The 109,942-nt window shown below is 67.0% G+C and carries 110 protein-coding genes and 2 tRNA genes (1 of these 112 only partly in view); 50 read left to right on the forward strand and 62 right to left on the reverse strand.

Translation table 11 applies throughout. From position 1 onward, the window contains the following. Positions 1 to 413, forward strand: partial view of a bifunctional DNA-formamidopyrimidine glycosylase/DNA-(apurinic or apyrimidinic site) lyase gene (gene mutM, locus ACZ5BH_RS04585; RefSeq protein WP_464890738.1) — the 3' portion only. The gene continues 403 nt to the left of window position 1, outside the view; only the last 413 of its 816 coding nucleotides appear in the window; the start codon falls outside the window, past its left edge; its stop codon occupies positions 411 to 413. 212 nt (positions 414 to 625) lie between these two features. On the opposite strand, the gene ACZ5BH_RS04590 is transcribed toward mutM, so the two are convergent. The 6 genes from ACZ5BH_RS04590 to ACZ5BH_RS04615 form a co-directional block, all read right to left on the reverse strand. Further along, entirely contained in the window at positions 626 to 988 is a 363-nt protein-coding gene (locus ACZ5BH_RS04590; RefSeq protein ID WP_464890739.1) for a hypothetical protein, read from the reverse strand. A gap of 148 nt (positions 989 to 1,136) precedes the next feature. Continuing rightward, positions 1,137 to 2,798 carry a gamma-glutamyltransferase gene (gene ggt, locus ACZ5BH_RS04595; protein ID WP_464890740.1) on the reverse strand — a complete coding sequence of 554 codons (1,662 nt, stop codon included), beginning with the start codon at positions 2,796 to 2,798 and terminating at the stop codon, positions 1,137 to 1,139. A 62-nt stretch (positions 2,799 to 2,860) separates the two neighbouring features. After that, positions 2,861 to 3,673, reverse strand: coding sequence for a DUF4396 domain-containing protein (locus ACZ5BH_RS04600; RefSeq protein ID WP_464890741.1), 813 nt, complete (start codon positions 3,671 to 3,673; stop codon positions 2,861 to 2,863). Between the two features lie 115 nt (positions 3,674 to 3,788). Further along, positions 3,789 to 4,994, reverse strand: a complete 1,206-nt coding sequence (locus ACZ5BH_RS04605; protein WP_464890742.1) for a YeeE/YedE family protein — start codon at positions 4,992 to 4,994, stop codon at positions 3,789 to 3,791. Between the two features lie 2 nt (positions 4,995 to 4,996). After that, positions 4,997 to 5,908, reverse strand: a complete 912-nt coding sequence (locus tag ACZ5BH_RS04610) for a sulfurtransferase (RefSeq protein WP_464890743.1) — start codon at positions 5,906 to 5,908, stop codon at positions 4,997 to 4,999. A gap of 13 nt (positions 5,909 to 5,921) precedes the next feature. Beyond that, entirely contained in the window at positions 5,922 to 6,452 is a 531-nt protein-coding gene (locus tag ACZ5BH_RS04615) for a DsrE family protein (protein WP_464890744.1), read from the reverse strand. 167 nt (positions 6,453 to 6,619) lie between these two features. Between ACZ5BH_RS04615 and petA the strand changes: the two genes are divergently transcribed. Beyond that, positions 6,620 to 7,249 (forward strand): ubiquinol-cytochrome c reductase iron-sulfur subunit, encoded by a 630-nt coding sequence (gene petA / locus ACZ5BH_RS04620; protein WP_464890745.1) that lies wholly within the window; start codon positions 6,620 to 6,622, stop codon positions 7,247 to 7,249. Positions 7,250 to 7,378: 129 nt separating this feature from the next. Here the strand turns inward: petA and ACZ5BH_RS04625 are convergent, their stop codons facing one another. The 6 genes from ACZ5BH_RS04625 to ACZ5BH_RS04650 all read right to left on the reverse strand — a co-directional run bounded on the left by ACZ5BH_RS04625 (position 7,379) and on the right by ACZ5BH_RS04650 (position 11,787). Beyond that, entirely contained in the window at positions 7,379 to 7,627 is a 249-nt protein-coding gene (locus tag ACZ5BH_RS04625; protein ID WP_464890746.1) for a YfhL family 4Fe-4S dicluster ferredoxin, read from the reverse strand. A gap of 54 nt (positions 7,628 to 7,681) precedes the next feature. Beyond that, the gene (coaD, locus tag ACZ5BH_RS04630; protein WP_464890747.1) at positions 7,682 to 8,161 is read right to left on the reverse strand and encodes a pantetheine-phosphate adenylyltransferase; all 480 of its coding nucleotides are present in this window, start codon (positions 8,159 to 8,161) and stop codon (positions 7,682 to 7,684) included. Between the two features lie 30 nt (positions 8,162 to 8,191). Continuing rightward, positions 8,192 to 8,776 (reverse strand): 16S rRNA (guanine(966)-N(2))-methyltransferase RsmD, encoded by a 585-nt coding sequence (gene rsmD, locus ACZ5BH_RS04635; protein ID WP_464890748.1) that lies wholly within the window; start codon positions 8,774 to 8,776, stop codon positions 8,192 to 8,194. A gap of 12 nt (positions 8,777 to 8,788) precedes the next feature. Further along, entirely contained in the window at positions 8,789 to 8,995 is a 207-nt protein-coding gene (locus tag ACZ5BH_RS04640) for a DUF2788 domain-containing protein (protein WP_464890749.1), read from the reverse strand. A 113-nt stretch (positions 8,996 to 9,108) separates the two neighbouring features. Beyond that, positions 9,109 to 10,449 carry a M16 family metallopeptidase gene (locus tag ACZ5BH_RS04645; RefSeq protein WP_464890750.1) on the reverse strand — a complete coding sequence of 447 codons (1,341 nt, stop codon included), beginning with the start codon at positions 10,447 to 10,449 and terminating at the stop codon, positions 9,109 to 9,111. A gap of 15 nt (positions 10,450 to 10,464) precedes the next feature. After that, positions 10,465 to 11,787: a M16 family metallopeptidase gene (locus ACZ5BH_RS04650; protein ID WP_464890751.1), complete on the reverse strand. Its 1,323-nt coding sequence runs from the start codon at positions 11,785 to 11,787 to the stop codon at positions 10,465 to 10,467. 127 nt (positions 11,788 to 11,914) lie between these two features. Here ACZ5BH_RS04650 and ftsY point away from each other — a divergent pair, with 127 nt between their 5' ends. From ftsY to rpoH, 7 genes are all read left to right on the forward strand, one after another. Continuing rightward, positions 11,915 to 12,892, forward strand: coding sequence for a signal recognition particle-docking protein FtsY (ftsY, locus tag ACZ5BH_RS04655; RefSeq protein WP_464890752.1), 978 nt, complete (start codon positions 11,915 to 11,917; stop codon positions 12,890 to 12,892). A gap of 19 nt (positions 12,893 to 12,911) precedes the next feature. Beyond that, positions 12,912 to 13,589: a cell division ATP-binding protein FtsE gene (gene ftsE / locus ACZ5BH_RS04660; RefSeq protein WP_464890753.1), complete on the forward strand. Its 678-nt coding sequence runs from the start codon at positions 12,912 to 12,914 to the stop codon at positions 13,587 to 13,589. After that, positions 13,589 to 14,524 carry a permease-like cell division protein FtsX gene (gene ftsX, locus ACZ5BH_RS04665; RefSeq protein ID WP_464890754.1) on the forward strand — a complete coding sequence of 312 codons (936 nt, stop codon included), beginning with the start codon at positions 13,589 to 13,591 and terminating at the stop codon, positions 14,522 to 14,524. The genes ftsE and ftsX overlap by 1 nt, the downstream gene beginning before the upstream one ends. A gap of 120 nt (positions 14,525 to 14,644) precedes the next feature. Then, positions 14,645 to 14,851, forward strand: a complete 207-nt coding sequence (locus ACZ5BH_RS04670) for an AbrB/MazE/SpoVT family DNA-binding domain-containing protein (RefSeq protein ID WP_464890755.1) — start codon at positions 14,645 to 14,647, stop codon at positions 14,849 to 14,851. Then, positions 14,848 to 15,237 (forward strand): DUF5615 family PIN-like protein, encoded by a 390-nt coding sequence (locus ACZ5BH_RS04675; protein WP_464890756.1) that lies wholly within the window; start codon positions 14,848 to 14,850, stop codon positions 15,235 to 15,237. The genes ACZ5BH_RS04670 and ACZ5BH_RS04675 overlap by 4 nt, the downstream gene beginning before the upstream one ends. A gap of 84 nt (positions 15,238 to 15,321) precedes the next feature. Beyond that, on the forward strand, positions 15,322 to 16,710 hold the full coding sequence (locus tag ACZ5BH_RS04680) for a GGDEF domain-containing response regulator (RefSeq protein WP_464890757.1): 1,389 nt from the start codon (positions 15,322 to 15,324) through the stop codon (positions 16,708 to 16,710). A 95-nt stretch (positions 16,711 to 16,805) separates the two neighbouring features. Beyond that, positions 16,806 to 17,654, forward strand: a complete 849-nt coding sequence (gene rpoH, locus ACZ5BH_RS04685; protein WP_464890758.1) for an RNA polymerase sigma factor RpoH — start codon at positions 16,806 to 16,808, stop codon at positions 17,652 to 17,654. A 173-nt stretch (positions 17,655 to 17,827) separates the two neighbouring features. Here the strand turns inward: rpoH and aroG are convergent, their stop codons facing one another. Continuing rightward, positions 17,828 to 18,895, reverse strand: a complete 1,068-nt coding sequence (gene aroG, locus ACZ5BH_RS04690) for a 3-deoxy-7-phosphoheptulonate synthase AroG (protein ID WP_464891193.1) — start codon at positions 18,893 to 18,895, stop codon at positions 17,828 to 17,830. 155 nt (positions 18,896 to 19,050) lie between these two features. Between aroG and ACZ5BH_RS04695 the strand changes: the two genes are divergently transcribed. Beyond that, positions 19,051 to 19,476, forward strand: coding sequence for a hemerythrin domain-containing protein (locus ACZ5BH_RS04695; RefSeq protein WP_464890759.1), 426 nt, complete (start codon positions 19,051 to 19,053; stop codon positions 19,474 to 19,476). A 54-nt stretch (positions 19,477 to 19,530) separates the two neighbouring features. Here ACZ5BH_RS04695 and ACZ5BH_RS04700 read toward each other — a convergent pair whose 3' ends face one another. Then, positions 19,531 to 19,869, reverse strand: coding sequence for a rhodanese-like domain-containing protein (locus tag ACZ5BH_RS04700; protein WP_464890760.1), 339 nt, complete (start codon positions 19,867 to 19,869; stop codon positions 19,531 to 19,533). A 139-nt stretch (positions 19,870 to 20,008) separates the two neighbouring features. On the opposite strand from ACZ5BH_RS04700, the gene ACZ5BH_RS04705 reads away from it, so the two are divergent. Beyond that, a complete protein-coding gene (locus ACZ5BH_RS04705; protein ID WP_464890761.1) occupies positions 20,009 to 20,575 on the forward strand; it encodes a TrmH family RNA methyltransferase in 567 nt (188 codons plus the stop codon). A 136-nt stretch (positions 20,576 to 20,711) separates the two neighbouring features. Here ACZ5BH_RS04705 and ACZ5BH_RS04710 read toward each other — a convergent pair whose 3' ends face one another. The 8 genes from ACZ5BH_RS04710 to gmk form a co-directional block, all read right to left on the reverse strand. Further along, positions 20,712 to 21,275, reverse strand: coding sequence for a chorismate--pyruvate lyase family protein (locus tag ACZ5BH_RS04710; RefSeq protein ID WP_464890762.1), 564 nt, complete (start codon positions 21,273 to 21,275; stop codon positions 20,712 to 20,714). 39 nt (positions 21,276 to 21,314) lie between these two features. Continuing rightward, complete coding sequence (locus ACZ5BH_RS04715) at positions 21,315 to 21,524, reverse strand: type II toxin-antitoxin system HicB family antitoxin (protein WP_464890763.1); 210 nt, start codon at positions 21,522 to 21,524, stop codon at positions 21,315 to 21,317. After that, positions 21,511 to 21,777 (reverse strand): type II toxin-antitoxin system HicA family toxin, encoded by a 267-nt coding sequence (locus ACZ5BH_RS04720; RefSeq protein WP_464890764.1) that lies wholly within the window; start codon positions 21,775 to 21,777, stop codon positions 21,511 to 21,513. The genes ACZ5BH_RS04715 and ACZ5BH_RS04720 overlap by 14 nt, the downstream gene beginning before the upstream one ends. Positions 21,778 to 21,818: 41 nt before the next feature. Beyond that, positions 21,819 to 23,930 (reverse strand): ATP-dependent DNA helicase RecG, encoded by a 2,112-nt coding sequence (recG, locus tag ACZ5BH_RS04725; protein ID WP_464890765.1) that lies wholly within the window; start codon positions 23,928 to 23,930, stop codon positions 21,819 to 21,821. Between the two features lie 21 nt (positions 23,931 to 23,951). After that, positions 23,952 to 24,338, reverse strand: coding sequence for a RidA family protein (locus tag ACZ5BH_RS04730; RefSeq protein WP_464890766.1), 387 nt, complete (start codon positions 24,336 to 24,338; stop codon positions 23,952 to 23,954). A gap of 129 nt (positions 24,339 to 24,467) precedes the next feature. Next, on the reverse strand, positions 24,468 to 26,621 hold the full coding sequence (gene spoT / locus ACZ5BH_RS04735) for a bifunctional GTP diphosphokinase/guanosine-3',5'-bis pyrophosphate 3'-pyrophosphohydrolase (protein WP_464891194.1): 2,154 nt from the start codon (positions 26,619 to 26,621) through the stop codon (positions 24,468 to 24,470). Further along, positions 26,621 to 27,031, reverse strand: a complete 411-nt coding sequence (rpoZ, locus tag ACZ5BH_RS04740; RefSeq protein WP_464890767.1) for a DNA-directed RNA polymerase subunit omega — start codon at positions 27,029 to 27,031, stop codon at positions 26,621 to 26,623. The genes spoT and rpoZ overlap by 1 nt, the downstream gene beginning before the upstream one ends. A gap of 85 nt (positions 27,032 to 27,116) precedes the next feature. Further along, a complete protein-coding gene (gene gmk / locus ACZ5BH_RS04745; protein WP_464890768.1) occupies positions 27,117 to 27,740 on the reverse strand; it encodes a guanylate kinase in 624 nt (207 codons plus the stop codon). Between the two features lie 136 nt (positions 27,741 to 27,876). Here gmk and ACZ5BH_RS04750 point away from each other — a divergent pair, with 136 nt between their 5' ends. Then, positions 27,877 to 28,824 (forward strand): hypothetical protein, encoded by a 948-nt coding sequence (locus ACZ5BH_RS04750; protein WP_464890769.1) that lies wholly within the window; start codon positions 27,877 to 27,879, stop codon positions 28,822 to 28,824. A gap of 72 nt (positions 28,825 to 28,896) precedes the next feature. On the opposite strand, the gene ACZ5BH_RS04755 is transcribed toward ACZ5BH_RS04750, so the two are convergent. From ACZ5BH_RS04755 to ACZ5BH_RS04790, 8 genes are all read right to left on the reverse strand, one after another. Beyond that, positions 28,897 to 29,931: a hypothetical protein gene (locus ACZ5BH_RS04755; RefSeq protein ID WP_464890770.1), complete on the reverse strand. Its 1,035-nt coding sequence runs from the start codon at positions 29,929 to 29,931 to the stop codon at positions 28,897 to 28,899. Then, a complete protein-coding gene (locus tag ACZ5BH_RS04760; RefSeq protein WP_464890771.1) occupies positions 29,928 to 33,329 on the reverse strand; it encodes a hypothetical protein in 3,402 nt (1,133 codons plus the stop codon). Before ACZ5BH_RS04760 ends, ACZ5BH_RS04755 begins: the two co-directional genes overlap by 4 nt. Next, positions 33,322 to 33,849: a DUF4150 domain-containing protein gene (locus ACZ5BH_RS04765; RefSeq protein ID WP_464890772.1), complete on the reverse strand. Its 528-nt coding sequence runs from the start codon at positions 33,847 to 33,849 to the stop codon at positions 33,322 to 33,324. The genes ACZ5BH_RS04760 and ACZ5BH_RS04765 overlap by 8 nt, the downstream gene beginning before the upstream one ends. 41 nt (positions 33,850 to 33,890) lie before the next feature. Next, complete coding sequence (locus ACZ5BH_RS04770; RefSeq protein ID WP_464890773.1) at positions 33,891 to 35,036, reverse strand: hypothetical protein; 1,146 nt, start codon at positions 35,034 to 35,036, stop codon at positions 33,891 to 33,893. A 2-nt stretch (positions 35,037 to 35,038) separates the two neighbouring features. Beyond that, a complete protein-coding gene (locus tag ACZ5BH_RS04775) occupies positions 35,039 to 36,097 on the reverse strand; it encodes a DUF2169 family type VI secretion system accessory protein (protein WP_464890774.1) in 1,059 nt (352 codons plus the stop codon). Further along, a complete protein-coding gene (locus ACZ5BH_RS04780) occupies positions 36,090 to 37,343 on the reverse strand; it encodes a hypothetical protein (protein WP_464890775.1) in 1,254 nt (417 codons plus the stop codon). Before ACZ5BH_RS04780 ends, ACZ5BH_RS04775 begins: the two co-directional genes overlap by 8 nt. A gap of 21 nt (positions 37,344 to 37,364) precedes the next feature. Continuing rightward, a complete protein-coding gene (locus ACZ5BH_RS04785; RefSeq protein WP_464890776.1) occupies positions 37,365 to 37,796 on the reverse strand; it encodes a hypothetical protein in 432 nt (143 codons plus the stop codon). Positions 37,797 to 37,971: 175 nt separating this feature from the next. Continuing rightward, entirely contained in the window at positions 37,972 to 38,838 is an 867-nt protein-coding gene (locus ACZ5BH_RS04790) for a YicC/YloC family endoribonuclease (protein ID WP_464890777.1), read from the reverse strand. Between the two features lie 103 nt (positions 38,839 to 38,941). Between ACZ5BH_RS04790 and ACZ5BH_RS04795 the strand changes: the two genes are divergently transcribed. From ACZ5BH_RS04795 to ACZ5BH_RS04835, 9 genes are all read left to right on the forward strand, one after another. Further along, the gene (locus tag ACZ5BH_RS04795; RefSeq protein WP_464890778.1) at positions 38,942 to 40,516 is read left to right on the forward strand and encodes a bifunctional aminoglycoside phosphotransferase/ATP-binding protein; all 1,575 of its coding nucleotides are present in this window, start codon (positions 38,942 to 38,944) and stop codon (positions 40,514 to 40,516) included. Between the two features lie 95 nt (positions 40,517 to 40,611). Continuing rightward, positions 40,612 to 41,508: a serine/threonine protein kinase gene (locus ACZ5BH_RS04800; RefSeq protein WP_464890779.1), complete on the forward strand. Its 897-nt coding sequence runs from the start codon at positions 40,612 to 40,614 to the stop codon at positions 41,506 to 41,508. A 1-nt stretch (position 41,509) separates the two neighbouring features. Next, complete coding sequence (locus tag ACZ5BH_RS04805) at positions 41,510 to 42,370, forward strand: PP2C family protein-serine/threonine phosphatase (RefSeq protein WP_464890780.1); 861 nt, start codon at positions 41,510 to 41,512, stop codon at positions 42,368 to 42,370. A 166-nt stretch (positions 42,371 to 42,536) separates the two neighbouring features. Beyond that, entirely contained in the window at positions 42,537 to 43,253 is a 717-nt protein-coding gene (rph, locus tag ACZ5BH_RS04810; RefSeq protein WP_464890781.1) for a ribonuclease PH, read from the forward strand. 79 nt (positions 43,254 to 43,332) lie between these two features. Further along, entirely contained in the window at positions 43,333 to 43,932 is a 600-nt protein-coding gene (locus tag ACZ5BH_RS04815; protein WP_464890782.1) for an XTP/dITP diphosphatase, read from the forward strand. A gap of 234 nt (positions 43,933 to 44,166) precedes the next feature. Then, the gene (locus ACZ5BH_RS04820; protein ID WP_464890783.1) at positions 44,167 to 44,433 is read left to right on the forward strand and encodes a hypothetical protein; all 267 of its coding nucleotides are present in this window, start codon (positions 44,167 to 44,169) and stop codon (positions 44,431 to 44,433) included. A 291-nt stretch (positions 44,434 to 44,724) separates the two neighbouring features. Continuing rightward, entirely contained in the window at positions 44,725 to 45,924 is a 1,200-nt protein-coding gene (gene hemW / locus ACZ5BH_RS04825; RefSeq protein WP_464890784.1) for a radical SAM family heme chaperone HemW, read from the forward strand. Next, complete coding sequence (locus tag ACZ5BH_RS04830) at positions 45,914 to 46,147, forward strand: Rho-binding antiterminator (RefSeq protein WP_464890785.1); 234 nt, start codon at positions 45,914 to 45,916, stop codon at positions 46,145 to 46,147. The genes hemW and ACZ5BH_RS04830 overlap by 11 nt, the downstream gene beginning before the upstream one ends. A gap of 12 nt (positions 46,148 to 46,159) precedes the next feature. Further along, positions 46,160 to 46,603 carry a protease complex subunit PrcB family protein gene (locus ACZ5BH_RS04835; protein WP_464890786.1) on the forward strand — a complete coding sequence of 148 codons (444 nt, stop codon included), beginning with the start codon at positions 46,160 to 46,162 and terminating at the stop codon, positions 46,601 to 46,603. A gap of 108 nt (positions 46,604 to 46,711) precedes the next feature. On the opposite strand, the gene ACZ5BH_RS04840 is transcribed toward ACZ5BH_RS04835, so the two are convergent. The 4 genes from ACZ5BH_RS04840 to thiS all read right to left on the reverse strand — a co-directional run bounded on the left by ACZ5BH_RS04840 (position 46,712) and on the right by thiS (position 49,339). Further along, positions 46,712 to 47,299, reverse strand: a complete 588-nt coding sequence (locus ACZ5BH_RS04840; RefSeq protein ID WP_464890787.1) for a DUF302 domain-containing protein — start codon at positions 47,297 to 47,299, stop codon at positions 46,712 to 46,714. Between the two features lie 104 nt (positions 47,300 to 47,403). Continuing rightward, positions 47,404 to 48,093, reverse strand: a complete 690-nt coding sequence (gene trmB / locus ACZ5BH_RS04845) for a tRNA (guanosine(46)-N7)-methyltransferase TrmB (RefSeq protein WP_464890788.1) — start codon at positions 48,091 to 48,093, stop codon at positions 47,404 to 47,406. A 178-nt stretch (positions 48,094 to 48,271) separates the two neighbouring features. Beyond that, positions 48,272 to 49,063 carry a thiazole synthase gene (locus ACZ5BH_RS04850; protein WP_464890789.1) on the reverse strand — a complete coding sequence of 264 codons (792 nt, stop codon included), beginning with the start codon at positions 49,061 to 49,063 and terminating at the stop codon, positions 48,272 to 48,274. Positions 49,064 to 49,138: 75 nt separating this feature from the next. Then, complete coding sequence (gene thiS, locus ACZ5BH_RS04855; RefSeq protein WP_464890790.1) at positions 49,139 to 49,339, reverse strand: sulfur carrier protein ThiS; 201 nt, start codon at positions 49,337 to 49,339, stop codon at positions 49,139 to 49,141. Positions 49,340 to 49,453: 114 nt separating this feature from the next. On the opposite strand from thiS, the gene ACZ5BH_RS04860 reads away from it, so the two are divergent. The 5 genes from ACZ5BH_RS04860 to mutY all read left to right on the forward strand — a co-directional run bounded on the left by ACZ5BH_RS04860 (position 49,454) and on the right by mutY (position 55,428). Continuing rightward, on the forward strand, positions 49,454 to 51,259 hold the full coding sequence (locus ACZ5BH_RS04860; RefSeq protein WP_464890791.1) for an AMP-dependent synthetase/ligase: 1,806 nt from the start codon (positions 49,454 to 49,456) through the stop codon (positions 51,257 to 51,259). A 183-nt stretch (positions 51,260 to 51,442) separates the two neighbouring features. Next, a tRNA-Gly gene (locus ACZ5BH_RS04865) sits at positions 51,443 to 51,516 on the forward strand. Positions 51,517 to 51,702: 186 nt separating this feature from the next. Continuing rightward, positions 51,703 to 53,847 carry an AsmA family protein gene (locus ACZ5BH_RS04870; RefSeq protein WP_464890792.1) on the forward strand — a complete coding sequence of 715 codons (2,145 nt, stop codon included), beginning with the start codon at positions 51,703 to 51,705 and terminating at the stop codon, positions 53,845 to 53,847. Next, positions 53,844 to 54,407, forward strand: coding sequence for an SRPBCC family protein (locus ACZ5BH_RS04875; protein WP_464890793.1), 564 nt, complete (start codon positions 53,844 to 53,846; stop codon positions 54,405 to 54,407). The genes ACZ5BH_RS04870 and ACZ5BH_RS04875 overlap by 4 nt, the downstream gene beginning before the upstream one ends. After that, on the forward strand, positions 54,388 to 55,428 hold the full coding sequence (gene mutY, locus ACZ5BH_RS04880; protein ID WP_464890794.1) for an A/G-specific adenine glycosylase: 1,041 nt from the start codon (positions 54,388 to 54,390) through the stop codon (positions 55,426 to 55,428). Before ACZ5BH_RS04875 ends, mutY begins: the two co-directional genes overlap by 20 nt. A 26-nt stretch (positions 55,429 to 55,454) precedes the next feature. Here mutY and ACZ5BH_RS04885 read toward each other — a convergent pair whose 3' ends face one another. Next, entirely contained in the window at positions 55,455 to 56,426 is a 972-nt protein-coding gene (locus ACZ5BH_RS04885; protein WP_464890795.1) for a hypothetical protein, read from the reverse strand. A 344-nt stretch (positions 56,427 to 56,770) separates the two neighbouring features. Here ACZ5BH_RS04885 and ACZ5BH_RS04890 point away from each other — a divergent pair, with 344 nt between their 5' ends. Both ACZ5BH_RS04890 and ACZ5BH_RS04895 read left to right on the forward strand, forming a co-directional pair. Next, positions 56,771 to 57,040, forward strand: coding sequence for an oxidative damage protection protein (locus ACZ5BH_RS04890; protein WP_464890796.1), 270 nt, complete (start codon positions 56,771 to 56,773; stop codon positions 57,038 to 57,040). Positions 57,041 to 57,238: 198 nt separating this feature from the next. Next, positions 57,239 to 57,314, forward strand: a tRNA-Phe gene (locus ACZ5BH_RS04895). A 151-nt stretch (positions 57,315 to 57,465) separates the two neighbouring features. Here ACZ5BH_RS04895 and ACZ5BH_RS04900 read toward each other — a convergent pair. Continuing rightward, positions 57,466 to 58,002: an HdeD family acid-resistance protein gene (locus tag ACZ5BH_RS04900; RefSeq protein ID WP_464890797.1), complete on the reverse strand. Its 537-nt coding sequence runs from the start codon at positions 58,000 to 58,002 to the stop codon at positions 57,466 to 57,468. Between the two features lie 136 nt (positions 58,003 to 58,138). Between ACZ5BH_RS04900 and ACZ5BH_RS04905 the strand changes: the two genes are divergently transcribed. From ACZ5BH_RS04905 to recQ, 4 genes are all read left to right on the forward strand, one after another. After that, positions 58,139 to 61,504: a DEAD/DEAH box helicase gene (locus tag ACZ5BH_RS04905; protein ID WP_464890798.1), complete on the forward strand. Its 3,366-nt coding sequence runs from the start codon at positions 58,139 to 58,141 to the stop codon at positions 61,502 to 61,504. 48 nt (positions 61,505 to 61,552) lie between these two features. Then, complete coding sequence (locus tag ACZ5BH_RS04910; protein WP_464890799.1) at positions 61,553 to 61,837, forward strand: type II toxin-antitoxin system RelE/ParE family toxin; 285 nt, start codon at positions 61,553 to 61,555, stop codon at positions 61,835 to 61,837. Between the two features lie 4 nt (positions 61,838 to 61,841). Continuing rightward, on the forward strand, positions 61,842 to 62,132 hold the full coding sequence (locus tag ACZ5BH_RS04915; RefSeq protein ID WP_464890800.1) for a HigA family addiction module antitoxin: 291 nt from the start codon (positions 61,842 to 61,844) through the stop codon (positions 62,130 to 62,132). A gap of 75 nt (positions 62,133 to 62,207) precedes the next feature. After that, the gene (recQ, locus tag ACZ5BH_RS04920) at positions 62,208 to 64,049 is read left to right on the forward strand and encodes a DNA helicase RecQ (protein WP_464890801.1); all 1,842 of its coding nucleotides are present in this window, start codon (positions 62,208 to 62,210) and stop codon (positions 64,047 to 64,049) included. A 10-nt stretch (positions 64,050 to 64,059) separates the two neighbouring features. Here recQ and ACZ5BH_RS04925 read toward each other — a convergent pair whose 3' ends face one another. Next, complete coding sequence (locus ACZ5BH_RS04925) at positions 64,060 to 65,400, reverse strand: heavy metal sensor histidine kinase (protein WP_464890802.1); 1,341 nt, start codon at positions 65,398 to 65,400, stop codon at positions 64,060 to 64,062. Beyond that, positions 65,390 to 66,073 (reverse strand): heavy metal response regulator transcription factor, encoded by a 684-nt coding sequence (locus ACZ5BH_RS04930; RefSeq protein WP_464891195.1) that lies wholly within the window; start codon positions 66,071 to 66,073, stop codon positions 65,390 to 65,392. Before ACZ5BH_RS04930 ends, ACZ5BH_RS04925 begins: the two co-directional genes overlap by 11 nt. A 196-nt stretch (positions 66,074 to 66,269) precedes the next feature. Here ACZ5BH_RS04930 and ACZ5BH_RS04935 point away from each other — a divergent pair, with 196 nt between their 5' ends. The 6 genes from ACZ5BH_RS04935 (at position 66,270) to relA (ending at position 72,650) form a co-directional block, all read left to right on the forward strand. Next, a complete protein-coding gene (locus ACZ5BH_RS04935) occupies positions 66,270 to 68,012 on the forward strand; it encodes a copper resistance system multicopper oxidase (protein WP_464890803.1) in 1,743 nt (580 codons plus the stop codon). Positions 68,013 to 68,028: 16 nt separating this feature from the next. After that, positions 68,029 to 68,856, forward strand: a complete 828-nt coding sequence (locus ACZ5BH_RS04940; protein WP_464890804.1) for a copper resistance protein B — start codon at positions 68,029 to 68,031, stop codon at positions 68,854 to 68,856. A gap of 33 nt (positions 68,857 to 68,889) precedes the next feature. Beyond that, a complete protein-coding gene (locus tag ACZ5BH_RS04945) occupies positions 68,890 to 69,411 on the forward strand; it encodes a cupredoxin domain-containing protein (RefSeq protein ID WP_464890805.1) in 522 nt (173 codons plus the stop codon). A gap of 215 nt (positions 69,412 to 69,626) precedes the next feature. Further along, positions 69,627 to 69,827, forward strand: coding sequence for a transcription antiterminator/RNA stability regulator CspE (gene cspE / locus ACZ5BH_RS04950; RefSeq protein WP_464890806.1), 201 nt, complete (start codon positions 69,627 to 69,629; stop codon positions 69,825 to 69,827). A gap of 79 nt (positions 69,828 to 69,906) precedes the next feature. Next, positions 69,907 to 70,176 (forward strand): RNA recognition motif domain-containing protein, encoded by a 270-nt coding sequence (locus ACZ5BH_RS04955; protein ID WP_464890807.1) that lies wholly within the window; start codon positions 69,907 to 69,909, stop codon positions 70,174 to 70,176. A gap of 257 nt (positions 70,177 to 70,433) precedes the next feature. After that, a complete protein-coding gene (gene relA, locus ACZ5BH_RS04960) occupies positions 70,434 to 72,650 on the forward strand; it encodes a GTP diphosphokinase (RefSeq protein ID WP_464890808.1) in 2,217 nt (738 codons plus the stop codon). 149 nt (positions 72,651 to 72,799) lie between these two features. Here the strand turns inward: relA and ACZ5BH_RS04965 are convergent, their stop codons facing one another. From ACZ5BH_RS04965 to fusA, 5 genes are all read right to left on the reverse strand, one after another. After that, positions 72,800 to 73,543 carry a DUF429 domain-containing protein gene (locus ACZ5BH_RS04965; protein WP_464890809.1) on the reverse strand — a complete coding sequence of 248 codons (744 nt, stop codon included), beginning with the start codon at positions 73,541 to 73,543 and terminating at the stop codon, positions 72,800 to 72,802. 203 nt (positions 73,544 to 73,746) lie between these two features. Then, positions 73,747 to 75,336: an ABC1 kinase family protein gene (locus tag ACZ5BH_RS04970; RefSeq protein ID WP_464890810.1), complete on the reverse strand. Its 1,590-nt coding sequence runs from the start codon at positions 75,334 to 75,336 to the stop codon at positions 73,747 to 73,749. Positions 75,337 to 75,409: 73 nt separating this feature from the next. After that, positions 75,410 to 76,525 (reverse strand): tRNA 2-selenouridine(34) synthase MnmH, encoded by a 1,116-nt coding sequence (gene mnmH / locus ACZ5BH_RS04975; RefSeq protein WP_464890811.1) that lies wholly within the window; start codon positions 76,523 to 76,525, stop codon positions 75,410 to 75,412. Beyond that, entirely contained in the window at positions 76,522 to 77,565 is a 1,044-nt protein-coding gene (gene selD / locus ACZ5BH_RS04980) for a selenide, water dikinase SelD (protein WP_464890812.1), read from the reverse strand. Before selD ends, mnmH begins: the two co-directional genes overlap by 4 nt. Before the next feature lie 130 nt (positions 77,566 to 77,695). Next, on the reverse strand, positions 77,696 to 79,783 hold the full coding sequence (fusA, locus tag ACZ5BH_RS04985) for an elongation factor G (RefSeq protein WP_464890813.1): 2,088 nt from the start codon (positions 79,781 to 79,783) through the stop codon (positions 77,696 to 77,698). A 210-nt stretch (positions 79,784 to 79,993) separates the two neighbouring features. Here fusA and ACZ5BH_RS04990 point away from each other — a divergent pair, with 210 nt between their 5' ends. The 4 genes from ACZ5BH_RS04990 to ACZ5BH_RS05005 all read left to right on the forward strand — a co-directional run bounded on the left by ACZ5BH_RS04990 (position 79,994) and on the right by ACZ5BH_RS05005 (position 83,600). Further along, positions 79,994 to 80,887 (forward strand): carbohydrate kinase family protein, encoded by an 894-nt coding sequence (locus ACZ5BH_RS04990; RefSeq protein ID WP_464890814.1) that lies wholly within the window; start codon positions 79,994 to 79,996, stop codon positions 80,885 to 80,887. 87 nt (positions 80,888 to 80,974) lie between these two features. After that, positions 80,975 to 82,081 (forward strand): cytochrome-c peroxidase, encoded by a 1,107-nt coding sequence (locus ACZ5BH_RS04995; RefSeq protein WP_464890815.1) that lies wholly within the window; start codon positions 80,975 to 80,977, stop codon positions 82,079 to 82,081. Between the two features lie 20 nt (positions 82,082 to 82,101). Then, a complete protein-coding gene (locus ACZ5BH_RS05000; protein WP_464890816.1) occupies positions 82,102 to 83,181 on the forward strand; it encodes a metallophosphoesterase in 1,080 nt (359 codons plus the stop codon). 17 nt (positions 83,182 to 83,198) lie between these two features. Next, entirely contained in the window at positions 83,199 to 83,600 is a 402-nt protein-coding gene (locus ACZ5BH_RS05005; protein WP_464890817.1) for a c-type cytochrome, read from the forward strand. A gap of 63 nt (positions 83,601 to 83,663) precedes the next feature. Here ACZ5BH_RS05005 and ACZ5BH_RS05010 read toward each other — a convergent pair whose 3' ends face one another. Then, positions 83,664 to 84,524 carry a YihY/virulence factor BrkB family protein gene (locus ACZ5BH_RS05010; protein WP_464890818.1) on the reverse strand — a complete coding sequence of 287 codons (861 nt, stop codon included), beginning with the start codon at positions 84,522 to 84,524 and terminating at the stop codon, positions 83,664 to 83,666. Positions 84,525 to 84,591: 67 nt separating this feature from the next. Between ACZ5BH_RS05010 and mnmC the strand changes: the two genes are divergently transcribed. The 4 genes from mnmC to hrpB all read left to right on the forward strand — a co-directional run bounded on the left by mnmC (position 84,592) and on the right by hrpB (position 90,772). Continuing rightward, a complete protein-coding gene (gene mnmC, locus ACZ5BH_RS05015; RefSeq protein WP_464890819.1) occupies positions 84,592 to 86,550 on the forward strand; it encodes a bifunctional tRNA (5-methylaminomethyl-2-thiouridine)(34)-methyltransferase MnmC2/FAD-dependent 5-carboxymethylaminomethyl-2-thiouridine(34) oxidoreductase MnmC1 in 1,959 nt (652 codons plus the stop codon). 24 nt (positions 86,551 to 86,574) lie between these two features. After that, positions 86,575 to 87,627, forward strand: coding sequence for an RNA 3'-terminal phosphate cyclase (gene rtcA, locus ACZ5BH_RS05020; protein WP_464890820.1), 1,053 nt, complete (start codon positions 86,575 to 86,577; stop codon positions 87,625 to 87,627). 65 nt (positions 87,628 to 87,692) lie between these two features. Then, positions 87,693 to 88,265 (forward strand): MarC family protein, encoded by a 573-nt coding sequence (locus tag ACZ5BH_RS05025; protein WP_464890821.1) that lies wholly within the window; start codon positions 87,693 to 87,695, stop codon positions 88,263 to 88,265. Further along, positions 88,262 to 90,772: an ATP-dependent helicase HrpB gene (gene hrpB, locus ACZ5BH_RS05030; protein ID WP_464890822.1), complete on the forward strand. Its 2,511-nt coding sequence runs from the start codon at positions 88,262 to 88,264 to the stop codon at positions 90,770 to 90,772. Before ACZ5BH_RS05025 ends, hrpB begins: the two co-directional genes overlap by 4 nt. Before the next feature lie 59 nt (positions 90,773 to 90,831). Here the strand turns inward: hrpB and ACZ5BH_RS05035 are convergent, their stop codons facing one another. The 3 genes from ACZ5BH_RS05035 to ACZ5BH_RS05045 all read right to left on the reverse strand — a co-directional run bounded on the left by ACZ5BH_RS05035 (position 90,832) and on the right by ACZ5BH_RS05045 (position 93,019). Continuing rightward, the gene (locus ACZ5BH_RS05035; RefSeq protein ID WP_464890823.1) at positions 90,832 to 92,208 is read right to left on the reverse strand and encodes a type II toxin-antitoxin system HipA family toxin; all 1,377 of its coding nucleotides are present in this window, start codon (positions 92,206 to 92,208) and stop codon (positions 90,832 to 90,834) included. Further along, the gene (locus tag ACZ5BH_RS05040) at positions 92,198 to 92,458 is read right to left on the reverse strand and encodes a helix-turn-helix domain-containing protein (protein WP_464890824.1); all 261 of its coding nucleotides are present in this window, start codon (positions 92,456 to 92,458) and stop codon (positions 92,198 to 92,200) included. The genes ACZ5BH_RS05035 and ACZ5BH_RS05040 overlap by 11 nt, the downstream gene beginning before the upstream one ends. Before the next feature lie 177 nt (positions 92,459 to 92,635). After that, on the reverse strand, positions 92,636 to 93,019 hold the full coding sequence (locus tag ACZ5BH_RS05045) for an META domain-containing protein (protein ID WP_464890825.1): 384 nt from the start codon (positions 93,017 to 93,019) through the stop codon (positions 92,636 to 92,638). Between the two features lie 82 nt (positions 93,020 to 93,101). On the opposite strand from ACZ5BH_RS05045, the gene ACZ5BH_RS05050 reads away from it, so the two are divergent. Beyond that, positions 93,102 to 93,296 (forward strand): hypothetical protein, encoded by a 195-nt coding sequence (locus tag ACZ5BH_RS05050; protein ID WP_464890826.1) that lies wholly within the window; start codon positions 93,102 to 93,104, stop codon positions 93,294 to 93,296. Positions 93,297 to 93,633: 337 nt separating this feature from the next. On the opposite strand, the gene cysQ is transcribed toward ACZ5BH_RS05050, so the two are convergent. Together cysQ and ACZ5BH_RS05060 are read right to left on the reverse strand one after the other, a co-directional pair. Continuing rightward, positions 93,634 to 94,470, reverse strand: coding sequence for a 3'(2'),5'-bisphosphate nucleotidase CysQ (gene cysQ, locus ACZ5BH_RS05055; protein ID WP_464890827.1), 837 nt, complete (start codon positions 94,468 to 94,470; stop codon positions 93,634 to 93,636). A gap of 67 nt (positions 94,471 to 94,537) precedes the next feature. Beyond that, positions 94,538 to 95,215: an alpha/beta hydrolase gene (locus ACZ5BH_RS05060; RefSeq protein WP_464890828.1), complete on the reverse strand. Its 678-nt coding sequence runs from the start codon at positions 95,213 to 95,215 to the stop codon at positions 94,538 to 94,540. Positions 95,216 to 95,331: 116 nt separating this feature from the next. Here ACZ5BH_RS05060 and yrfG point away from each other — a divergent pair, with 116 nt between their 5' ends. Further along, the gene (gene yrfG / locus ACZ5BH_RS05065) at positions 95,332 to 95,985 is read left to right on the forward strand and encodes a GMP/IMP nucleotidase (protein WP_464890829.1); all 654 of its coding nucleotides are present in this window, start codon (positions 95,332 to 95,334) and stop codon (positions 95,983 to 95,985) included. 59 nt (positions 95,986 to 96,044) lie between these two features. Here the strand turns inward: yrfG and ACZ5BH_RS05070 are convergent, their stop codons facing one another. After that, complete coding sequence (locus tag ACZ5BH_RS05070; RefSeq protein ID WP_464890830.1) at positions 96,045 to 96,479, reverse strand: YkgJ family cysteine cluster protein; 435 nt, start codon at positions 96,477 to 96,479, stop codon at positions 96,045 to 96,047. A gap of 56 nt (positions 96,480 to 96,535) precedes the next feature. On the opposite strand from ACZ5BH_RS05070, the gene ACZ5BH_RS05075 reads away from it, so the two are divergent. Beyond that, complete coding sequence (locus tag ACZ5BH_RS05075; RefSeq protein WP_464890831.1) at positions 96,536 to 98,221, forward strand: ATP-binding protein; 1,686 nt, start codon at positions 96,536 to 96,538, stop codon at positions 98,219 to 98,221. A gap of 1 nt (position 98,222) precedes the next feature. Continuing rightward, positions 98,223 to 99,290: a GGDEF domain-containing protein gene (locus tag ACZ5BH_RS05080; protein ID WP_464890832.1), complete on the forward strand. Its 1,068-nt coding sequence runs from the start codon at positions 98,223 to 98,225 to the stop codon at positions 99,288 to 99,290. A 498-nt stretch (positions 99,291 to 99,788) separates the two neighbouring features. Here ACZ5BH_RS05080 and ACZ5BH_RS05085 read toward each other — a convergent pair whose 3' ends face one another. The 12 genes from ACZ5BH_RS05085 to typA all read right to left on the reverse strand — a co-directional run bounded on the left by ACZ5BH_RS05085 (position 99,789) and on the right by typA (position 109,809). After that, positions 99,789 to 99,950, reverse strand: coding sequence for a hypothetical protein (locus tag ACZ5BH_RS05085; protein WP_464890833.1), 162 nt, complete (start codon positions 99,948 to 99,950; stop codon positions 99,789 to 99,791). Between the two features lie 76 nt (positions 99,951 to 100,026). Beyond that, the gene (locus ACZ5BH_RS05090) at positions 100,027 to 100,449 is read right to left on the reverse strand and encodes an HIT family protein (RefSeq protein ID WP_464890834.1); all 423 of its coding nucleotides are present in this window, start codon (positions 100,447 to 100,449) and stop codon (positions 100,027 to 100,029) included. Between the two features lie 14 nt (positions 100,450 to 100,463). Further along, the gene (locus ACZ5BH_RS05095; RefSeq protein WP_464891196.1) at positions 100,464 to 100,976 is read right to left on the reverse strand and encodes an FKBP-type peptidyl-prolyl cis-trans isomerase; all 513 of its coding nucleotides are present in this window, start codon (positions 100,974 to 100,976) and stop codon (positions 100,464 to 100,466) included. A gap of 67 nt (positions 100,977 to 101,043) precedes the next feature. Further along, positions 101,044 to 101,430, reverse strand: a complete 387-nt coding sequence (locus ACZ5BH_RS05100) for a hypothetical protein (protein ID WP_464890835.1) — start codon at positions 101,428 to 101,430, stop codon at positions 101,044 to 101,046. Positions 101,431 to 101,565: 135 nt separating this feature from the next. After that, entirely contained in the window at positions 101,566 to 103,437 is a 1,872-nt protein-coding gene (gene aprA, locus ACZ5BH_RS05105) for an adenylyl-sulfate reductase subunit alpha (protein ID WP_464890836.1), read from the reverse strand. Continuing rightward, on the reverse strand, positions 103,437 to 103,919 hold the full coding sequence (gene aprB / locus ACZ5BH_RS05110; RefSeq protein WP_464890837.1) for an adenylyl-sulfate reductase subunit beta: 483 nt from the start codon (positions 103,917 to 103,919) through the stop codon (positions 103,437 to 103,439). The genes aprA and aprB overlap by 1 nt, the downstream gene beginning before the upstream one ends. A 24-nt stretch (positions 103,920 to 103,943) precedes the next feature. Then, the gene (locus ACZ5BH_RS05115) at positions 103,944 to 104,798 is read right to left on the reverse strand and encodes an adenylyl-sulfate reductase (protein WP_464890838.1); all 855 of its coding nucleotides are present in this window, start codon (positions 104,796 to 104,798) and stop codon (positions 103,944 to 103,946) included. Positions 104,799 to 105,197: 399 nt separating this feature from the next. After that, positions 105,198 to 105,860 carry a hypothetical protein gene (locus ACZ5BH_RS05120; RefSeq protein ID WP_464890839.1) on the reverse strand — a complete coding sequence of 221 codons (663 nt, stop codon included), beginning with the start codon at positions 105,858 to 105,860 and terminating at the stop codon, positions 105,198 to 105,200. Further along, a complete protein-coding gene (dtd, locus tag ACZ5BH_RS05125) occupies positions 105,857 to 106,315 on the reverse strand; it encodes a D-aminoacyl-tRNA deacylase (RefSeq protein WP_464890840.1) in 459 nt (152 codons plus the stop codon). Before dtd ends, ACZ5BH_RS05120 begins: the two co-directional genes overlap by 4 nt. After that, positions 106,312 to 107,265: a prolyl aminopeptidase gene (gene pip / locus ACZ5BH_RS05130; protein ID WP_464890841.1), complete on the reverse strand. Its 954-nt coding sequence runs from the start codon at positions 107,263 to 107,265 to the stop codon at positions 106,312 to 106,314. The genes dtd and pip overlap by 4 nt, the downstream gene beginning before the upstream one ends. Further along, entirely contained in the window at positions 107,265 to 107,816 is a 552-nt protein-coding gene (locus tag ACZ5BH_RS05135; protein ID WP_464890842.1) for a hypothetical protein, read from the reverse strand. Before ACZ5BH_RS05135 ends, pip begins: the two co-directional genes overlap by 1 nt. Positions 107,817 to 107,988: 172 nt before the next feature. Then, entirely contained in the window at positions 107,989 to 109,809 is a 1,821-nt protein-coding gene (gene typA, locus ACZ5BH_RS05140) for a translational GTPase TypA (protein ID WP_464890843.1), read from the reverse strand. Positions 109,810 to 109,942: the final 133 nt, after the last annotated feature.

The raw sequence follows: 109,942 nt of genomic DNA on the forward strand, positions 1-109,942 counted from the left end.
CCCTGGAAGTGGATTTTGACGGGACCCATCTGCACGAACGCAGCCGCGGCCGCCGGCTGGCCGTGAAGGCCTTCATCATGGACAGCAAGGTGGTGGTGGGCGTGGGCAACATCTACGCCAGCGAAGCCCTGTTCCTGGCCGGCATCCATCCGCGCCGGCCGGCCGGGCGCATCTCGGCCGCCCGTTACGACACCCTGGCCCGGACCATACGCGAGGTGCTCACCGCCGCCATCAACGCCGGCGGCACCACGTTGCGCGACTTCACCGACAGCGAAGGCCGCCCCGGCTACTTCGCCCGCCAGCTGCACGTCTATGGCCGTGAAGGCGAACCCTGCCCCCGCTGCGGCACCACCATTCGTCAGGAAACCATCGGCCAGCGTTCGAGCTACTACTGCCCGGCCTGCCAGCGGTAAGAGACCAACCTGCAAGCCGAACCGGACACGACCCTCTCTTTCCCTCGCATGCGGGGAGAGGGCCCAAATGGCCATTGCGAATACCCGACACGGCTCGATACGCACGCGACCCATTTCGTGACCGTCAGCGGAGGAACGCGCCTTGATCCGGCGCGCCAGGTTCGCTCCGAATGGGGCTTTTGATACGGTGCGGCCTGGCAACAACCCGCCCGCTATGGCCCGATGCCCTGCCGGTCCCGATCCCGGAAGGAGCAAGTGCCCTCGTCGATGTGGCCCGGATAGTGCTCACTGAAGGTCCGGCAGATTTCCGGACGATGCCGCCAGGCCGCCTTGTCGACGCAGTAGAGATCCGGTGGGATCACGTCTTCCTCGCCCTGGTAGATCTCCAGAATTTCCACCTGCTCTGGCGAGATGCCCTCGGCCTCCAGATAGTCGACCAGGCCGCAGATGGTGTCGGCAAAGTAGGAATTGACCAGATCCTCCCCTTCGATCACCGTCACCCGTGCCTCGTAGGTATAAGGCAGGCTCGGATCGTATTTGGATTCCGGCCCGCGGATCGTGTCGATCAGGTTCATGCTTGACCTCCCCGAAGCGCCCGCTTCGGAATCGAAACTGAATACATCTAATCCGAAACTAGCAGCTCCGGAACGGGAAGCCCCTTGCATTCATTGATCTGGATCAAACAATCCAAGGAGCCGACGGGATCGACGATTCCGGAAACCCTCAACGCACCTCGGCCCAACCTTCGCCGCGGGGATCGCTGGCGGCGCGCATCTCCCCGCTGCGCCGGCTCTGTACCACCAGCTGCATGTTGCCCCAGGGGTCGAATGCCCGCAGCCGGTGGCCGATGGCCTCCAGCTTCCTGCGCACGGCCGGCGCCAGCGCGCCGCGTTCGATCTGGATCACGTCGGGCAAATACTGGTGATGGAAGCGGGGCCGGGCCACCACGGCGCGGGGATCGGCGCCCTCCTCCAGGGCCAGGATCCCGAGCAGCACCATGGTGATGATCCGGCTGCCGCCCGGCGTACCGAGCAGGGCCAGGGTGTGGGACGACTCGGCGAAGGTGGGCGTCATGCTCGAGAGCATGCGCTTGCCCGGGGCGATGGCGTTGGCCTCGGCCCCCACCAGCCCGTAGACGTTGGGCACGCCGGGCTTAGCGGAGAAGTCGTCCATCTCGTCGTTGAGCAGCACGCCGGTGCCGGGCGCGACAAAACCGGAGCCAAAGGGATAGTTGATGCTGAGCGTGGCAGCCACCCGGTTGCCCTCGCGATCGAGGATGGAGAAATGGGTGGTGTGCCGACCCGCCCCGCCGGGAGATGCCAGGGCATCGCTGGGCGTGGGCCGCACGGGATCGATACCGGCCCGCAGGGACTTCGCATAGGCCTTGGAAACCAATCGTGCGACGGGTATCTCGACGAAATCGGGATCCCCCAAAAACTCGGCCCGATCCCGATAGGCCCGGCGCATGGCCTCCACGATCAGGTGCACTCGCTGCCACGCGGGCATCGCGCCCAGATCGTCGTGCTCGAGCATGTTGAGCATGGTTGCCAGCGCCACCCCACCCGATGAAGGCGGCGAGGCCGCGGTGATCCGCCAGCCCCGCCAGGTGAAGACCACCGGCTCGCGCAGGCGGATTTCATAGCCGGCGAGATCGGCCGCCGTCCAGATACCGCCGCCGGCGCGCACCGCCTCGACCATCTGCCGCGCCACCGGCCCCCGGTAGAACCCCTTGCGCCCCCGGGCCGCCAGACTGCGCAGGGTGGCCGCCAGATCGGGCTGGCGAATTCGGTAGCCCAGGGGCGGCACCCGGCCTTCCTTCAGGAAGATCCGCGACGCCTCGGGCGAGGCGCGCAGCGCTTCCAGGCGAAAGGCCGCCATGCGCCGGTAGTGCCCGGTAACCGTGAAGCCCCGCTCGGCCAGCCGGATGGCCGGCGCCAGGGTCTTCACCAGGGGCAGGCGCCCGTAGTGCCGGGCCAGGTAGTCCAGCGCCGCCGGCACGCCCGGGATCCCGGCCGCCAGCGGCCCGTTCACCGAGGCGCCGGGAATCACCTCGCCCTGCGCGTCCAGATACATGTCCCGGTGGGCGGCCCCCGGCGCCGTCTCGCGCCCGTCGAGCATCATCGCCCGGGCCTCGCCGGCCCGTTGCAGCAGCCAGAAGCCGCCGCCACCCAATCCCGAGGAGTAGGGTTCCACCACGGCCAGCGCCGCGCTTACCGCCACCGCCGCATCGAAGGCATTGCCGCCGGCTTCGAGGATCTCGAAGCCGGCCCGCGTGGCCAGGGGATGGGCAGACGCGATGGCCCCGAGGCGCGGCCCTTCCCCCGCCTGCGCAGGCAGAACGACGACGATCCAGAGCAGACAGAAAATCCGGCGCAATCGGCACATGGCGCTTCCCCGTGGCAAGCCGAGAGATTACCCCAGCCCGGATCAGGTGTCAGCCAGCGGGATCAATGCCCGAGCGAAAGCGCGATCGCCAGCCCCGCCCCCAGCACCAGGAAGGAGAGCACGACCTGGAAGGCCACCTCGCCCGATGTGACGGCCGGGCCGGCATGCCCGCCATGACCACCGCCATGTTCCCCGTGCCCCCCGGCCGGCGCCTCGTGACTGCCCGGCGGGCGCACGGTCATCATGCCGTGCTTCAGACCCCGGCGAACCAGCCAGGCATTCACCGGCCAGGCGGTGACGAAACCGCTGAGAAGCGCCATGGCGATGACGAACCAGAACACGGGGCCGGTGGGATCGCGGCTCTCCGGCAGCCACTTGGCGCCGAAGGTCATCACCACCATCATCGCGCCCATCAGGTAGTTCATGGAGACGAGTTCCGGGATGAAGGTGTTGCGCAGGGCGCGAGTGAAACTGCCTCCGGCCGAGGCCTGCATGAACAGGGCCTGGAAGATGACCCAGCCAAAGCCGAAACCGAGCCCGTATTCGAGGGCGATCTCGGCCGGCATGGGCAAGGCCACGAGCCCCCCGATCACGGCCCCCACCAGGATCCCGAGCCCGTCGCCGGCCACGCAGTGCATGGTCGAGCCCAGGGTCTGGCGCCAGAGCGTGGCGGTGTACTGGGCATGCAGTCCCGGCAAGGGTTCGCGGCAGCCCAGCACGTAGAGAAAGGCGCCAACGGGACCGGTATAGGCCGTGAACAGAATGAAGGCCCATTTCAGCACCGGCGATTCGGGAGTGCGCAGGCTGTCCACGGCCACGAACAGCACCGACAGGCCAGTGAGCAGGAACCACAGCAGCATCACCCCATTCAGCATCTTCTTCTCCTCGTCATTCGTCGCAAAATCGTTGCGACACGCGATTGCAGGGCGGCGCAAGCCCAACAGAGCCGACCTGCATCACTGCCGCACAACGGGGTGTTTCAACAGCCTGTCAGCTTGCCGATTCGGGCGCCGGGCGCAGCGAACGGAAGAAATCGGCCAGCGCCACCAGCAGGGTGCCCAGCCAGCGGCGTCCTGCCGTGTCCAGCAGGCGATGATATTCGTATTTCATGGTCAGGCCGGAACCGAACACGAAACCGGCAAAGGCCAGCGCCGATCCCAGCGCCAGGGTGGAAAGACCGGTCACGCCCTGGCCGATGGTGCAACCCATGGCCAGGACGCCACCGGTGCCAAGGAGGATCCCGCCCGCCACGTGCCGCCAGAAATCGCCCCAGGAGACGAAACCCACGATCCGGAAGCGTCCCGCCAGCAACGAGTCGATCAGCGCCCCGACGATAACCCCGGTGAGAATGGCCACCCCGAAGGTGAGCAGGGTGAGATCGGCAGGATGCAGCAGCAGGTTGAGTGTCTGCCCCATGGGATTGACGAAGGTCAGCGACATCACGCCGACCCCGCGTGGCGGCACGTCCATGAATCCCACTTCCTCGATCACCGTCTGACCGAAGGGGCCGCCCGTCAGATACCAGGCCGCCACCACCAGCAGGCCGACGGTGCCGCCGCCGACGAGGTTTGCCGGGCGGCGGCGGAAATCCCGTGAGCGGAACACCCAGACCAGCAACAGCAGAATCAGGAGACCGCTGGTCAGGGCATGAAACAGGCCGGCATCGCGTGTGCCGAACAGGGCGGCCAGGAGGCGGGGGATCGCCTGGCTGTCGATGCCGTAACGGGTCAGTTCGACGCTGGTGGGATTGATCCAGACATGGAAGGCGTAATGATAGAAATCGGTCATGGTCATGAGATAGGCCATGATGCCGCCGAACAGCAGCACCACCAGCGACTTGAGATTGCCGCCACCGATCCGCACCAGGGTCTTGTTCACACAGCCCCCGGAGAGCGTCATGCCGATGCCGAACAGGGTGCCGCCCAGCAGGTAACGGAGCCAGTCGAAGTTGGCGGTCCGATAGGGCGGCATGGTCCGGTTCAGATCCACGATGCCATTGGCTTCCAGGATCCACGCGCCCAGCATGGCCACGGCGATGGCGAACACCCAGGCCCGAATCCGGCCCGTATCCCCCATGTTCACCAGATCCGAGACGGCACCCATGGTGCAGAAGTTGGTCCGGTTCACCACGGCCCCCAGGAGGACGGCGATCCCGAATCCCCAGGCCAGCCACTGCAGATAGATTTCCGGCAACATGTTCACCTCCCCTTCCCGGCCGATGAGACGGCGGGATTCACCAGCGGCAGGTTCCGCAGGTTCCAGCGCCGCAAACCGGCATCGTGCACCCGCAGGTTGTGGTAACCGGCGGCATAGAACACGGCATAATTGAAGGCCGCCCCCGTCCCCCCGAGGCAGGTCAGCAGGATTGGCTGGCCCGGCGAGATGCCCAGGCGCCGGAGCAACGGCGGCACGTCCGGCGGCACCACGTACCAGCGCCCCTCCCGGCTGCGGCGCACGTAATCCCGCCAGGGCTGATTGACACTGCCGGGGATCCGGCCCTTCTTCGGGTTGGCGGCGAATTTGCTGCGCCCGGCGAAATGCGCGGCGGGCCGCCCGTCCACCAGCAGATACGCTTCGCGGATCCGGGCCAGTTCATCCGTCCCCACCTCCAGGGCCAGCAGAGGCCGGGCCACGAAATCGCCCTTGCGCCGCGGCGTTTCCTCCTCGGCCACCGGCCCGCCGGCATCCCGCCAGGCCTGCCAGCCGCCGTCGAGCATGCCCACGTTGGGATGCCCCAGCAGGTGCAGAAGCCAAAAGAGATAATAGGCGCCAAGGATCTCGTCGGTGTCGTTGCCCTTGTAATAGATCACCACGCCATCGTCGTCGTTCACGCCCAGGGCGCGCAGGCGCGCCTGCAGCCGGGACACCGGCAGGTGGACCAGGGCGCCATCCGCCGCCTGTTCCCGCCAGGCACTCTTGTTGCTGACCACGCTGCCTGGAATGTGACCCTCGAAGACGTAGCTGCTCTCGCTGGAGATCTCGACGATGGCCAGCTTCCCGGCCTGCAAATGGGCCTGCAGCCAGGCGGCATCGACCCGCGGCGGCACGTTCACGGCCAGCACGCTGGCCGGCAGCAGGAGCCACGCGGCCAGGAAGACGCGGCCACGCATCGCGCGCATCGATTCAGAAATAGAGATAGGCATGGCCTCTGAGCTGCAGATCGATGATTCGGGTATAACCGTCGTGCACCCGCAACACACCCGGCAGCAGATCCTCCGCCGTCCAGCCCCGGGCCTTGAGACTGGCGTTGCAGACTTCCACGTGCACGCCGTCGGCGATCAGTTTCTCGATGATCTTCTCGTTGGGATTGAAGGCGAAGGGATCGCCGCGTTCACGCTGGAAGGCATCCTCGTTCAGCGCCCAGTAGGCCGCGGCGCCGTGCAAGACCAGATGAATGTCCAGCGCCTTGCGCGGCACGCCCAGGCTCACGTAGGCGGCAATCAGGCCCCGGGCATAGAACAGCGCCTTGCCGATGCCGGCTTCCCGATCGTCGTGGCTCACGTCGTAGACCACACGCACGTCCTGGCGCACCATCGGTGCCGGCATGCCGGTGCCTTCGACGCCTTGCCGCGCGAACGCCATGCCCGGCAGCAGACTCAGCACCAGCCACCAGGCCTTGTGGCAACGCTTCAATCGATCCGCTTCTGCATGCATCGCTTTGCCTCCACGTTCCGCAGGCATCTGCAATCATCATAGTCCATTCACGCTCGAAACAGGCAAGCTGCGCCTTGCACTGACGTTCATACCCGTTTCTTGACATGTGTCGGGCGCAAGGGCGCATACTCACGACATCGGGAAACATCCCTGCGCGGAGGAGAACCATGCAAACGGAAAACATCGACATGCGCCGCCGCCGTTTTCTCACGGCCGCCACGGCGGTCATCGGCGCCGGCGGCCTGGCTGCGGCGAGCATTCCGTTCATCGGCAGCATGAATCCCAGCGCGAAGGTGGCCGCCGCCAGCGCGCCGATCGAAGTGGACGTGGATCGGATCGAACCTGGCGCACTCATCACCGTACTGTGGCGGGGCCGGCCCGTCTGGGTGCTGCACCGCACACCGGAACAGGTTGCCCGCCTGCACGACGAAAAACTTCAAGCCCGATTGCGCGACCCCGACTCTCGCGAGCCACAGCAGTTCAGTGACCAGGTCGCCAACTGGCACCGTTCCCTGCGGCCGGAAGTGCTGATCGTGGTCGCCATCTGCACCCACCTGGGCTGCGTGCCGACCTACCGCCCCGATCTCCAGCCCGCGGATCTCGGCCCCGAGTGGTTCGGCGGTTTCTACTGTCCCTGCCACGGCTCCCGCTACGATCTGGCCGGGCGGGTCTACAGGTTCATGCCGGCACCACTGAACCTGCCCGTACCGCCCTATTTCTTCGTCAGCAAAACCACGGTGCGCATCGGCGAGACCACCGATGGCGGCGAACGGAACTGGTCACCGAAGGTCTGGTGAATCTCCCCGCGGCAACGCCGTGAAGCGGCGAACGGAAAATCCGCGACCGGCGGCCAAAGACCGGCATGGAGGAGAAAACGGAAGGGGTCCGGCGTGTCCGCCGGACCGGATGCAAGACGGAACGCCCGATCAGGCGCTTTGCAGGATCTTGTACTTGGCGAGGAGCTGGTCTTCGGTTTCCTCGTTGTCCGGATCCTTGATGATGCAGTCCACGGGGCAGACTTCGATGCACTGGGGTTCGTCGTAGTGACCGACGCATTCGGTGCAGAGGTTGGGATCGATCTCGTAGATTTCGTCGCCCTGCGAGATGGCCTCGTTGGGGCATTCGGGCTCGCAGACGTCGCAGTTGATGCACTCGTCGGTAATCAGCAGGGACATGATGAAAGACCTCGGTTCAGCGATGCCCTCGGGGGCGGGAAGGAGCCCCATATATTAGCGCAATCTTCTATTCAGCGCAGCCGCCACCGCCGGATGGACGAAGGCAGAAATGTCACCGCCCAGGCTGGCGATTTCCCGCACCAGTGAGGAGGAAATGAAGGAATACTGCTCGGCGGGGGTCAGGAACACGGTCTCCACTTCCGGGGCGAGATGGCGGTTCATGCTGGCGAGCTGGAACTCGTATTCGAAATCGGACACTGCGCGCAGGCCACGCAGGATCACCTGGGCGCCGCGCTCGCGCATGAACTCCACCAGCAGGGTATCGAAGCCGCAGACCTCCACGTTGGGGATCCCGGCCAGGGCCGCTCGGGCCAGTTCCACCCGCTCGTCAAGACTGAATACCGGCTGCTTGCCGGAGACGGCCGCCACCGCCACCACCACCCGATCGAACAGCCGCGAGGCCCGCTGCACGAGATCCGTGTGCCCGTTGGTGAGGGGATCGAAGGTGCCGGGATAGAGGGCGGTGATGGACATGGCAGGCTCGCAGATGGACTCGGGCAGATTCTAACCCGGCCCCTGCCGGCGCAACAGATGATAGCCCACCTGGCCCGCGCGTTTTTCACGGTGCATTTCCCAGTTGGCGGGCAGTTCGGGCAAGGCGGCCGTGCCGCGAGTCACCGGTGCTTCCAGGTAGATCCAGGCCGGATCGGCCAGCCAGTGCCCGTCTTCCAGCGCCGCGATGCATGCCGGCCACAGCTTGGCGGCGTAGGGCGGATCGAGGAACACGATGTCGAAGGGTTTGTCCGCCGATCCTGCCAGGTAGCGCAGGGCGTCGTGCCGCACCACCCGCGCCCGCGCCGTCTCGCCCAGCAATCGCAGGTTCTCGTCCAGCCGACGGGCCGCGGCCGCATCGGCTTCCACCAGCACCACCTCCGCGGCGCCACGCGAGAGCGCCTCGAAACCCAGTGCGCCGCTGCCGGCGAACAGATCCAGCACCCGGGCGCCGGGCAGATGCGGCATCAGCCAGTTGAACAGGGTTTCGCGCACCCGATCGGGGGTGGGACGCAGACCGGGCACCTCGGGAAAGGCGAGCTTCCGGCCCCGGTGGCGTCCGCCGATGATCCGGATCCGGTTACGCTGCGCGGCCATGGGCGTTGTGGATCAGTGCGTGAGAAAGAACTTGATGATGAACTTGATGGAAAACCCGAGCACCCCCACCATCAGCCCGAGAAAGAGCACGAACATGCCGAAACGGCCGGCATTGGAGTCCTTCCCCAGCCGCCAGACGATGAAGGCCATGTAGCTCATCAGCACGATCAGCCCGATGGGCAGGCCGTATTCGGTGAGCATCTCGTCGGTGATTTGCATGTGCGCGGGTCCGGCAGGAAAAACCCGGACATTTTAGCATGGAAAGCCGCCGCCACCGGCGGCATGCCCGCCGCTTGACCGGCTGTTGAAAACCCCCCTTTTTCAACAGCCGGTCAGAGCCCCTTGCCCACCTGTACGGTCACCATGTGATCGGGAGCGATGCGCCGGCGCCAGGCCGCCACGATCTGCTCGGCGGTCACGGCCGTGATGCGGGCATTGAAAGTTTGCAGGTAGTCGAGGGGCAGATCGTAGAAACCGATCATGGCCACGTAACCGGCGATGTCGCTGTTGCTGTCGATGCGCAGGGGGAAGCCGCCGGTGATGTTCTTCTTGGCGTGGGTCAGTTCCTTCGCCGTGGGTCCCTCGGCCAGGAAGTCGCGCAGGGTCTTCTCCAGCAGGGCCAGCGCCTGCTCGCGGCTGGCGTTCTTCGTCTGCAGCCCCATGATGAACGGTCCCTCGACCCGCATGGGCGCGAAATAGCTGTAGGCGCTGTAGGCCAGCCCGTGTTCGTCACGGATGACCTTCAGGATCCGCGAGCTGAAGCCGCTGCCGCCGAGGATGTGGTTGCCCACATAGAGGGGGAAATAGTCGGGATCGCCCCGGCGCAGGCCCGGCTGGCCCACCAGGATCGTGGTCTGGGTGGAAGGGTAGTCCTTGCGCACCTCCTGCGCCTTCGCCAGCCTGGCCACGGGCGGCAGGGGTGGGGCCTTCCGGCCCTGCGGCAGGCGGCCGACCAGACGTTCGGCGAGCCGCTCGGCGGCGGGGCGATCCAGATCGCCCACGATCACCACCAGGGCATTCTTCGCCACGTAGAAACGCCGGTAGAAGCGCTGCACGTCCTGCCGGCGGATGGCCTTGACGCTCGCGGGCGTGCCGGCGACCGGATGGGCGTAGGGATGGTTGCCGTACACGGCGCGATAGAAGGCCTTGCTGGCGAGGGTGGCGGGCGACTGTTCATCCGCCTTGAGGCCGATCAGGATCTGTCGGCGCAGCCGCTCCAGTTGCCTGGGCGGGAAGCGGGGCGAGACGAGGATGGCCTGCAGGGTGGCGACGGCCTTTTCCATCAGGGCGGGCTCGGTGAGGCTGCGCAGGCTGAGGCTCGCCATGTCGCGTCCGGCGCTGCTGCCGAAGCGGGCGCCCACGCTGTCGAAACGCTCGGCCAGGGTATCGGTGTCCCAGTCGCCCGCGCCCTGATCGAGCATGGCGTTGACCAGGCTGGCCAGGCCCGGCTGGTCGCCGTCCCGGGCGCTGCCGGCGTCGAACACCACCTGCACGTCGAACATGGGCAGTTGCGGCGCGCGCACGTAGAGCACGCGGGCGCCGTTGGCGGTGTGCCACGCCTGGATCCGGGGGCCTTCGCTCTTCGCCCGGGGCGGGGCGGCAGACGGCGTGACCGCGCAGGCGGAGATCAGGAGCAGGCTGGCGAGAACGAGGGGCAGTCGGAAGAGGCGCATGGTCGGAGTTCCCGGTTATTCGTGGCTGGGGAGGGGCAGCGGCTCGAGCTCCGCCTCGGTCAGGTGATCCGCGATCAGGTATTTCTTCGCCACGGCCTGGATCTGGGCGGGCGTGACGGCGCGGATCCTTTGCGGATATTCGTCCAGCTTGCGCCAGCCGAGGCCCACGGTCTCGAGCATCCCGAGCTGCATGGCCTGGTAGAAGACCGAGTCCTGCTCGTAGACCTTGCCGGCCACCACCTGAGCCTTGATGCGGGCCAGCTCCGCCTCGCTCACCGGCTCGCGCTTGAGGCGTTCGACCTGTTCCAGCAGGGCCTGGCGCAGCTCGGCCACGCTGTGGCCCTCGGCGGGGGTGCCGTCGAGCAGAAACAGGCTCTGCTGGCGGGCATAGAGATCGTAACCGGCATCGGCGTCGGCGGCGATCTGGGAGCCGCGGACCAGCTCGCGCGGCAGGCGGGCGCTGTCGCCCCCCGCCAGCACCCCGGCCAGCACCTCCAGCGCGTAGGCCTCGTTATCGTCCGCGGCGGTGTTGAGCACCGGCACCTGCCAGCCCATGAGCAGATACGGCAGTTTGGCCGGCGCCCGCACCACGATCTTGCGCGGCCCCTTCTGTTCCATCTCGGTGCGTGGCTTGGGCGGCGCCAGTTGCGAAGGTTCGAGCGGCCCGTAGTATTTGCGCGCAAGGGCCAGCACCGCCGCCGGTTCCACGTCGCCCACCACCACCAGGGTGGCGTTGTTGGGCGCGTACCAGCGCCGGTACCAGGCGCGCAGATCGTCCACCGTGAGGCTCTTCAGATCCGCCATCCAGCCGATGATGGGATTGTGATAGGGGCTGGAGACGAAGGCGGCGGCATTGAACTGTTCGTAGGTCAGGGCGGTGGGCTTGTCCTCGGTACGCATGCGCCGCTCCTCCATCACCACCTTCACCTCCTTGGCGAATTCCGCCGGCGGCAGGGTGAGGTTGCGCATGCGGTCGGCTTCCAGCTCGAAACTCACCGCCAGGCGGCTCTTCTCGAGCTGCTGGAAGTAGGCGGTATAGTCCCGGCCGGTGAAGGCGTTCTCGCGCCCGCCGTTCTCGGCGATGAGGCGCGAGAACTCGCCGGCCGGATGCCGCTTCGTGCCCTTGAACATCATGTGCTCGAGGACGTGGGAGATGCCGGTGATCCCCAGGTGCTCGTAACTGGCGCCCACCTTGTACCAGATCTGGGCCACCACCACCGGGGCGCGATGATCCTCCTTGACCAGGATCTTCAGACCGTTGTCGAGACGGTATTCGTGTACCTGGGCGACGGCGAAGCCCGGCAGGAGCAGGCAGAGAAGCAGCAGTTTCTTGAGCATGGACGGTTCCGGAGGCTGTGGTCTTGTTGTTCTGCGCAGGATCGCGGCGAAATGGTAGGATACCCCATCTGCCGAACCCGTCGCGTGCCCGTGCATCGGGCACGCTCCGCAATAGACACAGCGATTCATGTTTAGTTTCCGCCGCAAGAAAACCGCCGACGAACAGCCCGCCGCGGAGCGAAAGGGCCTGCTGGCGCGCCTGCGCGCCGGCCTCGCGCGCACCCGCTCCGGCCTCACGGGCGGCCTGGCCGGCCTGTTCCGGGGCCGCAAGGTACTCGACGACGCGCTGATGGAGGAACTGGAGACCCGCCTCCTGACCGCCGACGTGGGGGTGGAGACCACCCGCCGGATCATCGACGATCTCACCACGCGCATCTCGCGCAAGGAGCTGGCCGATCCCGAAGCCCTCTACCAGGCCCTGAAGCAGGAGATGCTGGCGATCCTCGAACCGGTCTCCCGGCCGCTGGAGATCGGCGAGCAGCGCCCCTTCGTGATCCTGATGGTGGGCGTCAACGGCGCCGGCAAGACCACCACCATCGGCAAGCTGGCCAAGAAGCTGCAAAACGGCGGCCTGTCGGTGATGCTGGCCGCCGGCGACACCTTTCGCGCCGCCGCCGTGGAGCAGCTCCAGACCTGGGGCGAGCGCAACGGCGTGCCGGTGATCGCCCAGCATGCCGGTGCCGACAGCGCCTCGGTGATCTACGACGCCCTGCAGGCGGCCCGGGCCCGCGGGATCGACGTGCTGATCGCCGACACCGCCGGGCGCCTGCACACCCAGTCCAACCTCATGGAAGAGCTGAAGAAGGTCAAGCGGGTGATGGGCAAGCTGGACCCGGACGCGCCCCACGAGGTGATGCTGGTGCTGGACGCCGGCACCGGCCAGAACGCCCTGCGCCAGGCCCGCGAGTTCCACGAAGCGGTGGGCGTGACCGGCATCACCCTCACCAAGCTCGACGGCACCGCCAAGGGCGGCGTGATCTTCGCCATCGCGGGCGAGCTGGGGATCCCCATCCGCTTCATCGGGATCGGCGAGGGCATCGACGATCTGCGCCCCTTCGATGCCGCCGAATTCGTCGAAGCCCTGTTCGACGCCGACGACAAATGAGCCGCGCACCTGCCGCCGCATGATCCGCTTCGCCAACACCTTCAAGCGCTATCCCGGCGGCCACGAGGCCCTCAGCGACGTCAGCTTCCACCAGCCCCGCGGCCAGATGGCCTTTCTCACCGGCCACTCGGGGGCCGGCAAGAGCACCCTGCTGCGGCTCATCGCCCTGCTCGAGCGGCCCACCCGCGGGCAGGTGCTGATCAACGGCCAGAACACCGCCCGCGTGGCACGCCGGCGGATCCCGGCATTTCGCCGCCAGCTCGGCATCGTCTTCCAGGATCACCAGCTCCTGTTCGACCGCAGCGTGTTCGACAACGTGGCCCTGCCGCTGGTCATCGCCGGCCTGCCCCACCGGGAGATCGGCAAGCGGGTGCGCGCCGCGCTCGACAAGGTGGGCCTGCTGGGCAAGGAAAAAGCCATGCCGGTGACCCTCTCCGGCGGCGAACAGCAGCGGGTGGGCATCGCCCGCGCGGTGGTCCACAAGCCGCCCCTGCTTCTGGCCGACGAGCCCACCGGCAACCTGGACCCGGAACTGTCACGCGAGATCATGGGCATCTTCGAGGACTTCGCCCGGGTGGGCGTGACCGTGCTAGTGGCCACCCACGACATCGCCCTGATCGAAACCCTGCCCTACCGCCGTCTGACCCTGCGCGAAGGCCGCCTGGTGGGCGACACGGCGCCCGGAGCCGCCGCCTGATGGCCGCCCCCCTGACCGCCGCCCGCGTGCACCTGCTGCGCCACCTGCAGGTGTTCTTCTACAGCCTCGGCCAGCTCGCCCGCGCGCCCCTGGCCAGCCTGATGACCGCGGCGGTGATCGGCATCGCCCTGGCCCTGCCCGCCGGCCTGCACGTGCTGCTGGACAACGTGCAGCAGCTCACCGGCGGCTGGGACAGCGCCTCGCGGATCTCCCTGTTCCTCAAGCGCAACGTGGGCGACGAGCGGGCCCGCCGCCTGGCCGCCACCCTGCGCCGCCTGCCCCAGGTGGCGGCGGTGGACTACCTCCCCCGCGAGAAGGCCCTGGCCGAATTCGAACGCCTGTCGGGCTTCGGCGACGCCCTCAAGGCCCTGGACGAGAACCCCCTGCCGCCGGTGCTGATCGTCACCCCTGCCCCGGCGGCCGCCACCCCGGAGGCGGCCGAACGGCTCCTGACCCACCTGAAGCAGTACGGGCCGGTGGAGCTGGCCCAGCTCGACATGCAGTGGGTCAAGCGCCTGTACGTGATCATGGCGCTGGTGCGCCGCGGCGTGCTGGTGCTGGGCCTGCTGCTGGGCCTCGCCGTGCTGCTGGTGGTGGGCAACACCATTCGTCTGGCCATCCAGAACCGCCGCCAGGAGATCGTGGTGATGAAGCTGGTGGGCGGCTCCGACGCCTTCATCCGCCGCCCCTTCCTCTACACCGGCTTCTGGTACGGCCTGTTCGGCGGCCTGATCGCCGCCCTGCTCGTGAGCCTGGCCCTGTGGACCCTGGCCGGCCCGGTGGAACGCCTGGCCGGGCTCTACCAGAGCCCCTTCCGCCTCGCCGGCCTGGGCGGCGGGGAACTCCTCACCCTGCTCGCCACCGGCATCGGCCTGGGCCTGGCCGGCTCCTGGCTGGCCGTGGGCCGGCATCTGCGGGAAATCGAGCCGGCCTGATTCGGAACGCGCAAACAAAGCGGCCGGGAAACCGTTTCCGCACAACGTTGTCGAACTTGCCAACGGAAACGCCATCGACTAGCTTTTTGTAATACCCACCAGCCTGCGGAGGCCGGAAACATGGAAGCCGTGAAAATTTCTCCAAAATTCCAGGTCGTGATTCCGAAGCGGATCCGCGAATCCATGAACCTGCATCCCGGCCAGAAGCTGCGGATCATCGACTTCGGCGATCGCATCGAACTCGTCCCCGAGCGCCCCATCACGGCACTGCGCGGCTTTCTCAGGGGTATCGATACGGCGGTGCCGCGCGAGGACGACCGACTGTGAAACACGTGGTGGACTCCTCCGCCTGGCTGGAGTTCTTCGCCGACGGTCCCAATGCCGAAGCCTTTCTGGAACCCCTCTCGTCCCCCGAGCAACTGATCGTTCCGACCATCACGCTCTACGAGGTCAGCAAGGTGGTCCAGCGCCAGCGTGGCCGGGACGCCGCCATTCAGGTGCTGGCGGTCATGCAACAGGGCCGGGAGGTGTCGCTGGATGCGCCCCTGGCCATCCAGGCCGCCGCACTCGGCCTCGAACTCGGGCTGCCCATGGCAGACAGCATCATCCTGGCCACGGCCCGCGCCCATGGCGCCACGCTCTGGACCCAGGACGAGGATTTCCGCGATCTGGACGGCGTTCAATACTTTCCCAAACCCGCCGGAAAGCCCTGAATTTCCGATAAACTGTGCGAACGTTCTGCCGATACTGACATAAGATTGCAGATTGATTTCATTGGGGGCAGGTCCCGGAGCGCGATGAACGACGCCATCACCCGCATTCTCGTGGTCGACACCTCGGCGCTGACCCGCGAGATCCTCTCCCGGATCCTGCGCGAGGAGCTGGATCACACCGAGGTGGTCACTGCCGCCTCGGGGGCGGCAGCCCTGGAGGCGCTGGAGGGCGGCCGTTTCGATCTCATCACCACCGCCCTCCTGCTCTCTGACATGGACGGCCTGGCCCTCAGCCGCCAGGTACGCGAGTCGGATCACCATCATTACACGCCGGTGATCGTGGTCTCGGGCGATGCCGACAACCGCCTGCTGCGGGAAGGCTTCGAAGCCGGGGTTACCGACTACTTCGACAAGTCCAACGGCTACAAGGCCTTCGGCGCCTTCATCAAGAGCTTCCTGCAGCGCAACTCCGGGCTCGCGGGGCACATCCTGTTCGTGGAGGACAGCCGCACCTCCGCCGCCGTCACCTGCAAGATGCTCGACAAGCACGGCCTCACCTATCACCACACCAACTCGGCCGAAGAAGCCTACCGGCTGCTGGCCAGGATGCGCAGCGAACCGGAAGACGCCGAGCACTTCGACATGGTGATCACCGATTTCTACACGGTGGGCGAGATGACCGGCGGCGATCTGCTCCACGCCATCCGTGCCAAGTTCCACTTCTCCCAGCAGGAGCTGCCGGTGCTGCTGCTGACCTCGGCCGACGATCAGCAGACCCAGGTGGAGATCTTCCACGCCGGGGGCAACGACTTCGTGGCCAAGCCCATCGTGGAGGAGATCCTGCTGGCCCGGGTGCGCGCCCTGCTGCTGATCAAGCACCAGTACGACGCCCTCAAGGCCCAGACCGAGAAGATCCGCTGGGTGGCGGTCACCGACAGCCTCACCGGCGTGCACAGCCGCCGCTACCTGGTGGACCACGGCGAGGAATTCCTGCGCGAGCCGGCCAACCAGCCCGCCTGGGCGGTGATCATCGATCTCGACCACTTCAAGCGGATCAACGACACCCAGGGCCACATCACCGGGGATCACGTGCTGGCCGAGATGGGCAACCTGCTCAATCGCGCGTTTCCCGACGACATGGTGGTACGCTTCGGTGGCGAGGAATTCTGTATGCTGGTGCGCCGCAATACGCAGGAGCAAGTACTCACTCGCCTTGAGGCCCTGCGGCGAGACGTCCAGGCCCGCCGGCCCGCCGACGTGGACGTGACCATCAGCGTGGGCGTGGCCGGCACCGCCGACTTCCCGGATCTGCACATCTCCGACTTCCTGGCCCGGGCCGACCAGGCCCTGTATGCGGCCAAGGAAGGGGGACGCAACCGGGTCTGCCTGTGCACGCCCGAGGGGCTTCGCCTCTCGCCCTGGCACGAGGCCGAACTGCCCGCCTCCCCCGCCGCAATTGATCCAAATCAGTGAATCTCCCTTTGCGTGGCGTGAACTTTCCCCTGCCTTGGCACTCTAAGAGCCCGAGTGCTAATATGAAGACGAATCTTTCCACGGGGGATAGAACCATGAACAAGGACCTTGCAATGCAGTTGGCTGTACCGGCCGGGAACCTGGACGCCTACATCCAGGCCACCCGTTCGATTCCGATGCTCAGCGCGGAGGAAGAAAAGGCGCTGGCCACCCGTCTGCAGGAAAAGGGCGATCTGGGTGCCGCGCAGAAGCTGATTCTGTCGCACCTGCGGTTCGTGGTGCACATCGCCCGGGGCTACAGCGGCTATGGCCTGCCCCTGGCGGATCTCATCCAGGAAGGCAACATCGGCCTGATGAAGGCGGTCAAGCGCTTCGACCCGAAGGTGGGCGTGCGCCTGGTCTCCTTCGCCGTGTACTGGATCCGCGCCGAGATCCACGAGTTCATCCTGCGCAACTGGCGGATCGTCAAGGTGGCCACCACCAAGGCCCAGCGCAAGCTGTTCTTCAACCTGCGCAGCGCCAAGCAGCGCCTGGGCTGGCTGAACCACGAGGAAGTGGAAACGGTGGCGAAGGATCTGGGGGTGACCCCGGCCGACGTGCTGGAGATGGAATCCCGCATGAGCGGTCAGGACATCGCCTTCGACGAGCCCGATTCGGACGACGACCGGCCCACCTTCTCCCCGGTCTCGTACCTGCAGGACGTGCAGCACGAACCGTCCCGCATCATCGAGGCCGAGGACTGGGAGGCCCATCATCACGAGCAGCTGCAGGAAGCCATGAACACCCTCGACGCGCGCAGCCGGGACATCATCGAATCCCGCTGGCTGACCGAGGACAAGGCCACCCTGCACCAGCTCGCCGACAAGTACCACGTCTCGGCCGAACGGATCCGCCAGATCGAGAACAACGCCATCAGGAAGCTGCAAAAGGCGATGGCCGCCTGAAGCCCTCTTCCTTCACCCACGAAAAAAGCCCCGTCACCGGGGCTTTTTTCGTGTTGCGTGCTTGTATTTTCACGGCTGTAGGCGCGGCGCAAGCCGCGATGCCCCACCCCCGTCCCCGGCCGACCTGCAACAACACGAGCGCGGCGAGGACGCCGCGCCCACGGCTCCTGCCCTCACGCCACCTCGGCGCGGGCGCGGCGCTGGCGCACGGCCTCGGCCAGTTCGTGCAGGAGGGGTTCCGAGTCGTCCCAGCCCAGGCAGGGATCGGTGATGGAGACGCCGTATTCCAGCGGCTTGTCCGGCTCGGCGTCCTGGCGGCCGGGCTTGAGGTGGCTCTCGATCATCACCCCCATGATGTGCCCGTTGCCGGCGGCAATCTGGCCGGCCACGTCATGGCCCACCTCCACCTGGCGCGCATACTGCTTGCGGGAGTTGGCGTGGCTGAAGTCGATCATCAGCCGGTCCTGCACGCCGGCCTCCTGGAGCTGGCGCACTGCCTCGGCCACGTGGGCGGCGTCGTAGTTGGGCTCGCGCCCGCCGCGCAGGATGATGTGGCAGTCCTCGTTGCCGGTGGTGGCGAAGATGGCCGAGTGGCCGGCCTTGGTCAGGGAGAGGAAGTTGTGGGGCTGGCTGGCGGCGCGGATCGCATCCACCGCCACCCGCAGGGTACCGTCGGTGCCGTTCTTGAAGCCCACGGGGCAGGAGAGGCCCGAGGCCAGCTCCCGGTGCACCTGGGATTCGGTGGTGCGCGCACCGATGGCGCCCCAGCTGATCAGATCGGCGATGTACTGGGGCGTGATCAGATCCAGGAATTCGGTGGCTGCCGGCACGCCGAGGCCGTTGATGTCCAGCAGCAGCTTGCGGGCGATGTGCAGGCCCTTGTTGATCTGGAAGCTGCCGTCCAGATCCGGATCGTTGATCAGCCCCTTCCAGCCGACGGTGGTGCGGGGCTTCTCGAAATAGACCCGCATCACCACCAGCAGATCCTCCGCCAGCGCCTCGCGCAGGGCCGCCAGGCGGCCCGCATACTCGATGGCGGATTCGGGATCGTGCACCGAACAGGGGCCGATGATCACCAGCAGGCGGTCGTCGCGCCCGAAGAGGATGTTGTGGATGGCCGTGCGGGTATCGAAGATCAGCCGGCTCACCGGATCGGTGATGGGCAGATCCTGGTGGAGCTGGACCGGCGGCACCACCTCGCTCATGGCGGTGATGCGCAGGTCGTCGGTCTTGTATTTCATGGTCATGACGGTCGATTCATCCACGGGCCGCGGCGGCGAAACGGAAGCTGTCAATCATAATCCCTGCCGCAAGGCGGGTAAACCGCGCCGATCAGGGCCGGCGGCGCCGGCCGGGGTATAATTTCGGGCAAACCACACCCACAAGGCTTCCGCGCATGTACACCCTCGAAGAACTGCAGGCCCAGAACCGGGAAATCGCCCATCTGTGCGACGTGCTCGCCGTGCTGGTGGAACACCCCCACCTGCACAACAACCCCGTGGTCTGCGAACTGATGAAGCGCTTCAAGGAGAAGGTCTGGCTGCATCTGGTGTTCGAGGACAACGCCCTCTACCAGGAGCTGGCCCGGCACGACGACGCAGCCACCCGCCAGGCCGTGCAGGAGTTCCACGACAGCGCCCGGGCGCTAAAGAAGCGCTTCTCCGCCTACCTGCGCCGCTGGTGCCAGCCGGAGGTCTCGGACAGCGAACACCAGCAGTTGCTGGAGGAGAGCCGGGAAATCTTCAACCTGATCCGCCAGCGCCTGACCTACGAGGACGAGCGGCTCTTCCCGCTGCTCGAACACAGCGGGGGGGCGGACTGAGCCGCGACGAAAACGCCCCCGGGCGGGGGCGCATCATGCCGGCAGGAAACGGAATCAGGCCGTTTTCGGCAGGCTGATCTGCTGGCCGCTGCGGGCCCAGCCGAACATGCCGCCGCGCAGATTGTAGACCTTGTCGAATCCCTGCTGCTGCAGGAACATGCAGACCTGCGCCGAGCGGGCGCCGCTGCGGCAGATGAACACGGTGTCCTTGTCCCTGTCCAGTTCGTTCAGGCGCAGGGGAATGGAGGCCATGGGCATGGGCTCGGCGCCGGGAATGGTGCCGGCGGCGATCTCGCCCATCTCGCGCACGTCGATCACGCGCAGATCCTCACCCTTCTCTTCCATCCAGCGGGCCAGCTCCGGGGCCTCGATTTCCTTGATGTTCCAGTGCATGGTATTCGTTCTCCAATGTCTGACCGGAATGCTAGTATATTAGCGATTTCTTATATTTCAACCTGCGGATCGTAGGGGAATTTCGCCGTTCCCTTCCCGCAGGCTATCATGGCCGCCCTTTCAACGCCCGGATATCCCCATGGTCAGCCGTCAGGAACGCAAGGCCCGCCAGAGCTACCGCCGCAACGCCCTCAAGCGCTACGAGAAGGATCGCCTGCGCAACCGCCTGGCCGAGCCCGGCTGCCACGACTTCGTGCTGGTGCTCGACCACCTCAAGGCCGGCTTCAACATTCCCAAGATCTTCCGCAGCGCCGAGGCCTTCGGCGCCCACGCCATCCACCTGATTGGCGCCGAACCCTTCGACCCGGCCCCGGCCAAGGGCACCTTCCGCAAGGTGCCGGCCCGCTTCCACGCGCGCTTTGCCGACAGCCACGCCGAACTGCGCGAGGCCGGCTACACCCTGTTCCGCCTCGAGGCCGGCGGCGCCGAGCGCCTCGATGCCGTCGAACTGCCGCGGCGCTCCGCCTTCATCCTCGGCAACGAGGGTCTCGGCATCACCTTCGAGCCCCAACGCTACCCGGACGTGCGCGGCCTGGCCATCCCCCTGTTCGGCCAGACCGAAAGCCTCAACGTGAGCATCGCCGCCTCCATCGTCATGTACGAATACGTTCGCCAGTGGGGCAAAAAGGGTGACGCGGACGGCTAGCCCGACTATTGCACCATGTCGAGGCGCATCATGTAGGTCGGGCTTCAGCCCGACATGCGTCGGTGCAAAACCCTTGTCGGCCTAAAGGCCGACCTACGATATGCGATCTTCCGGCGTCCATGGCACCATGTCCTGGCTAGCTTGCCACCAGCGTCGGCAGAAACACCTCGTTGACCAAAAGCGGCTTGCCGCCGGTGAAGAAGACGGAGCGGCGCCCCCAGATCCGCGCCGGCGGCTCGGGCAGGCCCTGCACGGCGGTATGGAAGAGCCGGTGGCGGGCGGTCATGCAGGCCACCTCCACGTCCTCGCGGCGCAGGCCGGGATCGGCGAACAGCACGGCGCCGAGGGGCCGGGTGCCCAGATGGGCCAGGTGGCGCTGGGCGCCGCGCAGGGTGCTGTGGGGGATCACGGTACGGGCATAGACCCAGGGCGTTTCCTCGCACAGGAGCTGCACCTCCCGGATCAGGGCCACCTGCCACGGCGGCAGGCCGAGGCGGGTGGCCTCGTTGAGCAGGGGACGCGCCCAGCCCTGGCCCAGCACCCGCACCCGGAAGCCCCCGCCACAGCGCGCCACCAGCCGGCGGGTGAGCGAGCCCGGATCGAACAGCCAGGACGCCACCGTCGCCGGCACCGGATGGGCGAACAGCGCCCGACGCCCGCGCCACACCGGCTCGGCGGCATGCTGACCAAAACGGTTCATGAAAACGCGGCCGGACACTCGCAACCGGCGCCGCCCCGCTCAGGCATAGCGCAAGCGACCCTTCGGCTCGGGAATGGGCCGCCCCTCTTCACGCGCGGTTTCAATCCATTCTTCGATCACCCGTTCGGCATTGCGTACGGCTTCCTCGTAACTCTGACCGTCGGCCATGCAACCCGGCAATTCGGGCACCTCCACGATGAAGGCCTGATCTTCATCGCTCCAATAAATGATCATTTCATAGCGAATCATGGCCGGATACTCCGAAACGGTATTTGACGAGGATGCCCCGAATCTGCTTGACCTGATAGGGCTTGGCCTTGGCCCCCTTGGGCTGAAGGTTGATGATTTCCTCCACCTGAGGGTGCGTGAAGATATGATGGTCTCCTTTGATCCGTTCTGCAAACCCGAGCGACTTCAGATACAGACGAAGCGCCTGAAAGGCGATGTTGGCATCCGACTGCCCCGACAGAATCTGCTGTCGCAGACGTTCCCTTTTCCCCATGTTCGCCTCCCTTCGCTCTCTCTCCCTGACAGGCTGTTGATTCAAACCTCGCCGTAGCGGGTGGCCTCGCCGATCCAGCGATCGATGAGCGGCTGGACGTGGTCGGGGTAGTCGGCCAGCAGGCGATCGGCGAGGCGGGCCACCCGGGGCAGGAGATGGCCGTCGCGCTGGAGATCGGCCACGCGCAACTGCAGCAGGCCGGTCTGGCGGGTGCCCAGCACCTCGCCGGGGCCGCGCAGTTCCAGATCCTTGCGGGCGATGGCGAAACCGTCGGCGGTGGCGCGCAGGGTGCCGAGGCGTTCGCGGGCCGTGTCGCTCAGCTCGCCATGATACATCAGCACGCAGACCGAGGCGGCGCGGCCGCGCCCCACCCGGCCGCGCAGCTGATGGAGCTGGGCCAGGCCCAGGCGCTCGGCGTTCTCGATGATCATGAGGCTGGCGTTGGGCACGTCCACCCCCACCTCGATGACCGTGGTGGCCACCAGCAGATCGATCTCGCCGGCCTTGAAGGCCTGCATCACCGCCTCCTTCTCGCCGGTCTTCATGCGCCCGTGCACCAGGCCCACCCGCACGTCGGGCAGCGCCTCGGCCAGTTGCGCGGCGGTATCCTCGGCGGCCTGGGCCTGCAGGGCCTCCGATTCCTCGATCAGGGTGCATACCCAGTAGGCCTGGCGGCCCTCGCCACGGCAGGCCGCATGGACCCGGGCCACCACCTCGTCGCGCCGGGTATCGCGGATCACCACCGTCTCCACCGGCTTGCGGCCGGGCGGGAGTTCGTCGATCACCGAGCAGTCCAGATCCGCGTAGGCCACCATGCTCAGGGTACGGGGAATGGGGGTGGCGGTCATGATGAGCTGGTGGGGCACCCGCTCGTCGCGGCGGCCCTTCTCGCGCAGGGCCATGCGCTGGTGTACGCCGAAGCGGTGCTGCTCGTCCACCACCACCAGGGCCAGGCGGGCGAAGGCCACCTCCTCCTGGAACAGGGCGTGGGTGCCCACGGCCACCGCGCTCTCGCCGGCCGCCAGCGCCGCCAGGGCCTCGCGCCGCGCCGAGGCGCGCAGCTTGCCCGACAGCCAGGCGACGTCGATGCCCAGCGGCGCCAGCCAGTCGCGGAAGTTGCGGTAGTGCTGCTCGGCCAGGATTTCGGTGGGCGCCATCAGCGCCGCCTGGTGGCCGGAGCCCACGGCGCGCAGCACCGCCAGCAGGGCCACCAGGGTCTTGCCGGCGCCCACGTCGCCCTGCACCAGGCGCTGCATGGGCACGCCACGGGCCAGATCCGCGTCGATCTCGGCCGCCACCCGGCGCTGGGCGCCGGTCAGTTCGAAGGGCAGGGTGGCGAGAAAGCGTTCGATCAGCGCCTCCCCCCCGCGCAGCGGAAAGCCGGGATGCTTTTGCACCCGGCTGCGCAGCCGGCGCAGGCTGAGGGTGTGGGCCAGCAGTTCCTCCAGCACCAGGCGCTGGCGCATGGGGTGGTCGGGCTCGGCCAGCGAGTCGAGCGAGACGTCGGGCGGCGGGCGGTGCAGAAAGCGCAGGGACTCGGCCAGCGAGGGCAGATCGGCGTCGTCCCGCAGGGCCTCGGGGATCAGTTCGGGCAGGTGCAGCTCGCCGCGCGCCAGGCACTGGAGCGCCTGGTCGGTGAGATTGCGCAGGGTGAGCTGGTGCACGCCTTCGGTGGCCGGATAGATGGGGGTCAGGCTCTCTTCCATCGCCACCGGCTCGTCGCTGTCCACGGCGCGGTATTCGGGATGCACCATCTCCAGCCCGCCGGGGCCCTTGCGCACCTCGCCGAAGCAGCGCAGCACCACGCCCCGCGCCAGGGCCTGCTGCTGGCGGGCATTGAAATGGAAGAAGCGCAGGGTGAGAAAACCGGTGCCGTCGGACAGGCGCGAGAGCAGCATCCGCCGCCGGCCGAACTTCACCTCGGTCAGCTCCACGGTGCCCACGATCACCGCCTCGCGGCCGGGCCGCAGGGCGCCGATGGGCGTGACCCGGGTGCGATCCTCGTAGCGCAGGGGTAGGTGGAAGAGCAGATCCGCCACCTGGCGGATGCCGAGCTTCGCCAGCTTTTCGGCCATGCGCGGCCCCACGCCCTTGAGGGCGGTCACGGGCAGGGCGGCAGCGGTGCGCGTCACGTCCCTGTGTTCACGCGGCATGGGCGAGGAAACGGGCCGGCGTCAATCCCCGGGCACCATCACGGCGTCCATCTCCACGCCGGCCCCCTTGGGCAGGGCGGCCACGCCGATGGCGGCGCGCGCCGGGTAGGGCTCGCGGAAGTATTCGGCCATGATCTCGTTGACCAGCGGGAAATGGCCCAGATCGGTGAGAAACACGTTGAGCTTGACGATGTCGGCGAGCGTGCCGCCGGCGGCCTCGCACACGGCGGCGAGATTGTCGAACACCCGCCGGATCTGGGCGGCCATGTCGCCCTCGACCATCGCCATGGTCTCGGGCACCAGCGGGATCTGGCCGGAGAGATAGACGGTGCCGTTGACCTTCACTGCCTGGGAATAGGTGCCAATGGCCTGCGGGGCCCGATCGGTGCGGATGATTTCCTTTGCCATGAATCCTGACCTCGTGAAAAAACCGGCGGAATTGTCGCACGGGGCCGCGGGCGAAGGAAACGCCCGGCGCGAAAACGCCGTTCCGGAGGCCTGGACAGGCGTTTGTCATGCACACAGGGCCCTTGAGGCCTACTTCTTCAGGCGGTAGATCCGCTGCACCATCTCCAGGCTGCGCAGGCTGCGCATGATCCGCGCCAGGTGGCGGCGGTTGCGGACCATCACCGTGAAGCTCAGGGTGGAGTGCATGCCATCGCGCTCCTCGATGCTCACGTTCTCGATGTTGGCTTCCATGTCGGAGAGGGTGGCCGCCACCTTGGCCAGCACGCCGCGCTGGTTGAGCACCAGCAGCTTGATGTCGATGGGGAACTCGCCTTCCAGATCGGCCTCCCAGGCCACGTCGATCCACTTCTCGGGCCGGTTGCGGTATTCGGCCACGTTCTTGCAGTCTTCGGTGTGGATCACGATGCCCCGGCCGGAGGTGACGAAGCCGAGAATGGGATCGCCGGGGATCGGTCGGCAGCACTTGGCGAAGGTGACCACCGCGCCTTCCGTGCCCTTGATGGCCAGCGGCTTCGGCCGCGCCGCCTGGTCGCCGGGATGCTCTTCGCCCTGGAGCAGGGCGCGGGCGATGACCATGGGCATCTGGTTGCCCAGGCCGATGTCGCTGTAGAGGTCGTCGAGATCGGCGTAATTGAATTCGGCCAGCACCCGGCGGGTCTGCTCGTCCGACAGGCTTTCGAGGCTGGCGCCGTGGGCGGCCAGGCTCTTGTTGAGCAGGCGGGCGCCGAGCATCACCGCCTCCTCGCGCTCGAGGTTCTTGAGCACGTTGCGGATGTGGGTGCGGGCCTTGGCGGTGTGCACGAAATCGAGCCAGGCGGGATTGGGCTGGGCGCCCTTGGAGGTGATGATCTCCACCGTGGCGCCGTTGTAGAGTTCGGTGCGCAGCGGCACCAGGCGCCGGTCGATCTTGGCCGCCACGCACTGGTTGCCCACATCGGTGTGCACCGCGTAGGCGAAGTCCACCGCCGTGGAGCCGCGCGGCAGCACCATGATGTCGCCTTGGGGCGTGAACACGTAGACCTCGTCGGGGAAGAGATCGATCTTGACGCTTTCGAGAAACTCGATGGAATTGCCGGCCTTCTGCTGGATCTCCAGCAGATCGTGCAGCCACTGGCGGGCCCGGATCTGGGCGCTGTTGCCGGCCGCCTCGTCGGAACTCTTGTACAGCCAGTGGGCGGCGATCCCCGACTCGGCCACCTTGTGCATCTCCGCGGTGCGGATCTGCACTTCCAGCGCCACCCCGTAGGGGCTGAACAGCACCGTGTGCAGGGACTGGTAGCCGTTGGCCTTGGGAATGGCGATGTAGTCCTTGAACTTGCCCGGCATGGGCGTGTAGAGATTGTGCACCGCGCCCAGCACCCGGTAGCAGGTGTCCACCGAATCGACGATGATGCGGAAGGCGTAGACGTCCATCACCTCGCTGAAGGCCAGGTGCTTGTCCTTCATCTTCTTGTAGATGGAATACAGGTGCTTCTCGCGGCCGAGCACCTCGCCGTCCAGCCCCTCCTGTTCGAGGCGCGCCTGAATGGCCTCCTGCAGCTTGCCGACGATTTCCTTGCGGTTGCCCCGGGCCCGTTTCAGGCTCTCGCGCAGCACCCGGTAGCGCATGGGATAGAGGGCGGCAAAGCCCAGATCCTCCAGCTCCAGGCGCATGCGGTTCATGCCCAGGCGGTTGGCGATGGGGGCGTAGATCTCGAGCGTCTCGCGGGCGATGCGCCGGCGCTTGTCGGGGCGCATCACGCCCAGGGTGCGCATGTTGTGCAGACGGTCGGCCAGCTTGATGAGGATGACGCGGATGTCCCGCACCATCGCCAGCATCATCTTGCGGAAATTCTCGGCCTGGGCCTCGGCCTTCGATTCGAACTGGATGTGGGTGAGCTTGCTGACGCCGTCGACCAGCTCGGCGATCTCGTCGCCGAAGCGCTCGGCCACCTGTTCCTTGGCGATGCCGGTATCCTCGATCACGTCATGCAGGATGGCCGCGGCGATGCTCTTGTGGTCCATGTGCATCTCGGCAAGGATGCGGGCCACGGCGATGGGATGGGTGATGTAGGGTTCGCCGGAGAGGCGCTGCTGGCCCTCGTGGGCCTCGGCGCCGAACAGGTAGGCCGCATAGACCTCGCTGACCTGCTCCGGCTCGAGATAGGTTTCCAGAATCTCGCACAGATCGCTGATGCGAAATTCGGCGCCGGTCTCCTGAAGCTGTGTGCCGGGGGTGGCGATTACTCGCCTCCTGTCTCGCCTTCCTCGCCGGATTCGACCGTCTTCTCGCCCGCGTCCGCCTCCGCGGCCCCGCCGGCCAGGTCGCTCTCCAGGGCCGCCTTGATGGCCGCCGCCACGTCCATCTCGGACAGGGGCTGGTTGCCGGTCTCCTCGGCGATGGCCTGATCCTCGGCGGTGGGCTCCTCCAGCAGCTCTTCCTGGATCACCGGCTCCTGCTCTTCCAGGATGTCGGCATTGACCAGGTTCTCGGCGATCTCGCGCAGGGCGATGACGGTCGGCTTGTCGTTCTCCTCGGGCACCAGGGGCTCGGCCCCCTTGGAAAGCTGGCGGGCGCGCTTGGCGGCCACCAGCACCAGTTCAAAGCGGTTCTTGACGTTTTCGAGGCAGTCTTCGACGGTAACGCGAGCCATGGGTTCTCTCCGGATGGTGCCCGCCGGCATGGCGAGCGGGGGTCAATTCGCAAGGTGACCGGAAATTATAACGATCCTGACCCGCTCAGGCCAGTAGCCGGGCCAGCAAATCGGCATGCCGGGCCTGCTGGCGGGGGGTGGCCAGGCGGTGACAGGTGACGATGGCCCGCAATTCGTCCAGCGCGGTGGCGAAATCGTCGTTGATCACCAGGTAGTCGAATTCGGCATAGTGGGACATTTCGCGCACCGCATCCCGCATGCGCCGGGCGATCACCTCCTCGCTGTCCTGGCCCCGCCCCCGCAGACGCGTCTCCAGCGCCGCCCGCGACGGCGGCAGGATGAACACCCCCACCGCGTCGGGAAACTGTTCCCGCACCAGGCGCGCTCCCTGCCAGTCGATCTCCAGGATCACGTCCACACCGGCCTGCAGACGGCGCTCCACGGAACTTCGCGCCGTGCCGTAGTGGTTGTCGAACACCCGGGCATGTTCGAGGAAGGCGCCCTCGGCCACCATCTTCTCGAACGTGGGCACATCCACGAAATGGTAATCCACCCCGTCCACCTCGCCGGGCCGCGGCGGCCGGGTGGTGTGGGAGACGGACACCTCGATGCCGTCCATGGCCTCCAGCAAGGCCTTGACCAGACTGGTCTTGCCGGCCCCGGAGGGGGCGGAAAAGATGTACAGGGTACCGGTGGGGGTGGCATTCATCGGGACGCTCCAGCGGATCGCAAATCCGCGATTTTACCGGGGACGGGCCAGCCGGTCACGGACGGACTCAAGTTCCCGCCCGGACGGCCGCTGGATCTTCCACGAACCGCCACCGGTTATTGCACACCATTTTTATATGGACATTGCGCTCGACACCGAAGTCGCCTGGCTGCTGATCATCGAAACGTTCATCCTGATGAGCGCGGCGCTTGCGTTCCTGGGCTGGCGCAACCGGCGGCTTCGGCGCCAGCTCGCCGGGAGCGGCACGACGCCTTCCGCCGACGCCCGGCAAATGCTGCTTCAGGGGCTGGAACAGGAACTGGAGCGAACCCGCAGCAAGGCCGAACAGGTCGGCACCAACTCGCCGGAGGCCGAACGCCTGCACCAGGCCTGCGAGTTCCGGATCCGCGTGCTCGAAGGCGAGTTGGCCGTGTGCGCCGCCGGTGAGGACGAGCACCTCTACTGGCAACAGATCGCCGACTACTTCGACGGCATCAACCAGGCCTTCAACGCCCGCCTGGCCGAACTGCAATTCCGCCTGCGCACCTATCTGGAACGGCTCGACAATCTCGAAGCCTTCAAGACCCAGGTCTTCGCCCTGGCCGAAAAACTGCGCCGGTCGAGGGAAACCATTCAGTCACTGGAAACGGAACTGGAAAAACACCTCCCCGCCGAATCCCGTTCCGCCGAGCTCGAAACGGCCCTGCAGAACATCCGCGAGGAAAAACAGCAACTGGAAGATCAGCTCTCCCTCGTCGAACAGGAATACGAAACGCTGATGAAGAACGTCGAGTTTCTGCAACAGCAGAACGAGGCCGACGCTGCCGCCATCGACTCGCCCCGGGATCTTCTCGACGAACTGCAAGGCTACAAGGAGGAAAACGAATTCCTCTGCAACCAAATCGCCACCCTGCTCAAGGAAGAACTCAAGTACGAAAACGCGCTTGCCGAACAACGGGAAAGACTGGAAAACCAGATTGCCACCCGGGACAAGACCATCACCGAACTGGAAGCCCGACTGGCCGAACTGGAAAAGAACTACCTGGCACTGCAGGAACAATCGCTCGGCGAACAGCGCGGCTGAAGCGGCAGCCCAAGCCGCCGGCAAGAAATGCCATGCCCTGTCCTTGCCGCAGCACCGAAACCGACCGCCGTCTCATGCCACCCCGGCGCGGGTTTCGGCCGCCCTGCCCTTCTCTTCCTGGGATTTTCCCCTGCCCCAGATGGCCTCGCCCTCGCCGTATCCCGAGGGCCTCCAGCCCACCGCCAGCGCTTCCTCACGGGTCAGGCCCCAGGGATATTTGCTCAGCGCTTCGCGGGAGGCGGACGACCAGGACCGCACCTCTTCCGGGTCCTGATGCTTCCAGAACCGCGCCGGCCGGCCCATGCGCCGGTCGTATTCCACGGTGGTCGGATCGAGATCCCTCGCCAGCTCCCAGATGGGAATGTCCGGCAAGGGCTTCGAGACATCCATGGACTGCTGCAACTCTTCCCAGTCCCGCTCGATTTCCCACGGCTCATCCCGGGCATACGGATTGGTCACCTGCACCGGCGAATAGCGGTGCACCAGGCGCAGGTAATAGTGGCCATAGCCGCTGCGGCTCACCCCTTCCGAGATGTACGGGTCGAACTCGTCGAAAGGCAGGCGCTGCCGCCGGCCCTTGACGGTGAACTCCACCATGCCCGTGATGCGCTCGAACACCGTGTCATGTTTGTCTTTCACCCAGCCGCGGGCGACCGCGGTTTTGCACAGATAATAGACCCCAAGCGGCGGGGGTACTGTCATAAGGAACGTCTCCAATACAAAGAGATCAAACCCAAAAGTAAACAGTGAAACCACCGTTGTCACCCCCCCCCCAGCAAAAGTGAAGAAAATCGCCACCTTTCCTATCGCATTGAGAATGAGGACGGGGTTGCGCAGGGAGCCCCACTTGATATTGAGCACTTTGTTTTTCTCAAGCCCCTCTTGCTGAATCCGTTCAATTTCCGCCTCATCCATCTCGCGCAGTTGATCGACGCCGTCATGGGCGAAGGTGCCGGGCAGGAACTCCCGGCACTGCACGCCCTTGCCCTGCAGGGGCCAGCGGCGGATGGCCCGCTCGGTGGCGCTCAGGCGCGCCTCGTCCAGCGGCGGCAGGTCCCGGGGACGGGTGCTGTCGTAGGCCGTGGGGGCATAGGTGACGGTCTTCATGCGGGCTTCACCTGCTGTTCGGCGTAGACCCAGCCGGGGACGGCCGGGTCGACCCTGTCGGGCTCGGCCGGCCGGGCCGCTTCCTCGCCCGGCAGGGTGGGGATGATGAGCTGATCGGCGGTGACGTGCCGGCCCCGGGCGCGAACGGTGATGCGGTACTCGCCCTGACCGCCCAGCGGCGGCAGGGCGTAACGGTAGCGGATCCCGATCTGGCTGACGCCGTCCTCCCCCGGCAGGGGCTGCCATTCCCGCAGTTGCAGCGGCTGTTGCACGCCGCTGGAGGTGAACCGCTCCATGGCGGCGATGTTGGCATGGCCATTGCGAAGGGCCATGGCCCGCTCCTGCGGGCTCATCCGGTAGGCCGTCTCACCCGTGGCCAGCACGTTGAGGCTGCTGCGCCCCGGCTCGAAGCCGGGGGCGATCACGTCCACCAGGATCGTCGCCAGCACGGTAGAGCGGTCGAGCCGAATCGTGATCCCCGGGCGCATGAGGAGGCTCATCAGGGCCTCGTACATCTTTTCCGGCGGCAGGGGCTCGCGCACGAGGCGGCGGTTGCGACCCGTGCCTTCGTGCACGTGGTCACCGTTTTCGTCCCGCACGGGGCGGCTGTATTCATAGGTGCCACGCGCGGCCGGATCCCTGGCGAAAGGCCCATGCTTGCCCCATTTTTCCACCGGCGTGTCCTTCAGCAGGTTGGCCACGAGGCCGGCGGCGAGGAACACTGCCAGCGCCGCCCAGCCCCAGGGGCCGAAGCCGGCGAGCAATCCACTCGTGGCCGTGGAGGCCGCGCCCAGATCGCACAGCGCCAGGGCCAGCCCTGCCAGGGTCTGAACGCCGTAGGCGGCCGCAGCATCCCCATCGCCCGCGGCCAGACTGTCGAAGGCATCCCAGCCGGCCATCACCGCGCCGGCGAGGCTCACGCCAGCGCCGATGGTGCCGACCGTGCGGAATTCCAACCGTCCTCTTTCCGTTTCTATTGCAATTTTTGAGGTGAGGAATTTTTCCGTTGGCTTGCGCCACCGTTCCCGCGGCATGATTTCCGCCCAGAATTTCGCGCCTTGCTCAAGACCGGCGACTTTCAGTGGTGTATCCACGACAACGTACAGCAGTGCAATACTAGCGAGCGCAAGTGACAGAGTACTTTTTGCATCCTTTTTTCTTCTATACCAATCATGCATCTCATGCACATTGAACATCTCCACCACCGCCACCAGGGGCGGCAATACCTTTCCTGCGGCCTTCATCCCTTCCACCACCGTGCCCACTTCCTTCGCCGTCGCGGCAGAGGGGCGATGGTACTTGAGCGCATAGGGCGAGATGTCGTCCACCACCACGAAGCGGCCGCGGGCACGGGCCACGCCGTCGGCGTCCACTTCCCGAAACAGGCCGGACCAGGTTTCCCCGTCCACCGGCAACGGCATGCCCCTGAGGTCGACGACGTCGGTGATGGCCTGGCTGAACACGGCCTTGCCGGTGCGGGGGTCGACGACGTTGACGCGATCCTTGCCCGGTTCCCTGACCGCCGCCCTGAAGTGCTCGCGGATCTGTGACTGTTCGAGCCTGGCCCGGATCCGCAGCTCGCCGTCGATGATCACCTTGCCCTTCAGATCCGCGCCCGGCGTGATCAGGTGCATCCCCCGCAGTTCGGGATGATTGGTGGCTTTCGCCAGGCGCACGAACCCTTCCTGCATGACGGTTTTCGCCTGGCCCCTGGCCGCCTGCCACTGCCGCTGAAACTGCAGGAGGAAGCTGGCCACGATCTTGTCGGCTTCCTTCGCCAGCGCCATGGCCAGGTCGGTCTTGCGCAGGGCATCGGCAGCCAGGGCGCCGGCGAAGGCGGCGGGGCGGAAGCGGCCATCGGACGACGGCGGCTCGTCCGCCATGTGCGCGTTGAAAGCCGGCGGTTCGGGGCTCGTCTCGTCCACCTGGTCGCGGTCGGGGAAGAGCATGGCATGCAATGGGTGGCCGGGCTGGCAGAGGCGTTCCAGATATCGCCGGCCCGGATCGCTGTCCGCTGCCGTTTTTTCGCGGTCGCGATCCAGATCGAGGCCCGCATCCAGGGCCGCCGGGTCGTGGTTGGCGTACAGGAGGGCGAGGTTCATGGTGGCCCAGAGCTGGATGTAGCCGTCCCGGGGCAGGCTGGCGTAGTCCAGCAGCGCAGCTTCGAAGGTGACGTGATCGGGCGCGAGGTCGGCTACCGATCGTTCCTGCGTGTCCCCGGCATTTTGCCCTTCCTGCGTGACACGGCCTTCCAGCCAGTCGAAATGCCGTTGCTTCAGCTTCCGCAGGGCGCGGCGCAATTGCCGGCGCGGTTCGACGCGCAGGATGTCCTTCAGGAGTTCCCTGTCCATCTCGCGGGCGGCCTTGCGCAGGGCCTCGGCCTCGTCGCTGTTGTCCACATAATGCGTCGGCCCTCGCTGGCGCTTGCGGCGTTTGGCCTTTTCCCACAGCTCTTCGTTGAAGAAGGTCTGCCAGGTGAGCACCGCACTGCGGTAGTGCTCGTGGGCCCTGGCCTTTTCGACTTCCGCGAGCAGCTCGGCTTCCTTGCGGCGGTAGGCTTCGAGATTGTGCAACATGATCCCGAGCGGGTCGTGCAGATAGACCACGGGGATGTTGGCCTTGCGGTGCAGGCGGATGTGGATCAGTTCGTCGTTGGCGTGTTCGACGTTCTCGATACGGGCCTTGCGACCTTCCGGGGGCTGGACGGGAAAGCCGGCGTCGAAGCCGGAGAGGTCGATCTGCTGGAGGCGGGCTTCCCGCTGTTCGGCGATCTGCTCCTGCGTGTAGCCCTGATCTTCCGGCATGGGCGGCAGGTGGTCGGGATGGAGGCGGAAGTCGTCCGGGTCCATGCCGCCGAGCATGTTGATCCGGGCCCAGGACCATTGCACGTCGGCATAGGCCATGCGGATGTCCTGCTCTTCGTCGTCGAGGCGGTACGGCAGGAGCAGGCGGCGATCCTTTTCGACGGTGGCGGGGCGCACGTCCTTGCCGGCGTATTCGTGCAGGTTGACGTCACGGAACCAGCCTTGGGGCAGCACTTCGAGTTCGCGCCAGAGGTAGCCGCCCTTGAAGATGTAGAGCCAGCCGGGGGCGCGGGGCACGGCGCAGCAGGCCGGGTCGAGATCGGGGGTGGTATAGACCCGCGGCAGGACGGGCACGATGACGTTCTTCTCGGGCGTGGGGGCTTCGTCCCGGCCTCGCGTGGCGGCCTTGCCCAGGGGGAGGCTGTACCAGGTGAAACGGGTGTCCTTGTACTTGAGGAAGACCTTGCCGGTGCCGCTGGAGGGTATGACCAGCTCCCGGTTGCGGCCTGTCTGCGTGCCGGCGCCGAGGGGGACTTCCCGGCACTGTCCCCGGTGGATGCGTTCGTAGGCCGGATTGACGGCGGTTTCAGTCATCGTGGTCTTCCCCGCCGATACCCTTTTCCAGACCGGCGTGTTCGCCGGCCTGGGTGAAGTCGATCCGCTCGGGCTGGTCGCCTTCGTCCAGCGCCGCGCCACCTTCAAGCGCCAGGGCCGGCGGCTTGCCCGCGCCCGGCTGCATGAGGGGCATGGGCGGGGTGTTGCGGTTGTTGGAGACCATCAGATCGCCCTGGCGCACGGCGGGGATGCCTTCGATCATGACGTTGGGCGAGGCGGTGATGAACTCGGCCTTGCCCTTGATAGTGCCCGAGCGGATGCCGCCGCAGGATCCGCCCTCGTCGCCGGAACTGGTGGCGAAGATGCTGTCCTTGTGGCAGGCGGGCTGGCCGTTGATGAAGACGGTGCCGGCGGTCTGGGCGGCATCGGCCGATTTGGCCACGTTGCGGTAGGCCCGGGGGCGGCATTTGCCCGGGGTCTTGCACACGTCCGGGCTGCTGACGGTGCCACCGGAGTCGGCGTGGACGGCGGTGCGGCCGTTGATGACGACGTTGCCCATGTTCCCTGTTCTCCTGATTTCGATTCCTGTGTCGTTGACGTTCAATCCTGCGCACTTTCCCGGGCCACCGGCTCCAGCCAGAATGCGCTGCGCCAGGGGGCATCCGGCATTTCCACCACCAGCGCGTTTCGCACGGCAGGCCAGGCAAACTCGAAGCGGGCACAGGCGCACAGCAGCGACAGCGGCAACGCCGCCATTCCCGTCTCGCCGAGCGCGAGCGCCGGATCCAGCCGTTCGGGTTCCTCTGGCGGGGCGGGCTGCGGGGCGTCGGCTTCGCCGTTCTGCATGGCCAGCCGTTCGGCTTCGTCGAGCCTCACCGGCCAGAGGGTGGCGCCTGCCTGAAACCATTCCACGTTTTTCTGCCGCTCGCCGCCCAGCGTTGCGCACAGGCAATCGATGCCGGTGACCGCCGCACCCGCTTCCGTGGCGGCGAGTTCGATGGCCTGAGCCAGGCCGGTGAGGCGGGTTTCACCAACCCGGCCGTGCCCGGGTTCCGGCAGGCAGGCGATGGCGCGCAGGCGGGCCCGGGCACGTTCACCGGCGGTGGCGGCCGGTTCGATGACGAGAAAGACGGCCGCCTCGCCGGGGGCGAAACCGTCCGAACCTTTCTCGAGCAAAAGGCGGTTGTCCGCCGCGAATTCCTCGAGGCTGAGGGGATCGAGCAGCGAGTCCACCGCGCCAAGCACGAGGGCCTCGCCTTCCCCGGCTTCGAGCAGGGCGAGTGCTGCGAGCACAGCTTCGGTGACGCCCTCTCGCACCGGCCACACCTCGATCCCCGCCACTGGCGTCTCGCCCACATGCGCGGCCAGGCTGGACGACCAGTCGGTCGTATCGATCCACCGACCCCGTTCGGTGCTCTCGTCCGGCACCAGCAGAATCAGGCGCGCCTTCGCCGGGTTGCCACCGGCTTGCTTCCAGGCGGCAAGCGCGTCGTCCAGGGCGCCTTGCCACAGCGCTTGCATCCGTGCCGCCGGATCGATGTCCGGCTCAAGAACCGGGCTGGTCAACACGGCGGCCGTGCCGTCGCCACCGGGCAAGGGGGCCTCGAATACGGGATCGGGCCGGGCCAGGTTCAGCCCGCTGCCGACCGTGCCGAGCAGGGCAAACGGCTGGTTGCCGGCGGCACAGGCCAGCCCCCAGCCGCTGATGACCAGATCCGTTTTCCTGATGATCGGCTGACCTTCCATCTTCACGCCTGCTTGCGCCGTTGCGCTGGCTGTTCTTCACCCGCCAGGTCCGCTTCCTGCAGGATCACCCAGCCGCTTCGGGGATCGAAACGTTTCCAGGCCACCGCTGCCCGGCCAATGAGCTGGAGAAGGCGTTCGTCGGTGTCGATCACGAGGGTATCGAACACGGGGGTCAAGGTCCGGGTGGCGCCATCGATGAAGGCAAGCAGGCGCGGGGCGGGAAGCGGCAACACCAGTTCCACGGGCCTTGCGGGATCGCGCTCGGGAAAGAAACCGGCGAGGCGGATTCGCTCGCCGCCGGCGAAGGGGTGGGGGAAGCGCTGGTCCGGCGGCGCGGCGTTGTGCAGGGTGGGTTCGGCGCTCTCGGGCCAGGGGCAGCCGGCGTGGGCGTCGGGGTCGTCCACCGCTTCGCCGATCTCGTCGGCGCGGGGTTGCCAGAACACCGGCAGGGGGGCGAAGCCGGCGGGCAGGGGTTTGTGGGTGGGTTTGGCCACCAGGTGTTGCGGATCCTCGATGCGGGGCGGTTCGGGGTTGACCAGTTTCCAGGCGGAGGGGTTGTAACCGAGGCCGACGGGGTTCGGCGGGTATTCGACGTCGGGCTTGCCGGGGACGCGGCCGCCGAAGGCGTATTCGTAGCGCAGCGGGGTGGGTTCGAGCGGCTCGGGGTCGGTGAGGGCGTGGCCGAGCAGGCGCTTGCGCCAGCGGCGGCGGCCGAAGACGTGGAGCGTCTTGTCGAAGCGCCGGCCGTCGGGGAAATCGATGCCCAGGCGGACGGCGGTGAACGGGGCGCCGGCGCGAGGGGGGTGGGCCGTGCCGTACAGATAGACTTCGCCGCCCTGCTTGAAGGGGACGGTTTCATCGGCGGCCCGCAGGGAGGTTTCGTGGGGCTTGCCGTGATGCGCGTCGGTCTCGACGATGGGCACGCTCAGCGGCGCGAGCGTGCCGTCGGGTTCGAAGCGCCAGGCGGCCTTGAGGACCACGGTGAACTGGTAGCGGCGTTGCCGATCCCAGCCCGGATAGATCCCGGCGGCCAGGGCCGTTTCGTTGTGCAGCTCAAGCATGGGCCACCCGCTTCGGTGGGACCGCCGGGGCCTCTTCGATGCCGGCAAGAACGGCGTCGCGCCGCAGCAGCCAGTCTTCTTCCGCCACGCCCGCGGGCCGGCCGGTGAGCAGGGCGAGCAGATCGAGCGCATCGGCCGCGCCCGCGCCGGCGTGTTCCTCGAGCGCGTCGCGCACCACCGCCGGGGAAAGGGGCCGGCCGAGCAGGCGGCGCTCGCCTTCGGGCCAGGCTGCCTTGTGCGCTTCCCACCATGCCCGGGCGGCCTGCGCGTCGGCGATGGTCTCGGCGCTGGCCGGCGCGGCCTCCTCGCCCACCACCTGCATGCGCGGGCGCCGGGGCAGGCGCTGCCCGGTGAGCCATTGCCAGGCATCGGCGGCCGCGGCATTGGCCTGGGGCGTTTCGAGAGCCTCGAGCAACTCGGGCACCGCCTCGCGTTGGCCCCACAGGGCCAGCAGCCGGCAGCCGCTTGCGGGCTCGGCGAGGCGGTGCTGGGCGAGCACGGGCTGGAAATCCGGCTCGCCGCTCAGCGCGGCCAGGCGCAGCAGGGGGGCGACCTCGTCACTGCCAGCCTGGCGTTCGATGGCCCGGCGCAGGGCCAGGGCAGCCGCGCCATCGCCCCGCACCAGTCCCCCGCGCAGGGCTTCGGCCAGCACCGGCAGCTCGGCCACGCTGGCGAAGGGATCCTCGCCGAGCACGCGATAATAGGGCTGGAACACGCTCAGGCCGGCTGCCGGCCAGTCGGCGCAAAAGCGCAGGGCGGCGGCCTGCAGGCGCAGGTCGTGGGCGTGCAGTTCGCCCTGGTTGAGCAGGCCGCGCGGCACCTCCGCCTGCTGGATGCGCCACACGTTCAGCAGCTCGGGCCGCCGTTCCCGGGCTTCCTCGTAAAGGCGGCGGGTTTCGGCCAGCGTCTCCGCGCCGGGGTGAAGCGCCAGGGCCTGGCGCGCAGCCAGCTGGTGGTTGGCAGCGTCTCCGGCCAGCCAGTCCGCGGCAAGCCTGGCGGTTTCGCGACGCCGGCCGGCATCGGGGCTGCGCAGGCCGGCGGCCAGAAAGACGAAGGCGATTTCGGCCTGGGCCGGTTCTTCCTCTGCCGGCGGCAGGCGAGAGAGCACGTGCAGGTGGAAGTGCAGGCGCCGCTCGAGCTGGCGCAGGGCGCGGGCGCCGATGCCGGGCCGAACACACCATTGCTGGCGCTGGCGCCAGAGGGCCGAGGCGGCATCCCGGTGGGTCTGCTGAAGCGGCACGTCCATGTGGGCGATCGTCCGGGGAGGTCAGTTCAGCTCGATGGTGGCGCCCTGCAGGCGGTGCAGGCCCTCGGCCGTGGCGAGGATCGTCTTGCCGTCGAGCACGATGGCGCCGTCAGGGCGCAATTCCAGGGTGCTGCCGCCGGCGCGGATCGCCACGCCTTCGGCCCGGGCCAGCAGCAGCCGGCCTGCGTCGTCGATCCGCACGGGGGCGGCGGGGGGCTCACCGGGATGGCGCAAGCGGCCCACGACCACGACGCCGTCGGGCGTGGCGTCCACCAGTACGGCATCGCCGTTTTCCAGCGCGGTGACGGTATCGAGATGGGCCCGGACAGGGCGGGTGTGGCCGTCGAGACGGATCTCGATCGCCTCACCGGCGCGGGTACGCGTCACCTCGGCGATGCGGCGGGATTCGGGTTGCAGGGAAACGACCCTGCGGGTGTCGTCGATGGCGCTCATGATTCCTCCTTGAAACGGCAGGCGGGGCAAGGCGGAACGGGCGCCGGCTTCCTGCTCCGGCAGCGCGACCGCCGGCGGTTCGTCCTTGCTCGGCCACAATCGTTGGCAGGACAAATCCTATCAATCCCGCCGGGCCTGACATGTGAACTGGATCACATTTTACCGGTGGACGGGTTCATTCGATGTTCTGCACCTGCTCGCGCATCTGCTCGATGAGCACCTTCAGATCCACCGAGGCCCGGGTCATCCCGGCATGGATGGACTTGGCCCCCAGGGTGTTGGCCTCGCGGTTGAGTTCCTGCATGAGGAAGTCGAGCCGCCGGCCCACCGGCTTGTCCTGCTGCAGCACCCGTTCCACTTCGTCGATGTGCAGGGCCAGCCGATCCAGCTCTTCGGCCACGTCGGTCTTCTGGGCGAAGTAGACCATTTCCTGTTCGAGGCGGTTCTCGTCCAGCTCGCCCTTGACCTCTTCCAGTTTGGCCAGCAACCGCTCGCGCCACTGGTGCTGGTAGTCGGGCAGTTGTGCCTGGACGTTGGCGACGATCTCGCGCATGGCCGCGAGCCGTTCCCGCAGCATGGCGGCCAGACGCTCGCCCTCGCGTTCGCGGGTGGCGAGGAGGTCGTCGAGGGCGGCCTCCAGCAGCTCGCCGACCACCTTCCCGAGCTGCTCCAGATCCAGTGGCTGGCTCCGGATCACGCCGGGCATGCGCAGCACCTCCAGCGAGCTGACCGGCGCGGGATTGTAGAGAATGGAGTCGATGTGGCGGGTGGCATGCGCGATCTTGCGGATCCGCGCGTCGTCCAGGGGCAGATCCTCGCCTTCGCCCTCGCCCGGCGTGAAGCGCAGGCTGACTTCCACCTTGCCCCGGCCAAGGCGTGCGGCGATCCGTTCGCGCAGCGCCGGCTCAAGGCTGCGCAGCTCCTCGGGCAGGCGCAGGGCGATGTCCAGATAGCGGTGATTGACGCTGCGGATCTCGAGGGTGAAGTCGCCTGCCGCATCACTGTGCTCGCGGCGGCTGAAGGCGGTCATGCTGCGGATCATGCGGGGGTCCTGCGGTGACGGCGATGGCGCCAAGCCTAGCATGAACGGGCGGCGTGTTCATGGCGTACAATCGAACGGAACGGAGCCGCGGCGGGAGCACGAGATGACCGAACTCGATCTGGCAGCCCAGACGCGACTGGTGCGGGCGTTGCAGGATCCGGGCGTGTGGGATCCTCCCGCCGAGACGGTCGAGGTGCGCGAGACCCACATCTCCTGGGTGCTGCTGGCCGGAGCGTATGCATACAAGCTGAAAAAGGCCGTGGACTTCGGCTTTCTGGACTATTCCTGCCTGGACAAGCGCCACCGGCAGTGTCTGCGGGAAGTGGAACTCAACCGGCGCACGGCGCCGATGATCTATCTGGAGGTGCTGCCCGTCAGCGGCACGCCGGAACAGCCCCGCCCGGGCGACCCCGCCGATCCCATCGAATACCTGGTGAAGATGCGCCGTTTCGACGAGAACCGGCTGCTGGCCCGGCTCGTCGAACGGGGCGAACTGGACGCGCGGCTCATGCCGCGGCTGGCCCGGGCGATTGCCGACTTCCAGGCCCGCGCCGAACGCGTGCCCGACGACGCGCCCTGGGGCACGCCGAAGACGGTCTGGCACTTCGTGGCGGAGAACTTCGAACAGATCCGCGCGGCCCTGGGGCAAAACGCAGGCGAACTCGCCACCGTGGCGCAGTGGAGCCAGGCGCGTTTCGCCGAACTGGCGCCGTCCATTCGTGACCGGCGCGAGGCGGGCTGTGTGCGCGACGGCCACGGCGATCTGCACCTGAACAACATCGTACTGATCGACGACCAACCGGTGCCGTTCGACTGCATCGAGTTCAACGACGCCCTGCGCTTCATCGACGTGATCAACGAACTGGCCTTTCTGATCATGGATCTGATGGCCCGCCATCGACAGGATCTGGCCATCTGGCTGCTCAACGAATGGCTGTTCATCACCGGCGATTATGCGGGTGTGCCGCTGCTGCGTTTCTTCGTGGTCTACCGCGCCATGGTGCGGGCCAAGGTGGCGGCCCTGCGCCTGGCGCAGCCGGATCTGTCGGCACGGAAACGCCGCGCCGGGCAGGCCGAATACCGCGCCTACCTGCAACTGGCCGAGGCCGGCACCCACCCGCCACCGGTGCGGCTGGTCATCACCCACGGCCTGTCGGGCAGCGGCAAGAGCACCCTGGTTCACCGGCTGCTCGGCCACTGGCCGGCCATCCACCTGCGTTCCGACGTGGAGCGCAAGCGCCTGTTCGGCCTGCCCATGGACGCGCGCAGCGCGTCGGCCGTGGCCGGGGGCATCTACACCCCCGAGGCCACCGAGCGCACCTACGCCCGGCTGGCCGAGCTGGCCCGGATGCTGCTCGTGGCAGGCTGGCCGGTGGTGGTGGACGCCACCTTCCTCGACCCGGCCCGCCGCACCGCCTTCCGCCGCCTGGCCGCCAGCCTGGACGTTCCCTTCACGGTGCTGGATTTGCAGGCCCCGCCGGCGGTCCTGCGGGCGCGGATCCGCCAGCGGCTGGCCGCCCAACGGGATGCCTCGGAGGCGGATCTGCAGGTACTCGAACACCAGCTCGAGCACTACCGGCCCATCCCCGCCGACGAGCCGGATGTGCTGCGGGTGGACACCACCGGCGCGGTCGATCCGGCCGCGCTGGCCCGCCGCCTTGGCGCTGAGGATGGCTGACCCGCGCGGCCATTGCCGTCCCGGTTCCGGGCTGTGCTAATGTTAGGCGCTCGAACAACCGATAATCCGGACTGAACCCCAGCCGCTCCTCGCTCATGCCGAAGAACGCCCACGAACTGCCCCGCGGCACCCGCGTCGATGGCTATACCATCGAGCGGACCATCGGCGGGGGCGGATTCAGCGTGGTCTACCTGGCCCGCGACGATGCCGGCAAGCGGGTGGTCATCAAGGAATACATGCCCAGCAAGCTGGCCCGGCGCACGGAAAACCACGAAGTGGTGGCCTGCCACGACTACCACGAAGAGCGCTTCGCCCAGGGCCGGCGGCTGTTCTTCCAGGAAGCCCGCTCCCTGGCCACCCTCAAGCATCCCAACATCGTCAACGTGATCAACTTCTTCCGCGCCAACGGCACGGTGTACATGGTCATGGACTACGAGGACGGGCACAACCTGCAGGCCTACATCCAGCGCCACCGGGGCAAGCTGAGCGAGGCCTTCATCATGACCGTGTTCCCGGCCCTGCTCGACGGCCTGCGGGTGATTCACAGCCAGGGCCTGCTGCACCTGGACGTCAAGCCCGGCAACATCCATCTGCGCGCCGGCGCCAATCCGCTGCTGCTGGACTTCGGCGCCGTGCACGAAATGATGCACACCCGCCAGTTCCAGCCCAGCCAGGTGGTCACGCCCGGCTTCTCGCCCATCGAACAGCTCGACCCGGGCGGTTACGTGGGCCCCTGGACCGACATCTATGCCATCGGCGCCACCATGCGCACCTGCATGGCGGGCACGCCGCCGCCGCCCTCCACCAAGCGCCGGGAGAAGGACACCATGCGCCCGGCCACCTCGGCCTTCCGCAAGCGTTACACCCCCGAACTGCTCGAGGCGGTGGACTGGGCCATGGAGGTCGATCCCCTGTTGCGGCCCCAGAACGTGGACGAATTGCTGGCGGCCCTGCGCAAGGTTCCCGAGGCGAAAGGCAAGAAGGCAGGCTGACATGCAGTTCGAATTCGGCATCACCAGCCGCCTGGGCAACCGACAGGTCAACCAGGATCGTCTCACCGTCATCGAACAGGCGGCCGGCGCCCTGCTGGTGCTCGGCGACGGCCTGGGCGGCAAGCCCGGCGGTGACCTGGCCGCCCAGACCCTGGTGGACACCATCACCGAGGAGCTGAACCTCAACCCCCTGCCGGCCGAACAGCCGGAGAAGTTCCTGCACGAACTGCTGCGCCGCGCCCACCACGCCATCCTCATGGCCGGCCAGGAACAGCAGCCGGCCATCGCCCCCGGCACCACCGCCGTGCTGTGCCTGGTGCAGGATCGCAAGGCCTGGTGGGCCCACGTGGGCGACAGCCGCTTCTACCTGTTCCGCAACGGCCTGCCCCTGTACCGCACCCAGGATCACTCCTACGTGGAACAGCTCTACCAGGCCGGCCGCATCTCCCTGCGGCACACCCACGATCATCCGATGCGCAACTACGTCACCCGCTGCATCGGTCTGCAGACCCGGGATCCGGACGTCAGCGTCAGCCAGGCGGTGGAACTGCGCGAGGGCGACATCCTGCTGCTGTGCTCCGACGGCTTCTGGGAACCCCTGGACGACGCGCGCATCGGCGCGGTGATCGGCCAGGGCCGTCTCAGCGACACCCTCGCCGAACTGGCCGAGGAAGCCGAGGCGGATCGCTATCCCAACGCCGACAACACCTCGGCAGTGGCCCTCAAGGTGGTCTCCCTGCAGCAGCCGGGCCGCCGTGCCAACCGGCCGGAGTCGCCGCACCGACAGAACGCCGATCCCCTGGCCTCGGCCATCGCCGAGATCGAGCAGGCGATCAAGAAGTATGAAAAGGAAATGAAGTAGGAGCGGCGCGAGCCGCGATAATACGGTAGTGGGTGGCCGGGAACAGCGCGAATGTTTTCCCAGCCACCCGCCACTGCAATATCGCGGCGAGGGCGCCGCTCCTACATTCAAGCCCCATGAAGCGGGTATACTGTCAGCTTTTGACGACAACCCCCGAGGATTCCCCATGCGACCCAGCGGACGCGCCCCTGACGAACTGCGCCCCATCACCATCACCCGCCATTACACCAAGCATGCCGAAGGCTCGGTGCTCATCGAGTTCGGCGACACCAAGGTGCTGTGCACCGCCAGCGTGGAGCAGAAGGTGCCGGGCTTTCTCAAGGGCCAGGGCCGCGGCTGGGTGACGGCCGAATACGGCATGCTGCCCCGCTCCACCGGCTCGCGCATGGGCCGCGAAGCCGCGCGCGGCAAGCAGGGCGGGCGCACCATGGAGATCCAGCGCCTGATCGGCCGCTCGCTGCGCGCGGCGGTGGACATGGACGCCCTCGGCGAGCACACCATCACCATCGACTGCGACGTGATCCAGGCCGACGGCGGCACCCGCACCGCCTCCATCACCGGCGGCTTCGTGGCCCTGGCCGACGCCATCGCCTGGATGCAGAACGAAAAGTGGATCACCACCGATCCCCTCATCGATCACGTCGCCTCGGTCTCGGTGGGGATCTACAAGGGCGTGCCGGTCATGGATCTGGACTACCTCGAAGACTCGGACTGCGACACCGACATGAACATCGTCATGAACAGCGCCGGCGGCTACATCGAAATCCAGGGCACCGCCGAGGGCGCGGCCTTCAACCGGGACGAACTGGAAGCCATGCTCGAACTGGGCAACAAGGCCATCGCCGAACTGATCGAACGCCAGCGCGCGGCCCTGGCAGAATAGTGACGAGGAACGAACGACCAAACGCCGGTTCCGCTGCGCTTGAACCGGCCTACGGCTTGCCTGCTACCGAGAAAACACAATGAAAATCGTCCTGGCCAGCAACAACCCGGGCAAGGTGCGCGAGATCGGCGCCATGCTCGAAGACAGCGGCATCCGGATCCTGCCCCAGTCGGATTTCGCCGTGGCATCGGTGGAGGAAACCGGCCTGACCTTCGTCGAGAACGCCCTGCTCAAGGCCCGCCATGCCGCCGAGCAGTCGGGCCTGCCGGCCATCGCCGACGACTCGGGGCTGGTGGTGGACGCCCTCAACGGCGCCCCCGGCATCCACTCGGCGCGCTACGCCGGCGAGCACACCTCCGACGAGGCCAACCTGCACAAGCTGCTCGAAGCCATGGCCGACATACCGGAAGAACAACGCAGCGCCCGATTCGTCTGCCTGATGGTCTACCTGCGCCACGCCGCCGATCCGCTGCCGCTCATCTGCCAGGGCATCTGGGAAGGGCGGATCACCACGGCCCCCGCCGGCGAAGGCGGCTTCGGTTACGATCCGGTCTTTTTCGTGCCCGAACGCGGCTGCACCTCGGCCGAACTGCCTGCAGACGAAAAGAACCGCCTCAGCCACCGTGGCCAGGCGCTGCGCTGCCTGGTGGAAACCTTGCGAAAGGCCGGGCTCGACTAACAGGCTGTTGAAAAAGCCCATCCATGGGCTTTTTCAACTCGGGAACGGAAAACGCAGTTTCCCGTTCCCTCACATTTTCAATGACCTGGCGTCATTGAAAATGGCGATGCATCCATGCATCGCACACAGGCTGTTGGCAGTGCGCACATTCGATCCGCAGGCGCGACATGCCAACCGAAAAGGGCGTCGTTAACAATAACAATCAAACCGGGCTTGCCCGGTGGAGGCCTTGCCATGGAGGAGCTGCTGTTCAGTCAGGCCAGTCTGGCCCTGCTGGTGCGCATCCGGCGCAAGCTGGAACGGGAATTCGGTTTCGATTTTCGCCTCAGCGACCGGCGCCAGATCCTCGAACTGCTGACCGCGGCAGCCGCGTCGCCGGATCGCGGCATCCGTCATGACTACCATGCGTTTCTTGCCGCCCTCGACCGGCGGCAGCGGGATCATCTGCAACGGCTCGGCATCCGGATCCCCGACATCCTCGAAGCCGAAACCGCCGGCTGACGCACATGACAGGGTAACCTGATCCAGATCAATTACCGCGATTGTCTGGCGGCAATCCGCCCTCTATAGTTTTCACACCGCTGAGATGGAATCCGCCGCTCTTCATGGCCGACGGTTTTCGTCTTGACGGGCCGGTTATGCCAACCGGCGGATCGTTTCCGTTCTCTGCAATGGGAATCGATTTTTCAAGCTGGCATTATCTCCATGACCGCTTCGGGGGCCCTCCAGGCCCCCATTTTTTTGCTCCCTTGCGGGTACAATGTAGCCGGTCAACCTGTTCCCGGCCCTCGCATGTTCCATTTCGCCGCTCCGCCACCGCTGTCGCTGTATGTGCACTTTCCCTGGTGCGTACGCAAGTGCCCCTACTGCGACTTCAATTCCCATACCCTCAAGGAGGACATGGACGAAACCGCCTACGTGCAGGCCCTGCTGGCCGATCTGGATCGGGAACGGCCGGCCGTGGGCGACCGAACACTCGTTTCCATCTTCCTCGGTGGCGGCACACCGAGCCTGTTCTCGCCCGCCGCCCTGGATCGACTGCTTGAGGGCCTGCGCGCGCGCCTGCCGCTGGCGCCGGATGTGGAAATCACCCTGGAAGCCAACCCCGGCACCACCGAGCGGGGGCGTTTCGGGGAATACCGCGCCATCGGCATCAACCGCCTGTCGCTCGGCATCCAGAGTTTCGACGACGCCAGGCTCCGGGCCCTGGGGCGGATCCATGACGGCCGTGAGGCACGGCAGGCCGTCGAGGCGGCGCATGCCGCCGGCTTCGACGCCCTGAATCTCGACCTCATGTTCGCCCTGCCCGGCCAACATCTGGCGGGAATGCTGGCCGATCTGGAACAGGCCATCGCCTGCGCGCCCTCGCACCTCTCCTTGTACCAGCTCACCATCGAGCCGAACACCGCTTTCGCACACGCCCCGCCGGCCCTGCCCGACGACGACACGGCCTGGGCCATGCAGGAGGCCGCCAGCGAGAAACTGACCGGCGCCGGCTTCGAACAATATGAAATCTCGGCCTGGGCGCGGCCCGGCCATCGCTGCCGACACAATCGCCAGTACTGGACGTTCGGCGACTATCTCGGCATCGGGGCCGGCGCACACGGCAAGATCACCGACGCCGCGGCAGGCCGGATCGAACGGCACCGCAAGCCGCGCCATCCCCGCGACTACCTGCGCGCGGCCCACGGCCCCGAGGCCGCCCCCCTCGGCGTCCGCCACCGGCTGTCTGCCGACGACGTGCGCTTCGAGTTCTTTCTCAATGCCCTGCGTCTGACCGAAGGGTTCGACACCGCGCTCTATCCGGCCCATGCGGGCCTGCCCTGGCCGGAGGCCGATCCCGCGCTGCGCCGCGCGCGGCAGGAAGGCTGGCTGGAACAAACCGGCGCTCACCTGCGTCCCACCGAACGGGGGCGGCGCTTTCTCAACGATGTGCAGGCCCTGTTTCTGCCCGCGGAGGAAGAAAAACGGGAACCGCATCATGGGCAATGAGGTCTACCGACCGGTATCCTGTGCCCTGCACAGCGAACTGGAGCTGGCCATCATGCACGGCCGCTGGCTGGAACTGCGCTGGAAGGAAAACGGCCGACGCCGTACCGCACGGCTCCGGCCCCGGGATCTGCAAACCCGTGACGGAAGCGAGTTCCTGATCGTCGAGGACGGACGCGGAAACCGTCTGCGCATCCGGCTCGATCACATCGAATCCTTTGGCTGAGAGACAGAACCGATGAAGAGGCTGCTGTTGTTCGTTCTCGTCGTGCTCACCGCTTGCGCCCTGCCGCCGCCGCGGGAAGTCCCTCTGCCCTTCACCACCCTCGCCATGGGGGAACACAGCCGGATCCGGCAGGCCACGGCCGTGGTGGTGCGAAATGCCGAAGCCTGGCAGCGACTGTGGCGACGCCACGGCGGCGCGCCCGACGAACGCCCGGCCATCGATTTTTCCCGGGAGATGGTGGTGGCGGTGTTCATGGGCGAGCGCCCCACCGCCGGGCACGGCTTGCGGGTGCTGGACGTGCATGAGGCGAACGATGGCCTGCACGTGCTGATCCGCCGCCGACAACCGGCAGCCGACGGCCTGGTGGCCCAGGTCATCACCACCCCCTTCGTCATGATCCGGCTGCCGGCCAGCGAGGGACCGGTGCATTTCGATTACGTGGATGCGGCACAGTAGTCGCGGCGAGGGGGCCACACCCCTTGGCGTTCAACCTATCGCGGCTTGCGCCGCTCCCGCAGGGGAAGCCCTGTTAGGAACGGCGCAAGCCGCGATTCTACAATGGCATCAAAATTCGCCGCTGGCCCCGCGTTTCATGATGTCGAGGATGATGGTCTTCACCTGCATGGCTTCCTGCTTCAGATCCGGCGGCAGGGGCTTGCCGCCGTAGATCATCATGTCCATGTTCAGCGAGTAGATCCACAACTGGCCGGTCTTGTCCTCGATCAGCGACACGCGGCAGGGCAGGTAGGCGGAGAAGGCGTCGCTGTAATCCATCATGCGCGCCGCAGTGAGGGCGTTGCAGAACATGAAGATCTTGGCGAAACGGTAGGGCTTGCCGCTCATGGCCTCCACCTGCTTGTAGAGGGGCAGCTCGCCGACGTTCTTGATGTTGTGCTCGTTGGCCACGAAGCGCATGGTCTCCTCCACGTCCTTGGCGGTGAGGCCTTCCTCGACCTTCACCTTCCACACCGTGGCCTCGGCGGCGTTGCCGGTCTCGAGGAGGTTTTCGGCCAGTTCACGATAGACCCGGCCGGCTTCCGGGTCGAACTGTTGCCAGGTCTGCCAGGCCGGATACATGGCAACGGCACAGTAGATCACCAGCGCCGCGGCGGCGATGCCGAGCAGGGCAAAGAGATTCCAGAGAATTTTCATGGTGCGCCTCGTCCGTCGTGTTGTTGAAATAGGAACCCGAACGGGAGCGGAAAAAACCGCAACGCACTCCCTGTGTTGGAAAAACTATAGCACGGGAGGCCTGGTCATTCCGTGCGCCGGAAGCGCAGATCCCAGGTGCCGTGACCAAGCCGCTCGCCGCGGGCCTCGAAACGGGTGCGCGGACGGGAAGGCGGCCGCGGCACGAAACCGGCTTCTCCCGCCAGGTTGGCAAAGCCTTCGGCCGCCTCCAGCACCTCGCGCATGTGCCGGGCGTAATCCTCCCAGTCGGTGGCCAGGTGGAACTCGCCGCCTTCCTTCAGCTTGCGCCGCACGAGCTGCACGAAATCCGGCTGCACGATGCGCCGCTTGTGATGGCGTTTCTTGGGCCAGGGATCGGGAAAGAACAGGCACACCCGATCCAGGCTGGCATCGGGGATCTGCCGCTCCAGCACCTCTACCGCATCATCCCGGCTGACGCGGATATTCTCCAGGGATCGCCGCGCCATCTCCTGCAGCAGATGTCCCACTCCCGGGCGGTGGACCTCGATGCCGAGAAAATTGCCCTCCGGCGCGGCCTCGGCCATGGCCAGCAGCGCATCACCGTTGCCAAAGCCGATCTCCAGCGTCACCGGCGCCTCGCGCCCGAACAGATCCGCCAGATCCAGCGCCCCCTCATCCAGGGTGAAACCGTATCGCGGAAAATACGCCTCCAGCGCCCGCTGCTGCGCCTTCGTCAATCGGCCCTCACGGCGGACGAAGCTGCGGATACGGCGGTGCTTTTCCTGATGTAACATGGTCGCGCTCGGTGGAAAGAACACGGAGGACACGGAGACACGGAGGACACAGAGCCGAATGGTTTTCATTACGGCATGGCATGATGAATTGAATCAATGCCAATGCCTCGCAAAAACAGAATATTCTCCGTGTCCCCCGTGTCTCCGTGTCCTCCGTGTTATTCGCAGTACCCCGTCGTCAGAAGAAAGTCCCGTCCAGCGGCGAGGAGGCGCTGGCGTAGCGTTTGCGGGGCATGCGGCCGGCCAGGTAGGCTTCGCGGCCGGCCTCGATGGCCTTCTTCATGGCCGAGGCCATGAGCACCGGATTCTGCGCCGCGGCGATGGCGGTGTTCATGAGCACGCCGTCGCAGCCCAGTTCCATGGCGATGGCGGCGTCGGAGGCGGTGCCGACGCCGGCGTCCACCAGGATCGGCACGTCGGCGTTCTCGACGATGGTGCGGATGTTGTAGGGATTGCGGATCCCCAGGCCAGAACCGATGGGCGCGGCCAGGGGCATCACGGCCACGCAGCCCATCTCTTCCAGGCGCTTGGCGATGATGGGATCGTCGTTGGTATAGACCATGACCTGGAAACCGTCCCGGATCAGGATTTCGGCGGCTTCGAGGGTAGCGGTGATGTCAGGAAACAGGGTCTTCTCGTCGCCCAGCACTTCCAGCTTCACCAGGTCATGGCCATCGAGCAGTTCGCGGGCCAGGCGGCAGGTGCGCACGGCGTCTTCCACCGTGTAACAGCCGGCGGTGTTGGGCAGCAGGGTGTAGCGATCCGGCGGCAGCACGTCGAGCAGGTTGGGCTCGCCGGGATTCTGACCGATGTTGGTGCGGCGCACGGCCACGGTGATGATCTCGGCGCCGCTGGCCTCGATGGCCGCGCGGGTCTCGTCCAGATCCTTGTACTTGCCGGTGCCCACCAGCAGGCGGGAACGGTATTCCCGGCCGGCGACGACCAGAGGGGTGTCTTGTTCGGTGCTCATGACGGTTCCTGAAATCGGGATGACGGGCGCGGGGCCCGGTGAGACGGCGTGGAAAGGGAAAATTATAACCCGGAATCAGCCACCGCCGACGGCGCGCACGATTTCCACCGTGTCGCCGGCCTGCAGGACGTGATCGGCATGCTGGGAACGGGGCAGGATTTCCCGGTTCACTTCCATGGCGATGCGTTGGCCGATAAGGCCGAGATTCTGGACCAGATCGGCGGCCGTGATGCCATCCGGGACTTCCTGGACCTCGCCATTGACGGTGATCTTCATGCCCATAGCCTAGCGAGAAGGGCCTTCCGGCGTCAATCCCGCGCCGCCGCCCGGTGGCACGCCGGGGCGGTTTCTGGGTAACATCGGCAGTCCGTCATCCGGAAGACGAATCCCATGCCGAAGGACAATCCCCACTTCATCCCGGCCAATGTGGCCGGCACCCTCGACGGCCTGTTCCGCGAACGGGTTCGCCAGAGCCCGGAGCGCACCGCCTACCGCCATTACCGCCGTGATCGCAAGGAATGGGAAACCCTTTCCTGGGGCGACATGGGCGTGCGCGTCAGCCGCTGGCAGCAGGCCATGACCGCCGAGGGTCTGGAGCCTGGCGACCGGGTCGCCATCCTCCACGCCAACGGCCCGGAATGGGTGGCCTTCGAACAGGCCGCCCTGGGGCTGGTGGTGGTGCCCCTGTACACCGACGACCGGCCCGACAACGTGGCCTACATCCTCGACGATTCCGGCTGCCGGCTGCTGTTCGTGCAGACCGATCGGCAGCTCGCGGCGCTGGGGCCCCACCGTGACGAGTTGACCAGCGTACAACGCTATGTGGTGGCGGAGGCAAAGCACCCGGAACGGCTGGCCGAAGACGAAGCGGTATCGAAGGTCGAGGCGTGGCTGCCGGAAAAACCGGCGCTGCTGCACGAACGGGGCGGCGATCCCAATGCCCTGGCCACCATCGTCTACACCTCGGGCACCACCGGCCGGCCCAAGGGGGTGATGCTCAGTCACCGCAACATCCTGTCCAATGCCGAGGCCGCGATCCGCGCGCTGGGTGTCGACGAAAACGACGAACTGCTCTCCTTCCTGCCCATCTCCCACACTTTCGAGCGTACCTGCGGCCACTACGTGCCCATGATGTGCGGCGCCAGCGTGAGTTACGCCCGCTCCATCCAGCAACTGGCCGACGATCTCCAGCAACTGCGGCCCACCACCCTCATCTCGGTGCCACGGATCTTCGAGCGGATCTACGACAAGCTGCAGAGCCAGATGCGCAAGGAATCGGCCCTGCGCCGGGGCCTGTTCAACCTGGCGGTGAACGTGGGCTGGCGGCGCTTCGAGGTGCGGCAGGGCCGGGCCCGCCCCGATCCCTCACTGCTGCTGTGGCCCCTGCTGGAAAAACTGGTGGCCGGCCGGGTCCAGGCGAGACTCGGCGGGCGCCTGCGCTTCGCCGTGAGCGGCGGCGCCGCCCTGCCACCGGCCGTGGCGAAAATCTTCATCGGCCTGGGGATCCCGGTGATCCAGGGCTACGGCATGACCGAGACCAGCCCGGTACTCACCGCCAACCGCCTGGAGCGCAACCTGCCGAAGTCCGTGGGCCTGCCCCTGCCGGGCATCGAGCTGCGCGTGGACGAACGCGGGGAGCTGCTGGCACGAGGCCCCAGCGTGATGCTCGGCTACTGGAACAACCACCGTGCCACCGCCGAGATGATCGATCACGACGGCTGGCTGCACACCGGCGACAAGGCCGACATCGACGCCCAGGGCTTCGTGCACATCACCGGCCGGATCAAGGACATCGTGGTCCTTTCCAACGGCGAGAAGGTGCCGCCCGGCGACATGGAGATGGCCATCACGCTCGATCCCCTGTTCGAGCAGGCCCTGATCATCGGCGAGGGCCGGCCCTATCTCAGCGCCCTGGTGGTCCTCAACGGCGAGGAATGGTTTCCGCTGGCCACCGAACACGGTCTGGATCCCTTCGCCGAGGAAAGCCTGCAGGACCGCCACCTCCACACCACCCTGCTCAAACGGCTGGGCGAAGCCCTGCACGACTTCCCCGGCTACGCCCGCGTGCGCCGCGTCACCCCCCTGCTCCAGCCCTGGAGCATCGAGAACGGCCTGCTGACCCCCACGCTCAAGGTCAAGCGCGCCCGGGTGATCGCGGCCCATGAGGCGGACATCGAGAACATGTATAATGGATAGGGACGAGTGGCAAGGATCGAGGGACGAGGAAAAGAGGGTTTAAACGCGTATCGCAGGTTCGCTGTTCGTCGAAATGGCATGGTTTCGAGGTCGAAGGGCCTGCGCTTGATCTATCGCGTGCCGGAACCCCGCAACCAACGCTTTTCCTCGTCCCTCACCACTCGTCCCTCGGCCCTGATTTCCGCGGGTGTAGTTCAATGGTAGAACCTCAGCTTCCCAAGCTGATGACGTGGGTTCGATTCCCATCACCCGCTCCAGACAGGGTGCGAATGGCCGGGAGCAGGTAGCGGGGCAACTGCCCCGTCAACCGCGTCCGGCCATCCGCATCACCTTTTCTCTCCGCCACCCCTCTCCGAGACAAAAACGCTTGAACTGGGCCGGCATTTCCGGTTCCATGCAAGTCTCGGCATGATTTCGGATCTCCGTTCCGCAGGAAGGTGACCGTGGCGCATTCGGCTCGCAAGGCAATGCTCTGGCTGAGCGGCGGCATTTTGCTGCTGCTGGTGCTGGCGACAACGGCGCTGTGGCTGGCGGTGGACACGACGGCCCTCAAACATCAACTGGAAACCCGGGTGCAGGAGCGCACCGGCCGGGACTTCGTCATCGCCGGCCCGATGGAACTGACGCTGTTTCCCGCCCTGGGGGTGGAAACCGGTCAGGTCACGCTGGGCAACGCGCCGGGGTTCGGCCCCCGTCCCATGCTGGAAATCCGGCGGCTGGCCGTGCATGTGAAGCTGCTCCCCCTGTTACGCGGCGAGATCGCGGCCGATACCCTCGTCCTCGACGGCCTGCGCCTGCGTCTGGCCCGCAACCGGCAGGGCCGGGGCAACTGGGAAGATCTGCTGGCCTCCCGGCCGGCCCCGACGGGACCCGCCCAACCCGCGCCCCCGGCCGCCGGCGCCCCTCCCCCCGCCGCCGGCCCCCTGCCCCTGCTGGCCATCGCCGGCGTGGAGATCCGGGATGCGCGGATCGACTGGCGGGATGCCCGCAGCGGCGAGACGCTGCACCTCGGCCCCGTCGATCTCCGGGTAGGGCGGATCGCCCCGGGCCAACCCTTTCCCCTCCGTGCCCGCATCGGTATCGCCAGCCACGATCCCGAGCTGCGCGGCAGGCTCGACGTGAACACGACCCTGACCTTCCAGCCGGACGCTTCCCGTCTGGACCTGGCCGATCTGCGCATCCAGCCCGACCTTGCGGGCAAGGCGCTGCCTGGCGGGACTCTGCGCGGCCGGCTCTCGTCACCCGCACTCCGGCTGGAACTCGCCAGCGGCCGTCTGGACAGCCCCCGCCTCGAGTGGCAGGGGCTGGGCTTCGCCCTGCTCCTCGAACAGCTCCGGGTCACGGATCTGCACAGCCGCCCGGCCTACCAGGCACATCTGCGCGTGCCCGCCTTCGCACCACGTCAGACCCTGTCCGCCCTCGGCATCGCCCTGCCTCCGATGGCCGGGGACGATGCCCTGCAAAAGGCCGCCCTCGAAGCCCGGCTTGCCGGCGATCCGAAATCGCTCTCCCTCACCCGCCTGAAACTGGTGCTGGACGCCAGCACCCTCGAGGGTGAGATCAGGCTGCCCCGCCTCGCTCCGCCCGCCATCCGCTACCGCCTGCGCCTCGACCGGATCGACGCCGATCGCTATCTGCCACCGCCGCCGGCAAAAGGCCAGGCCACGCCCGTCACGCCCGCCGCCGTGGCCTCCGGCGCCGCGACCGGCGGCGGCCTGCCCCTGAAACCCCTGCGCGCCCTGGACGTGGCCGGCGAACTGGAGATCGGCGAGCTGAAGCTCATGAACCTGCGCTCGCAATCCATCCGCGTGCCTTTCCGGGCCCGCCAGGGCCGCCTGCGCCTGGCGCCGCTTTCGGCCCGGCTCTACGCAGGCACCTACGCCGGGGACATCCGTCTGGACGTCACCGGCCCCGATCCCCACCTGCAACTGAACGAGCGGCTCGAAAAGGTGCGGATCGGCCCCCTGCTCAAGGACTACCTTGGCGACGACAAGCTGCGCGGCACGGCCGATCTCGCCGCCCGGCTCTCCGCCGACGGCCTGGATCCCCTGGCCTTCCGGCGCACCCTCAACGGCATGGTGCGTTTCGATTTCCGCGACGGCGCCGTGAAGGGTATCGACATCCCGCGCATGGAGCGCGAGCTGCGCGCCCGTCTCAAGGGACGGTCACCACCACCGGCGGACAGCGGAAACGAAACCGCCTTCTCGCGCATCACCGGCAGCGCGAAGATCGTCAACGGCCTGGCGCGCAACGACGATCTGCGCGCGGCGCTGCCCCACGCCCGGGCCATTGGCAAGGGGGTGGCGGACCTGGTCAGCGAGAAAATCGACTATACCCTGTACGTGAAATTCACCTCCGAAGTGCAGGGCCAGTCCGGCCAGGCTTACGAAAAGATCGACAAGCCGCCCCTGCCCATCCGTATCCGCGGCCCGTTCGACCGAATCGCCATCCAGCCCGATTTCGAAGCGCTGCTCAAAGCCCTGGCGAAACGGGAAGTGGACAAGAAGAAGCGTGAACTGGAGAACCGGGCCCGCGAAGAACTGGAAAAGAAGGCCCGCGAACTGATCAAGGGGCTCCGGCTGCCGTGACGGGACCGCCCGCCATGGCCGGCGGCCTGCTGCTGGCACTGCTCGCCACCCCCGCCGCGGCCGGAGAAATCCTGGAGCAGCGGGTGTGGCACGAAGCCGGGTACTACCGCATCCATCTGGAAGCACGCCTGGCCGCGCCGGCAGAGCGCATCCGCGCCCTGCTCACCGACTACAACCATCTCCCGCGGCTGAGCGACAGCATCACCGCCAGCACCCTGCTCGCCGCCGATCCGCCCCGTTTCACCGTGGAAGTGCTCAGTCAGGGCTGCCTGGGGATCTTCTGCCGGAATCTGCGCCAGGTGCAGGTGGTGACCGAACGCCCGGATGGCTATCTGTTCGTCGAAGACCGCGCGGGCGACTTCCGTTCGGCCCGCACCGTCTGGCGGATCCGTGACGACGGCGCCGGCCACAGCCACGTTCTCTACAGCGCCGAATTCGAGCCGGATTTCTGGATTCCGCCCCTGTTCGGTCCCCTGCTGCTGCGCCAACGGCTCGCACGGGAGGCACGGCAACTCTTCGACAACCTGGAGCGCCTGGCCGGTGCCCACGCTCGACCCTGAAGTCCTGCTCGCCTGGTTCGATCGCCACGGGCGCCACGATCTGCCCTGGCAACGGCCACGCACGCCCTATCGGGTCTGGATCTCGGAAATCATGCTGCAACAGACCCAGGTGCAGACCGTCATCCCCTACTTCGAACGCTTCATGGAACGGCTCCCCGACGTTGCCTCCCTGGCCCGCGCGCCCCTCGACGAGGTGCTGGCCCTGTGGAGCGGCCTCGGCTACTACGCCCGCGCCCGTCACCTGCACCGCGCCGCCGCGGTCATCGTCCACGAGCACGGCGGCCGCTTCCCCGACACGCTCGAGGGCTGGCTGGCCCTGCCCGGCGTCGGCCGCTCCACCGCCGGCGCCATCCTCGCCCAGGCCTTCGATCAGCGCCAGCCGATCCTCGACGGCAACGTGCGCCGGGTGCTGGCCCGCTACCACGCCGTGCCCGGCTGGCCGGGAGAAAAGGCCGTGGAGGAACGGCTCTGGCAACTGGCCGAGGCCGCCACCCCCGCCAGCCGGGTAGCCGACTACACCCAGGCCATCATGGACCTGGGCGCCACCGTCTGCACCCGCACACCCCGCTGCGAACACTGCCCCCTGGCCGATGGCTGCCGCGCCCGCGCCCAGGATCGGGTGGCCGACTACCCCGGCCGCCGTCCCCGCAAGACCCTGCCGATCAGGCGCACCGCCATGCTGATCCTGCGCGATCCACAGGGCCGCATCCTCCTCGAACGCCGCCCCCCGACCGGAATCTGGGGCGGCCTCTGGTCCCTGCCCGAATGCAGCCTCCACACCCCCGTGGCCCGCCACTGCCGTGACCGCCTGGGCCTCGAAGTCACCGGCCTGCGCGCCGGCGCCACCTTCCGCCACACCTTCAGCCACTATCACCTGGACATCGTGCCGGTACGAGGCACCATCCCGGATCACATCGCCCTGCGCGACAGTCCCGATCGGCGGCTTGCCTCTCAGGCCGCTCTCCCCGGCGGCATCCCCGCGCCGGTGCGGCGGCTGCTCGAAACGGCGGCACGCCCATGAATGACATCGACTGAAACGCTGGGCATTCAGTAAGGCTGCCAATACGGCAAATCCGTCCAGAGCAGGGTCTCCAGCCCCTCAGCCACCCCTTCGATGGGCGGCGTCAGCTCCCAGCTCACGGTCACATGCCGGGCATCGCTTTCGGCAACCAGTTGCAGCCAGGCGCCACCGGCACTGGTGACTTCGAGTGCGCCGCGCCAGGGCCGGCCGGCATCCAGGGGATCGAAAAGGAAGGGATCGAGGGTGGTCACGCGGATCCGGCCGCCCAGTTCGGTGGCATCGAGGACGAAATCCGCTGCGCGGGTCCAGCCGAGGGGATCTTCGGCGGCCAGGAATACGAAATTGCTGAAACGGTATTGCTCGGCGCCGATCCGCAACAGCAGACGCTCGCCGGACAGTCGGCTCCGCCAGTCCCCGCCGACGGCCTGTTCCGAGAAGGTCAGCACCCCGTCCATGAGGGACGAGGTGCCACTCGTGCCGTCGATGAAACGCAGGGCGACGAAATCCGCGCGCCCCTGCAGGCGGTAGTCCCCGCCCCCAAGGAGGCCGTCGGCGAAGTTGATGTCGAGGATCGCCATGCCGTCGAGACGCCCACCATCCTGCCGGCAGCCCTCGAACTCCAGCACGTAGCGATCGCCGGCATTCACTTCCCCCGGCACGGCCCTGTCGGCTTCCCAGTAGTACCCCCCGCCGTCGGGGCAGGCCAGCCAGCCACGGCGGACGGCAGCCGCAACCTGGGCGCCCTCCACCGGCAGCCCCGGCAACCGTGCCAGCACCTGCCGCAACCGGGCCGCGGGACCGGCCAAGGTCGAAGCAGCAGGGGCGCTGCCACTGGCCGCCGCCACCGGCACGTCTGCCAGGAGGGCGGGCGCCTCCAGGCTCACCCCATCCAGCAACGCCCAGGCCCGGGCCAGCACCGGGCCTGCGTTACCGGCATCGAGCACCACCGGGCGGGTGGGACCGGTGTAGCCGACGTGCTCCCCGGGCGCCTCGGTCACCTCCACACAACCACCCAACAGCAGTGCGCCAAGCAACACCAAGGGACGCCAAGCCATTGTGAAATCTAGTTTTTTCATCGTTTCTGCTCCTTCTCGAGTGCTCTGGAAAGGAACACGGAGGGCACGGAGCATGCTCTGCAGGATGGGCCGGCTCATCCAAAACGCCGTATCGCACGAATGGTGCTTTTCCGAAAATCCTCCGGGTCTCCGTGCCCTCCGTGTCCCTTTCCACCACCGACCGGCACCTATCCCCGATGGGGCACTTTGGCGTGCGCGGCTTATGGCGTATCCTGTCGGCCCGCGCGTGAACCGGCGCTGAACGAGAGCAATCCCGAGGAGATCCCATGACCCGAATGGTGCAGTGCGTGAAACTGGGCAAGGAGGCCGAGGGCCTGGACAGGCCGCCCTACCCCGGCGAGCTGGGGCAGAAGATTTTCGAGAACGTATCGAAGGAAGCCTGGCAGATGTGGCTGCGCCAGCAGACCATGCTGATCAACGAATACCGGCTGAGCCCCATCAACCCCGAGCACCGCAAGATGCTGGAAGAGGCCATGGAGAAGTTCTTCTTCGGCGAAGGCGGCGACACCCCGCCCGAGGGCTACCGGCCCGAATAGGCCCGAAACTTGACGAGAAGCCGCCTCTTCGGTCTAATACGCCGCTCCAATTCAGGGACGAGGGACGAGGGACGAGTGGCGAGGAAAACCGGTTCCCGAAACGTATTATCTGGAAGGTGAACGAACAGCCCCAGATATAAGGGATCAGGAACGCTTTTTCCTCGCCACTCGGCCCTCGTCCCTCGCCACTTCTTATCTGGCCAGGTAGCTCAGTTGGTAGAGCAGGGGATTGAAAATCCCCGTGTCGGCAGTTCGATTCTGTCCCTGGCCACCAAATTTTCCTCCCCGGACGCCCCCGCTGCTGCCGGGGGATCATTCAAGCCAGTTTTCCACCCTCAAACGCGGTACGCGCCCCGGCCGTTGGCCGTCACCAGCACCAGGTCCATGGCCAGCGCGGGGACACGCTCACAGATCCGGTTCACCAATCAGCTTCGCGCGGCCAGGCCGACCATCAGCAGGGAAATCCCGTCGAAGATCAGGTTGATGCCCACGAACAGGCCGACCAGCCAGCGGGCCTCGAAGGGCCAGCCGGCGATGAAGATCAGGGCCAGGACGGCCGAGACCAGCCCGCTGAACAGCAGCCAGCCCCAGCCCGGCAGGGGCTTGAGGGCCAGGGCGAGGCTGATCCCGGCGAAGGCCGAGAGCAGGAAATAGAGAATCAGCACCAGCCCGATGGCCGCCGGCCCGGCCACCGGATGGAAGGCGATCAGCAGGCCGACCCCGAGCAGGATCACCGGCTTGACCCAGGCCAGCAGGCTGCGCTGGTAGCCATACCAGGTGAGATACAGGCTCACCAGCCCGGCAGCGATGAGCAGCGCCCCCACCAGCAACGACAGGGTGAAGGACAGCACCTGCGGCACCACCACGCCAAGCGCGCCGATGATCAGCATCAGCACGCCCGCGATCAGCATGCGCCGGCGGGTGCGCTCGTCCATGACGACCTGGAAAATCACGTGTGACATTCGACGATTCCTTGTGTTGAGGACAAACACAGCATGGGCACGCCGTTCGCCGGTTGCAAGCGCGCAGCCGAAACTTCCCCAAAAAATGCGCCATACAGGCTAGAATACCCCGATCCACTCACTTCCCGCTGCCGTAATGCCTTCCCTGCCCTTCACCCACCACGACATCGACGACAATCTCGAAGGCCGCTTCATCGACCGGGGTGAGGCCTATTTCCGCCAGGGCAAGGTGCAGCAACTGCACGTGGATCGCGGAGGCAAGCACATCGAGGCGCTGGTGCGCGGCACCCGCTCACGGCCCTACGCGGTGGAAATCCGGATCAGCGGGAGCAAGCGCTACCGCAACATCGAGGGGATCTGCACCTGCCCCGTGGGCTACAACTGCAAGCACGTGGCCGCCGTGCTGTTCGCGGCGCTGGCCGACGCGCAAGACCCGCCGGCCTCCACCCCGCCCGCGCCCCCCGCCACCTCGCCGGAACCGGTGGCGGTGAACGGCTGGCTGGAGCGCATCCAGAGCGTCACTACGCCCCTGCCCCAGCCGGCCGGGAAGGAAAGCTATCCGCCCACGGTGCGGCGGCGCCTGCTTTACGTGCTCTCGCCGCAGGGCCACCAGCGCCTGGACGTGGAGCTGCTGAGCGCCTACCTGCTGAAAAACGGCAGCTTCGGCAACGCCAGCCGCTACAACCCCACCGCCATCGCCCAGGGGCGTCCCGCCGCCCACATCCTGCCCTCGGATCAGGCCATCCTGCGCCGGCTGCTGGATCGCGCCCGCGCCAGCGGCGAGCCGCCGACCCGTCTCGGCGGGCCGGAGGCCCCGGAACTGCTGCGGGCCATGCTGGCCACCGGGCGCTGCCGCTGGCAGGACAAGAACGGCCCGGTGCTGCGCGAGGGCGAGCCGCGCCATGCGGTGCCGGCCTGGAGCGAACCGGACGCCCACGGCCGGCAGACGCCGATCCTCGAACTCGGCACCCCCGGCACCGTGGTGCTGCCCCTGCAACCCCCCTGGTACGTGGATCCCGCCACCGGCGCATGCGGCCCGCTGGAGACCGATCTCACCCCCACCCTGCTGGAGGCCTGGACCCAGGCCCCGCCCGTGGCGCCCGGCGAAGTGGCCGCGGTAAGCGAACGCCTCTCCGGCCTGCCGGTGAAGCTGCCCCTGCCGCGCCCCATTCCCGTGGAGGAGCAGGACGCCGGCCCGCCGGTGCCCGAGCTGCTGCTCGATGCCGTGCTGCCCCCGCTCGACCACCTGCCGCCCTGGATGCGCGAGGAAGCCCTCGACTGGATGCCTCCCGAACCGATCCTGCTGCTGGCCTTCGATTACGCCGGCCAGCGTCTGCCGCCGGACGAGCAGGCCCCGGCCAGCCTGGAGGTGTACGAGAACGGCCGCCTGCGGCGCCTGCGCCGGGATCGCGCCGCCGAACGGGCGGCGCTCGCGCGGCTGCTGGCGGCAGGACTGGTGGAGGCCCGGGAATACGATGCCGCACTCCCGCACCTGTCGGAAATGCCCCCGGGCGTGCTGGTGGCCGACGATCGCGGCGACGAACTCATGCAGGACATCTGGCTCGACTTCATGCTCGACACCCTGCCGGCACTGGAAGCCGAAGGCTGGCGGGTAACGGTCACCGAAAACTTCCCCTTCCGCATCGCCCGGGTGGACGACTGGGATCTGGCCATCGAGGAGCAGCCCGACAACCGCTGGTTCGATCTCGACCTGGGCATCGAAGTGGACGGGGAGCGGGTGCCCCTGCTGCCCATCCTGCTCGAAGCCTTCTCCCGCATCCCGGACGAGGAGCGCCGCCGGATGCGCGAGGCGCCAGCGGAGCACCAGACCGTCTTCACCCTCGACGACGGCCGCCTGCTGCCCCTGCCCACGCGACGCATCGCGCAGATCCTCGACGTGCTGGTGGAGCTGTTCGACCACGACAGCCTGCAGCAGGACGGCCGCCTGCGCCTGTCGGAATGGCGCGCGGCCGAACTGGCCGAGCTGAGCCGGCGCGAACCCGAGCTGCAATGGCGCGGCGGCGAACGCCTGCGCTCCCTGGCCGAGAAACTGCAGGGATTCGAGGACATCGAACCGACCGATCCGCCACCGGCCTTCCACGCCGAGCTGCGGCCCTACCAGCGGGAGGGCCTCGGCTGGCTGCAGTTCCTGCGCGAGAACGAGCTGCACGGCATCCTCGCCGACGACATGGGCCTGGGCAAGACCGTCCAGACCCTGGCCCACATCCTCAAGGAGAAGACCGAAGGCCGCCTGGACCGGCCGGCCCTGGTGGTGGCCCCCACCAGCCTGATGCACAACTGGCGGCAGGAGGCGGCCCACTTCGCGCCGGATCTGTCGGTGCTCACCCTGCACGGCACCCAGCGCAAGCAGCACTTCGACCGCATCGCCGAGCACGACGTGGTGCTCACCACCTATCCCCTGCTGCCGCGCGACGAGGAAGTGCTGCTGGCCCAGTCCTTCCACCTCCTGATCCTCGACGAAGCCCAGCAGATCAAGAATCCCAAGGCCAAGGCCGCCCAGGTGGCACGGCGCATCGAGGCCCGCCAGCGCCTGTGCCTGACCGGCACCCCCCTGGAGAACCACCTGGGCGAGCTGTGGTCGCTGTTCCACTTCCTGATGCCGGGCCTTTTGGGCGACGAGCGCCAGTTCCGCCGCCTGTTCCGCACCCCCATCGAGAAGCACGGCGACGCGGAGCGCTCAAACCGCCTGGCCCGCCGGGTGGCGCCCTTCATGCTGCGCCGCACCAAGGAGGAAGTGGCCGGCGAGCTGCCCCCCAAGACCGAAATCGTGCGCAGCGTGCCGCTGACCGGTACCCAGCGGGATCTCTACGAATCCATCCGCCTGACCCTGCACGGCAAGGTGCGCGAGGCCATCGCCCGCCAGGGCCTCAAGCGCAGCCACATCGTGGTGCTCGACGCCCTGCTCAAGCTGCGCCAGATCTGCTGCGATCCGCGCCTGCTGAAGCTCGACGCCGCCCGCAAGGTGAAGCGCTCGGCCAAGCTGGAACTGCTCATGGAACTGCTGCCGGAACTGCTCGACGAAGGCCGGCGCATCCTGCTGTTCTCCCAGTTCACCACCATGCTCGGCCTCATCGAAGAAGAACTCGAGGCGCGGCGCATCGACTACGTCAAGCTCACCGGCCGCACCCGCGACCGGGCCACCCCCATCGAACGCTTCCAGAACGGCGAGGTGCCGCTGTTCCTGATCAGCCTCAAGGCCGGCGGCACCGGCCTCAACCTCACCGCCGCCGACACCGTGATCCACTACGATCCCTGGTGGAACCCCGCCGTCGAGAACCAGGCCACCGACCGCGCCCACCGCATTGGCCAGGACAAGCCGGTCTTCGTCTACAAGCTGCTCACCGAAGGCACGGTGGAAGAGCGCATCCAGGAAATGCAGGCCCGCAAGCGCCAGCTCGCCGACAACCTCTTCGCCGGCGCCGACCACGGCAAGCTCCCCGGCGCGGAGGAGATCGCCGAACTGTTCGGGCCGCTGGAGTGAACCCCATGACGCCTTGCGTCATATAACGCGTGACGCTATACTTTGCCCATGATGACCGGTTTCAGGGATCGGGAAACCGAACGGATCTGGCAGGGCACGCCATCGCGACGCCTGCCGGCGTCCATCCAGCGCATCGCCCGCCGCAAACTGCGGATGCTCAACAACGCCCGGCACCTCGATGATCTGCGGATCCCCCCGGGCAACCGACTGGAAGCCCTGAAAGGCCGGCGCAAGGGCCAGTACAGCCTCCACATCAACGACCAGTGGCGCCTCTGCTTCCGCTGGGCCGCCGGCCACGCCCATGACGTGGAAATCGTCGACTACCACCGGTGAGACCATGAAACGACTGCCCAACATCCATCCCGGCGAAGTTTTGCGGGAAGAGTTTCTCGAGCCACTCGGGATCAGCCAGAACCGCCTGGCCCGGGCCATGGGGGTACCGCCCCGGCGGATCAACGAAATCGTCCATGGCAAACGCGCCATCACCGCCGACACCGCCCTGCGCCTGGCACGGGCACTCGGCACTTCCGAACAGTTCTGGATGGGGCTGCAGGCCGACTACGATCTCGAAGCTGCCCGCCTGGCCGCGGACAAGGAGCTGAAGAAAATCGAGCCCCTGGCCGCCTGAGCGAGGAACACGAACGCCCCCTGGCTCGCCCCCCACTTTCTCTTGTATCTTCCCCCTTTTCCCCGAGGTCCCGACATGGACGCCGCCCGCGATCTCCTCCGCCGCCGCTTCGGCTACGACGACTTCCGCCTCAACCAGGCGGCCATCATCGAGGCGCTGCTCGCCGGCCGCGACGTGCTGGCGCTGATGCCCACCGGCGGCGGCAAGTCGCTGTGCTACCAGATCCCCGCCCTGCTGCGCGAAGGCACCGGCATCGTGGTCTCGCCGCTCATCGCCCTGATGCAGGATCAGGTGGACGCCCTGCGCCAGCTCGGGATCCGCGCCGCCTTCCTCAATTCCACCCAGGACGCCGACACCCGGCGGGCGGTGGAAACCGCCCTGCGCCGGGGCGAGCTGGATCTGCTCTACCTCGCGCCGGAACGGCTGCTGGCGGAGAGCACCCTGCGCCTGCTCGATGACGTGCCCCTGGCCCTGTTCGCCATCGACGAGGCCCACTGCGTCTCGCAGTGGGGCCACGACTTCCGCCCCGAATACCGCCAGCTCTCGCTCCTGCACGAACGCTATCCGCAGGTGCCACGCATCGCCCTGACCGCCACCGCCGACGCCCGCACCCGCGCCGAGATCGTCGAGCAGCTCGCCCTCGAGGCGGCAGCGGTGTTCGTCAACAGCTTCGACCGCCCCAACATCCGCTACCTGCTGAGCGAGGGCGGCAATGCCCGCGAGCGCCTGTGGCGCTTCCTCGAGCGCGAGCATCCCGAAGACGCCGGGATCGTCTACTGCCTGTCGCGCAAGAAGGTCGAAGACGTGGCCCGGTGGCTGCAGACGAAGGGCCGCACCGCCCTGCCCTATCACGCCGGCCTGCCCGAGGCGGTGCGCGCCGAACACCAGGCCCGCTTCCTGCGCGAGGAGGGCGTCATCATCGTCGCCACCATCGCCTTCGGCATGGGCATCGACAAGCCGGACGTGCGCTTCGTGGCCCACCTGAACCTGCCCAAAAGCATCGAGGCCTACTACCAGGAGACCGGCCGCGCCGGGCGCGACGGCCTGCCCGCCGACGCCTGGTTGGCCTACGGCCTGCAGGACGTGATCACCCTGCGCCAGATGACCCAGGACTCGGACGCCGACGAACGCTACAAGAAGATCATCCACCACAAGCTCGAGGCTATGCTCGGCCTGTGCGAGCTGACCACCTGCCGCCGCCAGGCCCTGCTGGCCTACTTCGGCGAAGTGCGTGACGCCCCCTGCGGCAACTGCGACAACTGCCTGGAGCCGCCCGAGACCTGGGAGGCCACCGAGGCGGCGCGCAAGGCCCTCTCCTGCGTGTACCGCACCGGGCAGCGGTTCGGCGTGAACTATCTCATCGACGTGCTCACCGGCAAGGACGACGAACGGATCCGCCGCTTCGGCCACGATCGCCTGCAGGTCCATGGCCTGGGCCGGGAACTCAACGGCAGCGAATGGCGCAGCGTGTTCCGCCAGCTCATCGCCCGCGGTTACCTGCGGGTGGACGTGGACGGCCACGGCGCCCTGCAACTCACGGAAGCCTGCCGCCCCCTGCTGCGCGGCGAACAGACCCTGCAACTGCGCAGGCTGAAGAAGGCCAGCCGCAAGCCGAAATCGGTGCGCGAAAAGATCGCCGCAGGCAATCTGCGCCCCGAGGACGAACCCCTGTTCGATCGGCTCCGCGCACTGCGCGCCCGCCTGGCCCGCGAACAGAACGTGCCGCCCTACATCATCTTTCACGACAACACGCTGATGGCCATGGCCCGTCACCGCCCCACCGGCGAAGACGAACTGTTGACCCTGCCGGGCGTGGGCGAAGCCAAGCTGGCCCGCTATGGCCACGCGTTTCTCGACACGATCGCCGCGGCCATCGCACCCTCGCAGGACGAACGTCCGGCCGACGACGCCTCTTAACAGGCTGTGATTAACCCGGCAGCTCGACGACGAAGCGGGTTCCCGCCTCGTTCGAGACGACCGAGACCTGCCCGCCGTGGGCCTCGACGATGGACTTGACGATGGCCAGGCCCAGGCCGCTGCCGGTGCCCTGGCGGGCGGCATCCACCCGGTAGAAGCGCTCGAACAGGTGTGGCAGGTGCGCCGCCGGAATGGGCGGGCCGGGATTGTGCACGCTGACGCGGGCCCGGCCGCGCGCCTGCGCCAGCGTCACCCGCACCGTCCCGCCCGGCGGAGTGTGGCGAATGGCGTTGGAGAGCAGGTTGCCGAAGGCCCGGCGCAGCATGGCCCGGTCGCCCGTGGTGCGGGCCGCGCCTTCCCGGGCCAGATGCACGTCGCGCTCGCCGGCCAGCAGCTCGTAGTATTCGAACAGGCTGTCGATCTCGGCGGCCAGATCCAGCGCCTCGCCGGCGGGACGGCCGTTCTCGGCGCGGGCCAGGAACAGCATGTCGTTGATCATCTGCGCCATGTTCTCGAACTCTTCGATGTTCGAGTACAGCACTTCCCGGTAGGCCTCCACCGAACGCTGCTGGGCCAGGGCCACCTGGGTCTGGGTCATCATGTTGGTGATGGGCGTGCGCAGCTCGTGCGCGATGTCGGCGGAGACATGGGACAGGCGCCGGAAGGCGGCCTCCACCCGATCCAGCATCTCGTTGAAGGCCACGGCCAGATCCCGCAGCTCGCGCGGCAGCGTTTCCGGTGCGAGGCGCACGTCCAGCTCGTCGGCGCTGATCCGCCGGATCCGGCGCACGATGGCCCGCAGGGGCGCATGGCCCATGCGCACCGCCAGCCAGCCCATGAGGCTCACGATGCCGATGCCGCTGGCGATCATCGACCAGAGCGTGATCCGGAAGCGCTTGAAGAAACGCTGGTGATAGTCGATGGGCACGGCCGCGACGATGCGGTGACCATCGGCCAGGCGCTGCATCAGCACCCGGTAGCGATGGCCCTGGTCCAGCCAGATCCGCGCCACCGGTGCCGCCCCGCCCGGCGTCGCCGCCAGCAGGGGCGCGAGATCCGGCCCGCGGCTGCGATAGCGCACACGGCCATCGGGCGTGGCGATCACCAGGGAGGCGGCATGGTGCCCCACCAGGATGTCGTCGAACCGCCGGCCGGCGGGCGCCCCGCTGGCGAGCACCCGATCCACGGCCCGCACGATGCTGCGCAGCTCGCTGAGATCCTCGCTGGCGAAGTGCCGCTGGATGGCATCCTCGATCAGCCAGCCGAAGCCGGCGAAAACCACCGCCGCCACGCTCCCGAACAGCAGGGTCAGGCGCAGCCCGAGGGAGACCGGCCGCGCCTCACGCCCCATCGGGCACGTCCAGCATGTAACCCATGCCGCGCACGGTCTGAATCAGCTTCGGCTCGAAGTCATCGTCGATCTTCGCGCGCAGGCGCCGGATGGCCACATCGATCACGTTGGTATCGGAATCGAAGTTCATGTCCCAGACCTGGGAGGCAATCAGCGAGCGCGGCAAGACCTCGCCACGCCGGCGCAGCAACAGTTCGAGCAGGGCATATTCCCGCGCCGTGAGCCGGATGGGTCGGCCGGCGCGGCTCACCCGGCGCTTGAGCGGGTCCAGCTCCAGATCCGCCACGCGCAACACGCTCTCCACCGGCTCGCGCTCGCGGCGGCGCAGCAGCGTGCGCACCCGCGCCAGCAATTCGGCGAAGGCAAAGGGCTTGACCAGGTAATCGTCGGCGCCCAGCTCCAGCCCCCGCACCCGATCCTCCACCGCATCGCGCGCGGTGAGAAACAGTACCGGCGTGCGGTTGCCCGCCGCGCGCAGCCCCTCGAGGATCTTCCAGCCGTCCACGTCGGGCAGCATCACGTCGAGGATGATCAGATCGTATTCGCCGGTCATGGCCAGATGGTGGCCATCCAGCCCGTTGCGGGCCAGATCCACCACGAAGCCGGCCTCGCCGAGCCCCTGGCGCAGATAGTCGCCGATCTTCTGTTCGTCCTCGACGATCAGGATCTTCATGCCGGGATCGGGCCGGCGGACGGGACACATGACTGACAGGCTCCGGAAAACGCGAATTTCCGGAACAGCCTGACACACGGCCGCTGGCAATCTCCTGACGGGAACATGACGGGATTGTAATGGACCGGTCATGCCCCCGAAAGCCGGCATCGGGCAGGATGGGCGCGAATCCGTCCCTGCTTCGAGGTCTGCCGCGATGAACAACCTGCCCGACGCGTTGCTGCGCCCCCGCGATCCGGCCCGCCGGCGCTTCGTGCAGGGGCTCGCCGCCGGCGGCGCCCTGCTGAGCCTGGCCCCGCTGCTGCCCCCGGCGCGGGCGGACGAAGCCGGGCACACCGGCACCGGCACGCCGCCGGTGCTCTCCGGCACCGAGTTCCACCTGGTCGTCGCCGAAACGCCGGTGAACTTCACCGGCACGCCGCGCCTGGCCACCACCATCAACGGCCACATCCCCGGCCCCGTGCTGCGCTGGCGCGAGGGCGACACGGTCACCATCCGGGTCACCAACCGCCTGCCCGTCTCCACCTCCATCCACTGGCACGGCATCATCCTGCCCTACCGAATGGACGGCGTGCCCGGCGTGAGCTTTCCCGGCATCGCGCCCGGCGAAACCTTCGTCTACCGCTTCAAGGTGCAGCAGGCCGGCACCTACTGGTACCACTCCCACACCGCCTTCCAGGAACAGACCGGCATGTACGGCACCATCGTCGTCGAGCCCCGGGAAGGCGAGCGGATCCGCGCCGATCGCGATTACGTGGTCCAGCTCTCCGACTGGACCGACGAGGATCCGTTGACCGTGCTGGCCAAGCTCAAGAAACAGAGCGACTACTACAACTTCAACCAGCTCACGGTGGGCGACTTCCTGCGCGACGTGAACACCCTGGGCCTCAAGGGCGCGTGGGAAAAACGCCGCATGTGGAACCGCATGCGCATGAGCCCCACCGATCTGGCCGACATCTCCGCCTACACCTACACCTTCCTGATGAACGGCACCCCACCGGCAGGCAACTGGACAGCCGCGTTCCGCAAGGGGGAACGGGTGCGCCTGCGTTTCATCAGCAGCGGCACCCAGAGCTTCTTCGACGTGCGCATCCCCGGCCTGAAGATGACCGTGGTGCAGGTGGACGGCCAGGACGTCGAACCGGTGACCGTGGACGAATTCCGCTTCGGCCCCGGCGAAACCTGTGACGTGATCGTGGCGCCGAAGGCCGATCGCGCCTACACGATCTTCGCCCAGTCCATGGATCGCAGCGGTTACGCCCGCGGCACGCTCACGCCCGATCCGGGCCTGACCGCCGAGGTGCCGCCCCTCGACCCGCCCCGCTGGCTGTCGATGGTGGACATGATGGGCGCCATGGCCCAGGGCGGCGGAAAAGCGCAGGCCGGCATGCCCATGAAGATGGGCGGCATGAACCCCGTCCATGCGCGCCATGCCCGCACCGAATACGGCCCCAGCGTCGACATGCGGGTGGACATGCCGCGCACCAATCTCGACGATCCCGGCGTGGGCCTGCGCGACAACGGCCGCCGGGTGCTCACCTACGCCGACATCCATACCCTGGGCGGCCCGCTCGACGCGCGCGACGCCGAACGGGAAATCGAACTGCACCTGACCGGCAACATGGCGCGCTACACCTGGTCACTGGACGGCCTGGAGTTCGGCAAGTCCACCCCCGTGCATTTCCGCCACAACGAACGGCTGCGGGTGATCCTGCACAACGACACCATGATGACCCACCCCATGCACCTGCACGGCATGTGGAGCGAACTGGAAAGCCCCGACGGCCGCTTCCTCGCCCGCCGCCACACCATCAGCGTGCAGCCGGCCCAGCGGGTGAGCTTCCTCGTCACCGCCGACGCCCTCGGCCGCTGGGCCTGGCACTGCCACCTGCTCTACCACATGGATGCCGGCATGTTCCGCGAAGTGGTGGTGTCCTGAGATGAGGAACCGCGCCATGCACCGACTCCGGATCGGCCTGCTGCTCCTGCTCCCGGCCCTGGGCGCCCAGGCCGAAACCCCTGCCATGCCCGCAGGCAACGCCATGCACATGGGCGCCATGCAGGGCGGCTCGCCGCCGCCCGACGCCCGCGATCCCCATGCCTATGCAGACGGGCTCGACTTCGGCGCCATGCGCCCCCACTTCGCCGACGAGCAGAACTTCTTCTCCCTGTGGATGCAGCGGCTGGAAGCGGTTCGAGTGGACGATCGCACCTCCGGCACCTGGGATCTGCAAGCCTGGTTCGGCCGCGACTACGATCGCCTCACCCTGAAATCGGAAGGCGACTGGCAAGCGGGCGCGCTGGAGGAGACCACCACCGATCTGGTCTGGACCCACGCCGTCGCGCCCTTCTGGGACGCCCAGCTCGGCCTGCGCTACGACACCCTCGAGGCGACGGACGACCGCGCCTGGCTGGCCGCCGGCTTCCAGGGACTGGCCCCCTACTGGTTCGAGGTGGACGCCACCGCCTACCTCGGTGAAGGCAACGCCGCCGCCTTCAATCTCGAAGTGGAATACGAACTGCTGTTCACCCAGCGGCTGATCCTCACGCCACGCTTCGAGGCCGACTGGTACAGCCAGCGCGATCCCGCCCGGGGCCAGGGCGCCGGCCTGTCGGTCGCCAGCTTCGGCCTGCGCCTGCGTTACGAAATCCGGCGGGAACTTGCCCCCTATCTCGGCCTCGAATGGGCCAAGGAATACGGCGAGACCCGGCGCTTCACCGAAGCGGCCGGCGCCGATCCGCGCCAGACCCGCCTGATTGCCGGGCTGCGCTTCTGGTTCTGATCCCCCATCCCACCCAACCCACGAGGAGTTTCCATGAAAAAGGCACTTTCCATCCTGCTGCTGGCCACCGCCCCCGCCCTGGCCTTTGCCAGCGGCGATCACGAACGGGACCACGGCGCCCATCATGACCAGGACGAACACCACCACGCCGGCGGCCACGAACACGGCCAGCACGCCCACGAATCGGCCATCGGCCGGCCCGGCAAGGCGGCCGACGCCAGGCGCGTCGTACGCGTGGTGATGCAGGACAGCATGCGCTTCGAGCCGGCCGATCTGACCTTCAAGGCCGGCGAGACGGTTCGCTTCAAGGTCGAAAATCACGGCAAGATCCGCCACGAAATGGTCCTGGGCGACATGGCCGAACTGAAAAAGCACATGCAGATGATGCAGAAGAACCCCAACATGCAGCACGCCGATCCCAACATGATCAGCCTGGCCGCGGGCGAATCGGGCGAACTCGTCTGGCAGTTCACCAACCCCGGCAGCTACGACTTTGCCTGCCTGGTCCCCGGCCACATGGAGGCCGGCATGGTCGGCAAGATCACCGTCAAGTGAGACAAGCGGTTCGCCGGCTCCCCGCAGGGGAGTCGGCAAACCAAAAATAATTCGCCTTTTCCCCCCTTTCCCGGAAAAAGCTGCTACACTGCTGTGCAGTTACATTCTCTACCGGTTTTCCTCAGAAGTTTTCAGTTCCTGCTTTCTCCTGTTGAATGCCTCGCAAGATTCGTAACATTCCAACCTTTATCAACACCATTACTGAGGTAATCAACATGGCTACAGGCACTGTAAAGTGGTTCAACGAATCCAAGGGTTTCGGCTTCATCGCCCCGAGTGACGGCGGCGCCGACGTCTTCGTCCATTTCTCCGCAATCGCCTCCGAAGGCTTCCGCACCCTGGCGGAAGGCCAGCAGGTCTCCTACGAAGTGGAAAACGGTCCCAAGGGTCCGCAGGCGAAGAACGTTCAGGCCTGAGCCCGAACCCGCTTGCCCGCAAAACCCCGCGCTTCGTCGCGGGGTTTTTGTTTTCCGCCTCCGCCACGGGACCCCCGCCATGAAAAAACTCTTCGTCGGCAGCCTGCCGCCCACCGCCACCGAGGAATCCCTGACCGAACTGTTCGCCCCCTACGGCACCGTACGCTCCCTGCGGCTGGTCAAGGATCTCTTCTCCGGCCAGTGCAAGGGCTTCGGCTTCCTGGAAATGGAAGGCCATGAAGCCCGCGCCGCCATCGCCGGACTCGACGGCAAGTCCTTCGAGGGCCGGATGCTCAAGGTCCGCTTCGAAGCCCCGCGCAAGGGCGGCCGCGGCCGCCGGCGCTATTAACCCCGCCCGCGACTCCGGCACATCCTTCCCTTTCCCCTTGTATTAAACGTCTCGAAATTGTGCTGACACAAACGGCGCCGGTGTGGGGCTGGTGTAGGCCGGCTCAAGCGCAGCGGAGCCGGCAACAACCGCGTCATCCCGAGATGGCGGCTCCGCTACGCTTGAGCCGCCCTACCGACTTCCCTTTCCTCTTGTCCCTTTCCCCTTGTATCTGCCGTCAGCAAACCTTTGCCCGCCGATGCTGTCATAATGAACACATGGTCAGCACCGCCAGCAAACAGTCCCAGCTCGCCGCGGAGGCCCCGTCCGAGGCGACCGAATGGCTCGCCAGCCTGCGCGCGCGTCTCGCGCCGGCCGAACTCGCACGCCTGAACGACGCCTGCGCCCTGGCCGAAGCGGCCCATGCCGGCCAGACCCGGGCCTCGGGCGAGCCCTACGTGCGTCACGTGCTGGCCGTGGCCAGCATCCTTGCCGAACTGCACCTCGACACCGATACCCTGATTGCCGCCGTGCTGCACGACACGGTGGAAGACACCCACGTCACCCTCGACGACCTCCGGGCACGCTTCGGTGAGGACGTGGCCCGCCTGGTGGACGGCGTGACCAAGATGGCCCTGATCTCCAGCCTGCGCGAGGACGGCCGCGACAGCCGCGAGCATCTGCAGGCCGAGAACCTGCGCAAGATGCTGCTGGCCATGGCCGAAGACGTGCGGGTGGTCCTCATCAAGCTGGCCGATCGCCTGCACAACATGCGCACCCTGCAGGCCCTGCCGCCGGACAAGCAGCAGCGCATCGCCCGCGAAACCATGGACATCTTCGCCCCGCTGGCCAACCGGCTCGGGATCTGGCAAATCAAGTGGGAGCTGGAGGATCTGGCCTTCCGTTACCTGAACCCGGACGCCTACAGGGCCATCGCCCGCCAGCTCGCCGAACGCCGGGTGGAGCGGGACGCCTACATCGCCCGCTTCGTCGAACACCTGCAACAGGAGCTGGACACGGTCGGCATCCATGCCGAGGTCCGCGGTCGGGCCAAGCACATCTACGGCATCTGGAAGAAGATGCAGCGCAAGCGCCAGGCCTTCCACCAGATCTACGACGTGCGCGCGGTGCGGATCTACGTGGACACCATTCCCGAATGCTATGCGGCGCTGGGCGTGGTGCACACCCAGTGGCAGTACCTGCCGGGCGAGTTCGACGACTACATCGCCACCCCGAAGGAAAACCACTACCGCTCCATTCACACCGCCGTGGTGGGCCCCGAAGGCAAGGTGGTGGAAGTGCAGATCCGCACCTGGGAGATGCACCGGGAATCGGAATACGGCGTGGCCGCCCACTGGCGCTACAAGGAAGGCGCGCAGTCCGACAGCGACTTCGACGAGAAGATCGCCTGGCTGCGGCAACTGCTGGAATGGAAGGACGAAGTCAGCGGCGCCGGCGAATTCGTCGACCAGTTCAAGTCGGCAGTGTTCGCCGACAGGGTCTATGTGTTCACGCCCCAGGGCCGGATCATCGATCTGCCCGCCGGGGCCACGCCCATCGACTTCGCCTACCGGATCCACACCGAGGTGGGCCACCGCTGCCGGGGAGCCAAGGTCAACGGCCGCATGGTGCCCCTCACCCACAAGCTCGCCACCGGCGACCGGGTGGAAATCCTCACCGTGAAGAAAGGCGGCCCGAGCCGCGACTGGCTCAACCCGGCCCTGGGCTACCTGGCCACCAGCCGCGCCCGCCACCAGGTGCAGCACTGGTTCCGCCGCCAGAACCAGGAACAGAACGTGGCCGCCGGCCGCGCCATCGTGGAGCGGGAGCTGCGCCGCGTGGGCCTGGGCGACGTGGCCTACGAAAAACTGGCCCGCGAACTGGGGCGCAACAGCGTGGACGATCTGCTCGCCCAGGTGGGCATCGGCGAGATCCGGCCCGCACGGATCGTCAACGCGGCCCAGCGTCTGCTCGCCCCCCCGCCCCCGGCCACGGACGAACCCACCGCCCCCGTGCTGCGCGAACCGCGCGAGCCGCGGCACGGCGGCGAGATCCAGGTGCACGGCGTGGGCGATCTGCTCACCAAGTTCGCCCGCTGCTGCAAACCGGTCCCGGGCGATCCCATCGTCGGCTACCTGACCCGAACCCAAGGGATCTCCATCCACCGCCGCGACTGCCACAACGTCCTGCATACGGTGGCGGAACACCCGGAACGGCTGGTGGAAGTGGACTGGGGCCCGGAACAGGCCGCCGGCCACTACAGCGTGGACATCGAACTGGTGGCCTTCGACCGCCAGGGCCTGCTGCGCGACGTGAGCACCGTGCTGGCCAACGAAAAGCTCAACATCACCGCCGTCAACACCACCACCCGGCGCCGCACCCACACCACCCACATGGTGATCACCGTGGAGGTGCCCGATCTCGGCGTGCTCAGCCGCGTCCTGGCCCGCCTCGGCCAGCTCCCGAACGTCACCGAGGTCCGCCGCCGCACCTGAATCTCACCGGCGACTTTGAATGTGCTCCCCCCGGAGGAGCGGCGCAAGTCGCGACCCACCATGCCGAAACGCGTGACGAGGGCCAAGGGACGAGAACACCCGCGTTCATGGCTCCCCATTCATCGCGGCTTGCGCCGCGCCTCCACCCATCATCCGCGGCGTGTACAGGTCTGCCCCCAGCCCTCCCATTCCCGATACACCATCTCCATCGCCAACCCGGTTTCGTCCCGTGGCGGTTGCGCAGGCAGGGTGGCCAGCCGCCCCTCTCCTTCCCGGGCCAGCACCGCCAGCACCAGCGCATCGAGCACGTCGTCGGCCGCCACCTCCCGACGCCGGGTGCTTGCCAGAACGTCTTCGAGAAAGCGCCGCGCTGCCGGCAAACGGGCTTCCAGTAGCTGCAGGCGTTCTTCGCGGCCCGACGCCGTGCGTTTGTTGTGCGCCATCGGCTCGCCTGCATTGAGCGAAGCGAACGCCAGTTCCGGATGACTCTCGCGCAAGCAACCGCGCAACGCCGGCTGTGCCTGCAGCAGCGCATCCACTTCGCGAATCTTCGGCACGATGTTCCAGGCCTGCTTCGACAGGCCGGTGCCAGCGTGCTGACGGTTGAGACGCAGGGCTTCGGCGTAATCGCGGGCGGCCAGAGTGGCGCGTGCCGGTGGCGAAAACACACTGCTGCGCCGGGTACCCAGGCGCGCACGGGCCAGACGGTCACACTCCCGCGCTCCTCGCGCCAGCCCCACGGGCATGTCGATAAGGGCCAGCCAGGGCCTCCTCTCCCCCTCTAACACCTCGACCAGCATACGTTCACAACGCCAGCGGATCTCGCCATCCTCCCCCAGCGCCACGACAAACCAGCCGGCAGCGCAACCGTCGATGCCCAGTCGATTCCCCATGGCTAGTCTCCTCCCCCCTACGAACGGCTACGCAAAGCGCGCCCGCAGGGGGCAGACCAGGGAAGATCTGCCACCAAAGCCGCAAGGGCCGGCGCAGAGGACGGGCGGAACAAAGCGCCTCTGGAAAAATCGTCTACCAATCTCAACAAAGCTTTATTACGCAACGGTTTTTCGTCCGTCCTCGACTTGGTGCCATATCCAGGCTAGAGCCGCCCGGAACGACGAATGGCCAGGGCCAGCCTGAGGGTGAACCCCAGCGCCAGCCCCAGGCCAAGCATGGCCGTGAGGGGCATGCCCCAGAGGCGCGGTCCGGCCTCCATCTGCATCAGCAGGGCGCTGGCGATGTAGAGGCCCAGGGTGACCAGGGCCAGTGCCAGGCGGTTGCTGGCCCGATCCAGGTGCCGCTCCAGCTCCGTGAGACCCTGGTGATTGAGGCGGATCTCGACCCCGTCCCGGCGCAGCTTGTGCAGCCCCTTGCCCAGCAGGTTGGGCAGATCCTGCAGGGTCACGCCCGCCTCGAAACCAAGCCGTTCGCGGCCCCGCCCCATCTGTTCCCGGGTCGCCTGCTTCGCCACCTTTTCCACCTGCTCGCTCAGGCCGTCCACCAGGTTGAAGCCGGGATCCAGGCTGCGCACCGTGGTTTCCATGAGAAACAGGGTGCGCATGAAGATCAGCAGATTGCGCGGCAGGCGCACGTCCCGCCCCTGGCCCAGTCTGACCAGGCGCATGAAGGCCTCGGCGAAGGACCAGTCCTTCAGCGGCAGGCGGGCGTAATCGGCCAGGAGTTTCTCGAGCCCGGCCCGGTAGCGCCGCTCGTCCAGCGCCGGCGTCAGGATACCCAGATCGCGATAGGCATCGAGCAGCCAGTCGGCGTCCTGCTGGACGAAGGCGCTCATGAAGGCCGCCAGGCTGCGCCGGGTATCCCGATCGAGGAAGCCCACCAGGCCGAAGTCGTGAAAACAGATCCGGCCATCGTCCATGATGAACAGGTTGCCCGGATGCGGATCGCCATGGAACAGGCCAAGCACGAAGAACTGGTGCATGTAGGCCTCGAGAAAGTGGCGGGCCAGGCGTGGCCCCGCCTCGCGCAGGGACGGATCGTCCACCCGTCGGCCGCCGCTGTGTTCCTGCACCAGAACCGATTCGGTGGACAGTTCCTCGAACACCGCCGGCACGTTGATCGTCTCCCAGTCGGCAAAGGCTTCGCGAAACCGCTGGATGGAGCGAGCCTCCTGGCGGAAGTCCATCTCCTGGCGCAGACTCTGGGCCGCCTCGTCCAGCAGCTCGAGCAGGCGATAACGGCGCAGGAAGGGCAACAACGCCTGAAAGGTGCGCACGGCAAGCCGCAGCAGACGCAGGTCCTGCGCCACCTGCTGACGGATCCCGGGGCGTCGCACCTTGACGATCACCTCGGTGCCGTCATGCAGGCGTGCACAATGCACCTGGGCGATGGACGCCGAGGCCAGCGGCTCGGGATCGAAGGCAGCGAACAGCCTATCGGGCGGCGCCCCCAGGGCCTGCGTGATCTCGCGCACGGCCAGCTCGCCGGGGAAGGGCGCCACCTGATCCTGCAGGCTTTCCAGGGCCTGCACATATGCCTCGGGCAACAGATCCCGCCGCAGGCCCACGGCCTGACCGAGCTTGACGAAGGTGGTGCCAAGACGCTCCAGCAGGCGGCTCAGCCGCCGCGCCGGCGTCTCCTTCGGCCGCCACAGATGCAGACGCACCAGCAGCAGCCAGAACAGATACCCCCAGAAGGCCATACCAATCCGAAACAGTCGAACCAGCGCCATGCCGTTTCTCCTCCGCGTTCCTGCGGGAGTATGGCACAGCCCCGGCACAACCGGCCCGGGCTGTCAGCCGGTGTCAGGTTGCCTGCGTCTCGAGCCAGGCGCGGATCGCGGCCGCCTCGCCCCGGAAGATCACCGGCCGGGGATTGCGCTCGAGCTGGTAGCGATACATCGGATCGTAGTATTCGTGCAGCAGGAAGGCGATCCAGTCGCGGTGGGCATCGACGTCGTCCTGCCGCAACTGGGCCTCGCAGGCCGCATCGAACAGGCTGATCAGCCGCGCATGGCGCTCGCCGCCCAGGCGTTTGCGGATCCGCCGCATGCTCTCCTGCATGGCCGCACGCCAGGTCTCGAAGCCGGCATCGGGGTGGCGGCGGCGATATTCGGCCTGGGCCTCGCGCACGTATTCGTCGAAGGTAATGTCCACCCGGGATTCGAAGGGTGCTTCCAGCACGATCCGCGACGCCCCTTCGTACAGGGCCGCATGCAGGGGCGGCGGCAGATAGCGGGCACCGATGTTGCGGCCTTCGTCCTCGAACAGCAGCCAGGGATGGGCCTCGTGGCGATAGCGGATCAGGGCGTAGGCCAGGGCGTTCTCGAAGGCGATCTGGGTCGGTTGCGGATCGGGATGCCGGCCGAAGGCCGAGCCGCGATGGTGGGCGATGGCCTCGAGATCGATGCTGTGGGGAATATGCCGCAAGAGCCGGGTCTTGCCGGATCCGGTCATGCCAGCGAGCACGAAACGGGGCCGCTCCCGCAGCCAGGCAGGCAACTCGCCTTCGAGCTGGTTGAGGAGGTAGCGGCGAAAGGCCTTGTAACCGCCGGCCAGGCGGGGAATCACCTGCCCCTCGTGCTCGGCCAGCCAGCGCTGAGCGATGGCCGAACGCTGGCCGCCGCGGAAGCAGTACAGCAGGGCGTTGGGGTGTTCCCGGTAGAACGTGGCCCAGGCCGCGATGCGCGGGCGGCGCACCGTCTCGTTCACCAGTTCGTGGCCGAGACGCACCGCCGCCGCGTTGCCCTGCCGCTTGTAGCAGGTGCCCACCTGCGCGCGTTCCTCGTCGGTCATCAGCGGCAGATTCACCGCGCCGGGAAAGGCCCCTTCGGCGAACTCCACCGGCGCCCGGGTATCGATGAGCGGACGGGCCTCCAGCACGATGCGCTCGAAGTCGTCGAACAGGGGCAGTTCGCTCATGTGACGCGAATGAGGGGATCACCCGCCTCGGTGAGACGGCCGATCGATTCAAGTTCCAGTCCGTGTTCCCGCGCCAGCGCCAGGAAGGCCTCGACACCCCCCTCGCGCACCGCCACCAGCAGCCCGCCCGAAGTCTGTGGATCGCACAGCAGCGCCTTCTGCGCGTCACTCATGGGTCCGATATGCTGCCCGTAACTGTCGAAGTTGCGCTGCGTCCCTCCGGGAACACAGCCTTCGGCCAGATACCGCCGCGCCGCCGGCATCACCGGCACCCGCTCGCATTCGATTTGCGCCCCCACGCCACTGCCCTGGCAGATCTCCGCCAGATGACCGAGCAGGCCGAATCCGGTCACGTCGGTCATGGCGGTGACAGCCTCCAGCGTCGCGAAGGCACTGCCGGCCTGGTTGAGCGTGCACATCTGCTCCACGGCAAGCTGCAGATCCGCGGCGGCGATCTTTCCCTGCTTCTGGGCAGTGGAGAGGATGCCGATGCCAAGCGGCTTGGTGAGAAACAGGTGGTCGCCCGGACCAGCGGTATCGTTGCGTCGCAGATGCTCGCGCCGCACCAGGCCGGTCACGGCCAGACCGAAGATGGGTTCCGGGGCATCGATGGAATGGCCCCCGGCCAGCGGAATGCCCGCCTCGGCGCAGGCGGCACGGCCGCCGGCGATGACCTCGCGGCCCACCTCCGGCGGCAGCTTGTCGAGCGGCCAGGCAAAGATGGCGATCGCCATCAGCGGCCGCCCCCCCATCGCATAGATGTCGCTCATGGCATTGGTGGCGGCGATCTGACCGAAACGGAAAGGATCGTCCACGATGGGCATGAAGAAATCGGTGGTGGAGAGGATCACCTGCCCGTCGCCCAGGTCCCAGGCCGCGGCATCGTCCCGGGTGTGGTTCCCCACCAGCAGGGCCTCGGGCACCGACTGCGCCGCCTCCGTCCGCAACAGGGTCTCCAGCGTGGCCGGCGCGATCTTGCAGCCGCAGCCGGAACCGTGGGAATAGGCCGTGAGACGAATTTCAGCCGCTTTACTGTCCATCGCTTTTCTCTCCGTTCGAGATTTTCATCTTGCCACGAACTGCCGGACGACCCAAGACACGCTGCCCACACGAAAAAAGGCCGGGCCGCTTGCGCGACCCGGCCCGTGTCCGCGGCGCAGGCCGCAGGCTTCAGCTTGCCTTGGCCTGGCGCTCCAGGGTTTCCTTGATCACTTCGTCGGCCACGTTCTTGGGGCACGGCATGTAGTGGAGGAACTCCATGGAGAACTGGCCGCGACCGGAGGTCATGGTGCGCAGATCGCCGATGTAACCGAACATCTCGGACAGCGGCACTTCGGCCTTGATGCGCACGCCGGTGGCCCCCGGCTCCTGGGACTTGATCATGCCGCGGCGGCGGTTGAGGTCGCCGATCACGTCACCCACGTGGTCTTCGGGGGTGAACACGTCAACCTTCATGATCGGTTCCATGAGCTGCGGGCCGGCCTTGGGCATGGTTTGCCGGTAGGCGGCCTTGGCGGCGATTTCATAGGCCACCGCGGAGGAGTCCACCGGGTGGTAGCCGCCGTCCACCAGGGTGACCTTGAAGTCCAGGGTCGGGTAGCCGGCGAGTACGCCCTTTTCCATGCTGGTCTGGAAGCCCTTCTCGACCGCAGGCCAGAACTCCCGCGGCACGTTGCCGCCGGTGACCTGCGATTCGAACTGGAAGCCGCTGCCCGGCTCGCCCGGTTCGATGATGTAGTCGATCTTGGCGAACTGGCCGGAGCCGCCGGTCTGCTTCTTGTGGGTGTAGCTGTCCTCGACCCGCTGGGTGATGGTTTCACGGTAGGCCACCTGCGGGGCGCCCACTTCCACCTCCACGCCATGGGTGCGCTTGAGGATGTCGATCTTGATGTCCAGGTGCAGCTCGCCCATGCCCTTGAGGATGGTCTCGCCCGAGTCCTCGTCGGTCTCGACGCGGAAGGAAGGGTCCTCGGCCACCATCTTGCCGAGGGCCACGCCCAGCTTCTCGGAGGCCGCCTTGTCCTTGGGGGCGATGGCGATGGAGATCACCGGATCCGGGAAGACCATGGGCTCAAGGGTGGCGGGGTTCTTGGGATCGCAGAGGGTGTGGCCGGTCTGCACGTTCTTCATGCCGATCAGGGCCACGATGTCGCCGGCCTGGGCGGAATCCAGCTCCTCGCGGGAGTCGGCGTGCATCTCCACGATGCGGCCGATGCGCTCGGTCTTGCCGGTGGCGGTGTTGAGCACGGTGTCGCCCTTCTTGATGCGCCCGGAGTAGATCCGGGTGAAGGTCAGGGCGCCGAAACGGTCGTCCATGATCTTGAAGGCCAGGGCGCGGAACGGGCGCTCCGGATCGACGATGGCGTATTCGCCGGTCTCGTTGCCTTCCAGATCGATTTCGGGCTGGGGCTTGACCTCGGTGGGATTGGGCAGATAGTCCACCACCGCGTTGAGCACCGGCTGCACACCCTTGTTCTTGAAGGCCGAGCCGCAATAGGTGGGGAAGAAGTCCAGGGCGATGGTGCCCTTGCGGATGCACTTCTGGATTTCCTCGAGGCTCGGCTCCTCGCCCTCGAGGTACTTCTCCATGATCTCGTCGTCCTGCTCCACGGCGGTCTCGATGAGCTTCTCGCGCCACTCTTCGACCAGGTCGGCCATCTCGGCCGGCGGCTCGGTAATCTCGTACTTGGTGGGATCGCCGGAATCGTCCCAGATCCAGGCCTTGCGGGTGAGCAGATCCACCACGCCCTTGAACTCGTCCTCGATGCCGATGGGCAGCACCATGACCAGCGGGTTGGCGCCCAGCACGTCCTCGATCTGCTTGACCACGCGGTAGAAGTCGGCCCCCATGCGATCCAGCTTGTTGACGAAGATGATCCGCGCCACTTCCGATTCGTTGGCATAGCGCCAGTTGGTCTCGGACTGGGGCTCCACGCCGCCGCTGCCGCAGAACACGCCCACGCCGCCGTCGAGCACCTTGAGCGAGCGGTAGACCTCGATGGTGAAGTCCACGTGTCCGGGGGTGTCGATGATGTTCAGACGGTGGCCGTTCCACTCACAGGAGGTGGCGGCGGACTGGATGGTGATACCGCGTTCGCGCTCCTGCTCCATGAAATCGGTGGTGGCCTCGCCCTCGTGCACCTCGCCGGTCTTGTGGATCTTGCCGGTGAGCTTGAGGATGCGCTCGGTGGTGGTGGTCTTGCCGGCATCCACGTGGGCGAAGATGCCGATGTTGCGGTATTTGCTGAGATCAGTCATGTCGGTACTCTGGAAGGGTTGGATCGCATGCGGCCTGCGGCCGCGAACAAGGGTCGTTTTCCCGGATAATCAAGGTGTTGGCGCAGACGGCGCGCCAAAATAGCCGCGCATTATACTCGACTTTGGTACAAATGAACACGAATCGGACGGTTTTTTTGCCCGCCGCGCGCCATGGGGTATTCTGCCGGGCCCGTCCTGCCGGAGTGTGACATGCCCGATACCCGACCCCGCCCGGTGCTGTGTGGCGAGGTACTGTTCGACCGGTTTCCCGACGGCCGCGCCGTACTCGGCGGCGCGCCCTTCAACGTGGCCTGGCACCTGGCCGCCTTCGGCCTCGATCCCCTGCTGATCAGCCGGGTGGGCGCCGACCGTGCCGGCGCGCGCATCCGCGCGGCCATGCACGAACGGGGCATGGACACCCGCGGCCTGCAAACGGATCCCGACTGGCCCACCGGCGAAGTCCGGGTTCGGCTGGAAGAGGGCGAACCGCAGTTCGACATCCTCGCCGAACGGGCCTGGGACCGGCTGGATCCCAACGCCCTGCCGCCATTGCCGGAGGCCGGCCTGGTCTATACCGGCACCCTGATCCGCCGCTCGCCGGCCTCCGCGGCCACCGTGGATCGTCTGCTCCAGGGGCCCCTGCCCCTGTTCCTGGACGTGAACCTGCGCACCCCCTGGTGGTCCACCGCAGCGACCACGGCCCTCATGGCCCGCGCCCGTTGGCTCAAACTCAACGAAGACGAACTGCGGCGCCTGCACCCGGACGAGTGCCCACTGGCCGAACGGGCCGAGGCCCTGCACCAGTCAACGGGTGCCGAGCAGGTGATCATCACCCGCGGCGAGCGCGGCGCCGTGCTCCACGCCCCGGGCCAGCGGCCCCTGCGTACCGTCCCCGAGCCCGCCACGCCGGTGATCGACACGGTGGGCGCGGGCGACGCCTTCGCCAGCGTGCTCATCGCCGGCCTGCTGCTGGACTGGCCCACCGGGACCACCCTGCACCGGGCCGGCCGCTTCGCCACCGCCGTGGTCGGCCTGCGCGGAGCCGTGAGCGAGGATCCGGCCTTCTACCGGCCGTTTCGCAAGAACTGGTTCCCGAATTCCTGAATCGCCACGCTTTGCGTCACCTGCCTCCTTGACAACCCGAGATTTAGAACTAGTCTTAGATTAAATCCAAACAAGGAGGAGGCTGTCATGATGCGTTCGTTGTCACTCCTGTTGGGCCTGTTCCTGCTTTCCCCTGGCCTTTCCGCCACGCCCCTCGGCCTGCCGCCGGTTCCCATCCCCGCCGACAATCTCCAGACACCGGCCAAGATCGCCCTCGGCAAACGCCTGTTCGAGGACAAGCGCTTCAGCGCCGACGGCCGGGTGAGCTGTGCCACCTGCCACGACGAGAAGAAGGCCTTCGCCGACAACCTGCCGGTGTCAAAGGGTTTTCGCAATCTCACCGGCACGCGCAATGCGCCCACCGTACTCAACAGTGCCTACATGACCAGCCTGTTCTGGGATGGCCGCGAACCGGATCTGGAAGGCCAGGCCCGGCAGCCGTTCATCAATCCGGTGGAAGGTGGCCTGCCCGATCACCAGCCCCTTCTGCGGATCATCCGCAGCGACGAAGGCTACCGCAAGGCCTTCCGGGAAGTCTTCGCAGTGGCACCGGAGGCCATCACCATGGATCACGTGGCAAAGGCCATTGCCAGTTTCGAAAGAACGCTGATCAGTGGCGACAGTCCTTTCGATCGCTGGCGCTACGGCGGCGACGAAAAAGCGCTCACTGCCGCCCAGAAACGGGGCTTCGCCCTCTTTGTCGGCAAGGGCCGCTGCGTCTCCTGCCATCGCGTGGAACAAACCACAGCCCTGTTCATCGACAACCGCTTCCACAACATCGGTGTCGGCTTCAAGACCATTCGTGGCCGTGAAGCGGAGATCGCCGAACGCTTCGTGCGCGCCAAGCGGGCGGGCGCGGACGTGGACAAGACCGTACTGGCCGAGAAGGCGGCCTCGGAACTTGGTCGCTTTGCCGTTACCGAAGATCTTACCGAGGTCGGCGCCTTCAAGACGCCCACGCTGCGCAACATCGCCCTCACCGCGCCCTACATGCACGACGGCAGTCTCGCCACCCTCGAGGAGGTCGTGGAGTTCTACAACAATGGCGGGCGGTTGCGACCCGAAGATCCCCTCTCGCCGTTCCTCAGCGGCGGCATCCGCCCGCTGAATCTCAACGCACGGGAAAAGGCCGATCTGGTGGCCTTCCTCAACGCCCTGACCAGCCCCGACGTGGCCCGCCTGGCCGGCCGCTGACCCCGGAGGAGGAAAACATCATGTCCAACAAACGGCTTTCACGACGCGAATTCCTCAAACGCGCCGGCGCACTCGGCGCGATGGGCACCCTGCCCCTCAGCCTCGTCGAAGTGGCCTTCGGCCGCAACGACCCGCAGAACTTCACCTTCGCCTTTCTCTCGGACTCACACATCACGCACATCGACGGCAACCGCTTCGTGCGCAACTGGGATCAAGGCCTGCGCCGTGCAGTGGCCGAAGCCAATCTGCTCGATCCCCGCCCCGACTTCATCGTCTACGGCGGCGACATCGCCCAGCTCGGCAAGCGGGAGGAAATCGATCATGGCCTGGAACTGCTGGCGGGGCTGCGCGGCAAAGTGCACTACGTGATGGGCGAACATGACTACTATCTGGATCTGGGCGACTACTGGCGCCGCCAGCTCGGCCCCGATCACTACAGTTTCGACCACAAGGGCGTGCACTTCGTGGTACTCAACTCCATTCTCACCTGGTCCGACTGGATGCACCGCAAATGGGACAGCGGCATGTCGCGCATGCTGGAAATGGCCCGCCTGGACAATCCCCGCGGCTCACCTTTCATGGTCGGCGAAGCCCAGCGCCGCTGGCTCAGGGCCGACCTCGAGAAAGTGAGCAGCCGCACGCCCGTGGTGGTGTTTTCCCATTCCCCTCTGCAGAAGATCTACAAGGGCTGGAACTTCTGGACCGAAGACGCCGAACAGATCCAGGCCCTCCTCAAGCGCTTCGACAAGGCCACGGTGATTTACGGCCACGTACACCAGATCCAGTACAACCAGATCGGCAACATCAGCTTTCACGCCGTCATGGCCACCGCCTGGCCCTGGCCCTACCCGGCCACCTACAACCAGGCCCAGAGTCACCTGGCCAAGCTCACCGTCCCCATGAACCGTGCCGATCCCTTCTTCGAGCGGGATGCCACCGGCTGGCAATTCATCAACCTGCATAGCGGACGGGTGGACATGCATTACCAGCTGCCCAACAACACCAACCGTTCGGTGGTATTCGACCCGGAAGCCGGCAGACCGGTAGACACCCGCTACCAGGATCCGGCCAAGCGCATCCCACCCCAGAACCACTACTGAGCCGCGGAGGAACCAACATGAAAATCTCCACGATCTGCTCCATCCTGCTGGCAGGCCTGTTCCCCGCCCTGCCTGCCCTGGCCGACGAATTCACTGCCGCCGATCTGCAACGCTGGGAGAAGGAATTCCAGCACGTGGTACAACGCGGCGAACGGCTTTTCCATGGCGGGCTGCGCAGTACCAACACCGTCTCCTGCGACCAGTGCCACCCCAACGCCACCAACACCCATCCCGAGACCTATCCCAAGTTTCAGCAACAACTGGGCAAGGTCGCCACGCTGGGCGAAATGATCAACTGGTGCATCCGCAATCCCCTGGAGTCGGCGCCGCTGCCACTCGACTCGGACGAGATGGTGGCCCTGCAGGCCTACATCCATTGGGAACGCCGCGGCAAGGCCCTGGCGCCGGGCAAGCACTGAGCAGGCGACGGCCTGCCGGGGTTTGCCTGACTTTCTGTGGCGACCCCTGGGCAAGGGCCTCGGCTACCCTTGCGAGAGCCGCTCGTACTCGGCGATGGCTTGCGCCCCCAGCAGCAGGATCATGGCTGCCGCCTCCAGGCTCAGCAGGATCACGATCACCGTGGTGAAGGCCCCGTAGATCACGTTCACGAAGGAGAGGGTGGTGAAATACCACACCATCACCTGGCGCGTGATCTCCCACAGCAGAGTCGCGGTCACGCCGCCGATCAATGCCTGATGCAGGGCCAGCCGGCCCACCGGCATCACCATGTATAGGGAGGTCAACAGCAGGATCTCGCCCAGGATCCCGAGCAGGTAGATGAGCCCGGTCTCCACCCCGCCCAGCGACCAGCGGTGGCCGAACAGCTCGACGCTCTGCCCTGCCAGCGCATGCAGACTGCCGCTGACCGCGCTGACCACCAGCAACCCCAGGGCCAGCAGCAGGATGTAGGCATAGGGGATGATCGCCGAGACCAGGAAATGCCGTTGCCGCAGGGCCCGGCGGTGGTGGAAAATCACCGCCATGGCATTCTCCAGGGTGGTGAAGGCGAAGGAGCTGAAGAACAGCAGCACCGCCAGGCCGGCCAGCCCCACCAGTTTCCAGTTCTGCAGGAACACGGTGATCTGTTCCAGCAGCGCATCGGCCTGAGCCGGCGCCACCAGCAGCAGGTACTCGCGCAGGGTGTCGATGAGCCCCTGCGGATCGACCAGTTGCGACAGCCCCACCAGAATCAGGGCGAACATGGGCACGATGGACAGCAGCGTGTAGTAGGCCACCGCGCCGGCCAGCAGGAAGCCCTGATTGGCGCGAAAACCGCGCAGCACCTGCCAGAAGAAACGCAGGGGATGCTTGAGCAGATAACGCAGGCGTTCGCTGCGGTGCATGGTGCCATTCCGGGTCGCCGGGGCAAGTGCCCCGCCGCCGATTTTCACACACAATCGGGACGCCGGCATGACGCATGCCGCCGGCATCCCCACACTGACGGCCATGCAAGCAATCGAACCCGCCCGCCTGATCTTCCGCGACGGCGTCCCCTGCGCCGAAGACTTCGGCGACGTGTACTTCTCCCGCGAGGACGGCCTGGCGGAAGCCCGTCACGTGTTCCTGTCCGGCAACGATCTGCCCGCCCGCTGGGCGGGTCGCACGGGCTTCGTCATCGGCGAGACCGGTTTCGGCACGGGCCTGAACTTCCTGCTCACCGCCGCCGAGTGGCAACGGCAGGCACCGGCCGGGGCCCGTCTGCACTACCTCTCGGTGGAGAAGCATCCCTTGCGCCGCGACGATCTGGCCCGGGCCCTCGCGCCCTGGCCGCAACTGGCGCCCCATCGCGAGACGCTGCTGAGTGCCTGGCCGCCCCCGGTGGAAGGCCTGCACCGGCTCGAACTGGCCGGCGGCCGGGTGGTCCTGAGCCTGCTGTTCGGGGAGGCCGAAGCCCTGCTCGCGCAGCTCGACGCCCGGGTGGACGCCTGGTACCTGGACGGCTTCGCCCCCGCCCGCAACCCCGCCATGTGGCAGCCGTCACTGCTGGCGCAGCTTGCCCGGCTGTCCCGCCCCGGCGCCACCTTCGCCACCTTCACCGCCGCCGGCCAGGTGCGCCGCAACCTGCTCGAGGCCGGCTTCGACGTCCACAAGCGTCAGGGCTTCGGCCGCAAGCGGGAAATGCTCGCCGGCCGGATCGACGCCCCGCCCCCGAGGCCGGCCCCTTCTCCCTGGTTCGCCCTGCCCCGCGCCGCCGCCTCCGAGCGCCGGGCCCTCGTGGTCGGCGCCGGCCTGGCCGGCGCCACCTGCGCCCGCGCCCTGGCCGAACGGGGCTGGGAGATCACGGTGCTGGAGCGGCAGGCCATCGCCAGCGCAGCCTCCGGCAACCCGGCCGGCGTGCTCATGCCCCGGCTCAACGCAGTGATGGATGCCTCCGCCCGCTTTCATCTGGGCGCCTTCCTCAACACCCTCGCCTGGCTGGGGTCGCTTGCGCGTCACGGCCTCGACACCGGCTTCCGGCAGACCGGCGTGCTGCAGCTCGATCGCCGCCGCCGGCATGTCACCCGAATCCATCCCGCCCTGCCGGCGGACGTGGTCATCGCGCTCGACCGGAGCGCAGCCGAAGCTCGCGCCGGCCAGACCCTCGCCGGCGACGCCCTGTACTATCCGCTGGGCGGCTGGCTGACGCCCGCGCGGCTCTGCCGACACCTGCTCGATCATCCGCGCATCGAGGTGCGCACCGGCACGCCCCTGCAGGCCCTCGACTTCGCCGACGGTCGCTGGCGAGTCGCCCTCCCCGACGGCCCTCTGCTCGCCCCCAACGTGGTGCTCGCCAACGGCGCCGAGGCCATGCGCCTGGTGCCGGACGGCCACTGGAACCTGCAGGCCGTGCGCGGCCAGGTGAGCTGGCTGCAAGCACCCCGCAATGCCTGGCCGGCCCTGCCCGTGAGCGGTGATGGCTACGTCACGCCCACCGAGGAGGACTTTCTCCTCATCGGCGCCACCTTCGACGCCGGCTGCCACGCTCCGGCCCTGCGCGAACAGGATCATCAGGCCAATCTCGCCCGCCTGCGCGAAAGCCTGCCGGACCTGGCCCGGTTTCCCGTGGACGGCGGCCGCGTGGGCTTTCGCACCAGCAGCCCCGATCGCCTGCCGCTGATCGGCCCCGTGCCGGACATGGCCTGGACCCGTCAGGCCTACGCCGCTCTGCGCCACGGCCCCCTGCGCCGTGCGCTCCCGCCGGCCCGCTACCTCCCCGGCCTATACGTCACCACCGCCCACGGCGCCCGCGGCCTCGCCACCTGCCCAATCGCCGCCCTGCACATCGCCGCCCTGCTGGAAAACGAACCCCTGCCGCTGCTGCGCGACACCCTCGACCGGATCCATCCTGGCCGCTTCCTCGTCCGCCACCTGCAACGCCGACGGGACTGACAGGCCATTGCCCCGTGACGCCCCATGAAAATCCCTGATAATGACGCCATGCTCGTCATCGACGGCGCCATGGGCGAAGGCGGAGGGCAGATCCTGCGCACGGCCCTCACACTGTCCCTGTGCCTTGGGCGCCCCTTTCGCATCGAACGGATCCGCGCCCGCCGCCGGCGGCCGGGACTGCAACGCCAGCATCTGGCGGCGGTGCGCGCGGCGGCGGCAGTGAGCGATGCCGAGGTCAGCGGGGCCGAGCCAGACTCGCAGACGCTCCTCTTTCGCCCCGGCCCCGTTCGCGCCGGGGAATACCGTTTCGACATCGGCACCGCCGGCAGTACCACCCTGGTGCTGCAGACCATCCTCCTGCCCCTGCTGCAGGCCGGCGAACCTTCGCAGGTGATCATCACCGGCGGCACCCACAATCCGCTGGCACCCCCCTTCGAGTTTCTCGCCACCGCCTGGCTGCCTCTGCTGCGGCGCATGGGGGCCGACATCACCCTCGAGCTGGAGCGGCCCGGCTTCCATCCTGCCGGTGGGGGGCGAATCCGGGCCACCATCCATCCCCTCGCCCGCCTCTCGCCCCTGCACCTGTATGACCGCGGTCCCGTCCGTGCCCTGCGGGCCGAGGCCCTGCTCTGCCACCTCCCCCGCCACATCGGCGAACGGGAGCTGCGGACAATCGCCGCGGCATTCGAACTGCCCGCAAGCCAGCAGCGCATTCGCGAGGATCCCCGGGCCCCTTCCCCCGGCAACGCCGTCAGCCTGTGCGTGGAGAGCCGGGAACTCACCGAAGTGTTCACCGCGCTCGGCCGACGCGGCCTGCCGGCAGAAAAAGTGGCCCTGCAGGTGGTGGAAGACGCCCGGGAATACCTGCGGGCCAAGGTCGCCGCGGGTCGCCACCTCGCCGATCAACTGCTGCTGCCGCTGGCCCTGGCCGGCAGCGGCGGTTTCACCACCCTCCCGCCCAGCCGCCACACCACCACCAACCGCGCCGTCATCCAGCGTTTTCTCGACCTCCCCATCACCATCGACGAACTGGCAACGAATCAGTGGCGAATCGATATCGGCCCAACAGGCGCTTGAATGACCGACGTTGAGAAATCCCCCAATGGCGCCAATCCAGCGGTAGCGGCTGCTATCATCCACCCATGGACATGATCCTGCTGCTGTTCCTGGTCATCGATCCCTTCGGCAACCTGCCCTTCGTGCTGGCGATCCTGCGCAGGCTGCCGGCACGGGCCTACCGGCTGGCAGTGCTGCGGGAGCTGGCCTTCGCCTTCGCCCTCCTGCTGCTGTTCGCCGCGGCGGGCGAGCGGATCTTCGCCTGGCTGCAGATCGAACAGTCGTCGCTGCGGATCTCCGGCGGGATCATCCTGTTCCTGATTTCGCTGAAGATGATCTTCCAGTCGGCCGAGGCCATCTTCACCGATCGCTATGCGGAGAATCCCCTGCTGGTGCCCATTGCCGTGCCCTCCATCGCCGGACCGGCGGCGGTGACCACCGTGATGCTGCTGCGCAGCCAGGATCAGCCGCTGTCCCACATCGCCTTCGCCCTGGCCGCGGTGCTGGGCGCCACGGCCCTGATCCTGCTGGCAGGACGCGGCCTCAAGCGCGCGCTCGGCGAGCGCGGCCTGCTGGCGATGGAGAAGTTCATGGGCCTGCTGCTGAACCTGGTGGCGGTAAACATGATCATGCAGGGGCTATCCGACTGGCTGAAATGAACGCGCTGCCCATCGATGCCGTGCTGCCCGAGTTGCGGGCAGCCTTCGAGCGCACCGACACGGTGATCCTCGAAGCCCCGCCGGGCGCCGGCAAGACCACCCGCGTCCCGCCCGCCCTGCTCGACGCCGCCTGGCTGGGCGGGCGGAAAATCCGCATGCTCGAGCCCCGGCGCCTGGCGGCGCGCGCCGCCGCCACCTTCATGGCCGCGCAACGGGGCGAGAAGCCGGGAGAGACCGTGGGCTGGCGCATGCGCCTCGACAGCCGGGTGAGCGACGCCACCCGCATCGAGGTACTCACCGAAGGGATCCTCATCCGTCTGCTGCAGGCCGATCCCGCCCTGGCCGACACGGGCCTTCTGATCTTCGACGAGTTCCATGAACGCAGCCTCGACGCCGACCTGGGCCTGGCCCTGGCCCTGCAGGCCCGCGAGCTGTTTGGCGAAGAGGCGCCGCTGAAGATCCTGATCATGTCCGCCACCCTCGACGGCCTGCCCCTCGCCGACCTCCTGCCCGACGCCGCGCTGCTCCGCAGCGCGGGCCGCAGCCACCCGGTAGACATCCGCTACGACGCCCCCTGGCGCCCCGGCGAGGACATCGCGCCGCGCATGGCCGCCGCCCTGCGCCGGGCGCTCGACGAGAACGGCGGCAGCCTGCTCGCCTTCCTGCCGGGGCAGGCCGAGATCCGGCGCGTGGCCGAGGCCGTGACGCCCCTGCTCGAAGCCCATCCCGCGACCGATCTCGTGCCGCTGTACGGCGATCTGGCGCCCGAGGCCCAGCGCCGGGCCATCGCCCCGCCACCGCCAGGACGGCGCAAGCTGGTGCTCGCCACCGACATCGCCGAGACCAGTCTGACCATCGAAGGCGTGACCGTGGTGGTGGACGGCGGGCTGGCCCGCCGGCCGCGCTTCGATCCGGCCACCGGCATGACCCGTCTCGACACCCGCCGCGTCTCCCGTGCCGCGGCCACCCAGCGCGCCGGTCGCGCCGGACGCCTCGCCCCCGGCGTATGCTACCGGCTCTGGTCGGAAGATCAGCAGGCGCAACTGCTGGCCCACGACGAACCCGAGATCCGCCAGGCCGATCTGGCGCCGCTGGCGCTGCAGCTCCTGCACTGGGGCGTGGCCGATCCGGCCGAGCTCGCCTGGCTGGACCCGCCGCCGCAGGCCGCCTGGCAGCAGGCCCTGGATCTGCTCGAGCGCCTCGGTGCCCTGCAGGCCGGGAATCCCGCCCCCCGCCTCACCGCCCACGGCGAGGCCATGGCCGGACTGCCCGTGCACCCTCGCCTCGCCCACCTGCTGCTCACCGGCCGCCGTCTCGGCCTCGTCACGCCCGCCGCGGCGCTGGCCGCCCTGCTCGGCGAGCGGGATCCCTTCCACCTCGAGAGCGCGGATCTGGAATCCCGCCTGGCGCGGCTGCGCGCCGCCGACACGGCAGCGGCAAGGCGCCTGCGCGAACAGGCCCGGCGGCTGGCGCGCCTGGCCGCGGGCAAGGCCACCGAGCCCGTGGCCGAACCCGAGGATCCCCGCTGGCTCGGCCTGCTGGTGGCCACCGCCTGGCCCGAACGCATCGCCCGCCGCGGCGGCTCCGGAGGCGGCACCTACCAACTCACCGGCGGCCGCGCCGCCACCCTGCGCGAGGACGATCCCCTGCGCGGCCACGAATGGCTGGCCGTGGCCCACGCCGGCCGCCAGCAGGGCCGCGGCACGGATCGGATCTTCCTCGCCGCCCCGCTCGATCCGGCCCTCTTCGACGGCCCGCTGGCCGCACGGGTAACCGTCCGCGAAGTGGCCGAATGGGACGAGGCCGCAGGCCGCTTCCGGGCCGAGCGGCAATGGCGGGTGGGCCGCCTCGTGCTGCGCCGCGCCCCTCTCGACGAAGTGCCGCCCGCGGCCCGCCGCGAAGCCCTCGCCGCTTGGCTGCGCCGCGCCGGCCTCGCGCGCCTGCCCTGGACGGACGAACTGCGCCAGTGGCAGGCCCGGGTGCAACACCTGCGCAGGCTGGAACCGGACGCCGGCTGGCCCGACCTCTCCGACGCCCGCCTGCTGGCCACCCTGGAAGCGTGGCTGGGCCCGCAGCTCGAAAACGTGCGCAATCTGAAGGAACTGGAACGGCTCGATCTGCGCGGCGCCCTCGCCGCCCTGCTCCCCTGGCCCCTGCCCCGGGAACTGGAGGAAAAGGCCCCGGCGCGGATTGCCGTCCCCTCCGGCGCCCGCCTGCGGATCGACTACACCCGCGAACCGCCGGTGCTGGAAGTCAAGCTCCAGGAAATGTTCGGCTGCACCGACACCCCCGCCGTCGCCGGCGGCCGCCTGCCCCTGCAGCTCCACCTGCTCTCCCCCGCCCGCCGCCCCCTGGCCGTCACCCAGGATCTGGCCGGCTTCTGGCAAAACACCTATCCCCAGGTCAAAAAGGAAATGAAGGGCCGCTACCCCAAACACCCCTGGCCCGACGATCCCCTCACCGCCCCCGCCACCGCCCGCACCAAAAGGCGCATCTCACCCGAATGAAGGCGCAGGACCGCGTTCCGGGGAAAGCGTCACGACAAAAAGGCCATATCCGAACCGTCTCAACGGGCTTGGCGCATCTTCTCCAGCCGTTCACGGATGGCGCGGGTGATCCGGCACAGGTGTTCGCGGTTTTCCTCGGGGACGCTGGTCAGGGCCATGACGCGGTCGGGCCAGTGGGCAGTGGCATTGAGGGTGTCGGTGATCATCTCGACCAGTTGCGGGCGGCGGAAGCCGAGGTGGCGGGCGAGGTTGACGAGGGCGGTTTCGAAGCCGATGGGCCGGCCTTTTTCATCGAAATCGCCGTAGCCGTCGAAGGGCATGGCGGCGAGGAGGTCGTGACGGCGGAAGGCGCGCATGGGGGTGGGATCGTAGACGGGAGAGAAGCCGCGCCAGCCGTCGCGCTGGACGACGGCGAGGTTCTCGAGGTGCAGATCGCCGTTGCCGGTGGCGAAGGCCAGCAGCAGACGTTTGAGCAGGTGCGCCTTGGCTTCACGAGGCTCGCTGACCAGGGGCACGGGAGAGACGTCGATGGCATGGCCGATGGCGTCATAGCTGCTGCTGTAATGGTGGGTGATGCGCCGGTCGCCGGAGGCCATGATGGCGTACCAGCTCTCGGTGAACACGGGCTGGCCGGCGGCGTCGCGGTCGTAGCGCTCGATGGCGATGGCCGGCAGGCCGCCGATCTCGCAGATCCAGTGCCGGGGCACCACGAAGCCGGCTTCGGCATGCACGTCGAGCGCCAGGGCCTCCAGGGCCACGATGCCGGGGTAGGCCCCCTTTTCCAGCTTCAGGACCACGTCGAGACGATCCGGGGCCGGGCCGCGGGTGGGCAGGCCCACGCGACCGTCCCAGCCGGCTTTCGGGATCGACAGCAGCAGCTTGGGAATGGCCCCGCCGACGCTGGGGGTGGGGCCGAGGGCTTCGATCAGCGCCTCGGCGTCCTCGTCCAGCCAGGTGAGAAAGCGCTTCAGGGAAAAACCGATGCGTTCGCCCACGGCAAACAGTTCTGAATCGGGCCGGGCCGCGTACCACTGCCGGGCGCTGTCGTCGTCGGCGAACACGTCCAGGTGGCCGATGCCGCCGTGGCCGGCGACCATGAGGATGGCCCAGTCGGTGTCGAAGCCCGGTGCGGGGCGGATCCCCTGGCGTTCGAGGTAGCGCAGGATCAGGCGGCGCTGGAAGCCGCCCTCGGCCTCCGGCGGGATGTGGGCCTGGAGCTGGGGAAACAGATCGAACCAGGCCGAGCGCCGCCAGACCAGGGTGTTGCCGGCCACCCGTTCCGGGGGATAGAGCACCCCGAGGCCAGGCAGGCCGCTGGCGGGATAGTCGGCGTCGTAGGTGAAGCGGCATTCCCGATCGGTGACCACGATGCGGCCCATGCGCCGGGCTTCGCCGCCGAGGCGGGTCCAGATCACCGCCTGCCGATCAGTCGCCATCGCCGCTGACGAAGAGATCGCGGGCCTGCAGATGCTCGAGCAGGGGCTCGCGCGGGCCCAGGCTGAGGGTGAGATCCACGGCATTGGCCAGCCGCTCCAGGGTGGAGAGGCGGGCATCCCTGGCCCGCTTGAGCTTCGACAGGGTGGTGGGGCCGAGGCCGGCGCGGCGCAGGAGGGTTTTCTGATCCCAGCCCCGCTCGCGGGCGGCGGCGAGGATTTGGGAAAGGAGCTGGTCGAGTTTTTCCTGCATTTTGATTACCTTACAGGGATAATATAGCAGGAAATACGAATAAAATTACCTGTTAAGGTAAACAAAGTATTCGCGATTATCGCGGCTTGCGCCGCTCCAACGGGGCTGGAGACAATCTCGATTATCCTGTTGGGTAAATCACGGACAAATTACCAAATATTTTACCCAACATGGTAATCATGGCTTGAGAAGAAACCGCATTTTCCGCCCATCGTCCAGGATGAGAACCAGGATCGTCCCCTGGCGGTGAAAGGCCGCGGTGCGTTCCAGATCGGCGAGGTAGCGCCAGTCCCGTGACCGCTCGCCGCAAAAGGCGCGGGTGGTGGCCAGGGCGAAGAACCGCAGGTGGCTGTCTTTCCGTTGGTAGCGGCCGTTGAGACGGTTGCAGTCCACCCGTCCCTCCAGCCCGCCTTCGGCACGGAAGATCAGGTAATAGGCATGGCCGGCGCGTGGCGCGAGAACGACCGCCTCACCGTCACGGGTCTCCTGCCATTGCCAGGTGGTGCCGGCCAGGGTGGGCGGGGATGGCGTGGCGCAAGCGCCGGGCAGAAGCAGGAGCAACCCGGCCGCGATCCCCCTGCCCAAGGCGCGGAAATGGTGGTAAGGTTCGCGGCCCGCTGCACGAATCGCTGTCCCGCCGTCCATGAATCCATTGCCTCCAGGCTTGCAGTCCTGCGTCGAGACCATCTGCGCCCGCGGCTGCACCCACGTGCGCGAGGTCATCCGCCACCTCGAAGCGCGCCAGACACCGCCCGAACTCCGCTCTCTCAACCCCGACGAACGCGAAACCGTCCTGCGGGAACTGAAGGCCATCATGGCCGTGTATGACGCGCGCTAGGCGTCCTTTAAACCACCGATATCGGCAACCTTTCCGGTCTTTGTCCCACACCCACCAGAATCGTGGGCCAGCCCAAGCGCAGCGGAGCTGCGCTCGTCTGCTGATGAATTTTTCGTGGTCAGGGCAAGCACTGAGCCCTTGGGAGCGGGAGAACCTTTCGTGACCGTCGGCCGCAGGGATGCGGCCGTCGAGCCTACAGGGATGTATCCACGGCGTGTCACGAAAGGTTCTCCCGGTCCCAAGGGCGGATCTGATACGGGCTCGAATATTCTGCCGGCTCCGCTACGCTTGAGCCAGCCTGCATTCTCAGGGACATCCCAGCCGTGCACGACACGCACTAGCCAGCCGTTCTTTCCGTCTCCGGCAGGTAGCGGGACCAGTCGATCGAGGTGTCGCCGAACACCAGGAAGTGGGGATTGAGCAGGCTGTCCTTGGTGTTGTAGCGCAACGGACGCATGGCGGTGTCGGTGACCCGACCCCCCGCCTCTTCCACCACGCACTGGGCGGCCGCCGTGTCCCATTCGGAGGTGGGGCCCAGGCGCGCGTAGATATCGGCCTTGCCCTCGGCCACCAGGCAGGACTTGAGCGAGCTGCCCATGCTGATCACCTCGTAGTCCGGCAGGTTGTCGAGAAAGGCCTGAAAGGCCGTGCTGCGATGGGATCGGCTGCCGGCCACCACCACCTTCCGTGGACAGTGCTCGCGCACGTGGATCCGCACCGGCGCCTCCAGCTCCGATTTCTTCCAGGCCCCGAAGCCGCGCGAGGCATAGTAGAGACTGCCCACCACCGGCGCATAGACCACGCCGATCACCGGCGCGTGTTCCTCGATGAGAGCGATGTTGACCGTGAACTCGCCGTTGCGCTTGATGAACTCGCGGGTGCCGTCAAGCGGATCCACCAGCCAGTAGCGCCGCCAGGTCTGGCGCTCGGCGAACGGGGTTGGCGCCGATTCCTCGGAAAGGATGGGAATGTCGGGCGTGAGAGCGGTCAGGCCGTCGACGATGGTGCGGTGCGCGGCCATGTCGGCCTCGGTGAGCGGGGTCTGATCGGCCTTTTCGGAAACCTCGAAGCCCTGTTCGTAGATCTCCATGATGCGCCGGCCGGCGGTGTAGGCGATCTGCTTCACCGGCTCGTGGAGGGCCTGCAGATCCTCCGAAGTGGCTGTCTGGGTCATGCTGCCATATCCGTGTGTGCGGGAGTGGCCCATTGTGCCAGCCCCCGCCCGCCCCTGCCATCTGCCATCAGGGGGAGACGGGGCGCAGCTCGATCTCCAGGACCAGGCGACCCTCGAACCAGGCCTCCATCTGCAGGCGTCCCGCCTCGCGCCGGACCCGCAAGCCCGGCTGGGGCGGCGGCGCGACCGACGCCACCACCAGCCCCGGATGATCGAGGGTGAAACTCACCCGCATGGGATAGTAGCCGTCGAGAAAGCGGCGCATGTACGGGCCGCTGGACAGGCGGTAGCGGCCATCGGCCAGGGCCGTGAGCGCCCGGGTCCAGCCTTCCAGACACAGCCTGGCCCCGGCGCCCACGTCTTCCAGTTGTACCGACTCGCCCTCCACCCGGGCGCGCCCGATGTGCTCGGTGCGGGTGATGCGCAGCGCCCGAACCCGCCCCGGCCGGAACACGATCTGGGTGGCCGGCACCCGATCCAGGTTTTCGTGGCACTGGGCCATGCGCACCCAGCCGTCCGCCAGGCTGGAAGGGACGATGGTCAGATGCTGGCGGTGATGGTGCACCGGCCGCCCCGGCGGCTCGGCCAGAAAGTGCAGCCGGCCCTCGTTGACGTGCGCCGTACTGACCGAGGGCGGCAGGGGCGCATCGCTCTCCAGCCAGCGCTCCAGCTCGGCCTCGCCGGGCGCAGCCAGCGCCGTCACGGGCAGGAGCAACAGCACGACGAGCACGCGGTGAATGGACATGCGGCCTCCTGTCGAGGCAGGTTACACGGATCAGTCTAGCAGGCCCGGCCGTCTGGATCAGAGACGGCGATTCCGGTAACGTGACGGGCCATTCCCCACCGCCCGCGACACCCCGCATGCTCGACTGGAACCAAATCGACACCGTCCTTCTCGACATGGACGGTACCCTGCTGGATCTGCACTTCGACAACCACTTCTGGCGCGAGCACGTGCCGCGCCGCTATGCCGAGCGGCACGGCCTGAGCCTGGAGGCGGCCCGCGCCGAACTGTTTCCGCGCTTCGCCGACGCCGAGGGCACCATCGACTGGTACTGCGTGGATTACTGGACCGAGCAGCTCGGGCTGGACATCGCCCTGCTCAAGCAGGAGGTGGATCACCTGATCGCCGTCCACCCCCACGTGCTGACCTTCCTCGAGCGCCTGCGCCAGCGCGGCATTCCCCGCGTGCTGGTGACCAACGCCCATCACAAGGCCCTGATGCTCAAGCTGGATCGCACCGCCCTGCACGACCACCTGGACGCCATCGTCTGCGCCCACGACTTCCGCATCCCCAAGGAAGATCCGCGCTTCTGGGACCACCTGCAGGCCCGCCACCCCTTCTCACCCGAACGCACCCTGCTGGTCGACGACAGCCTGCCGGTGCTGCGCTCGGCCCGCGACCATGGCATCGCCCACCTGCGGGCGGTGAAGACCCCCGACAGCCGCCATCCGCCGAAGGACACAGCGGAATTCGTGGCCATCGGGGACTTTCGGGAAATCATGCCGGAGTGAGTCAGAGGAAAGAGAAAAGAGGCAGGAGAAATTGGAGTAGCGCCTGACAACTTGCCACTTCAATCTTTTCTCTTTCCTCTGCCCTTCTCGAACCGCTTGTCCCAATTCCGGAAACGGGATCTGCAGTAGGCATCGAGTTCCTCGTAGGTACGGAAGTAATGCTTGAAGTCGTCGGCGGGGTCGGCGTCGAATTCGCACCAGTCGTTGCTGTGGTCGCGGCAGATTTGCGGGCGGGTGGGGTAGATGCCGCAGCGGCCATCGGCCTCGAGGAAGCGGCAGGGAGTGAGGAAGGTCAGGTACCAGCCGTCCTCGTCCTGATAGACCTCCACGTTCCGGTGGGCGAGCTGCCAGAGCAGGATGTCGAAGTCGGCCATGGCGCGCGGGGTGTCGATGGCCTGGGTGACGTAGGTGCAGCAGCGGCTGCCGGGGCAACGGGAACACTTGACCTCCGGCGCCAGGGCCGCCGGATCGGGGAAACTTCGCTTGGCAGACATGCTGGGCGCCCGGTAAGATGGAACGGTTTCCATTATACCCGTTCCCGCGCATTCCCATGGCCCCGATCCGCAAGCTCCTGGCCCGCCTCGGCCCCTCCCCCCTGAAGAACAACATGGAGTTCAACCAGGCGGTCTCGCGGCTCCTGATCTGGGTGTTCGCCACCTGGCTCATCGGCGCCGGGATGAAGGCCAACTATTACCCCACCGACTTCAAGCACTATCTGATCTTCGCCACCTTCTTCCTCGTCTACACCCTGACGGTGATGATCAGCATCTTCATCGTGCCCCGCTCGAAGATCCGGCCCTACATCACCATTCCCTTCGACATCGGGGCCATCGCCATCGCCATGATGCTCACCGATGCGGGACCGTTCTCGGCCTTCTTCCTGTTCTTTCCCTGGATCTACTTCGGCTACGGGGTGCGCTACGGACGCCGGGAGCTGTTCGCTGCCACCGCCGCGGCCATCCTGGCCTTCAGCCTCGTGCTCTCGATTACCGACACCTGGTGGTCCCACATCTACGATGTGATCGCCTACATGGTGTTCCTGATCGCCCTGCCCTTCTTCCTCGACGTGATGATCTCGCGCATCAAGCGCGCCCGCGAGGAGGCCGACCGGGCCAACCGGGCCAAGAGCGAGTTCCTGGCCACCATGAGCCACGAGATCCGCACGCCCATGACCGGCATCATGGGCATGACCGAACTGCTGGAGAAGACCCCGCTCGATGCCCTGCAGAAGGAATACGTCGAGGGTCTCAAGGAATCCTCGGTCACCCTCCACTCCCTGATCAACGACGTGCTCGATCTGTCCAAGATCGAGGCCGGCAAGTACCAGCTCGATCATTCGGCCTTCAATCTGCAACGGGTGATCAAGGGAGTCATCAACATCTTCGAGCCCCAGGCGAAGAAAAAGGGCATCAAGCTCACCTGGCAGATCGACGACGACGTGCCCGAGATGGTCATGGGCGATCACAACCGTCTGCGCCAGGTGCTGCTCAACCTGATCAGCAACGCGGTCAAGTACACCGACCAGGGCGAGGTCAGCGTGCGGGTCCGCCGCGCCCGCAGCCAGGACGGCCTCAACCGCCTGCGTTTCGAAGTGCGGGACACCGGCATCGGCATCGAGCCGGAACAGCTCGAACACATCTTCGAACCCTTCTACCAGTGCCGCACCGATCCGGCCGAGCAACGCCACGGCACCGGCCTTGGCACCACCATCTCCCACAAGCTGGTGCATGCCATGTACGGCGAAATCGGCGCCGAGAGCACGCCCGGCGAAGGCAGCCTGTTCTGGTTCGAGCTGCCGCTGCCGGTGGCCGAGGACGCCATGCGCAAGGCCGAAACCCGCCAGGAGGCCGACACCGCCGGCAAGGGCCACCGCCTGCATGTGCTGCTCGCCGAGGACACGGCCATCATCGCCAAGGTCATCACCACCTTCCTGCAGCAGGAAGGCCACGAGGTCACTCACGTGGACAACGGCCGCGCCGCCCTGGAGGCGCTGGAAGCCGGTCACGACTTCGACGTGGTGCTGATGGACATGCGCATGCCGGAGATGACCGGCCTCGAAGTGACCCGCGCCTGGCGTGCCCGGGAACCCGACGGCCGGCGCGTGCCCATCATCGCCCTGACCGCCAACTCCACCACCATCGAACGGGACCAGTGTTTCGCCGCCGGCATGGATCACTTCATCACCAAGCCGGTCAGCCAGGCCCGTCTCATGGAAGTGATCCACGAAGTGGTGTGAGATGCCTGCGGACCCCGCGCAGGAAGTCCGACGACTCCGCCGTCAGCTCAGGGCCTTCGTCAGTCAGGCCCAGGAAAACGAGCACAAGTTGCAGCGCTTCCTGCAGCAGGAAGTGGACTTCATGGCCGCGGCCGGCCTCGGCAAACTGCTCGAGGTGCTCTTCTCCGACTATCCCCGCCGCTTCGAGCTGGACGCCATCTCCCTGCGCCTGGCCGATCCCGATCACGAGATCCGGCGCATCCTTGCCGATCGGGATCGCCCCGCCGATCCGCGCCTGCTGCTCGTCGACCACCCCCTTCCTGCGGACGCGCCGCTGCGGCTCGGCCCCCTCGACACGGCGCAGGCGGCCGAGCTTTTTCCCGGTGTCAGCGGCATCGCCTCCGCCGCCCTGCTCCCGCTCATCCGCCGCCGGAGCGGACTCGGCCAGCTGGCCATCGGCAGCCGCCGGCCCGAGCGGTTCATCGCCGGCACCGCCAGCGACTTCCTGGCCCGGCTGGCGAGCGTGCTCGCCGTGTGCATCGAGAACGCCCTGAACCACGAGCGGGTCCGCCGGCTGGGCCTGCTCGATCCGCTGACCGGCCTGCACAACCGGCGCTATTTCGATGCCCGCCTGCGCGAGGCGATCGCCCAGGCCCGGCGCGACGCCACGCCCCTGAGCTGCCTCATTCTCGACATCGATCACTTCAAGCAGGTCAACGACCGCCACGGCCACGCGGCCGGCGATGCCGTCCTGCAGCACCTGGCCGGCATCCTCAAGAGCCAGATGCGCCTCAACGACGTGCTGGCGCGTCTGGGCGGCGAGGAATTCGCCGTGCTGCTTGCCGCCACCGACGTCGCCGCGGCCATGGACATCGCCGAACGCATCCGCCTCGCCGTGGCCCACGGCGCCGGTTTCGCCGTTGGCGAGGCGCCACTTTCGATCACCGTCTCCATCGGCTGCAGCTCGCTGGACGACAACGACCAGCCGCCGCCGGAGGACACTGGCGCGCAACTGCTCGATGCCGCCGATCGGGGGCTCTATGAGGCCAAGCGGGCGGGACGCAACCAGGTCGTATTCCAACCCATGTAGGTCGGCTCAAGCGACGCGGAGCCGACACATCACGCCGCACGAAAATGCCGGTTCCGCTGCGCTTGAACCGGCCTACCATACTCCATGAAGCCAAGCGGGCAGGGCGCATCCCGGTCGTGTTCCAACCCATGTAGGTCGGCTCAAGCGAAGCGGAGCCGACACATCACGCCGCACGAAAATGCCGGTTCCGTTGCGCTTGAACCGGCCTACCAGGCTCCATGAAGCCAAGCGAGCGGGGCGCAACCAGGTCGTGAACCCATGTAGGTCGGCTCAAGCGCAGCGGAGCCGGCAAAGAGGAACCTTGCCATGGCGGATTGCGCCGCGCCTGCAGGCAGTGGCACCGTCATGGCTGGTCGGCAAAATCGTGGGTGAGCGGCTGGAACGCACGGAAAGACGGACAGGCGCAGCCTGATCCCCGCCCGGGGCCAGGGCCGACCTTCACAGAGGAAAAGCGAGGGTGAAGCGGGCGCGATCCGGGCGGATCGCGCCGGGGAGGCTTCAGGGCTTCTTCGGCGTGGTGTAGGGCACTTCCTTCTGGAAGGACTCCCAGATGGTTTCGTAGCCGACGTAACCGGTTTCGGTCGGCTCTTTCTGGCGGGTCCGCACGAAGCGGGCGTGGCCTTCGGGTACCTTGGGACGGGTCTTCGGTGCTTCGCTCATGATCATGCTCCTCAATGGCTGTTCGGGAGGTCAGACAAATGTTGGCCAGCCCCTCCCTTCAGGCTGACGTTGTTGTTCAGCGGCGCGAATAGTGCGCCTTGCGGGGGATCACGTGCCGCACGCCCCCCTGCGGATTCTCCACGTCGCCCGCGTAACGCGGGATGAGGTGGATGTGGACATGAAAGATGCTCTGTCCGGCCGCCTTGCCGACATTGACGCCGACATTATAGCCGTCCGGCCCATGCTCCGCATCGATCCGCGCCTTTTCCCGGCGCAGCAGATCCATGCAGGCCTCGACCTCCTCGGCCGTCAGGTCGAAGAAGCTGGCCACGTGCCGCCGCGGAATGATCACCGTATGCCCGGGGCTCACGGGATTCGTGTCGCGGGCGCTGTAGGCCAGATCGTTCTCCAGCGACACGCCCTGCGGGTCGGTGCAGAACAGGCAGGGATCGTTGGGATCCCGCTTGCCGGCCGGTTTTTCCTTCGCTGCCTCTGCCATGCCGCCTTGTTGCTTCAGGCCAGCGGCACCTTGATGGTGCCTTCCACGTTGGGCACCTCCTCGACCTTGCCGCCGTGCTCGATCTCTTCCTCGGTGGCATCACGCACGGTCTTGATCTCCAGGCGGAAGATCACTTCCCGTCCACACAGGGGGTTGTTGCCGTCGATGGTGATCGACTTCTTGTCTACCCGGGTAACGTAGAAGGTGCGGGTCTCGCCGCGGTCGTTCTCCATCAGGATCGACAGCCCCACTTCGCGGTACTCCTCGGGCACGTTTTCGATGGGCTCGATGATCACCAGCGACTCGTCGCGCGGGCCGTAGAGCTGGTTGCAGTCGATGGGCACCTCGATCACGTCGCCGGGCAGACGGCCCTCGAGTTCGGCCATCACCGCCGGCGCCAGGATCTCGTTCACGCCGTGCACGTAGCCGATCGGATACTGCACCTCGGTCAGTACCGAGCCGGTCTTCTTGTCGATGACCTTGTACATCAGCTCGACGTATTTGTTCTTGCCGATGGCGTCTTCGATCGGGGGGATCTCTTCTTTGGCCATGATGGAATCGGAATGCCTCTTGTGACGCGGCGGGCTGACGCGCTCAGAAAATGGACGCGCCGAAGATGCGCACTTCGCCGTTTTCGAAGCCGAGCACCAGGCGGCCCAGCCATTCGCCTTCGCGCTTGGTGCTGCGAACGCGGTACAGCACGGTCACGTGCTCACCCCGGCGGATGATGCCGAGGTAATCGAAATTCGGGTCGAGATTGCGGGCCAGTTCACTCTTGGCGAACTGCTTGCCCATTTCGACTTCATTCAGGCCGAACAGCAGGTTGTAGGAAAACTTGCGTGCAAACTTGCCGTACTGGCCCTTGTTGGAATACTTGATCAGGTCCGCCCACATGGGATGGGCGACTTCCTGGATCTCTTCATCACTCAGATGAATGATGTTCTGCCTGTTCGCTGTGGTCGCTTCGCTGGTCATGTTCATCTATCGGTTGGACACTCTGTTGAAATGGCGGAATGGTCGCTCGACAAGCCAGGACTGCATGCAGCCACAATGGAAAGGCACCCGCAATGCCTTTGGCAAGGCCTTGCGGGTGCCCCAGGCTAGACGGACATGCCGTTACTCTTCGTCTTCACCCACGATGTGGTAGCAGGGTGCCTTCTCCATCGTGTATTCCCCGGTCTTGGGATCGCGATGGGAGACGGTCAGCACATGCCAGTTCTCATCGTCGAGCTTCATGGCGTCACCACGGTAGTAGTAACCGGGCCAACGGGTCTCCTTGCGGAACAGGGTGTGATGCATGACCGCTTCCGAAGTGCGGAGACGGTGCTTCAGTTCCCAGGCCCGCAGCAGCTCGTGGTAGTCCTTGGCGGCCAGCTTCTCCAGATCCTCTTCCATGATCTTGAGCTTCTTCAGGCCGATGTGCAGGAGCTTGTCGTTGGTCACGTAGTTGACGCTGGCGCCGGCGCAGTACTCGTCCATCAGCTTCTGCAGACGGTCGAGACCCTGACGCGGGTTGATGTAGTTGGGATTCACGTCGCCCGCGGTGATCTCGTTGCGATAGACGCGGTAGTGCTCCATCGGCTTGTAGATCTCGGCCTTGCGGTCGGCGATCTGCTTCTCGGAGACCACGATGCCTTCGGCCTTGCCGTCGTCGATGTACTTGCAGGCCGCCTTGGCCGCCAGCCGGCCTTCGGTGAAGGAGCCGGAGGAGAAGGCGTGCGGGGTACCGCCCACGGCGTCACCGGCGCCAAACAGGCCTTCGACGGTGGTCATGCGGTTGTAACCCCAGAAGTACTCGGGCGGGGAGACGTCTTCGGGGCCGGAGCACCAGGCACCGCAACCGGTGGCGTGGGAACCCATGACATAGGGCTCGGAGGTGGTGAGCTCCGGGTTCTCGTTCTTGGGATCCACGTCGGTGGCGGCCCAGAGTACGGCCTGGCCGACGGTCATGCCCAGGAAGTTGTGCCAGCCGATCTCTTCCAGGTGCGGATCCTGGAAGGCTTCCATGGTGACCATGTGGATCGGACCGCGACCGGCGTTCACCTCGGAGATGAGGGCGTGGTTACGCAGACAGGTCGGGATCGGACGATGGGTGCGGTGCGAAGCCTCGGGGTCGAGGTATTCCTTGCCCACCATCTTCTGCAGTTCCGGCCACCACTTGGACTCGTACTCTTCGCCGTAGGCGTTCTGGGTGTAGGTCTTGAGGTGCAGGAAGTAGGCACCCACCGGACCGTAACCGTCCTTGAAGCGGGCCAGCACGATGCGGTTTTCCATCTGGGTCATCTTGGCGCCGGCCTCGATCAGCAGGCCGTAGGCCGAACCGGAGGACCAGGGCGCGTACCAGACGCGGCCCGCGCCTTCACCGACGGAACGCGGCTTGAAGATGTTGGAGGCGCCACCGGCGGCGACGATCACGGTCTTGGACTTGAAGACGTGGAAGTCACCGGTACGGACGTTGAAGCCCACGGCACCGGCCACGCGGTTTTCCTTGGCTTCGTCCATCAGCAGGTGGGTGACGCAGATCCGGTTGTAGACCTTGTCGGCCGACTTCTTGGCGGCCTCGGCCACGATGGGCTTGTAGGACTCGCCGTGGATCATGATCTGCCAGCGGCCTTCACGCTGGTAGGCGCCGGTCTTGGGATCGCGCATCAGCGGCAGGCCCCATTCCTCGAACTGGTGCACGGCCGAGTCCACGTGACGGGCCATGTCGAACAGCAGGTCTTCACGGACCATGCCCATCAGGTCGATGCGGGCGTAGCGCACGTGATCTTCCGGGTTGTTCTCGCCGAAGCGGGTGCCCATGTAGCAGTTGATGGCGTACAGGCCCTGGGCCACGGCGCCGGAACGATCGATGTTCGCCTTCTCGGCAATCACGATCTTCTTGTTCTTGCCCCAGTAGCGGGCTTCGAAGGCGGCACCGGTGCCACCCAGACCCGCACCGCACACCAGGATGTCGATGTTGTCTTCTACGATAGTCTTGTGATCCATTAGTAGTACACCCCTGCTTTCATTTTCAGGCCATTCGACTCCAGCGTGTGCAGACCGCCGTCATCCATGCGGATGTACTTCGGCTCGTTGTACAGCAGCTGGCTGTCGCGCTGTTCCTGGGTCGGTTCGGGCACTTCCCGCAGATTGGGGATGGCCGAGCCCCACGGCTTGGTGGTGATGGGGGCGACCAGCTCGAAGTCTTTCTGGCCGTTGCGGAACTTGATGCGCCAGGCAATGATGCCCTTCTCTTCGTCGCGCTTGACGCGCACCGAGTGGCCCAGCGGCGCGAAGTCGGCATAGCCGCGAACGTCGATGGCGTTCATCGGGCAGGCCTTCACGCAGGAGAAGCACTCCCAGCACATGTTCGGCTCGATGTTGTAGGCCCGACGGGTGACGGTATCGATGTGCATGATGTCCGAAGGACAGATATCGACGCAGTGGCCACAGCCATCGCAACGCGTCATGTATACAAAAGTTGGCATTTTTCTGACTCCTTGCTTTATCGATCAGTAATGGCGCGGCGTTTCACGTTTGATACCCAGCCCCATGTTGGGCGGATTCTTGCCCAGGTACTTCGGCAGATCCGGGAACTTGGCCTGGACGGCCGGATCACGCGGATCGTAGTCGTCGGGCAGGTTGTCGCGGGTGCCGTCCGCCTTGCGGATGCGCTTCTCGAAGGCCGCCGCCGGCTTGAAGAACATGTGGGCGAACTTGGACCACAGGACGGTGCCGAACAGGGTGGTGGCGGAGATGATGAACAGGGCGAAGAACAGCAGCGCCCAGCCCTCCGAGCCGCCATTCTGGAAGAAGGACCAGAGCAGGGCGAAGGTGGCGGTGGTGATCAGGGAGACGATGAACAGGTCGTCACGATGCACCTGGTACCACTTGTGGCCTTCGGCCGAGACGTCGACCCGGATGAAGAACCAGAACCAGTAACCGCCGATGGCGAGCATCAGCGCGCCCAGGTGCCAGAAGAACGGCAGGGTGCCGGAGCTGGTGTCGGCGCCGAAGATGATCATGGCGGTGGTGACCACGAAGATGACGAAGCCGTACATGGTCAGGAGGTGGGAGATCCGCCGAGGCGTGTAGCAGAACTCGGAGGAGGTCAGCACTTCGCTGAGGATGGTCTTGATCAGCAGGCCGAACTTTTCACCGCCGCTGACGGGGCGCTTGGCCTGTTGTTCCCACTTCTTCGACTTCTCGAAGAAGAACTTGGCACTTTTCTTGTGCATCATGTCGAGCACGGTGCCCAGCACGACCAGGACGACCATCAGGATGATGTAGCCCTGCATGACGGCGGGCGTGATCGACCCTGTCAGTTCCATTCCTGCCAATCCGGCGAAAGGGTTGTTGGTAAACATGACGTTTGCTGACCTCCTGTTTTAAGTCAAAATTTTTCGGCGATTATCAATCATTCCGTTTATCGCAGCCAATCAATGATTTTTGCGACAAACAAGCATGACTAATGGCACCAGGCACCTAGAACGGTTCAAGAATGGCGTTGTGTTCCCCGACGAAGCTGTGCTGCTAAGAACGTTGTTATTCGAGTGCCGACCGCGGTCTTGCAGTGCCCCGCGGGCCGCCCTGACCCGACCTGCGAAGGCGAGCGCGCCTGCCGGCGGGGGCGGTCATCGGCAGACGCACAATTTAGCGACTTTTCCTGCCCGAATAAAGCGCTATTTGCCAAATTGTTGCATTAGTATTTTTGGCCGCTCACATAAGGCGTTTTTATGCGGGAGACCGTGCCGGTCTGCCCATACCTATTTATTGTCCGTGGCGGTTGCCTGGGCCTCGCGCAGCGGTTGCACGAGTCTGGCGAAGTCGGCCGGCGGCACGTACTGGAGCAGCTCCCGGCCTTCCGGATCGAGCAGGATGTCGAGGCCCCGGTCGGGATACAGCCAGTGCTCGCGGCCGGCCTCGAGGCGGATCCGCTCGGCGGGCGTGCCGAAACGGGCGGTGATCACTTCCGGGTCAAGGTTCACGTAGGGGATGTAGTCGAGGCCGGTGATGCGGCGGGAGGGGACGGCGAGCTGATCGGCATCGCTCAGGGTGTAGCGGATGTTGCCCGAGCCGAGCACCTGGCGGCTGGTGGCGCGGCGGCGCAGTTCGGCCAGATCGGCCTGTTCGCCTTCCAGCACCAGGATCAGCTTGCCGCTGAGGCCGCCGCGGGTGAGTTCGTTGTAATACACCTCGAGGGAATAGCGGCCGGCCTTGTCCTCGAACAGGGCCAGCTTGTAGCCGCGCCCGAGCCGCTCCGCCGCCTCGCCCAGGGTGCTGCGGCCGAGGGTGATGCCGAACACCCGGCTGTGCCCCGAGTCGAGCACGCGGATCTGCCAGGGCCAGGTGTCTTCGGGCGGGGCCGCCGGCCGTTCCCCGCAGGCCAGCAGCCACGGAATCAGCATCAGGGGAAGCAGGTGTTTCATGACGTCTCTCCGCTGGGCCCGGCCTGCAGCCAGAAGGTCACCGGGCCGTCGTTGATCAGATGCACCTGCATGTCGGCGCCGAAGCGGCCGGTGGCCACGCGGGGCCAGGCGGCGCGGGCGGACTGCAGGAGGTGTTCGAACAGCGCCTGCCCCCTCGCCGGCGGCGCGGCGCTGGAGAAGCTGGGGCGCAAGCCCTTGCGGGTGTCGGCGGCGAGGGTGAACTGGGGCACCAGCAGCAGGCCGCCGTCGATGTCGCGCAGGGCGAGGTTCATGCGCCCGGTGGCGTCGGGAAAGATCCGGTAGCCGAGCAGCCGGGCGAGCAGGCGCTGTCCGTCGGCCTCCGTGTCGCCCTTCTGCACGCCGACGAGGGCCAGGATGCCACGGTCGATGGCGCCCACGGTCTCGCCATCCACCACCACCCTGGCCTCCGTGACGCGCTGGATCAGGGCGATCATGCCGACAGTTCCCGCGCCATGCGCCGGGTGGCGCGGATCAGGGCATCGACGGTGCCGGGCTCGCTGGCGGCGTGGCCGGCGTCGGGCACGATCTGCAGCTCGGCCCGTGGCCAGGCGCGGTGCAGATCCCAGGCGCTCTGCATGGGGCAGATGAGATCGTAGCGGCCCTGGACGAGAATGCCCGGGATGTCGGCCAGGCGCGGGGCGTCGCGCAGGATCTGATCCGGCTCGAGGAACGCGCCGTGGACGAAGTAGTGGGCCTCGATGCGCGCCAGGGCCAGGGCGGTGTGGGGATCGGCAAAATGCGCGATCACCGAGCGGCGCGGCCGCAGGGTGGCGGTGCGCCCCTCCCACAGGGACCAGGCCTTGGCCGCGGCCATGCGCGCCACCTCGTCGTCGCCGGTGAGGCGGCGGTGGTAGGCGTGCAGCAGATCGCCGTGCTCCCTTTCGGGGATGGGGCGCAGGAAGTCCTGCCAGTGATCGGGAAAGATGCGACTGGCGCCTTCCTGGTAGAACCAGCGGATCTCCTCGGCCCGGCAGAGGAAGATCCCGCGCAGGATCAGGCCCAGGACCCGCTCGGGATGGGTCTGGGCATAGACCAGCGAGAGGGTCGAGCCCCAGGAGCCACCGAACAGCAGCCAGCGATCCACGCCCAGGTGTTCGCGGATGGCCTCCATGTCGGCCACCAGATCGGCCGTGGTGTTGCCGGCCAGTTCGGCATGGGGCGTGGAGCGCCCGGCGCCGCGCTGATCGAAGAGAATGATCCGGTACGTCTCCGGATCGAAGAACTGCCGGTGCCAGGGCTCGCACCCCGCCCCCGGCCCGCCATGGACGAACAGCACCGGCAGGCCGTCGGGGTTGCCGCATTCCTCGAGATGCAGCACGTGGGGCGGCGCCACGGCCAGCCGGTGTTCGGCGTAGGGCTGGATGGGCGGGTACAGCGTCTCCATCAGTCGCGGACGATCTCTCCCCGCCAGCCGATCAGGGCGGCGATGCCGATGGTCAGCAGGGCCAGCAGTACCAGCGGCGGGCCGGCCACGAGCAGGCTTTCGGCCCAGGCCTGATCCAGCGCCCGGGAAAGATACAGCATGCCCGAATGGAACACCGCGCCGAGGATGAACAGCCAGGAGATGAGCTGCTTGAACCAGCGGGCCACGGCAATGAACATCAGGGCGATGCCGGCGGCGATGTTGAGCAGGGATTCGAGGTTGCCGTGGGCATGGGGGCCGCCCTTGAGCGTATCGATGCCCATCTCTTCGTTGCGCAGCTTGTTCAGGGCCAGGATGCCGTCGGTGTTGGCCCTGGCGATCTGCTCGGCCGACAGGGGTTCCAGCTCTTCCTCGAAACCGTTTTCCTTGAGCTGCTGCAAGCGGCCGACCGCCGTCTGCTTCTCGAGCATGGCCGCGCCGAAGTCCTCGTACTTGTCCACCATCACGATGCCCAGGGATGCGGTCAGAACCAGATACAGAAACCCGAAGACGATGTTCTTCTTTCCAATCATGGCGATCTCCTCCACGTTCTCGTTATGGGATTTGTCAGGCTGGCAGCGACCTGAATATAAACACAGACACGCGGGACAGGAAACCGTTCTGAGGGAAAGGGCCGAGGGACGAGTGACGAGGGCCGAGGTTTTGTTTCCTCGCCACTCGTCCCTGTCGGGCCCTGGCGGGCTTTCAGCCCGCCAGGGCCCGACCCGCCCGCTTGCGCTCGTGTTCCTTGAGCAGTTTCTTGCGGATGCGGATGTTTTCGGGGGTGACTTCCACCAGTTCGTCGTCGTCGATGAACTCCAGGGCCTGTTCCAGGCTCATGCGGATGGGTGGGGTGAGCAGCAGGTTTTCGTCGGAGCCGGCGGCGCGCACGTTGGTGAGCTGCTTGGCCTTGAGGGGGTTGACCACCAGATCGTTGGCCCGCGAGTGGATGCCGATGATCATGCCTTCGTAGACCTCCTCGCCGTGGCCGATGAACAGGCGGCCGCGCTCCTGGAGGTTGAACAGGGCATAGGCCAGGGCCTTGCCGTTGCCGTTGGCGATCAGCACGCCGTTGTTGCGCTGGCCGTAGTGGCCGGGCTTCACGGGGCCGTAGTGATCGAAGACGTTGTAGAGCAGGCCCGAACCCTGGGTGGCGGTGAGGAACTCGGTGCGAAAGCCGATCAGGCCGCGGGCGGGAATGAGGAAGTCCATGCGCACCCGGCCCTTGCCGTCGGGCACCATGTCCTTGAGCTCGGCGCCGCGCTCGCCGAGCTTTTCCATCACCGCGCCCTGGTGCGCCTCCTCCACGTCCACGGTGAGCTGCTCGTAGGGCTCCTGCAGCTCGCCGTCGATTTCGCGCACGATCACCTCGGGGCGCGAGACGCCGAGTTCGTAACCTTCGCGGCGCATGGTCTCGATCAGCACCGAGAGGTGCAGCTCGCCGCGGCCGGAGACGCGGAACTTGTCCGGATCGTCGAGCTGCTCCACGCGCAGGGCCACGTTGTGGATCAGCTCCTGCTCCAGGCGCTCCTTGATCTGGCGGGAGGTGACGAACTTGCCCTCGCGGCCGGCGAAGGGCGAGTTGTTGACCTGGAAGGTCATGCTCACGGTGGGCTCGTCCACCGAGAGGGGCGGCAGGGCCTCCACGTGGGCCGGGTCGCAGAGGGTATCGGAGATGTTCAGGCCGTCGATGCCGGTGAAGGCGATGATGTCGCCGGCCACCGCCTCGTCCACCTCCACGCGCTCGAGGCCGAGGAAGCCGTGGATCTGCAGGATGCGGCCGTTGCGGGTGTTGCCCTCGCGATCGATCAGGGTCACGGCCGTGTTGGGGGCGATGCGCCCGCGGGTGATGCGGCCGATGCCGATCACGCCCACGTAGCTGTTGTAGTCCAGCGAGCTGACCTGGAGCTGGAAGGGGCCGTCCACGTCCACGGCGGGCGCCGGCACGTGCTCGACGATGGCCTCGAACAGCGGCGTCATGTCGCCTTCGCGAACCTCGGCCTCGAGGCCGGCATAGCCGGCCAGGCCCGAGGCGTAGATCACCGGGAAGTCGAGCTGCTCGTCGGTGGCGCCCAGGCGGTCGAACAGATCGAAGGTCTGATCCAGCACCCAGTCGGGGCGCGCGCCGGGGCGGTCGATCTTGTTGATCACCACGATGGGCCGCAGGCCCCGGGCCAGCGCCTTCTGGGTGACGAAACGGGTCTGGGGCATGGGGCCTTCCACCGCATCCACCAGCAGCAGCACCGAATCGACCATGGACAGCACCCGCTCCACCTCGCCGCCGAAGTCGGCGTGGCCAGGGGTGTCGACGATGTTGATGCGGTAGTCGCCCCAGCGGATGGCGGTGTTCTTGGAGAGGATGGTGATGCCCCGCTCGCGCTCCAGATCGTTGGAGTCCATGACCCGCTCGCCAAGATCGGTGCGGCTTTCGAGGGTGCCGGACTGGGTCAGGAGCTTGTCGACGAGGGTGGTCTTGCCATGATCCACGTGGGCGATGATGGCGATGTTGCGCAGGTTCTCAATCACGAAGGGATGCCTTGAATTACGATTCGGTGGGGAAAAGGGCGGGAATTATACACGCCCGGCGGGGATTTCGGTGAAAAATCGCCAGCCCACCCCCTGGCCGCCATATGGTTATTCCGAATACCTGGGCATCTGT

It is taken from the genome of Thioprofundum lithotrophicum (assembly GCF_055387065.1).

What these genes read in the sequence shown, in the direction of transcription:
- ACZ5BH_RS05005 (WP_464890817.1), top strand. Translation starts at nt 83,199, where the DNA reads ATGAAAATCTCCACGATCTGCTCCATCCTGCTGGCAGGCCTGTTCCCC.
- ACZ5BH_RS05040 (WP_464890824.1), bottom strand. Translation starts at nt 92,458, where the DNA reads ATGCAGGAAAAACTCGACCAGCTCCTTTCCCAAATCCTCGCCGCCGCC.
- ACZ5BH_RS05025 (WP_464890821.1), top strand. Translation starts at nt 87,693, where the DNA reads ATGGACATGATCCTGCTGCTGTTCCTGGTCATCGATCCCTTCGGCAAC.
- ACZ5BH_RS04640 (WP_464890749.1), bottom strand. Translation starts at nt 8,995, where the DNA reads ATGCAAATCACCGACGAGATGCTCACCGAATACGGCCTGCCCATCGGG.
- ACZ5BH_RS04710 (WP_464890762.1), bottom strand. Translation starts at nt 21,275, where the DNA reads ATGAACCGTTTTGGTCAGCATGCCGCCGAGCCGGTGTGGCGCGGGCGT.
- ftsX (WP_464890754.1), top strand. Translation starts at nt 13,589, where the DNA reads ATGGCCGCCCCCCTGACCGCCGCCCGCGTGCACCTGCTGCGCCACCTG.
- ACZ5BH_RS04600 (WP_464890741.1), bottom strand. Translation starts at nt 3,673, where the DNA reads ATGCTGAATGGGGTGATGCTGCTGTGGTTCCTGCTCACTGGCCTGTCG.
- mnmC (WP_464890819.1), top strand. Translation starts at nt 84,592, where the DNA reads ATGACGCATGCCGCCGGCATCCCCACACTGACGGCCATGCAAGCAATC.
- ACZ5BH_RS05120 (WP_464890839.1), bottom strand. Translation starts at nt 105,860, where the DNA reads ATGAAACACCTGCTTCCCCTGATGCTGATTCCGTGGCTGCTGGCCTGC.
- ACZ5BH_RS04625 (WP_464890746.1), bottom strand. Translation starts at nt 7,627, where the DNA reads ATGTCCCTGCTGATTACCGACGAGTGCATCAACTGCGACGTCTGCGAG.
- ACZ5BH_RS04790 (WP_464890777.1), bottom strand. Translation starts at nt 38,838, where the DNA reads ATGATCCGCAGCATGACCGCCTTCAGCCGCCGCGAGCACAGTGATGCG.
- ACZ5BH_RS04610 (WP_464890743.1), bottom strand. Translation starts at nt 5,908, where the DNA reads ATGCGTGGCCGCGTCTTCCTGGCCGCGTGGCTCCTGCTGCCGGCCAGC.
- ACZ5BH_RS04995 (WP_464890815.1), top strand. Translation starts at nt 80,975, where the DNA reads ATGATGCGTTCGTTGTCACTCCTGTTGGGCCTGTTCCTGCTTTCCCCT.
- ACZ5BH_RS04935 (WP_464890803.1), top strand. Translation starts at nt 66,270, where the DNA reads ATGAACAACCTGCCCGACGCGTTGCTGCGCCCCCGCGATCCGGCCCGC.
- ACZ5BH_RS04645 (WP_464890750.1), bottom strand. Translation starts at nt 10,449, where the DNA reads ATGCGCCTCTTCCGACTGCCCCTCGTTCTCGCCAGCCTGCTCCTGATC.
- ACZ5BH_RS05060 (WP_464890828.1), bottom strand. Translation starts at nt 95,215, where the DNA reads ATGTCCATTCACCGCGTGCTCGTCGTGCTGTTGCTCCTGCCCGTGACG.
- ACZ5BH_RS04590 (WP_464890739.1), bottom strand. Translation starts at nt 988, where the DNA reads ATGAACCTGATCGACACGATCCGCGGGCCGGAATCCAAATACGATCCG.
- ACZ5BH_RS04965 (WP_464890809.1), bottom strand. Translation starts at nt 73,543, where the DNA reads ATGGGGAATCGACTGGGCATCGACGGTTGCGCTGCCGGCTGGTTTGTC.
- ACZ5BH_RS04900 (WP_464890797.1), bottom strand. Translation starts at nt 58,002, where the DNA reads ATGTCACACGTGATTTTCCAGGTCGTCATGGACGAGCGCACCCGCCGG.
- ACZ5BH_RS04795 (WP_464890778.1), top strand. Translation starts at nt 38,942, where the DNA reads ATGACCGAACTCGATCTGGCAGCCCAGACGCGACTGGTGCGGGCGTTG.
- ACZ5BH_RS04615 (WP_464890744.1), bottom strand. Translation starts at nt 6,452, where the DNA reads ATGCATGCAGAAGCGGATCGATTGAAGCGTTGCCACAAGGCCTGGTGG.
- ACZ5BH_RS04680 (WP_464890757.1), top strand. Translation starts at nt 15,322, where the DNA reads ATGAACGACGCCATCACCCGCATTCTCGTGGTCGACACCTCGGCGCTG.
- rpoH (WP_464890758.1), top strand. Translation starts at nt 16,806, where the DNA reads ATGAACAAGGACCTTGCAATGCAGTTGGCTGTACCGGCCGGGAACCTG.
- ACZ5BH_RS04930 (WP_464891195.1), bottom strand. Translation starts at nt 66,073, where the DNA reads ATGAAGATCCTGATCGTCGAGGACGAACAGAAGATCGGCGACTATCTG.
- ACZ5BH_RS05080 (WP_464890832.1), top strand. Translation starts at nt 98,223, where the DNA reads ATGCCTGCGGACCCCGCGCAGGAAGTCCGACGACTCCGCCGTCAGCTC.
- ACZ5BH_RS04700 (WP_464890760.1), bottom strand. Translation starts at nt 19,869, where the DNA reads ATGCACTGGAACATCAAGGAAATCGAGGCCCCGGAGCTGGCCCGCTGG.
- ACZ5BH_RS04805 (WP_464890780.1), top strand. Translation starts at nt 41,510, where the DNA reads ATGCAGTTCGAATTCGGCATCACCAGCCGCCTGGGCAACCGACAGGTC.
- cysQ (WP_464890827.1), bottom strand. Translation starts at nt 94,470, where the DNA reads ATGACCCAGACAGCCACTTCGGAGGATCTGCAGGCCCTCCACGAGCCG.
- ftsY (WP_464890752.1), top strand. Translation starts at nt 11,915, where the DNA reads ATGTTTAGTTTCCGCCGCAAGAAAACCGCCGACGAACAGCCCGCCGCG.
- ACZ5BH_RS04815 (WP_464890782.1), top strand. Translation starts at nt 43,333, where the DNA reads ATGAAAATCGTCCTGGCCAGCAACAACCCGGGCAAGGTGCGCGAGATC.
- ACZ5BH_RS05000 (WP_464890816.1), top strand. Translation starts at nt 82,102, where the DNA reads ATGTCCAACAAACGGCTTTCACGACGCGAATTCCTCAAACGCGCCGGC.
- cspE (WP_464890806.1), top strand. Translation starts at nt 69,627, where the DNA reads ATGGCTACAGGCACTGTAAAGTGGTTCAACGAATCCAAGGGTTTCGGC.
- fusA (WP_464890813.1), bottom strand. Translation starts at nt 79,783, where the DNA reads ATGACTGATCTCAGCAAATACCGCAACATCGGCATCTTCGCCCACGTG.
- selD (WP_464890812.1), bottom strand. Translation starts at nt 77,565, where the DNA reads ATGGACAGTAAAGCGGCTGAAATTCGTCTCACGGCCTATTCCCACGGT.
- coaD (WP_464890747.1), bottom strand. Translation starts at nt 8,161, where the DNA reads ATGTCCATCACCGCCCTCTATCCCGGCACCTTCGATCCCCTCACCAAC.
- rsmD (WP_464890748.1), bottom strand. Translation starts at nt 8,776, where the DNA reads ATGGCCGCGCAGCGTAACCGGATCCGGATCATCGGCGGACGCCACCGG.
- ACZ5BH_RS04760 (WP_464890771.1), bottom strand. Translation starts at nt 33,329, where the DNA reads ATGACTGAAACCGCCGTCAATCCGGCCTACGAACGCATCCACCGGGGA.
- ACZ5BH_RS05135 (WP_464890842.1), bottom strand. Translation starts at nt 107,816, where the DNA reads ATGATTGGAAAGAAGAACATCGTCTTCGGGTTTCTGTATCTGGTTCTG.
- ACZ5BH_RS04835 (WP_464890786.1), top strand. Translation starts at nt 46,160, where the DNA reads ATGAAGAGGCTGCTGTTGTTCGTTCTCGTCGTGCTCACCGCTTGCGCC.
- ACZ5BH_RS04905 (WP_464890798.1), top strand. Translation starts at nt 58,139, where the DNA reads ATGCCTTCCCTGCCCTTCACCCACCACGACATCGACGACAATCTCGAA.
- ACZ5BH_RS04765 (WP_464890772.1), bottom strand. Translation starts at nt 33,849, where the DNA reads ATGGGCAACGTCGTCATCAACGGCCGCACCGCCGTCCACGCCGACTCC.
- pip (WP_464890841.1), bottom strand. Translation starts at nt 107,265, where the DNA reads ATGGAGACGCTGTACCCGCCCATCCAGCCCTACGCCGAACACCGGCTG.
- recQ (WP_464890801.1), top strand. Translation starts at nt 62,208, where the DNA reads ATGGACGCCGCCCGCGATCTCCTCCGCCGCCGCTTCGGCTACGACGAC.
- ggt (WP_464890740.1), bottom strand. Translation starts at nt 2,798, where the DNA reads ATGTGCCGATTGCGCCGGATTTTCTGTCTGCTCTGGATCGTCGTCGTT.
- ACZ5BH_RS05010 (WP_464890818.1), bottom strand. Translation starts at nt 84,524, where the DNA reads ATGCACCGCAGCGAACGCCTGCGTTATCTGCTCAAGCATCCCCTGCGT.
- petA (WP_464890745.1), top strand. Translation starts at nt 6,620, where the DNA reads ATGCAAACGGAAAACATCGACATGCGCCGCCGCCGTTTTCTCACGGCC.
- thiS (WP_464890790.1), bottom strand. Translation starts at nt 49,339, where the DNA reads ATGAAGATCACCGTCAATGGCGAGGTCCAGGAAGTCCCGGATGGCATC.
- ACZ5BH_RS05115 (WP_464890838.1), bottom strand. Translation starts at nt 104,798, where the DNA reads ATGTTTACCAACAACCCTTTCGCCGGATTGGCAGGAATGGAACTGACA.
- ACZ5BH_RS04940 (WP_464890804.1), top strand. Translation starts at nt 68,029, where the DNA reads ATGCACCGACTCCGGATCGGCCTGCTGCTCCTGCTCCCGGCCCTGGGC.
- hrpB (WP_464890822.1), top strand. Translation starts at nt 88,262, where the DNA reads ATGAACGCGCTGCCCATCGATGCCGTGCTGCCCGAGTTGCGGGCAGCC.
- aprA (WP_464890836.1), bottom strand. Translation starts at nt 103,437, where the DNA reads ATGGATCACAAGACTATCGTAGAAGACAACATCGACATCCTGGTGTGC.
- ACZ5BH_RS04860 (WP_464890791.1), top strand. Translation starts at nt 49,454, where the DNA reads ATGCCGAAGGACAATCCCCACTTCATCCCGGCCAATGTGGCCGGCACC.
- recG (WP_464890765.1), bottom strand. Translation starts at nt 23,930, where the DNA reads ATGCCGCGTGAACACAGGGACGTGACGCGCACCGCTGCCGCCCTGCCC.
- aroG (WP_464891193.1), bottom strand. Translation starts at nt 18,895, where the DNA reads ATGAAATACAAGACCGACGACCTGCGCATCACCGCCATGAGCGAGGTG.
- ACZ5BH_RS04890 (WP_464890796.1), top strand. Translation starts at nt 56,771, where the DNA reads ATGACCCGAATGGTGCAGTGCGTGAAACTGGGCAAGGAGGCCGAGGGC.
- ACZ5BH_RS04750 (WP_464890769.1), top strand. Translation starts at nt 27,877, where the DNA reads ATGGACATTGCGCTCGACACCGAAGTCGCCTGGCTGCTGATCATCGAA.
- ACZ5BH_RS05085 (WP_464890833.1), bottom strand. Translation starts at nt 99,950, where the DNA reads ATGAGCGAAGCACCGAAGACCCGTCCCAAGGTACCCGAAGGCCACGCC.
- dtd (WP_464890840.1), bottom strand. Translation starts at nt 106,315, where the DNA reads ATGATCGCCCTGATCCAGCGCGTCACGGAGGCCAGGGTGGTGGTGGAT.
- ftsE (WP_464890753.1), top strand. Translation starts at nt 12,912, where the DNA reads ATGATCCGCTTCGCCAACACCTTCAAGCGCTATCCCGGCGGCCACGAG.
- ACZ5BH_RS04605 (WP_464890742.1), bottom strand. Translation starts at nt 4,994, where the DNA reads ATGTTGCCGGAAATCTATCTGCAGTGGCTGGCCTGGGGATTCGGGATC.
- ACZ5BH_RS04670 (WP_464890755.1), top strand. Translation starts at nt 14,645, where the DNA reads ATGGAAGCCGTGAAAATTTCTCCAAAATTCCAGGTCGTGATTCCGAAG.
- ACZ5BH_RS04925 (WP_464890802.1), bottom strand. Translation starts at nt 65,400, where the DNA reads ATGGGGCGTGAGGCGCGGCCGGTCTCCCTCGGGCTGCGCCTGACCCTG.
- ACZ5BH_RS04650 (WP_464890751.1), bottom strand. Translation starts at nt 11,787, where the DNA reads ATGCTCAAGAAACTGCTGCTTCTCTGCCTGCTCCTGCCGGGCTTCGCC.
- ACZ5BH_RS04715 (WP_464890763.1), bottom strand. Translation starts at nt 21,524, where the DNA reads ATGATTCGCTATGAAATGATCATTTATTGGAGCGATGAAGATCAGGCC.
- ACZ5BH_RS04955 (WP_464890807.1), top strand. Translation starts at nt 69,907, where the DNA reads ATGAAAAAACTCTTCGTCGGCAGCCTGCCGCCCACCGCCACCGAGGAA.
- ACZ5BH_RS05070 (WP_464890830.1), bottom strand. Translation starts at nt 96,479, where the DNA reads ATGTCTGCCAAGCGAAGTTTCCCCGATCCGGCGGCCCTGGCGCCGGAG.
- trmB (WP_464890788.1), bottom strand. Translation starts at nt 48,093, where the DNA reads ATGTTACATCAGGAAAAGCACCGCCGTATCCGCAGCTTCGTCCGCCGT.
- ACZ5BH_RS04915 (WP_464890800.1), top strand. Translation starts at nt 61,842, where the DNA reads ATGAAACGACTGCCCAACATCCATCCCGGCGAAGTTTTGCGGGAAGAG.
- ACZ5BH_RS04830 (WP_464890785.1), top strand. Translation starts at nt 45,914, where the DNA reads ATGGGCAATGAGGTCTACCGACCGGTATCCTGTGCCCTGCACAGCGAA.
- ACZ5BH_RS04800 (WP_464890779.1), top strand. Translation starts at nt 40,612, where the DNA reads ATGCCGAAGAACGCCCACGAACTGCCCCGCGGCACCCGCGTCGATGGC.
- relA (WP_464890808.1), top strand. Translation starts at nt 70,434, where the DNA reads ATGGTCAGCACCGCCAGCAAACAGTCCCAGCTCGCCGCGGAGGCCCCG.
- ACZ5BH_RS04840 (WP_464890787.1), bottom strand. Translation starts at nt 47,299, where the DNA reads ATGAAAATTCTCTGGAATCTCTTTGCCCTGCTCGGCATCGCCGCCGCG.
- rph (WP_464890781.1), top strand. Translation starts at nt 42,537, where the DNA reads ATGCGACCCAGCGGACGCGCCCCTGACGAACTGCGCCCCATCACCATC.
- ACZ5BH_RS04785 (WP_464890776.1), bottom strand. Translation starts at nt 37,796, where the DNA reads ATGAGCGCCATCGACGACACCCGCAGGGTCGTTTCCCTGCAACCCGAA.
- ACZ5BH_RS04695 (WP_464890759.1), top strand. Translation starts at nt 19,051, where the DNA reads ATGTACACCCTCGAAGAACTGCAGGCCCAGAACCGGGAAATCGCCCAT.
- ACZ5BH_RS04775 (WP_464890774.1), bottom strand. Translation starts at nt 36,097, where the DNA reads ATGCTTGAGCTGCACAACGAAACGGCCCTGGCCGCCGGGATCTATCCG.
- ACZ5BH_RS04705 (WP_464890761.1), top strand. Translation starts at nt 20,009, where the DNA reads ATGGTCAGCCGTCAGGAACGCAAGGCCCGCCAGAGCTACCGCCGCAAC.
- yrfG (WP_464890829.1), top strand. Translation starts at nt 95,332, where the DNA reads ATGCTCGACTGGAACCAAATCGACACCGTCCTTCTCGACATGGACGGT.
- mnmH (WP_464890811.1), bottom strand. Translation starts at nt 76,525, where the DNA reads ATGAGCGAACTGCCCCTGTTCGACGACTTCGAGCGCATCGTGCTGGAG.
- ACZ5BH_RS05035 (WP_464890823.1), bottom strand. Translation starts at nt 92,208, where the DNA reads ATGGCGACTGATCGGCAGGCGGTGATCTGGACCCGCCTCGGCGGCGAA.
- ACZ5BH_RS04780 (WP_464890775.1), bottom strand. Translation starts at nt 37,343, where the DNA reads ATGGACGTGCCGCTTCAGCAGACCCACCGGGATGCCGCCTCGGCCCTC.
- ACZ5BH_RS04770 (WP_464890773.1), bottom strand. Translation starts at nt 35,036, where the DNA reads ATGGAAGGTCAGCCGATCATCAGGAAAACGGATCTGGTCATCAGCGGC.
- rtcA (WP_464890820.1), top strand. Translation starts at nt 86,575, where the DNA reads ATGAAAATCCCTGATAATGACGCCATGCTCGTCATCGACGGCGCCATG.
- ACZ5BH_RS04850 (WP_464890789.1), bottom strand. Translation starts at nt 49,063, where the DNA reads ATGAGCACCGAACAAGACACCCCTCTGGTCGTCGCCGGCCGGGAATAC.
- ACZ5BH_RS05100 (WP_464890835.1), bottom strand. Translation starts at nt 101,430, where the DNA reads ATGAACATGACCAGCGAAGCGACCACAGCGAACAGGCAGAACATCATT.
- ACZ5BH_RS04730 (WP_464890766.1), bottom strand. Translation starts at nt 24,338, where the DNA reads ATGGCAAAGGAAATCATCCGCACCGATCGGGCCCCGCAGGCCATTGGC.
- ACZ5BH_RS04945 (WP_464890805.1), top strand. Translation starts at nt 68,890, where the DNA reads ATGAAAAAGGCACTTTCCATCCTGCTGCTGGCCACCGCCCCCGCCCTG.
- ACZ5BH_RS04720 (WP_464890764.1), bottom strand. Translation starts at nt 21,777, where the DNA reads ATGGGGAAAAGGGAACGTCTGCGACAGCAGATTCTGTCGGGGCAGTCG.
- ACZ5BH_RS04910 (WP_464890799.1), top strand. Translation starts at nt 61,553, where the DNA reads ATGATGACCGGTTTCAGGGATCGGGAAACCGAACGGATCTGGCAGGGC.
- ACZ5BH_RS04820 (WP_464890783.1), top strand. Translation starts at nt 44,167, where the DNA reads ATGGAGGAGCTGCTGTTCAGTCAGGCCAGTCTGGCCCTGCTGGTGCGC.
- gmk (WP_464890768.1), bottom strand. Translation starts at nt 27,740, where the DNA reads ATGAATGCCACCCCCACCGGTACCCTGTACATCTTTTCCGCCCCCTCC.
- aprB (WP_464890837.1), bottom strand. Translation starts at nt 103,919, where the DNA reads ATGCCAACTTTTGTATACATGACGCGTTGCGATGGCTGTGGCCACTGC.
- ACZ5BH_RS05050 (WP_464890826.1), top strand. Translation starts at nt 93,102, where the DNA reads ATGAATCCATTGCCTCCAGGCTTGCAGTCCTGCGTCGAGACCATCTGC.
- rpoZ (WP_464890767.1), bottom strand. Translation starts at nt 27,031, where the DNA reads ATGGCTCGCGTTACCGTCGAAGACTGCCTCGAAAACGTCAAGAACCGC.
- ACZ5BH_RS04755 (WP_464890770.1), bottom strand. Translation starts at nt 29,931, where the DNA reads ATGAAGACCGTCACCTATGCCCCCACGGCCTACGACAGCACCCGTCCC.
- ACZ5BH_RS04970 (WP_464890810.1), bottom strand. Translation starts at nt 75,336, where the DNA reads ATGGCGCTGGTTCGACTGTTTCGGATTGGTATGGCCTTCTGGGGGTAT.
- hemW (WP_464890784.1), top strand. Translation starts at nt 44,725, where the DNA reads ATGTTCCATTTCGCCGCTCCGCCACCGCTGTCGCTGTATGTGCACTTT.
- ACZ5BH_RS05075 (WP_464890831.1), top strand. Translation starts at nt 96,536, where the DNA reads ATGGCCCCGATCCGCAAGCTCCTGGCCCGCCTCGGCCCCTCCCCCCTG.
- ACZ5BH_RS04990 (WP_464890814.1), top strand. Translation starts at nt 79,994, where the DNA reads ATGCCCGATACCCGACCCCGCCCGGTGCTGTGTGGCGAGGTACTGTTC.
- ACZ5BH_RS05090 (WP_464890834.1), bottom strand. Translation starts at nt 100,449, where the DNA reads ATGGCAGAGGCAGCGAAGGAAAAACCGGCCGGCAAGCGGGATCCCAAC.